An 88462-nucleotide genomic window follows, 5' to 3' on the forward strand; every position below is an offset into this window, starting at 1 on the left:
CGCCCACCCTCTTGTTCAACCTCGGGCTCCGCCCGACCCCGTCGTAGCGGTGGCTGCCGCATTCGGGAAACCGAGCTTGCCCTGGTTGCAGCGCCCGTCGCCTGACCTCGGACTCCGCCCACCGCCATCGTCACGACGGCTGTCACATTCGAGCTTGTTCGACCTCAGGCTCCGCCACCGCCGCCATTACGGTGACTGCCTCATTCGGAGATCCGGGTTTGCCGTGGTTACAGCGCGTTGCCTGACCTCCGACTCCGCCCCCGTCGTTGCGGTGGCTGTCGCATTCGGGCTTTGACCTCTGCTCTGCCCACCCCCGTGGTTGCGGTGACTGCCGCATGCGGGAGTGCTTGCCACGCTTGCAGCGCGCCCCGGCCTCGGAGCGAGCCCGTGAAGACCTCGCCTCAGGGAAACGCGCCGGTAGCGGGATGTCGCCGGGAACAAGGGGTCGGGCCATGTGGTTAACTACATATGCCGGTGTGGATGTGTCCCCCGGGCCGCATTTACCGCCTTCACGGAATACCGTTCGGCTGGAGCCGTGTTGTGCATCTCGCCGAGGAGGCGACCACCACACCGGCCTTGCTCTTCCAGAACGCCCCTGCGGGGGCGTTCTTCTTTTGTGCCGGGGCTGGGCGGAGTGGGAGCGATCTTTGCCATGGCGTCATGGCGTCGTGCTGCCGGGAGCCGCTCGCCTCGGTGATGATGTACGCCCGGGGAACTACGCTTGACCTGGTCGCCTAGCGGAGGAGTGTCTGTGTTCTACCGTGTCGCCAAGTTTCTCAGCGTTCCCGCGGTGCATCTGGTGTGGCGGCCGAAGGTTGAGGGACGTGGCAATGTTCCCGAGCAGGGGCCGGCGATTCTGGCGTCCAACCACCTTTCCATTCTCGACTCCTTCTTCCTGCCGGCGCTGCTGCCGCGGCGGGTGACCTTCGTGGCCAAGAACGAGTACTTCACGTCGGGGAACCCGATCACTCGCATGATCATGCAGGGGAATCTGGCCATCGACCGGGACAGTGCGGGCGCGGCGCAGGAGATGCTCGATCTGGCGGCGGGCGTCCTGAAGGGCGGGGAACTCTTCGGCATTTATCCGGAGGGCACGCGGTCGCCGGACGGGCGGCTGTACAAGGGCAGGATCGGCGTGGCGTGGCTGGCGCTGACGACGGGGGCGCCGGTGCTGCCGGTGGCGATGCTGGGCACCGAGCGGGTGTTGCCGCCGGGCGCGTCCGTGCCGCGGGTGCACCGCATCGGGGTGCGCATCGGGGAGCCCATGACCTTCACCGGCGATCCCGGCCGGGCCCGCGACCGGCGGCTGGTCACCGACGAAGTCATGGCGGCCATCCAGCGGCTCTCCGGCCAGGAGTACGTGTCCTCGTATGCGAAACGCCCCACGCCGGATGCCTCGACGCCCGACGCCTAGCCCGCACGCCCAACCCAACCGGCGCCCAGGTTCAGTAGCAGTAGGTGAAGACGCACGCCACCCCAGTGGCCAGGCCATCGTGTAGATGCACGCCACCACGATGGCCGGGACATCGCAAAGACGCACGCCACCACGATGGCCAACCCGTTTTCCGGCCGATGGTGGCGGAGGCGGTTCGGGGGGACATCGCGAAGATGCACGCCACCACAATGGCCGGGACATGGCGAAGACACACACCACCCCAGTGGCCGGGACATCGCGAAGACGCACGCCACCCCAGTGGGCAGGGCGTCGTGAAGACGCACGCCACCCCAGTGGGCAGGGCATGGCGAAACCGCACGCCACCACAGTGTCCAGGCCGTCGTGAAACGCCTGCCTGGACAAAACCTGAAAGGTCACGAAACGGGCGCGCTAAGATCTCAGGCGAGCGTAAAGGGGGCATAGGGTGCGTGGACGGACGATAGCGATCACAACTGTGGCGGTCGTGCTGGTCGCCGGGGCTGCCGGCGGCGGCGCTTACTACTTGCTGCACACCCGCGGAACCCCCCAGGAGACCGCGCAGCGCTTCACCGCTGCCTGGGCCAAAGGCGACATGACGGCCATGAAGGCCGAACTCGCCACCCCCGCGACCGGCGAGTTCGACTCCGCCTACGCCGAGCTGACCAAGAACCTGAACGCCACCGCCGTCAGCGTCAAACTCGGCCCGATCACCGAGACCGGCGACGACAAAGCGACCGCCGCCTACACGGCCACGGCCGCACTCAAGAACATCGGCGACTGGACCTACACCGGCACCCTCGGCCTCACCGTCGCCGACCGGCACTGGAAGGTCGACTGGGCGCCCGCCGCCGTGCATCCCGCGCTCAACGGCACCAACCACCTCAAGCTCAAGACCACCTGGCCGGCCAGGGCCGCCGTCACCGACGCCGGCGGATCCCGCATCGACGGCGCCGACGTCGGCGGATCCGTCCAGCAGCTCGTCGGTTTCCTGGACAAGGCCACCGACAAGGACGTCAAGAAGCTCGGCCCGGCCTACCGCACCGGGCAGGCGGTCGGCCGCGGCGGGCTCCAGGAGACCTTCCAGAAACGGCTCGCCGGAACCCCCACCACCGAGGTGGTGGCCGGGGACGACAGCCTCGCCACCATCGAGGGCACCGAGGGCAAACCGCTGGCCACCACCCTTGACCTGCGCGTCCAGCAGGCGGCCGCGAACGCCGTACGCGACCTGGAGAAACCCACCTCGCTGGTGGCCGTCCGCCCGTCCAGCGGGGAGATCCTCGCCGTGGTCAACAACCAGGGCGGTTTCAACCGCGCTCTGGACGGCCGGTACGCCCCCGGCTCCACCTTCAAGACCGTCACCGCTGCGGGGCTGCTGGCCGCCGGGGTGAGCCCCAGCGAGCAGGTGAGCTGCCCCAAGGACGCCAACGTCGGCGGCCTCAAGATCCGCAACAGCGACCACGCCGCCTACGGCAACATCAGCTTCCTCGACTCCTACGCCCATTCCTGCAACACCACGTTCGCCCCCCTCACCCAGCAGCATCTCAGCGCCAAGGCCCTGTACGACACCGCCACCGCCCTCGGCTTCAACCAGCCGCTGAACATCGGCGTCCCCGCCACCAAGGCGAGCATGCCCCGCGCCACCAGCGACGCCGAGCTCGCGGCCGAGTCCTTCGGCCAGGCCAAGATCATCGCGAGCCCGCTGGTGATGGCCTCGGTGGCCGCCGCGATCGCCGACGGCTCCTGGCGCCCGCCCACCCTGGTCCCCAACCTCAAGCAGAAGGCCACCAAGCAGGCCCTCCCTGACGGCGTCGCCGAGCAGCTGCGCACCATGATGCGCGCCGTGGTCACCAAGGGCACCGCCATGGCCGCGGGCCTCCCCGCCGACACCTACGGCAAGACCGGCACCGCCGAATTCGGCGCGGGACCGGTGCTCGAATCCCACGCCTGGTTCCACGGCTTCCGCGGCGACCTCGCCTTCGCGGTCGTGGTCGAGGGCGGCGGAGGCGGCGGCAAGATCGCAGCTCCGGTGGCGGCCAGCTTCCTCCACGGCCTCTGACGTACACACCGACAACCATCACCGTCTTGACAAGAAGATTTGTCGGTGGCATCGTCTGAAGCATGTTCGATGTTGCAGTGATCGAAGACGCGGCTGCGGCCGAAGTGTCGCTGGATCCGGTGCGTGCGCGGCTGCTCGCTGAGCTCTCGGTTCCCGGGTCGGCCACCATGCTGGCCGCCAAGGTCGGGTTGCCCCGCCAGAAGGTCAACTACCATCTCAAGACCCTGGAAGCCCACGGCCTGGTCGAGCTCGTCGAAGAGCGCCGTAAGGGCAACGTCACCGAACGCATCATGCGGGCCACCGCCGCCAGCTACGTGATCTCCCCCGCCGCGCTCTCGGCCGTCCAGCCCGACCCCAGCCGAGCCCCGGATCGGCTCTCGGCGCGCTGGCTGCTCGCCGTCGCCGCTCAGCTCGTCCGCGACGTCGGCGCCCTCATCACCGGTGCCACCCAGGCGCAGAAGCGCCTCGCCACCTTCGCCATCGACGGCACCGTCCGGTTCGCCTCGGCCGCCGACCGAGCGGCCTTCGCGGAGGAGCTCACCGCCGCCGTCACCACTCTCGTCTCGCGCTACCACGACGAGAACACCACGGCCGGCCGGGACCACCGCATCGTCGTCGCCCTGCACCCCAGCGTTACCCGCGAGGACCCGGCCGGATAGTGGCCCGGGAATTATCCAGGCGCGATTTCTTCACATTTCATGCGCAGACGAGGATGCCGTACCTGAAGTAACTTGGAGGCGGTCCGAGTACTCGACGGGGAGGGCGAGGATGCGCCACATACGGGTTTCCACCGCCGACCGGGATCGCGCCTGCGACATTCTGCGGGAACACTTCGCGGTGGGCGACTGCAGAAAGACGAGTTACTCACCAGAATCGCGGCGGCGCAGGGAGCTGTCACCGTAGGCGACCTGAGCGAAATCTTCGCGGATTTACCCACGATCCCAGGTATGACTCTTCATCACACCACATATGCGCCCTCAATGCCCTACCCGCCGCAGCCTCAGTGGCCCGCCGCGCCCCACGCGCCCCACGCACCGCAACCCCAGCGGTCCGCAGCGGCCCACACGCACTACCCGCCCATGCCGCCCTACTCGACGAACTACGTCAACCCCTGGACGCCCGCCTCCGGCATCCCCGACCCGGGCTCCAGGTACGACAAAGCCGCGCGATTCCTCTTCGGGCTCGGCTTCCTCACCTTCGGCAGCACCTGGATCGTCGCCATCGTCCTGTCTCTGAAAGCCCAGCGGCTCCGTACCGACCCCGACACCACGCCTCCGGAGCGGCGCAAGGTCGCCGTCATCGTCGCCGCCACCACGGCCGCTGGCCTGCTCCTGCTCGGCTCCGGGCTGAGCACGCTCGTCGACGACGACATTCCGGCCGGTGCCCAGGACGGCGTCGCGGTCGAAATCGAGATCACCAGCAACGGAGCCCCCGGCCTGGCGTACGACATGATGATCGACGTCGGTGGTCAGAAGAGTTCCGGCGACGGAGTCCCGTTGCCGCACCGGAAGGTCTTCCACACCAACTCTCTCTGGGGACTGAGCGTGACCGCCAGCGCGGTGGACGACGAGGACAGCGGAGAAGCCGAAACGCAGACCCTCACCTGCGTCATCAAAGTCGGCGGCGAGATCCTCGCCCGCAACACCTCGACGGGGGACGGCGGCCAGGTCTGCACGGCCTCCTACAGCGAATAGCCGCTAGAAGACCAGTGCCGCCGCCGCGTCATGCCGGAACGCCATGATCAGCAACGTGGCGATCAGCGTCGCGATCAGCAACCAGCTCACCGCGATCACCACCGTCGAACGCCGCGGGCGCCTGCGCCTTCGGCGATCGCCCCGTCGCCGGCCGTGTTCCCCGCGCTCCACGCGCTCATTGAACGACTCAAGGCGGGCGGCGAGCCGCGGATCCTCATCGCTGAGGTGCCGCTCGATCATCGCCAGCATCCGCTCCTCGTCCTGCGACCAGGCCATGGCGCACCTCCCCGGGATGCAAGGTGTGTGCCGACGTTCTGCCCAACCATGAAGATCGTTAGCCGTTTGCAGGGCGGGTATTTACCGGCCGTTTGCCGCCAGCGGCAACTCCCCGCGAACCACCGATCAAGCCGTGAACAGCCAACACTCCCCACCAACCCGATAAATCCGCTGATCAGTGACCAGTGTGACCCACATCACATCAACAAGATGCCGGACTGGAACGTCCTAGGGAAGGTACGGGGACATAACACCACTAGGGGAATCAATTGCCGATCTCGGGGGCATTACGTCGCGCTGCCATCAGGGCGCTCGAAAAACGGGACCAGCGGCGCGCCAGAAAAGCACCACCACGGGACACCCGCGAGATCCGCATCCTGCTCCTGCACGCCAACGGCATGGGCGGCACCATCCGTACCGTATTCAACCTCGCCGGGCACCTCGCCGAAAACCACGACGTGGAAATCGTCAGCCTTGTCCGCGAAAGCCCGGAACCATTCTTCGACGTCCCGCCCGGCGTCCGCATCCGCTATCTCGACGACCGCGTCGACGGCAGAAAAGGCCTGCTCAACCGATTCCGCAGCCGCCTCACCCCACCCGACGAAACCGCCGCCCACTGGTTCACCCTCAAAACCGACCTCGCCCTCCTCCGCTACATCCGCGCCCGCCGCCGCGGCGTCCTGATCGGCACCCGCCCCGCCCTCAACCTGCTCATCGCCAGAACCGCGGGACCCGAGATCATCACCATCGGCCAGGAGCACGCCAACCTCGCCGCCCACCAGCCGGAAACCCGCAAACAGATCATCCGCCGGTACGGCAGGCTCACCGCCCTGGTCACCCTCACCCAGGCCGACCTGCACGCCTACCGCAAAGCCGTCAGACGCCCGCCCGCCCACCTCACCCAGATCCCCAACGCCGTCACCCGCCTCAACGGCCCGCTCGCCCACCGGACCGTCCCCGTCGCCGTCGCCATCGGCCGCCTGAACCACGCCAAGGGCCACGACCTCCTCATCCGCGCCTGGGCCCACGTCCACCGCCGGCACCCCGACTGGACCCTGCGCATCTACGGCCGCGGCCCCCGCCACGACAAACTCCAGGAATCCATCGACAAACGCGGCCTCACCGGCCATGTTCTCCTGATGGGCCCGGCCGACGACGTCGGCGCCGCCCTCGCCGAAGCCGCCGTCAGCATCCTCAGCAGCCGCCGTGAGGGCATGCCCATGACCATCCTCGAAGCCATGAGCAAAGCCGTCCCCGTCATCGCCTACGACTGCCCCACCGGCCCCGCCGAGATCATCACCCACGGCCACGACGGCCTCCTCGTCCCGCCCGAGAAGATCCACGCCCTCGCCGAGGCCATCACCACCCTCATCACCGACCCCGACCTCCGTACCAAACTCGCCACCCAGGCCCGGATCACCGCGGCCCAGTACGACATGACCGCCATCGGCCCCCGCTGGGACAAACTGCTCCGAACTCTCACCTGAACCCGTCAGCCGACGTGGACCACCGGGCGGCGTTCTGTCTCGGGTTCCGCCTGGCGCAGCACCTCACGGGTGAGCGGCGGGATGTCGCCGCCGCCGAAGACTAGGTAGCGCAGCAGCGCGCCGATCGGGTTGCCCTCGGCGGCCCAGTGGTAGTAGACGTGCGGCGTCTTGCCGGTCTGGTCGCGCAGGTAGAGCAGCAGGGCCGCGATGGAGTTGGCGATGGAGGAACTCTCCATCCGCAGGACGCGGAAACCGTGCCGTTCCTCGCCGACGACCCGCAGTTCGCCCGCGAACTCCGACGCGTCCGGGACGGTGACCTCCAGGAACAGCGGGCCCTCGGCGGCGCGCAGCCGGTGCAGCTCCCACGCCTCGCGGGCCTTGCCGACGTATTCGGCGCGGTCGCGCGCGTTCGGCTCGTTGGCGATCAGCCGGATCTCGCCGGCCTCGTTGATGAAGCGGCGGGCCAGGTCGTCCAGGGTGATGTGGGTGACCCGCAGTTCGGTGGAGCGGGTCGCCCGGGAGATCAGTGAGGTGACCACGATGGCCAGGACGAACAACAGGGCGATGACCAGGCCGTCGGGGCGCTCGATGATGTTGGCCACGGTGGCGTACGCGAAGATCAGCGTGATCACCGCGAACGGGATCGCGGTGCGGGTGCGGCCGGCCGTCCACGCCGACAGGGTGACCGCGACCGCGGCGGACAGGATCAGGGCCAGCACGCCGGTGGCGTACGCGCCGCCCTGGGATTCCACGTCGGCGCCGAAGAACAGGGTGAGGACGAAGGAGATGGCGGTGAAGACCAGGACCATCGGCCTGGCGGCGCGTGACCAGTCGGGGGCCATGCCGTACCGGGGGAGGTAGCGGGGCACGATGTTGAGCAGGCCGGCCAGCGCCGAGGCGCCGGCGAACCACAGGATGGCGATCGTGGACAGGTCGTAGGCGGTGCCGAACCAGTCGCCCAGGTACTCGTGGGCCAGGTAGGCCAGGGCGCGCCCGTTGGCCGCTCCGCCCTCGGCGAACTCCGCGGCGGGGATCAGCACGGTGGTGGCGAAGCTGGAGGTGATCAGGAAGACGCTCATGATCAGCGCCGCCGTGGTCAGCAGCTTCTTGGCGCCCGCGATCCGCTGGGCCAGGTCGCCCTTGACCAGCGGCATCACGGCCACGCCCGTCTCGAAGCCGGACAGGCCCAGGGCGAGCTTCGGCATCACGTACAGCGCGACGGCGATCATCGCGATCGGGCTGGAGTGCTCGCTGGTCAGCGTCGCCCGCCAGTCGGTGACCAGCGCGGGATCGGCGAGGACGTGCCCCAGGGCCACGCCCACCACGACCACGTTCAGCACCAGATAGACGGCGACCAGCACGACCGCGATCGAGATGGCCTCGCTGAACCCCAGCAGGAACACCCCGCCCAGGGCGGCGATCAGCGCCAGGGTGACCGGCACCTGCCAGCCGGAGAAGAACTCCGGCACGAACGGGTTGTGCAGCACGTGCGCGGTGGCGTCGGCCGCCGACAGAGTGATCGTCACGATGAACGCGGTGGCCACGAAACCGAGCAGGAACAGCACCAGCAGCTTGCCGCGCCAGCCGGGCAGCAGGCGCTCCAGCATCGACAGCGAACCCAGTCCGTGCGGGCTCTGCTCGGCGACCGCGCGGTAGGTCGGCAGCGCCCCGAACAGGGTCAGCGCCACCAGCAGCACGGTGGCGATCGGGCTGAGCGCCCCGGCGGCCAGCGCCGCGATGCCCGGCTGGTAGCCCAAAGTGGAGAAATAGTCGACGCCGGTCAGGCACATCACCTGCCACCAGGAATGCTGATGGGCCGGCGGCTCCTCGTGATACGGGCCGCTGGACGGCGACGCCGACCGTTGCAGGCCCTTCAGCAGCCAGCCGCGCAGCCTTGACTCGGGCGGAGTGGGGGGTGAGGTGGCTGCCACGATTTCTCCCTGCTCGGTTGGCCGACAGGTGCTCATGGTGCACCACGGCGGGAGTGTGGCGTCAGAGGTTCCGCGCCCAGGAGTGCAGGTTGTCGGCGAGTGCGGTGACCTCGGCCCGGAGTTCCGCCGGGCGTACGACGGTGAAGGGCCAGCCGAGGCCCGCCAGCATCTGGGCCATGCCGTCGAGGCGTTCGGCCCGGGCCAGGAGGCGGACGCCGGACTCTGTCTCGGTCAGGGAGGCGACTGAGGGCGGGACGCGGCGTCGCACGTCCGTGAGCGGGGCGTGGAGGAGGACTTCGACTTCGTGCTGAAAGGGGACGCCGGCCAGGGAGGTCAGGACGTGGGCGACCGCGTTGAAGTCGTCCGGGGGCGCGAAAGTCGTGTCCAGGACCTCGACGGAGGCCACCCGGTCGAGGCGGAAGGTGCGCATGTCCTGGCGGAGGTGGTCCAGGCCGGTCACGTACCAGCGGGCGGAGTGCAGGACCAGGCCGTAGGGGTCCAGGTCGCGGGTGGTGGGGGCGCCGCGGAAGGAGCGGTACTCCATGCGGACGCGGTGGCGGCGGCGGATCGCGTCGGCCAGGGAGAGCAGCGCCGACGCGGCGAGCGGCGGCGAGGCCGGGCGGTGGAAGGACAGGCCGACCGTTTCCGAGATCGCGCGCACGCGCTCGCCCAGCGTTTTGGGGAGGACGCGTTCGATCTTCGCCAGGGCGCTCTCCGTGCCCACCGCGACGCCGTTGTGCCGCCCGACCAGCAGGCCCAGCACCACCGCCGTCGCCTCGTCCTCCGACAGCATCAGCGGGGGCAGCTTGTAGCCGGGCAGCAGGCGGTAGCCGCCGTAACGGCCGCGTTCCGCCTGGACCGGCACGCCCAGCTCGGTCAGCCGGGCGGCGTAGCGGCGTATCGAGCGTTCGTCGACCTCCAGGCGGGTGGCCAGTTCCGGGCCGGTCAGGCCGGGGCGGGCCTGGAGCAGCTCCAGCATGGCCAGCACACGATTCGTCGTCATATCAGGACCGATTCTGTCCGGATATATCCATACAGTCGAGTCAACGAGAGGAGCGTTATGAGTACTTTTGTTCTGGTTCCGGGGTTCTGGCTGGGGGCGTGGGCCTGGAAGGACGTCGTCGGCGAGCTCAGGAAGGCGGGGCACACCGCGTACCCGATCAGCCTGACCGGGCTCGCCGACCGCGCGCATCTGGCCTCGCCCGGCCTCACGCTCGACGACCACATCGACGACATCGTCAACCTGGTGTCCTACGAGGACCTGCACGAGGTCATCCTGGTCGGGCACAGCGGCAGCGGCGGCGTGGTCACCGCCGCCGCCGACCGGATCCCCGACCGCGTCGCCCGCGTCGTGTACGTCGACAGCGGCCCGGTTCCGAATGGCATGGCCCAGATCGACCTGGTCGGCCGCGAAGCCGTGGAGGCGGCGCTCGTCGACGGCTACCGTTTTCCCTTCGTCCCGCTGGAGGCCCAGGATCAGGGCACCCGGCTCGACGGGCTCACCCCGGAGATCAGGGAGCTGATGACCGCCAAGGCCACCGACCAGCCGCTCGGCCCGATCAGCCAGCCCTTCTCCCTCACCGGCGCCGTCGACAAGCTCCCCAAGACGATCGTGAGCTGCATGTTCTCCGAGGCCGAGATTACTGACCTGATGGCCCAGGGGCACCCCTACTTCGCGGCGGTGACCGGCCCCGAGTGGCAGATCCGCGAGTTCCCCACCAGCCACTGGCCGATGTTCTCCCGCCCGGCCGATCTCGCGGCGCTGCTGATGTCTTTGTAGGACATTTGTCCTCCTCAATCGAGGATTGAGCGGCCTGCCGGGCGTCCCGTGCGGAAAATACCGTTCTGACCATGACAAACGCAGTCGTCCTCGACGACGTACGCAAGAGCTACCCGGATGTGACCGCCGTCGATGGCCTGTCGCTCACCGTCCCGGAAGGGCAGACGCTGGCCCTGCTCGGAGCCAACGGCGCGGGAAAGTCCACCGCCATCGGCATGCTGCTCGGCGTGATCGCGCCCGACTCGGGGCGGGCGCTGTTATACGGGCGGGATCCGGCGCAGGCCGTACAGGCCGGGATGGTCGGCGCGATGCAGCAGGAGGGCGGCACACCCGGCCGGGTCACCGTCAAAGAGCTGCTGACCTTCATCAGAGCGACCTATCCGGACCCGATGCCCTTCGCCGACCTGGCCGCCATCGCGCAGGTCACCGGCCTGGAACGCAAACGCGTGGAGAGCCTGTCCGGCGGCCAGCGGCAGCGGGTGCGCTTCGCGATGGCGCTGGCGGGCGACCCCGGCCTGCTGGTCCTCGACGAGCCCACCGCCGCCCTGGACGTGCGGGCCAGGCGCGAGTTCTGGGCCGCCATGCGCCGCCTCAACGAACGGGGCAAGACCATCCTGTTCGCCACCCACTACCTGGAGGAGGCGGACCGGCACGCCGACCGCATCGTCGTCCTGGCCGAGGGCCGGATCGCCGCGGAAGGCACCGGCGCCGACATCAGGGCGCGGGCCGAACTCGCCGCCGCCAGCCCGCTGGAGGACGCCTTCCTGGCCCTGACCTCGAAGGGAGAGGACCGGTGATCGCCTACATCCGGCTGGAGACCCGCAAGATGATGCGGGACACCGGCTACGTGACCATGGGCCTGGCCATCCCGGTGACCATGTATCTGCTGTTCACCACCCTCGCCCTGCCCCCCGAGGCGCGCGCCGGGGGCGCGCTCTGGTCCATGGTCGCCATGGCCGCGTACGGCGCGCTCGGCGGCGTCTTCAGCAACGGCACCGGCATCGCCGAGGACAAGGCGCTCGGCTGGATGCGGCAGCTCCGCATCACCCCGATCACCCCGTTCCACGTCATCGCCGGGAAAACCGCCACCGCCGCGATCATCGTCGTCCCGTCCATCGCGCTCGTCCTCGCCGCCGGCGCCCTGATCAACCGGGTCAGCCTCGACCCCGCCCAGTGGCTCACCGTCGCCGCCCTGCTCTGGGCCGGCACCATCCCGTTCAGCCTGTTCGCCCTCGGCAACGGCTACCTGCTCTCCCCGCAGAACGCCGCCACCGCCAACCTGGCCACCTACATCGGCATGTCCGCCCTCGGCGGCCTCTGGTTCCCCACCACCAACTTCCCCGCCTGGCTCGGCGCCGCCGCGACCTGGACGCCGGTCAACAACTACGCCAACCTGTCGTGGAGCGTCGCCTTCGACCACTCCCCCGACCCGCGCTCCGCCCTGGTGCTCCTGGCCTGGACGGCGCTGGCCGCCGGCTACGCCCGCCGCGGTTACCTCCGCTCCGGGCGCATGGTCTGATGGAAGCCGTGCGCACCCCCGACTCGGCCGGCATGTACGTGTGGGTCCTGCTCTGCGGGTTCCCCATCGCCGAGATCATCGCCGGCGGGCACCGGCCGCTCTGGCTGGCCTGGCCCGCGATCGCCGCCGTGGCCGCCCTCTACCTGTGGACCATCAGGCTCGCCTTCGCCGATCGGGCGCGGGCCGTCAGGATCGCCCTGCCCGCCCTGCTCGTGGTCGGCGTCGCCGCCAGCGTCGCCTTCCAGGGCGCCTGGTCGTTCGTGCTCACCATGGTGGCGATCGCCGTCGGCATCACGGTCCGGGCCGCCCGCGGCATCCTGTTGATGCTCGCCCTCGCCGCGGTCGCCGTCGCCGTGTCGGCCGACTTCGGCCCGCTCGCGATGGGGTTCTCCGCCTGGGGCGTGTTCGTCGCCGGGCTCATCCCGTGGATCATCGTCCAGCTCTGGGGCACCATCCGCGAGCTCACCGAGACCCGCCGCGAACTGGCCAGGGTCGCCGTCTCCGAGGAACGGCTGCGCTTCTCCCGCGACCTGCACGACCTGCTCGGCCACACCCTCTCGGTGATGGTCGTCAAAGCCGAGGCGGTCCGCCGCCTGGCCCCCGGCGACGGCGCGGCCGCCGCCCGGCAGGCCGCCGACATCGAGCAGATCGGCCGCCAGGCCCTGGCCGAGGTGCGCGCCGCCGTCACCGGCTACCGGGGGCGCGGCCTGGACGCGGAACTCGCCGCCGCCCGCGACGTCCTCACCGACGCGGGCGTCGACCTGCTCGTCCAGGCCCCCGAGGTACGGCTCCCGCCGGAGACCGACGCCCTGCTCGGCTGGGCCGTGCGCGAAGGGGTGACCAACGTGATCCGGCACAGCGCCGCCCGCTCCTGCCGGATCACCCTCAGCCGGGCCGGCGAACTGGAACTGGAGATCCTCGACGACGGGCGGGGGGCGCGCGAACCGGTGGAGGGGCACGGGCTGGGCGGGCTGCGGGAACGGGTCGAGGCGGCCGGGGGGCGGCTGGCCGTGACCGGGGCCGACGGGTTCCGGCTGCGGGTTACCGTACCGGCATGATCAGAGTGCTGCTGGCCGAGGACCAGACCATGATGCGCGGCGCGCTCGCCCTGCTGCTCGGCCTGGAGCCGGACATGGAGGTGGTCGCGCAGGTCGGCGACGGGGACGCGGTGGTGGCCGCCGCGCTGGACTCCCGGCCGGACGTGGCCCTGCTCGACATCGAGATGCCCGGCCGGAGCGGCCTGGACGCCGCCGCCGACCTGCGCGAGCGGGTGCCGGAATGCAGGGTGCTGATCCTCACCACCTTCGGCCGCCCCGGCTACCTGCGCCGCGCCATGGAGGCCGGCGCGTACGGCTTCGTGGTCAAGGACGGCCCGGTCGAGGAGCTCGCCGCGACCATCCGCCGGGTCCTGGCCGGGGAACGCGTGATCGACCCGGCCCTGGCCGCGGCGGCGCTCAGCACCGGCCCGAGCCCGCTCACCGACCGGGAACGCGACGTGCTCGCGGTCGCCGGGGACGGCTCGACGATCGCGGACATCGCGGCCCGGCTGCACCTGTCGGAGAGCACGGTCCGCAACTACCTGTCCGCGGCCATCGGCAAGACCGGCACCCGCAACCGGGTCGAGGCGGCCAGGCTGGCCCGCCGCAACGGCTGGCTGTGACGCTCACCCCACGGCATGGGCGGCCACGTCCTTGAAGGTGACCTCGGCCAGGGCCCGCTGGCCCGCGGCGTTCGGGTGGAAGAAGTCCCAGCCGCTGACCTGGCCGAGCGTGAACGGGTAGCCGAACAGGGCGCCGCCGTCGTAGCGGCAGGCCGGGCCGTACGCGGCGCAGGCCGCCGCCAGCTCGGCGTTGTACGCCACGACGCGCGCCCGCACCCTGTCCCTGCGCTCCTCGTCCTTCTTCGCCTTCGACGCCGGATTGGCCAGCAGCGCCTGGCAGACCCCGCCGATCGACCAGAACGTGCGCGCCAGCACGTTGGCCTTCCCGACCCGCCACAGGTGCTTGACGTCCGGGATGCTGGCCACGAACACCTGCGCCCCGCCCGGCCGCAGCTCCCGCAGCGCCGCCGTGATCCGCTGCCGGTAGGTGGCGACCGCCGTCATCGACTGCTCCGAGCGTGTGCAGACGTCGTTGGCGCCGATCAGGATCGTGACGTAGGTGGCCTTGGCCGCTACCGCCTCGCGTACCTGCCCGAGCAGGTCGGCACTGGTCGACCCGGACTCGGCGAAGTTCAGATTGCGGCCCATGACGTCCGCTCCGGCGGCCAGCATGCGCAGATAGTGACTGTTGACGTCGGCATGGTCCCCCGCCGACCAGGAGCGCGACGGGCAGTCGACGAACCAGCCGCAGGCGTTGAACCCGACGCTGATCGAATCCCCCAGCGCCACCAGAATCACCGGCTCACGGGGAGCCGCGGCCGCCGCCGTAGCCGGCCAGCACAGCGTCACAGCGGCGAACACGGGCATGATCTTCCTGATCACGGACACCTCCGGGTGCCCAAGGTAGAGATCACGAAGAGGTCTGCTCTATCACCGTCCGGGCAGTCGTCGCTTCCATGACCAAGTTCCTATCGCCACTTGACGTGGAGCCCCCGCCCAAGGGGCACCCAATGTCGAACACGTTCAGTTTCTGCGTAGAGTGTGTGGAGTGAGTGTCGCTCTCGGACTAAAACGTCCCATGGTGGTTCGCACGGTTCCGGTAGGCGACCCCGGGGACCTGATCGCGCGCCTCCCCGACAACGCCCCCTTCGCGTGGGTCCGGCACGGCGACGGCCTGGTCGGCTGGGGCGAGGCGGCCCGCGTCACCGTCCCGCACGGCCCCGGCCGGTTCGCCTGGGCCCGCGCCTGGCTCACCTCGATCTTCCGCGCCGCCGACATCCACGACCCGGTCGGCCTGCCCGGCTCAGGCCCGGTCGCCTTCGGCTCCTTCACCTTCGACCCCGACTCGGCCGGCTCCACCCTCGTCGTCCCCAAGACCGTGCTGGCCCGCCGCGACGGCCGCGCCTGGCTGACCACCATCGGCGAGGACACCCTCGACCTGGTCACCCCCGTCCGCACCCCCGGCCGGATCCGCTACAGCGACGGCGCGCTCACCACCATGGAGTGGGAGCACGCGGTCGCCACCGCGGTCAAGGAGATCAACAGCGGCCGGCTCGACAAGGTCGTGCTGGCCCGCGACCTGATCGCCACCGCCGACCGCAGGATCGACCCGCGCGCCCTGCTGGCCCGGCTGGCCGCCCGCTACCCCGAGTGCTACACCTTCTCCATCGGCGGCCCGGCGGGCGGACTGGTCGGCGCGACCCCCGAACTCCTGGTCCGGCACACCGGCCGGGCCATCGAGTCACTGGTCCTGGCCGGGACCTCACCGAGCGGCGCCGACCCGGCCGAACTGTTCGGCTCCGCCAAGAACCGGTACGAGCACGCCTGCGCGGTCGCCTCCGTCCGGGACGCGCTGGCCACGCTCTGCGGCACCCTGGACGTGCCCGACGACCCGGAATTACTTGTGCTGCCCAACGTGCAGCACCTGGCCAGCCGCGTCACCGGGCGGCTCTCTGACGGCGCGTCCGTGCTGGACGTGGTCGCCGCCATGCACCCCACCGCCGCCGTCGGCGGCACCCCCACCGCGACCGCGCTGGAGGTCATCCGCGAACGCGAGGACATGGACCGCGGCGGCTACGCAGGCCCGGTCGGCTGGATCGACGCCCGCGGCGACGGCGAATGGGGCATCGCCCTGCGCTGCGCCGCCATCACCGGCGACCGCGCCCGCCTGTTCGCCGGCTGCGGCATCATGGGCGGCTCCGACCCGGCCGGCGAACTCGCCGAGGCCCAGGCCAAGCTGCGGGTCATGCGGTACGCGCTGGAGGGGTGACCCCCGTCACGGCGCGGGCAGGTGCAGCCCCGCGCCCGGCGCCGCGACCGCCCGCCCGGCCGTCGCCGTGGCCAGCCAGTCGGTGAAACCCGGCAGGCCGCTCTCGGCGACCGCGACCTCGAAAGCGACCTGGCCGCCGTAGGCGACGCCGCGCGGCGGATGTCCTGAGCCGCGCAGGTCGTTCTCCAGCCGCCCGGCGTGCGCGTGGTCGATGGTGACCGTGACCAGCCGGGCCGGCACCATCCGCACCGGGGACGCCCGGTCCAGGGTCTCCCCCACCGCCCCGCCGTACGCCCGGACCAGGCCGCCCGCGCCGAGCAGGACGCCGCCGAAGTAGCGGGTGACCACGGCCACCACGTCCGCGAACCCGCGCCGGGTCAGCACGTCCAGCATCGGCGTCCCCGCCGTCCCGCCGGGCTCGCCGTCGTCGTCGGCCCGCTGGGCCCGGGTGCCGATCACGTAGGCGGTGCAGTTGTGCGAGGCGTCCCGCCGCCGGCGCGCCGCGATGAACGCCCGCGCCTCCTCCTCCGACCCCGCCGGAGCCAGCGCGCACAGGAACCGCGACCGCCGCACCTCGGTCTCGTGCTCCACGACCTCGCTGATGGTGGTGTACGGCATGAGCCCAGCGTAACCAGGCTGCCACCTTTACAAAGTATGTCCGATATTCGGCCGCCCGGTACACTGCAAGCACCCGCGTAGAGACGGAGGACGATCGATGAACGAGACCCTGAACACCGTGGACGGCCGATCCGTGCTGCGGATGGAACGCCCGCTCGCGCACCCGCCAGGGAAGGTCTGGCACGCGATCACCGACCCCGGCGGCCTCAGCGCCTGGTACCCGTTCCCGGCCACCGAGCTCGACCCGCGCCCCGGCGGGACGATCGTCTTCGACGACGGCGCGGGCACCATGCTGAAGGCCACGATCACCGAGCTGGACCCGCCGCGCGTCTTCGCCTTCAGCGAGCACGCCCCCACCTCGATGCCCAGGGAGAGCGAGGACCTGATCCGCTTCGAGCTCCGCCCCACCCCCGGCGGCTGCCAGCTGATCTTCACCCACACCTTCGACGACCGGTACGCCGCCGCCAGCTACGCCTCCGGCTGGCAGACCTGCCTCGTCGCGCTGGAGTTCCTCCTCGACGGCCGCCCCTTCACCCCGCCCGAGGGCAACTTCCCGGAACTCCACGAGGAATACGTCACCCGCTTCCACCTGGACGAGGGCACCACGACGCCGGAAGGTGTGCGCTTCGAACGCCAGCTCACCAAGCCGATCCCCACCGCGCTGGCGGCCCTGGAGGCGGCCGACTGGCCGTCCGCCGAATACCACCTGTCGGCCGGGACCGGGCATGGCGCCCGCCTGGTCGTCACCGCCGCCGACGACCCCGGGACGGCGCTGCCGGAATGGCGCGAGCGGATCAACGAATTCGTCCGCCGCCTCGGCTGACCGCATTTGTCATGACATTCTGACCTCCGGTAATCTCGGAGAGTGACCTCGACGCGGTTGGAATTCGACCTGGACCGGTCGAGCCCGGTGCCCCTCTACTTCCAGGTGGCCGAGCAGATCTCGGAGGCGATCAGCTCAGGTGAGCTGACGCCGGGATCCCGGCTGGACAACGAGATCCTGCTGGCCGACCGGCTCGGCCTGTCCCGCCCGACCATCCGGCAGGCGATCCAGTACCTGGTGGACAAGGGGCTGCTGGTCCGCAAGCGCGGCGTCGGCACCCAGGTCGTGCACGGCCAGGTCAAACGCTCGGTCGAGCTCACCAGCCTCTACGACGACCTGCGCCGCGCGGGACAGGACCCCGCCACCCGGGTCCTGTCCTTCGGCACGGCGGCCGCGGACGAGAGCGTGGCCACCGTGCTCGCCGTCCCGGCCGGCACCGAGGTCCTGCACCTGGAACGGCTGCGCTCGGCCGCCGGGGAGCCGCTGGCGCTGCTGCGCAACTGGCTGCCGCTCGGCCTGGCCCCGCTGACCGCCGGCGCGCTGGCCGAACGCGGCCTCTACGAGCTGCTGCGCACCGCCGGCGTCCGGATGCGGGTGGCCAACCAGCGCATCGGCGCGCGCGCCGCCTCCCCCGCCGAGGCCCGCCTGCTCGGCGAACGCCGCGGCGCGCCGCTGCTCACCATGGTCAGGACCACCTACGACGACCAGGGCCGCGCGGTCGAGCACGGCTCGCACGCCTACCGGGCCTCGCACTACTCCCTGGAGGTCACGCTGATCGAGCGCTGACCTCCTCCGCGACGGCGCGCGCGGCGACCCGCTTCTTCAGCCACAGCGTGGTGCCGATCCCGAACAGGACGGCCACCACCAGCCCCACCCAGGAGAAGCCCTTCAGCCACTGCTCGGCGACCACGCCCAGGTGGTACACGACCGCCGTGGTGCCGCCCGCCCAGGCGATCCCGCCCAGCACGTTCGCCACCAGGAACTGCCAGTACGGCATCCGCAGCGCCCCCGCCAGCGGCCCCGCCAGGATCCGCAGCAACGCCACGAACCGCCCGAAGAACACCGCCCACATCCCGTACCGCTGAAACATCGTCTCCGCTCTGGCGATGTGCGCGGGCCCGAAGTGTTTGGGGAACCGCCGCCCCAGCCGGTCGAACAGCGGTTTCCCGCCCTTCTTCCCGATCAGGTAGCCGATCGAGTCGCCGACGATGGCCCCCACGCTCGCGCAGACCCCCACCATGACCGGGCTCACCACGCCCTTGGCCGCCAGCAGCGCCGAGCTGACCAGCACGATCTCGCCGGGCAGGGGGATTCCGAGGCTCTCCAGGCCGATGACCACGCCGACCAGCGCGTACACCCAGATGGCCGGAATCGACTGCAACCACTCATCGACGTGCATGCTCACCCCTGTCGGTCGAGACAGCTATTCTCCCTCGACCGGGAGGCTGCTCCGAACGGGAGCCTGGCAGGCCCGGCTTGCGATCGGCCTGCAGGCCACCGTCAGTAGCCGAGGGACACCAGCCCGGCGTGCGCCGCCTCCCGCATCCCGCCCCGCACCGCCACCGAGGCGGCCCGGTCGGTCCGCACCTCCACGATCCGCAGGCCGTCGCCCTTGATCGCCCTGGACAGCTCGTCCGGCTCCTCCACCCGGGTGTAAGGCGTGCCGGTGGCCGCCGCCAGATACCCCAGGTCGACGCCGTGCGGCGTGCCGAAGACCCGCTCGAAGGGCGCGCCCAGGGACGCCTGCGGCAGCATCGAGAAGATCCCGCCGCCGTCGTTGTTGGCGACCACCAGGCAGAGGTCGGGCCGGGGCTCCCTGGGCCCGAGGATCAGCCCGTTCTGGTCGTGCAGGAAGGTCAGGTCGCCGATCAGCGCGTAGGAGGGGCCGTTGTGGGCGAGGGCGGCCCCGATCGCCGCCGACACCACCCCGTCGATGCCCGACGCGCCGCGGCAGGCCAGCAGCCGCAGCCCGCGCCGGGGCCGCATCGCCCAGTCCAGGTCCCGGATCGGCAGCGAGGAGCCGCAGAACAGCTGGGCGCCGTTGGGCAGCAGCGCGCCCAGGTCGCGGGCCGTCCTTGGCTCGCTCGTCCCCGAGGAGTCCAGCACCTCGTCCAGGGCCTCGCGGGTGGTGAGGTCGGCGTGCCGCCAGGAGTTGAGCCACTCGTCGTCGCCGGCCGTGACCGGGATCTCCACCGCCTGCGCGACCTGGGTCGCCGACCGGGTCGGGTCCGGCCACCTGGTCAGGTCCTGGGCGACCACGATGTGCTCCTGGGCGCGCTTCAGCCAGGACAGCAGCGGCCGGGACAGGCCGGGGCGGCCCAGCGTGACCACCACCTCGGGCACGTGCGCCTCGGCGAAGGCCGGGTTGGCGAGCAGGAAGTGGTAGGTGGACATGGCGTGGTCGCCGTACCGGCCGTTGCCGCTGGGCTCGGACAGGACCGGCCAGCCGGCCATGCCGGCCGCCGCCACGTAGCGGCGGACGTTGATGGCGCCGTCGCCGACCACCAGCACACCGCGGCGGGTCGGCGAGATGTGCAGCGCCGCCGACGGCGGCGCGACCCTGGACCTGATCCACGGGCCGTTGACGTCGCCCTCCAGGGACTCACACCAGGTGGAGTCGCCGTCGGGGATCAGCGGCTCGCGGAAGGCCACGTTGAGGTGGACCGGGCCCGGGTCCATCGGGCCGGCCGCGCGCTGGTGGGCCCGGCAGGCCAGCGACCGCCAGTAGGCGACCTGGCCGGGCCGATCCTCCGGCACGCCCACCTCGGCGAACCAGCGGACCGCCGAACCGAACAGCTTCACCTGGTCGATGGTCTGATTTGCGCCGGTGCCGCGCAGCTCGGGCGGCCGGTCGGCGGTGAGCACCAGCAGCGGCACGCCGGACTCGTGGGCCTCGATCACGGCCGGGAAGAAGTTGGCGGCCGCGGTGCCGGAGGTGCAGATCAGCACGACCGGCTTCTCGGCCCGCTTGGCCAGGCCGAGCGCCAGGAAGGCGGCGGAGCGTTCGTCGATCCGCACGTGCAGGCGCAGCCGGGACTCGGCGTGCGCGGCCAGGGCCAGCGGAGCGGAGCGGGAGCCGGGGGCGAGCACGACCTCGGTGAGCCCGCAGCGGACCAGCTCGTCGATGAGCACCCCCGCCAGCGCGGTGGCCGGATTCACGACAGACCCCCGGGCCGGTTCAGCGCGCGAGCCATGCGGCCGCCTCCTCCATCCGTCGAACCCACTCCGGCGACTCGATCTCGACGCGCGCCAGCGCGGCCTCGTCCACCTCCGGGCGCCGTACGGCGATCTCCCCGGCCACCGGGGTGAGTGAGTCCACCACAACGTCCCCGGTCAGGAGGGACATGGTCCCGAGGCCGCAAGCGTACGGCAATTCGGGCAATGCGGCGGCCAGGGCGAGCCCGGCGGCGAGTCCCACCGAGGTCTCCACCGCGCTGGACACCACGGCGGGCAGTCCGCACGCCTCCACCACGCGCAGCGCGTTCCGTACCCCGCCCAGCGGCTGGACCTTGACCACGGCGATGTCGGCGGCCTCGGCGGCGCGCACCCGGAGCGGGTCCTCGGCCCGGCGGATCGACTCGTCGGCCGCGATCGGGACGCTCACCCGGCGGCGGACGCGGGCGAGTTCGTCCAGGGTGGCGCAGGGCTGCTCGGCGTACTCCAGGGTGAAACGGTCGAGCTCCTTGAGCCGCCGGACCGCCTCGTCCACCGCCCAGGCGCCGTTGGCGTCCACCCGGATCCGCCCGGCGGGGCCGAGCGCGTCCCTGACGGCCTCCACCCGGGCCAGGTCCTCGGCGAAGCTCTGCCCGCGCTCGGCGACCTTGATCTTCGCGGTCGCGCAGCCGGACGCCCTGGCCAGCTCGAACGCCTGGGCCGCGGGGACGGCGGGGATGGTGGCGTTCACCGGGATCGCCGCGCGGACCGGCTCCGGCCAGCCTTCGAACGCGGCCTCGCGGGCGCAGGCGAGCCAGCGGGCGCACTCGGCGGGGCCGTACTCGGGGAACGGCGAGAACTCGCCCCACCCGGCCGGGCCGCGCAGCAGCACCCCCTCCCGGAGCGTCTGGCCGCGGAACCGCAGGCTCATGGGAATGCCGAAGACCCGCGTCGTCATCGTCGCGCTCGCCTCCACAGGGCTGGTGCCGGTAAGGGAGACAAGCCTCGCATCACCCTTCAACCGCCTCCCAGCCGCCGCGCCGTAACCGCACGTCCCGGGGACGCGGGGCTAATCTGGCGGGTGTGCCAGAACGCGCGCTCCATGCCCTGCTGCTCCCGCCCGGCCCCGAACTCCTGGATTCGGTGCGGAACGCCGTTTTCGGCGAGGGGCCGGCGATCCTGCCCCTCTCCCCCGGCCTGCCCGCGGCGGCGCTGAAGGCGGCTCTGGACGCGCTGCGCCCGACCCATGTGGTCACCCCGGACGGCGTCGAACGGGTCGCGGGGGGCGCGCCCGCCCGGGACGAGGTCGCCGTGATCATCGCGACGTCGGGCTCCACCGGGGATCCCAAGGGTGTCGAGCTGGCCGCGTCCGCGCTGGTCGCGTCCGCGGCGGCGTCGCTGGAGCGGATCGGCGCGGCCGGTGGTGAGCGGTGGCTGTGCTGCCTGCCGACCTCGCACATCTCCGGCCTTCAGGTAATGGTCAGGGCGATGCTGAGCGAGACCGCGCCAATCGTGCACGAGCGGTTCTCGGCCGCCGCGGTGACCGAGTCGGGAGCCGCGCACGTGTCACTGGTGCCGACCCAGCTGCGGCGGCTCCTCGATTCGGGCGCCGACCTGTCCGGGTTCCGGACGATCCTGCTGGGCGGGGCGGCGGCTCCCCCTGACCTGCTGGCCGCCCATCCGGGGATCGTCACGACGTACGGGATGAGCGAGACCAGCGGCGGCTGCGTGTACGACGGCAGGCCCCTTGACAATGTAGATCTCGAAATCGACGCGGACGGGCGGATCCTGATCGGCGGTCCCGTGCTGTTCGCCGGCTACCGGTTCGGGGAGCCGTTCGGCGGCGGGCGGTTCCGCACCTCCGACCTCGGGGTCTGGGCGGGCGACCGGCTGACCGTGCTCGGCCGGGCCGACGACGTGATCAACACCGGAGGCCAGAAGGTGGTCGCCGGGGCGGTCGCCGCCGTGCTCGCCGAACATCCGGGCGTGGACGAGGTGGCCGTGCTCGGCCGCCCCGACCCCGAGTGGGGTGAGATCGTGGTGGCGGTCGTCGCGGGGCCCGCCGGGCTGGAGGAACTGCGCGCCTTCGCCAAGGAGCGCCTGCCCGGATACGCCGCGCCACGTGCGGTCATGCGCGTTCGTTCGCTCCCGCTGCTGGCCAACGGCAAACCGGATATGGTCCTCTTGCGGAACCAAATGTGACCTGCGCTCGTCATAGCTTGCGTAAGGCGACCACCAGGAGGACGTGCCCATGCTGTTCCCGACCCCCAGGATGCTGATCTCCGCTGGAGTCGTCGGCGTGATCCTCGTGGGCGGCGTGGCCGTGGCGCACACCGCTTCGGCCGGACGGCTGAAGCAGCCGCTCCAGCTCAAGGAGGTCACGATCGCGACCCCCGAGCAGGAGCCCGGCGCGGAGCCGGAGCCCAATCCTGAGAACGTGGTCTCGAACCCGCTGTCGGTCGATCCTCAGCAAGTCACCGAATACTGGACCAGGGAACGGCTGGAAGGCGCGCAGCCGATGCCGATTCCGGAAGTGTCCATCAGTATCAAGCCCAACTGATTCAACCCCCCGGGCGGGCCCAACCACCGCCCCGGCAGTCTGGTGTTCCTGGGAACAAATCACGCCTTAAGGCGTTATTGCTACTGGCACGCCGGAGCGACGAGCCACCGCCGCCGACTCCCTGATCGAGCCGGAACGACCCATCCAGAACCACTTTATGCATGAAGTCAAGGAGGAGGTGTCCTCATGCCCCGAACCGCCGTGGCGACCTCGCCGGCGCGAGAGACGACCCCCACGACGCTCGACCAGCTCCTTGAGCGAGGCCGTGCGCAGGGTCACCTTTCCCTGTCGGAGTTGCGCAGGGCCTTCACCCAGGCGGGCGTCAGCCCCGCCGAGGGCCGCGCCCTGCTGCGCGAACTCACCGAAGCCGGGGTGAGCCTGGCCGACACGGGCGGCGCCGCCAAGGCCGCCAAGACGCCCAGGGCGCGCAAGACGCCCAAGAAGGCGGCCACCGAGATCGCCGCCGAGGAGGAGTTCGACGCCGACGAAGTAGCGGCCGTGGCGGTCGAGGTGGCGGTAGAGGCAGCGGTAGAGGCGGAGGCCGAAGCGGAAGCCGAGGTCCAGGTCGACATCGACGACAACACCTCGGTGATGGGCGACTCCGTCCACACCTACCTCAAGTCGATCGGCCGCCGCACCCTGCTCACCGCCGCCCAGGAGGTCGAGCTCGCCCGCCGGATCGAGGCCGGCCTGTACGCCGAGTACAAACTGGACGAAGCCGAAGAGTCCGGCCGCCGGCTGCCCCCCGGCTTCCGCGAGGACCTGGAGTGGGTGATCGAGGACGGCCGCCGCGCCAAGGACCACATGCTGGAGGCCAACCTCCGCCTGGTCGTCTCGGTCGCCAAGAAGTACACCGACCGCGGCATGGCCCTGCTCGACGTGGTCCAGGAGGGCAACCTCGGCCTGATCAGGGCGGTCGAGAAGTTCGACTACACCAAGGGCTTCAAGTTCTCCACCTACGCGATGTGGTGGATCCGCCAGGCCATCCAGCGCGGCTTCGCCGACTCGGCCAGGACGATCCGGCTGCCCGTGCACGTGCTGGAGATGCTGTCCAAGCTGTCGCGCGTCGAGCGGGACATGCACCAGCGCCTGGGCCGCGAGCCCACGCCGGAGGAGCTGGGCGCCGAACTGGACCGCACGCCCGACCAGATCGAGGAGCTGCTGCGCACCAGCCGCCAGCCGATCAGCCTGGACTCCACCATCGGCGAGGACGGCGAGACCAGGATCGGCGACCTGATCGAGGACGTGGACTCGCTGGAGGCCTCCGAGGTGGTCGACCGGCAGCTGCTGGCCGAGCAGCTGCGCGGCGTGCTGTCCAACCTGTCCCCGCGTGAGGCCCGGATCATGGCGCTGCGCTTCGGGCTGGCCGACGGCAAGCCGCACACCCTGGACGAGATCGGAAAGCACCTGGGCCTGACCAGGGAGCGGATCCGCCAGCTGGAGAAGGAGTCGCTGTCCAAGCTGCGTCACCCCAGCAACACGATCCCGCTGCTGGACTGGGCCAGCTAGCTGGTCAGCTCGATCAGCGAGAACACCGCGCCCTGGGGGTCGGCGGCCACGGTCGCCCGCCCCGACGGCAGCGCGAACGGCGGGATCTCGATCACCCCGCCGAGATCCTCCACCCGGTCGGCGGCGGCCAGGCAGTCGGCGACCGCGAAGTAGACCATCCAGTGCGGCGGGATCTCGGCGGGCCACGCGTCGGTCATCTCCACCATGCCGGTCACCGTCTCGCGGGGCCGGCGCAGGTCGAACTCGGTGTAGTCGCCGGAGACGCGGCCCTGCCAGCCGAACACCTGCCGGTAGAAGCCGGCGACCGCCTCGGCGTCCCGGACGGCCAGCTCGTGCCAGCAGAACGTGCCCGGCACATGGTGCATGGCCGCGCCGGGGAAGTCGCGTTCCTCCCAGGCCCCGAAGGTCGCCCCGGCCGGGTCGGCGAGTAACGCGCCCCAGCCCTGCTCCCGGCCCTCGTCGAAGACCTGGTCGGGCCCGGCCAGCAGCCGCCCGCCCGCGTGCACGACCTGTTTCACGGTCTCGTCGAGATCGTCCACCGCCATGTGGGTGACCCACCCGGCCTCCCTGGCCGGCCCGAGACCGGCCACCGGCTGGGCGCGCAGCAGCGCGGTCGAGTGGGTACGCCCCCGCGGCTCGAACTCCCAGCCGAACAGCCCGTGGTAGAACTCCTCCGCCCCGGCCAGGTCCCCCGTGCCGAGATCCACCCAGCACGGCTTACCCGCCGCGTAACGCGCCTTTCCGGCCATCCGCCCTCCCGTTCCTCACCGTAAGCTCCGGCGGCGGAACGTGCCCGGATGTTGCCGGATCGGTTATCCGGGAACCCGGACTATGCCGGTCAGCCGGTGCTCCTCGCGGAGCGTGCGCAGCCGGTCCACCTCGGCGGTCCACTTGGCGCCCTCAGGCGTGGCCCGGCCCTTCCTGCGGCGGATCCTGTCGTCGTACGCCTTGACCCCGAAGGTGGCCCGCTGGGCCGACTCGGCCGATCGGAGCGCGCCCGAGATCGCCTGGTCCAGCGCCACCCCGGCGGCCCGCAGCTCGGCCCCCGGCACGTCGGCGCCCTGCGCCGCGCGGAACTCCCGCTCCGCCACCCTGGCCTTCTCCAGCATCGCCGGATAGCCCTTCGCCGCCTCCTGGTCGGCGTGGTAGCGAACCTCCGCCTCCCGGCTCACACGCGGACGGAAAAACGCCATCGTCAGCCCCTCAAACTCTGTCCAACGCTTACTGCCGGTAGCGTACGCCGTCCCGGGCACGGCCGTGTCACCGAGGCGTCACTGCGGCGTCACCGAGGCGGCCAGCCTGCTCACGCGACCCATCGGTGCAGGTGATTGGGGCAGACCCAGCCGAGACCGCAGCCCCCGCAGGCGGCCTCGGCCAGGCGCCAGTCCCCCCGGCAGCGCGAGCACAGCTCCAGCCGCTCGCCGCAGTGCGGGCAGCGCGCGGGCTCCCCCGCGAACCCGCGCTCCGTCCACCACCACAGCCGGATCACCGCCTGATCACCTCAGGTTCCCGGCCGCGTCGGTGATGTCGGGATGCCCGCCGACCTGGGCGACGCCGTTGCGGTAGGCGAACTCGGCCGCGTCGAACATGTGCCCGATGACCTCCTCACGCTGCCGCCACGACTCCAGCAGCCCGTCCCTGCGCTTCTGGCCGGTGTCCACCTTGTGCTGGACCACGGCCCGGTCCCGCTTGGCCACGCCGGCCAGCCGCTCGGCGGCCTTGCGCTCGGCCACCACCGCCCGCATCGCCTTCACGTGCGGGTGCTCGGCCATGAAGCCGAGCATGAACGCGATGGCCCCGCTGAGCAGCAGCACCGCCGCGAACATCAGCACCGACCAGCCGCCGGTGAACCCCGCCTGCGCCAGCAGGTCGGTGGTGTCGACGTCGTCGGAGACGGGCAGGCTGAGCGTGACCTGCCGGAACCGGGCCAGGGTGATCACGGCCACCAGCCAGGTGAGCATGATGGCGACGGACCCGGCGACCGGGACCTTGCCGCCGCCGGGCACGTACCGGCCGCGGGCCCAGTGCCCGGCCCAGTGCGGGCCGAGGATCAGCGCGAACGAGACGGCCGCGGCCAGCACCCAGGTCATCTCGACCGGGTGGCGCAGGTAGGAGAAGGAGCCGAAGTGAATGGGGATCTCCACGCCGGCCAGCAGCATGATGATCAGCACCAGGCCGGCCCTGGCGGGCCATTCCTTCTTGCGCGCCCGCGAGCCGACCCACTTGGCGGCGGGCCGCCCGCCGTCGCTGTGCAGCATGCCCAGCTCGTCCAGGAGCGCCTTCTCGTGCTCCTTTGCCTCGGCGAGCTCCTCGGTGGCGATCCTGACCCGCTCCTCGGCGTCGATCCGCTCGCCGTGGTAGCGGGCCTCGTGCGCGTCCATCAGGTTGAGCTCCGCCTTGGCCCGGATCCCGGCCTCGTGGATCTCCATCTCCCGGCGCGCGTCCAGCTCGCGCAGGTACGGCGGGCGGCTGTCGCTGACGAAGCTGTACTCGTCGAACATCCGGCGCTCGCCGTCCCGCAGCCCGGCCTGCTCGGCCTGCAGGCGCAGCAGCGAAGGATCGGGCTCGGGGCCGAACAGGGGCCCGCGGGCGACGTCCAGCCCGACGTCGGCGGGCATCCCCGGGTCCGGCGGCTGGTGCCGGGCCGGGGACGGCGTCCCCGGCCGGCGGCGGAACCAGCCGGGCAGTCGCGGACGGCTCATCAGACGGTCTCCCTTCCGACGCCTTCGACCCCGGCCACCGCCGGGTCGCCGGAGGCGGCGAACAGCTCGTCCCAGAAGCTGCGCAGGTCGCTCTCCCTGGTGGCGTCCTTGGCGACCCCGGTGCCGAACCCGAAGATCCGCACGGTGACGCCGTCCAGCCTGGGCAGCCCGCGCGCGGCCAGGATCTCGATGATCTCCTTGCGGGCGGCCGGGGTGGCCAGCGCGTCCTTCGCGTAGATGTTGATCTTGTCGTCGCGCTGGCCCATGTCGCTCCAGACCAGCAGCTGGACGCCTTCGCGGTCGCGCCGGTCGGCCCGGACGTGCGCGGCCAGCACCCGCAGCGCGCCGACCACGTCGGAGCCGGGCGGCGTGCCCGGCTGCTCCGCGCAGGCCAGCTGGCCGTCGATCCGGGTCCTGGCGCGGGCGACCAGGACCTTGCGGTCGCCGTCGAGCTGGGCGGGGCCGCCGGGGGTGGTCGGCTCGACCTGGGCCGAGTCGATCGAGCAGGCGCCGTCCGCGACGCCCCGGATCGAGGCGATGTGCACGCGGGCGCAGCCCTGCTGCTTGAGCGCGGCCGGGAACTCCGTCTCCAGCTTGGCGTCCAGGCCGTAGTTCTCCCGGAAGGTGGTGCTGTCGAACAGCGCCCCGCAGACCGACTCGGCGGACGCGCCCGGAGCCGGGCCGGGGCCGCAGGCCACCAGGGCGGCCAGCAGCAGGGCCGCGGATGTTGCTCTGATCACGATGGGTCGTCTCCCTTGGGGACGGACTGCCTGGGGTTCCACACGCGGGTCTCCGCCCGCGGCTCGGGTGGCCGGAGCGGGCTCAGGCTGAGCAGGGCCAGCGCCCGGTTCACGATGTCCGCCTCGTGCTGCGGCAGATTCCGCGACCATTCGGGGAGCGGCTCGATCAGCGCTCCCGCCTCGGCGGGCGCCTGTTCTGTCCGGCCTCTGCCCTTGTGCGCGCGGACGAGTGTGGCCAGGTAAAGCCCCAGCTGTCCTTCTATGCGCTTGATCTCCGTGTGCGCGTGGGCGCGCTGCTGGTCGCGGACGCGCTCCCAGGCGGTCAGCGCGCGCAGGAACTCCTCCCGGTCGTGGTCGCGCCTGCGCCGCTCCTCGTGGGCCCGCTCGTCCGCGCGCTTGCGCGCCCTGGCCTCCTTCACGACCTCCTGCGACATCGGCACGGCGGGCGGCACCGGGCCCTGGGCCGGCACCACCGGCAGCGGGCCGGCGGTCAGCACCCGGTAGGCGCACGCGACCATCGCCGCCCGGGCCTCCGCGCACTGGCCGAGCAGCTCCCACTGCACCCGTTCCGCCTCGCAGCGCAGCTTGCGCACGTATCCGAGCCGGTCCAGACCGGCGCGGAGCCAGTCGTCCCGGTCGGCGACCGGGAGCCCCCGGCGCGCGTCCCGCCAGCCGTTCCACCTGGCGCTCCAGCGCGCTCCCCTGGTCATTTCGTCATTCCGTCCCATACTGGCCCCCCTTTTCCGGCCATTCACCACCTCTCGCCTCTGACCTTACCCGGCAAAAGCCGTTTATGGGTGTGACGGAATATCTGACAATAGTTGCGGCCTTCAAGACAAAGAGGGAATTCTCAGAGCTGGCTAAAGTACCGCGCGGCTGCCTGTACGAAGTAAGGTTCTGTGGCAGGATGCTCGCCATGCCAGCCAAGCGACCGCCCGTCCCGCTCTCCCGGGAGCGCATCATCGACGCGGCCCTGCACATCGCCGACGGCCAGGGGCTGCGGCGGCTGACCATGCGGCGGCTCGGCGACGCGCTCCAGGTCGAGGCGATGGCCATCTACCACCACCTGCCCCGGGGCAAGGAGGCGCTGATGGACGCGCTGGCCGAGCACGTCACCGCGATCCAGGTCGAACCGTCCGGCCGGGACTGGCCCGAGGTGGCCCGCGCCTGGGCCAGGGCCGGGCGCGCCGCGCTGCTGGAGCACCCGGGCGTGCTGGCCCTGGCGCTGACGAAACCGCCGAAGGGCATGGCCCTGGCGGCCATCGCCAGACAGGTCGAGCACCTGCGCGAGGCGGGCCTGCCCGACCCGGCGGGAGCCGTCAGGACGCTGCGGGCCTACATGTTCGGCAGCGTCGCCGTGGAGGTCCAGCGCTCCGGCTGGGCCGATCCCGACGCCACGGTGGAGCACGCCCGGGTGGAATCCGGCGACGAGGACTTCGAGCGCGGCCTGGACGCGGTCCTGGCCGGTCTAGCCCGCCCGGGTGGCATGTAACCACTCATTTACCGGAACGACGGCGTGTCGCGCTTGGGGCGTTATCATCCGTAGGGCACTCTTGTGTCGCAGATCACACGTCGGGGGTCGTCCTACTGGACCGGTTGAAAATCGTCCTAACGGGCTATGTCCCCCGAGAGTGACCTACCGCACACTGGTGTAGTCCACTGATACACGTCAACCCACTGCGCTCGTCCCCCGTACACCTGAGGGATCCGTCAACGAGCGAACCGAGAAAGACACGGAGCCCCGGCGATGTGCCCTCATGACCCGTCTTGTCCGACCGCGGAAGCGAAGGATAGAGAAGCCGCCCGTACCGTCGCGGCCCACCCCGAGCAGGGGTGGAGTCTGCTGTGCAACGGTGTCGTCCTGTTCGAGGACACCGGCGAGCTGCTCCCGAACGGTGTCGTCATCGCCCCCCACCGGCCGACCGACCTGGCGAGCAGCGCGGCCTGATCCGCTCCTCCAGCCAGCCCGTCACCTCCGCGCCCACCCGGGCCGGATCCTTCCTGAGCTCGTGACCCTCTCCGGCCAGGACCACCAGCCGGTCCGCGTCCGCCCCGTCCGGCACCCCGAACGCGTCCCGGTCGCCGTTGACCACCAGGACGGGCACGCCCGCCCCGCGTAGCTCCGCCGCCCGCGACCGCTCCGGCCGGCCCGGCGGGTGCAGCGGGAAGGCCAGCGCCACCACGCCGACCGCCCCGGCCGCCACCGCCGTCCGGCAGGCGACCCTGGCGCCGTTGCTCCGCCCGCCCTGGACCAGCGGCAATCCGGGCCTGAGCCCGCGCAGCGCCGCCGTCAGCGCCAGCCACGCCTCGTCCTGCTTCACCGCGGGCCCTGGCGCCCGCGCTCCCCGCAGCCGGAACGGCTGGACGATCCGGGCCACGCTCACCCCGGCCGCCGCCCCCGCGTCCCGGACCGCCAGCAGGTCGGCCGACTCCACTCCCCCGGCCGAGCCGTGCGTCAGCGCCAGCAGCAGCCACGGCCGCGCCGCGTCGTCGATCTCCACCCGTCCCGGGCCATGCGGCGTCTCGATCTCCATGGTCCGACGCTAGTGGGCTCCGCCCCCGGCAGTACGGACCGGTCCTCCGAACGGAGGATGCCGTCTCGCCGGGCGTGTGACAGATTTGACTCGTGCCGGACACTCATTTGCCCCGTGAAGAACTGCGAGCCACCCTCGAAGCCCGCCGGGACCTCGGTCCCGACTACGAGGACGCGCTCGTCGACTCGTTCCTGGAGAAACTGGACCGCGAGATCACCGCGCGGGTCCGGGCAGAGGTGGCCACCCATCAGGGCCACAAGCCCCCCAAGCCCGACAACTCTCACATTCCGGTGGCTCTCGGGTCCCTGGGCATCGCCATCCCGCTGACGGCCATCGCCTCCTCGAACGCGGGCGTGGTCGGCCTGTTCATGACCATGGGCAGCGTCGTGCTCATCAACTTGGCGTACGCGCTGGGCCGCCGCCGGAGCTAGTACCGGTTCAGGGCCGGTCCAGCCGCTGTCTGACCTGGGCCGCGAGGGCGCCGTCCTCGTGGTCGAGGCCGTACCGCCAGACCGTCTCGGCGTCGCCGTCGCGCCCGCGCAGCGGCAGCGTGCGGGCCAGCAGCTCGATCGCCAGCGCGGCCGTGTCGGTGTCAGGCCCGGCTTCGACCGCGCCCGCGAACTCCGCGCAGGCCAGCTCCAGATGGGCGATGCCCAGCAGCACCCGCAGCCGCGCCGACTCCGCCACCCCGGGCACGCCCAGCGCCTCCAGCAGCAGGTCGGCGGCCTCGCCCGGCTCGCCCTCCTCCAGCAGGATCTCGGCCATCCGCTCGGCCACCACCGCGAGCCCGGCCGCGGCCTGGTCCCGGTCGGCCGCCTGCTCGTCCGCGGCCACCGCCGCGAAGATGGCGGCCGCCTGATCCAGCTGCCCCGCCTCGTAGAGCCGGCGTGCCTCGTCGAGCTGCCGGACCGCTCGCGGATCGATGGCCGTCATGAGGGGGGCGCCTCCAATACGAAAGGATCATCGAGATCTTAACGATTACAGGCCCAACGGCGCGGCAGACATGCGCAAAGGGAACGTAATTCAGTCCTCGTAGGAGTCCAGCGGCGGGCAGGCGCAGACCAGGTTCCGGTCCCCGTACGCCTGGTCGATCCGGCGCACCGGCGACCAGTACTTCCAGTCCCGCAGCGACGCCACCGGGTAGGCGGCCTCGGACCTGGTGTAAGGGTGGGCCCACTCGTCGGCGGTGACGCAGTCGGCGGTGTGCGGCGCGTTGCGCAGCGGGTTGTCCTCCCGGTCGTACGCACCCGACCCGACCTTGTCGATCTCCCCCTTGATCGCGATCATGGCGGCCACGAACCGGTCCAGCTCGGCCAGGTCCTCGCTCTCGGTGGGTTCGATCATCAGCGTGCCCGCCACCGGGAACGACATGGTCGGCGCGTGGAAGCCGTAGTCGACCAGCCGCTTGGCCACGTCGTCCACGGTCACGCCGGTCTCCTTGGTGATCCGGCGCAGGTCGATGATGCACTCGTGCGCGATCAGCCCGTCCTTGCCGGTGTAGAGCACCGGGTAGTGCGGGGCGAGCCGCACGGCCAGGTAGTTGGCCGACAGGATGGCCTGCTCGGTGGCCGCCCTGAGCCCTTCTGCGCCCATCATCCGCACGTACGCCCACGAGATGGGCAGGATCCCCGCCGACCCGTACGGCGCCGAGCTGACCGCCCCGACGCCCTTCCCCGGCAGGTACGCCGCCAGGTGCGCCTTGACCGCCACCGGGCCGACGCCGGGCCCGCCGCCCCCGTGCGGGATGCAGAACGTCTTGTGCAGGTTCAGATGGGACACGTCCGCCCCGAACTCGCCCGGCTTGGCCAGCCCGACCAGCGCGTTCAGGTTGGCCCCGTCCACGTACACCTGGCCGCCCGCGTCGTGCACCCGGGCGCAGATGTCGGCGATGGCCTCCTCGAACACGCCGTGCGTGGACGGATAGGTCACCATGATCGCGGCGAGCGCGTCCCGGTGCCTGCCGATCTTGGCGTCCAGGTCGGCCAGGTCCACGTTGCCGTCGTCGTCGCAGGCCACCACGACCACCCGCAGGCCCGCCATGACGGCGCTGGCCGCGTTGGTGCCGTGCGCCGAGGACGGGATGAGGCAGACGTCCCGCCCGAGGTCGCCGCGGTCGCGGTGGTAGGCGCGGATGGCCAGCAGCCCGGCGAACTCGCCCTGCGAGCCGGCGTTGGGCTGGATGGAGACGGCGTCGTAGCCGGTCACCTCGGCCAGCCAGCGCTCCAGCGTCTCGATCAGCTCGGCGTATCCGGCGGCCTGGTCGGCCGGCGCGTACGGGTGGATCCCGGCGAACTCCGGCCAGGTGATCGGCTCCATCTCGGTGGTCGCGTTGAGCTTCATCGTGCACGACCCGAGCGGGATCATCGACCGGTCCAGCGCGATGTCCTTGTCCTGCAGTTTGCGCAGGTAGCGCAGCATGGCGGTCTCGGAGCGGTGGGTGTGGAACACCGGGTGCTCCATGAAGCCCGCAGTGCGCTCCAGCGCCGCCGGGAGCGCTTCCGGCGTGCCGGACACGGCGGGGACCCCGAAAGCCGCCCAGACCGTCTCCAGGTGCGCGTACGTGGTCTTCTCATCACAGGCCACGCCGACGTGGTCCGGGCCGGCCAGGCGCAGGTTGACGCCGTGGGCGCGGGCCGCCGCGACGACGTCGGCGGCCCGGCCGGGCACCCGGGCGAGCACGGTGTCGAAGAACGCGGCGTGCGCCACCTCGACGCCGCCGGCCCGCAGTCCCTCGGCGAGCAGGGCGGCGTGCCCGTGCACCCGCCTGGCGATCCGGCGCAGGCCGTCGGGGCCGTGGTAGACCGCGTACATGGAGGCCATCACGGCCAGCAGGACCTGCGCGGTGCAGATGTTGCTGGTCGCCTTCTCGCGGCGGATGTGCTGCTCACGGGTCTGCAGGGCGAGCCGGTAGGCCCGCCGCCCGTCCGCGTCCACCGACACCCCGACCAGGCGGCCGGGCAGCTGGCGCTGCAGGCCCTCCCGGACGGCGAGGTAGGCGGCGTGCGGGCCGCCGTACCCGAACGGGACGCCGAAGCGCTGCGAGGAGCCGACCGCGATGTCGGCGCCGAGCGCGGCGGGGGTCTCCAGCAGCGTCAGCGCGAGCAGGTCGGCGGCGGCGACCACCTGCGCCCCCCGCGCGTGTGCCGATTCGGCCAGCGCGCGGAAGTCGGCGACCCGGCCGCTCGCCCCCGGGTACTGCACCAGCACCCCGAAACAGTCGGGCAGCTCGCCGTCCAGGCCGGCCTCGACCAGCTCGATGCCGAGCGGCTCGGCGCGGGTGGCCAGCACGGCCTTGGTCTGCGGCAGCGCGTCCGCGTCCACCACGAACACGGCGCTCTTGGCCTTGGAGGCCCGCCGCGCCAGCGTCATCGCCTCGGCGGCGGCGGTGCCCTCGTCCAGCAGCGAGGCCCCGGCCACGTCCAGGCCGGTCAGATCGGTGATCACCGTCTGGAAGTTGAGCAGCGCCTCCAGCCGCCCCTGCGAGATCTCCGGCTGGTACGGCGTGTACGCCGTGTACCACCCCGGGTTCTCCAGCACGTTCCGCAGCACCACGCCCGGCGTGATCGTGTCGTGGTAGCCGAGCCCGATCATCGAGGTCAGCACCCGGTTGCGGGAGGCGAGTTCGCGCAGCTCGGCCAGGGTCTCGGCCTCGCTCAGCGCGGGCGGCAGAGCCAGCGGCTCGGTGGTCCTGATCGCCTTCGGGACGGCCACGGAGACCAGGTCCCCGGCGGTGGCGTAACCGACGGCGGCCAGCATACGGGCCTGCTCAGCGTCGGAAGGGCCGATGTGACGACCAGCGAATTCCGGGAAAACAGTCATGACAGGGGCCTCCAGCGGCGTCGAGACCAGCGCGCCCGGCTGAACCGGTCGCTCTGCGGGTCTCCCCCTCTGTCATCGGACCTGAGAGCTTCACCGGGCCCTGATGAGGTGCCCCGCTTTCCCCTTCGGTGTGGCCGCCTGGCTGAACGGCCCGCTTTCCAGAGTCGCCTCGCCCGTGCGGTACCGGTGCCTGAGAGATTCCGGGGAGGTTTGCTCCTTCGGCGCCCCTCCCGGAGGAAGGGACTCTCCCGCACAAGGTCGTCGGCAGCTACACAATACCGCTACCCAGGTGTATGCCCTCAACCGGTCTTCCTGGCGCGTCGCCGCTGCGCCAGTTCGTCGGAAGGGTGGTCGGCCTCAGACGGGAGACCGACCTCCGCGCGTTCCCCCGGCAGCTCCGCGAGCGATCCCTCGACCTCGCGCCACACCCGTCCGAGTGCGATCCCGAACACGCCCTGCCCGCCCTGGAGCAGGTCGATCACCTCGTCCGCCGAGGTGCACTCGTAGACGCTCACCCCGTCGCTCATGAGGGTGATCTGAGCCAGATCGTTGACGCCGCGCTCCCGCAGGTGGTGCACGGCGGTACGGATCTGCTGGAGCGAGACCCCGGTGTCCAGGAGGCGTTTGACGACCTTGAGCACGAGGATGTCGCGGAAACTGTAGAGCCGCTGGGAGCCGGAGCCCTGGGCGGCTCTTATGGTCGGCTGGACCAGGTCGGTGCGGGCCCAGTAGTCGAGCTGACGGTAGGTGATACCGGCCGCCGAGCACGCCGTGGGGCCGCGGTAGCCGATGTCGTCGGCAATCGCAGCGGGCCGCTCGTCGAACAGCAAGCCCTGCTCACCGGCGCGTTCCCGCGCCGACTCGCGCTGAGCCGGATCATGCCCGGCCGTCTTACCCTCGCCGCTGCTGACCGCCACTGCGGACCTCCGGCTTTCTCTCATCCCACGGCCTGATCTGGGGGTTCTTGAACTACAACCGTGGTTTCCCTTGCACGGTAGGACTGGCGCCAGCCTCAGTCAACGACCGCCATCGGCGCGTCGTGAAGCCGAAAAATCGACCGATCTCAACCGGCACGTCCGAAGTCCTCCGGCGTGATGTTGTCCAGGAACTCGCGGAACTTCTCCACCTCGTCCTCCTGGTCGTCGGGCATGCTGACCCCGGCCTCGCGGATCACGTCCTCACTGGCGAAGATCGACGCACCGGGGGTGCGCAGCGCCAGCGCGATCGAGTCGGAGGGCCGCGCGCTGACCGTTACGCCGTTGGAGAACACCAGGTCGGCGAAGAAGATCCCGTCCCGGAGCGCGACGATGTTGACCTTGACCAGCTCGATCTTCAAGGCGGCCAGGACGTCGCGGAACAGGTCGTGCGTCAGCGGCCGGGGCGGCGGGTCGTCAGCGGATTGCGCCAGCGCGATCGCGGTCGCCTCGGTCATGCCGATCCAGATCGGCAGGTACCGATCACCGTTCGTCTCCTTCAGGAGGACGATCGGCTGGTTCGAGGGCATCTCTACGCGTACCCCCACGACCTCCATCTGCAACACGGGCGACTCACTCTCCGGGATGCGGCATATATCACCAGTGCATTCAACGTAACACCCGAGAGCGAGACGCGTTGTCAGCGCCCGAGAACGCCACGAACACTGCCATTAAGGAGAGCGGCGTGCAAACGCAGGAGAAGTCCGGAGATTTCGCGCGCGGATTCCTCGGCGTGGTCGAGGGATCCGGGCGCGCGGCGGCGCAGCAGCGGCGCGACCGCCTGCTCCAGCAGCCCGGCCTCCCGCTCGGCGGCGGCCTTCACCGCGCGCAGATGCCGCGCGTGCAGCCCGAACCTGGCCAGCCGCCCGACGCAGCGGGCCACGTCCAGCGCGTCGGCGTCGTAGCGCCGCGCGCCGGGCTGGACCCCGGCGGGGACCAGGCCGAAGCTCTCCAGTTCGGCCAGCGTCTCCTCGTCGATCTCGGCGGCGGCCAGCAGCTCCTCGCGGGTGAGCCGGATCGGCGGCGTCTCCGCGCCCACCGCGCGCGGGCCGGGCGCGTCGGCCAGCTGGTCCTTTATCACCCGCAGCGGAAGGTACTGGTCGCGTTGCGCGGTCAGGATGAAGCGCAGCCGCTCGACGTCGTCGTGGGTGAACTTGCGGTATCCGGACGGGCTGCGCTGGGGCTCGATCAGCCCCTCCCCCTCCAGAAACCTGATCTTGGAGATCGTGACGTCGGGGAATTCCCCCTGCAGCAGGGCGAGCACCTCCCCGATGCTCATGTACGCCCTGATCGCCTCAGCGCCCATCGCTGCCCATCCCCCTCTCACCCAGCGGTCACGGCCCTCCAGGGCCGCGGGTGAGGAACACCAACCGGAATTTACCGATCTGCACCTCGTCGCCGCCCGCCAGCGGGAACTCCTCGATGCGTTCCCTGTTGACGTAGGTGCCGTTGAGGCTGCCCACGTCCCGGGCGGTGAACTGGCCGCCGCGCCGGTTGAACTCGGCGTGCCGCCGGGACACGGTCACATCGTCCAGGAAGATGTCGCTCTCCGGGTGGCGACCCGCCGTGGTGAGGTCGCTGTCGAGCAGGAACCGGCTGCCCGCGTTCGGCCCGCGCATGACGACCAGCAGCGCGGTGCCCGGCGGCAGCTGCTCGACCGCGGAACGATCCGGCAGCAGCGTCTGCCCGGTGGCCTCGTCCACGGCTTCGAGTGAGATCGTCGAGGTCGTGTCCGGCACCACCTGGTGCGCCGGCGGGCTCAGCGGCGAACCGCATCGAGAGCAGAAACGGGCATCCTCGGGGTTGGGGTGACCGCACTGCGTGCAGTAGACGCTGGGCATCGAACGGCTCGGCCTCTCTCACGACTTGCTCAAAACTGCGAATGCCGAAACTTACGCTGATCAGACACGAAGGTCAAGGCAGGCACGCTGGACATTGACTACCCAACGCTACCGTCAGGCACGGTCCAAGGTCCATGCCGCCACACCATCATCATCCGCCAAGGGGTTCAAGGCCCTTCAGGTTATACAGGTTATCGTTTCAGGCCGATCCGGCGGCCCGCTCGACCACGAGAGCCCATCGTTCGATAAGTATTTGGGCGGTGTCCACGTCGTGGCCCTCGGCCCACAGATGGGTGACGGCCTCGGCCGGATCCGGCAGCACCATCGCCCAGCTGCCGTCCTCCTCGACGATCCTGACCCCGTCGGTGGTGTCCAGGCGGCGGCCGTCGGCGGCCTCGACCACCGAGCGCATCACCGCGCCCTTGTGCGCCCACGGGGTGGGGATGGTGCGTTTGAGCAGCCTGGCCTCGGGGATCCTGGCGTCGATCTGGCTGAGTGAGAGCCGGGTCCTGGCGACCAGGCCGAGCAGGCGCAGGAAGACGGCCAGGCCGTCCACGGTCGGCCCGAACTCGGGCACCACGAAGCCGCCCCTGCCGTCGCACGCGAAGATCATCTCCGGGTGGGTGGCGGCGCTGGTGAGTGCGTCGATGCCGGTGGCCGTCCAGTCCACGTGCACGCCGTGGAAGCGGCACACCATCTCGGCCACCCGGGTGGTGGTGACCGGCAGCGCGACCCGGCCGCCCCGCCGCTCGGCCGCGACCAGGTCGAGCACGACCAGCAGGGCGCGCTCCTCGCTGATCAGCTGGCCCATCTCGTCGACCAGCGAGACCCGCTCCCCCACCGGGTCGAACCTGACCCCGAAGGCGGCCCTGGACGAGCCGACCAGCTCAGACAGGCGCTGCAGGTCGCGGCGGCGCTCGGCCAGCGTCTCGGTGGGCGAGGCGTCGTCGAGCCGGTTGTTGACCGTCAGCACGCCGACCCCGACCCGGCCCAGCAGGCTGGGCAGCACCAGCGAGGAGGTGCCGCCGGCGCAGTCCACCACGACCTTCATCTCGGCGTCCTTGACGCCGGTCATGTCCACGCAGCGGAGCAGTTCGCGGGCGTAGGTGTCGACGGCGCGGGCCGGGAAGGTGAGCTCGGCGATCTCGCCGGGGAAGGCCCTGCGGTACTCCTGGCGGGAGAAGACGCGCTCCAGCTTGCGCTGGGCGGCCGGGGTCAGGTCGGCCCCGGTGTCGTCCAGGAAGACGATGTCCACGCTCTGCGGGTCCCCCGCGGTGGTGCGCAGCGCGATGCCGCCGCGCACGTTCTCCCTGGAGGTGTGGAACCTGGCCACCGGCATGGCGGCGGCCTCCAGGTCGACCACGTTGATGGCGCTGGAGTTGAGCGCGCTGATCACGGCCCGTTTCAGCGCGCGGGCGGCCCTGGAGGCGTCCCTGGAGGTCACCACGGTGTCGCCCTTGCTCAGCGTGGTCGCGTACGCGCTGGCGAGCCGGACGCACAGCTCCGGCGTGATCTCCACGTTGACCAGGCCGGACACGCCGCGCGGCCCGAACAGGCTGCGGTGGCCGCGGGACTCCCAGATGACGCTGGTGTTGACCACCGCCCCGGCCTCGACCGTCTTGAACGGGTAGATCTTCACGCCGGAGGACACGTACGCCTCCGCCTCGATCACGCACTCGTCGCCGACGACCGCGTTCTCCTCGATCCTGGCGCCGGTCATCACGTCGGTGTTCTTGCCGATGACGCAGCCGCGCAGGTGGGCGGCCGGGCCGACGTACACGTTGTCGTGCACCACCGCGCGGTGCAGGAAGGCGCCCTCCTTGACCACCGCGTTGCTGCCGAGCACGGTGTACTCGCGCAGTTCGGCCCCGGCCTCGACCTTGGCGTAGTCGCCGATGAAGAGCGGGCCCTTGAGGATGGCGTCGGCGTCGACGGAGGCGCCCTCGGAGACCCAGACGCCGGGGGACAGCTCGAAGGCGTCCCCGAAGTCGACCTTGACCCGGCCCTCCAGCACGTCGGCCTGGGCCTTGAGGTAGCTCTCGTGGGTGCCGACGTCCTCCCAGTAGCCGTCCGCGACGTAGCCGAACAGGCGGGCGCCGCGGGCCAGCAGGCGCGGGAAGACGTGCGCGGACCAGTCCACCGACTCCCCGGCCGCGACCTCGTCCAGGACGCTGGGCTCCATCACGTAGATGCCGGTGTTGACGGTGTCGGAGAAGACCTGGCCCCAGGTGGGCTTCTCCAGGAAACGCTGGATCCGGCCCTGGTCGTCGACGATGATGATGCCGAATTCGAGCGGGTTGGGGACCCGTTTGAGGCCGATGGTGACCAGGGCCCGGTTCTCCCGGTGGAAGCGGAGCATGTCGGTCAGGTCGATGTCGGTGAGTGCGTCGCCGGAGATGACCAGGAAGCGGTCCTCGCGCAGCCGGTCGGCGGCGTTCTTGACGCTGCCCGCGGTGCCGAGCGGGGTCTCCTCGGTGGCGTAGTAGAGGTGCATGCCGAGTTCGTCGCCGTCGCCGAAGTAGTTGCGGATCAGGGCGGCCAGGAACTGGACGGTGACCACGGTCTCGGTGAAGCCGTGCTTCTTGAGCAGGCGGAGCACGTGTTCCATGATCGGGCGGTTGATCACGGGGAGCAGCGGTTTGGGCTGGTTGGCGGTCATCGGCCGCAGCCGCGTGCCCTCACCGCCCGCCATCACGACGGCCTTCACGCCATTCCCACCTTCATCGGGGCGCACGCGCCAGCATGCGCACCTGCACCACGTACAGCACCCCCGCCCACCAGTACAGACCCGTACCCCAGATGACGAATGCCCACCCGAATATCGCGCTTATCTCCGAGTACCAACCGGCGTGCGCGGCCAGGAACAGCAGCGGGAACGCGTACATCAGGTTGGCGGTGGCGGCCTTGCCGAGGAAGTGCACCGGGAGCGCGGGGCCGTAGCCGAGGCGGCGCAGGATCGGGACCATGCAGAGCAGCAGCAGGTCGCGGGCGAGGACGAGGGCGACCAGCCACCACGGGATGATCTCGCGCAGCAGCAGGCCGAGCAGGGTGGCCAGGATGTAGAGGCGGTCGGCGGCCGGGTCGATCAGGCGGCCGAGCCTGCTGGTCTGGTTCCAGGCGCGGGCCAGCTTGCCGTCGAGCCAGTCGGAGAAGCCGGCCAGCATCAGCAGGGCGATGGCCCAGCCGTCCGCCTTGGGGCCCAGGATCAGCCAGAGGAACACCGGCACGCCGAGAAGGCGCAAAAAGCTCAGCAGATTCGGAATGGTCCAAATCCGGTCCTCAGCGGTGTCCACGAACCAGACCCTACATGCGCGCGACCGGCCGCCGGCGTCCGCATGGGCACCGTTAAACCACCCGCCACACGGGTGTCGGGCGCGTGTCAGGGACGCGTCGGCCGGAAGTCGGCGTCCACCAGGCCGAGCCGGTGCGCGACCACGGCCGCCTGGGTCCTGTTGCGCAGGTCGAGTTTGTCCATCACCCCGGCCACGTGGGTCTTGACCGTGGTGACGCCCAGGTGCAGGCGTTCGCCGATCTCCGCGTTGGACAGGCCGATGCCGACCAGGGTGAGCACCTGGAGTTCCCGTTCGGTGAGTGCGGGCGGCACCGGCGGGCGGCCGTCCTCGGCGGCCAGCGCGCGGGCCACCACCCGGCGCAGCACCGAGGCGGCCAGCAGGGGCTCGCCCTGGGCGGCCCGCCGGACCGCCTCCACCATCCGGTCCGGCGGGTCGTCCTTGACCAGGAAGCCGAGCGCCCCGGCGCGCAGCGCCGCGTACACGTTCTCGTCCTCGGCGAAGGTGGTGAGGACCACCACCCGGGAGGCCGGGCGGGCGGCCAGGATCCGGCGGATGGCCTCCAGCCCGTCCACCCGCGGCATGCGCAGGTCCATCAGCACCACGTCGGGCCGGTGCCGTTCGGCCTCCCGCACGGCCTGCGCCCCGTCGGCCGCCTCCGCGCACACGGTCATGTCCCCGGCGGCCTCCAGCATCATCCGCACCCCGGCCCGCACCAGGGCCTGGTCGTCGGCGACCACGACTCTGATCATCGTGGCCCTCCCTTGGCGAAGCGGGTGACCGCGCAGTCCCAGTCCTGGCCCTGCTCGGGCAGGGCGAACGCGGCGGCCAGCCGCCAGCCGCCGTCCGGCAGCGGCCCGGCGGTGAGCCGCCCGCCGAGGGCGTGGGCGCGTTCCCGCATGCCCGCGATGCCCTGCCCGGAGGAGGGCAGCATCGGCACCGCGCCGCCCCCGGCGTTGCTGGCGTTGCGCACCTCGACGGTGAGCTCGTGCGCGCTGACCGCGACCCTGACCCGCGCGGGCGCACCGGGCCCGGCGTGTTTGAGCACGTTGGTGAGGCCCTCCTGGACGATCCTGGCGGCCGAGGCGCGGGCCACCAGCGGGGCCACGGCGACCTCGGGGGCGATCTCCAGGGCGACGTCCAGGCCCGCGCCGGCCATCCGGGCGGCGGCGTCGCGCATCACGTCCTCGGGGTCGCCGACCGGGAGTTCCGCGCCGGGGGCGCGAAGCACGGCCAGCAGGCCGCGCAGGTCCTCCAGCACCTGGTGGCCGGTGGCGCGGATGTCGGCCAGGGCTTCGGCGGCGGGGCCCGCTGCGCCGGCGTACTCGGCGGCTCCGGCGCGCAGGACCATGGCGCCGACGTGGTGGGCGACGATGTCGTGCACCTCGCGGGCGATGCGCTCGCGTTCGGCCAGCCGGTCGGAGCGGGCGCGTTCGGCGGCCAGTTCGACCTCGCGGCGGGTGGCGGTGCGGCGGACCCGGACGAAGGCGCCGATCGCGGCCGGGGCGGCGACCATCGTGCCGAGCACCAGCAGCCACCAGAACGTCACCTCCGAGCCGCCGCCGACCGCGGTGAGCATGGTGACGACGCAGCTGAGGGCGTAGCCGGCCAGCAGCCAGCGCCAGGTGACCTGGCTGGCGAAGACGCCGAGGGCGACGAACAGGAGCACCTGGAGGCTGTCGGCGGCCTCGGGGGCGCGGCCGGCCGCGATCACCAGCAGGGCGCTCTCCAGCAGCAGGACCGCGCCGGGCAGCCAGCGCACCACGCCGAGCGCGAGCCCGGCCAGGACGGCCAGCAGGCCGATGCCCCAGGCGTGCATCTCGGCCTCCGGCCAGCTCGCCCAGGTGCCGAGCACGGCGAACGCGACGCCGCCCCCGGCGAGCAGCAGGTCCAGCACCGGTGAGCGCTCCTCGCCGTCCGGTACGGCGGCCGACTGGCTGCGCAGGTAGCGCCCGATGGCGACGGGGACGCCGATGATGCCGAACGTGTAGAACGCCACGCTGCCGGTCGGCCAGGCGCCGGGCTCGGTCAGGTTGACCGCGGTGGCGGCGCAGGCCAGCGCGGCCACCGGCAGCGTCCACCGCCAGTCGCGGTTGCGGGCCAGCGCCCCGGCCGACAGCGCCAGCAGGATCTGCAGGCCATCCAGAATGCCTGCGCCGAAGTCGTCGAGCAGCACCAGCAGGACGGCCAGGTAGACCGCCGCGGGGCCGGGCGCGCGGCGGACCGCGCCGAGCGGCAGCCCGGCGGCCAGCACCAGGGCGGCCGTGGCCCAGGCGGGGAGGTCGGGGCTGCCCCAGGACTGGCTGGTGAGGGCGCACAGCGCGACCCCGGCCGACGCCAGCAGAAAATCCAGGGTAAAACCTCGCCACCGCATGACTGAAACCGTATCCGCCCCGGTCAGTACCGCGTTCTCGTCCGTCAGGAGGACCGGGATCCTTCAAGTGGCCGATGTCTCCGGCCGCTTGAACGTGGTCGAGCATGCCGTTCACCCCATAGCGTGCGGCCATGGCTAACGAACCAGCGCTTTTCTTCGGGCAGTTCATGCGCTCCCCCGCGATGATCGGCGCGATCGCCCCGAGTTCCCGGCGGCTCGCCGCCGCGATCACCGTCCCGATCCCCGAGGACGGCGACCCCGTGGTGGTCGAGCTGGGGCCGGGGACGGGCCCGTTCACCGCCGAGATCCAGCGGCGGCTCGGCGGGCGCGGGCGGCATCTCGCGGTGGAGATCAACCCGTTGCTGGCGAGCCATCTGGCCACCCGCCATCCCGGGGTTGAGCTGATCGTGGACGACGCGGCCAAGCTGCCGGAGTTGCTGGCCGCCCGGCGGGCGGGCCAGGCGGATGTGATCGTCAGCGGGCTGCCGTGGGCGGCCTTCGGGGCGGGCACCCAGCGGGCGCTGCTGGACGGCGTGCTGTCGGCGTTGAAACCCGACGGGGCCTTCACCATGTTCGCGTACGTGCACGCGCGGCGGCTGCCGCCCGCGGTGCGGATCAGGAGGGCGCTGGTGGACTCCTTCGAGGAGGTCGTGCTGGGGCGCACGGTGTGGCGCAACCTGCCGCCGGCGTTCGTCTACCACGCCCGCCGTCCCCGCCGGACTGGAGTCTGACCGAACTTCCTTCTAGTATGGCCGACCATGGACTTCACGCTGCCGGAAAGCGCGCAGGCCGTCCAGCGCGGGATCGCGGCCGTCTGCGCCCGCTACGACATGGACTACTGGCAGCGCTGTGAGGCGGAGAAACGGTGGCCGGAGGAGGTCTGGGCCGAGCTGGCCAAGGGCGGCTGGCTCGGCCTGGCCGTCCCCGAGGAGTACGGCGGCGGGGGCCAGGGCCTGCTCGAACTGACGGTGGCCACGGAGGCGCTGTCCGCGTCGGGCGCGGCCGGGGGTTCGGCGTTCACGTACGTGCTCACGCCCGGTTTCGGGGCGCTCACGCTGGCCCGGCACGGCAGCCCGGAGCAGCGGGCCGCGCTGCTGCCGGGGCTGGCCGCCGGCGAGGTCGAGACCTGTTTCGCGCTGACCGAGCCCGACGCGGGCTCCAACGCGCTGGCCATCTCGACCTCGGCCCGCGCGGACGGCGCCGAGTATGTGATCAACGGCCAGAAGATCTGGATCACGGGGGTGCAGCGGGCGACGTGGATGCTGCTGGTCACCCGGACGATCCCGGCGGCCGAGGCGAAACCGCGCACCAACGGGCTGACGGTCTTCCTGGTCAATGTGCCCGAGGCGGTGGCGGCGGGGCAGCTGAGCTACCGGCCGATCCCAAAGATGGGCGCCAACACGACCCCGTCGAACATGGTCTTCTTCGACGACCTGCGGGTCCCGGCCACATCGGTGATCGGCGAGGTGCACGCGGGCGCGGTCGTGCTGTGGGACATCCTCAATCCGGAGCGGGTGCTGCTGGCCGCGTCGGCGCTCGGCGGCGCGGAGGTCGCGCTCCGGGTCGGTGTCGCGTACGCCAAGGAGCGTGAGGTGTTCGGGCGCGCGATCGGCTCCAACCAGGCGATCGCGTTTCCGCTGGCCCGGGTGAAGGCGAGGATCGAGCTGGCCCGGCTGACGCTGTACAAGGCCGCCTGGCTCTTCGACCGGGGGCTGCCGTGCGGTACGGAGGCCAACATCGCGAAGCTGGCCGCGTCGGAGGCGGCCTGGGAGGCGGCGGACGCGGCGTTCCAGACGCACGGCGGGATGGCGTACTCGCTGGAGTATCCGGTCGCCCGGCTGCTCACCGAGGCCAGGATCGGGAAGGTGGCTCCGGTCACCGAGGAGCTGCTGCTCAACTACCTGGCCACCCAGGTGCTGGGGCTGCCGCGCAGCTTCTGACCGCTCCGGGTTAATGTGCGGGGCATGACCTTGCACCCTCAGGCGGTCGCCTATCTGAAGTCGTTCCCGGCCGATCTCGGCCCCGATCTGGCCACGATCACCGATGCGGAGATCGTGCAGTTGCGGGGGCTGGACGCGATGGTCGAGCAGCGGGGCGCGCCGGCGGAGATGGCGGTGGTGCGCGACGAGGTGGTCGCCGGGGTTCCTGTGCGGATTTATCGGCAGAAGGATGGGGATGAGGCGCTTCCGGTGCTCGTGTACTATCACGGGGGCGGCTGGGTGTACGGGAGCGTGCAGCGCAACGACGCGCTCGCCCGCGACCTCGCGGCGCGGAGCGCGTGCGTGGTCGTGTCGGTGGACTACCGGCTCGCGCCCGAGCACACCTTCCCGGCCGCGGCCGAAGACTCCTGGGCGGTGCTGGCGGACGTCTTCGCGCGGCCGGAGCACTACGGCGCGGACGCGGCCAGGATCGCCGTGATCGGGGACAGCGCGGGCGGCAACCTCGCGGCCGTGGTCGCCTGGCAGGCACGGGACGCCGGATACACGCTCGCCCACCAGGTGCTGATCTACCCGGTGGTGGATGTCGCGATGGACACGCCGAGTTACGCGGCGTACGCGTCGGGGTTCGGGCTCGGCGCGGCGGAGATGGCGTGGTTCATCCAGAAGTACGCGGACGGAGCGGACCCCGCCGATCCGAGGCTCGCGCCGTCGCGGCTGGCGGACATGTCGGGGCTGGCTCCCGCCACCGTGGTGACCGCCGAGTGCGACCCGCTGTGCGACGAGGGAGCCGCCTACGCCGACGCGCTGCGCGGGGCGGGGGTTCCGGTCGACTACCGGTGCTACCCGGGCAGCCTGCACGGCTTCTACGGCCTGCCGGGCTTCTTCGACCAGGCCGGCGAGGCGCGCGACTACGTGGCGTCCCGGCTGAACGACGCGTTCGCGGCCGGCTGAGCCGCGGACTATGGGTCAGGCCGGGACGGGGTCCTGGCCGGAGACGCCGAACAGGCCCAGGCGGGCGACCGCGCCGCGCGGGCTGATCGGGCGGCGGGACAAGCCGAGGACGCCGTCGGTGAAGGCGGGGTCGGCGCGGTCCAGCGGGAGGGCGACGGTGGCCCCCGAGGCGGCGGAGGCGTAGGCGGCGACCGTGGCCTCCAGGACGCGCAGGGCGTCCTCGCCGGTGGCGGCGGGGCGGGTTCCGGTGGCCAGGGCGGCGGTGAAGTCGGCCGTGACCGGGCTCAGGAAGCCGGTCGGCGCGGGGACCTCGATCCGGGTGGTCCCGGCGGGCGTGGTGAGTTCCAGGCTTTCGAAGGGGGCGAAAGGGCTGGTCCCGCCGCCCCGGTAGCGGATGGCGAGGCGGCCGTGGGAGCCGCTGACGTCGATGCCGCCGGGGCCGTGGCCCCAGCCGACGTTGACCAGGGCGACGGCGTCCCGGGTCTCGAAGCGGCAGCTGGCGATCTCCTCGACGCCGCCGTGCGAGCGGGCGGTGACATAGGCGGAGGCCGCGTCGATCGGCCGGCCGAGGAGGGATTCGGCCACGTAGACGACGTGCAGGAGATCCATCAGAACCCCGCCGCCCGACATTTCCGGATTCTTGCGCCACGCGGGGATGTATTCGGCCGCGCCGGGGTTGTCGGCGCAGCCCAGATAGTTGAGTATCGCCACTTCGACGTCGCCGATCGCGCCGGAGTCGATGAGCGCGCGGGCCGCGACCAGTTCGGGGAAGAACAGGTAGTTGTGGACCACGCCGAAGGTCACGCCGCCGGCCCGGCAGATCTCGACCATGGCTTCGGCGGCGGCCGGGGTGGTGGCGAGCGGCTTCTCGGTGAGGATGTGCTTGCCGGCCCCGGCCGCGCGCCGGACCAGCTCCAGCCGCAGGCCCGGCGGGACCGACAGGTCGACGACGCCGATGTCCGGGCGGGCCAGGACGGCGTCGAGTCCGTCGAGCGCGTCCTCCGGAGCGAGCCCCGCCACCCGTCTGGCGGCCTCCCGGCGACGGGGATCGGGGTCGGCCACGGCGGCGAGGTGATATCCGTTGGGCCGCTCCAGCCAAGCCGGAATATGTTGATTTATCCCGATATTTCCACATCCGATGAGGGCGACGCCGCGGGCGTTCATCCGTGCCTCGCTTCGAGGAGGGGGCGCATGAAGGCGGCGGCCCGGCGCACGCCCTCCACCGGCGGGTCGTAGGGGTCCTCGTTCTCGATGCTCAGCGCGCCCGCGTACCCGGCCGCCGTGAGCTCGGCCACGAACGGCGACCAGAACTCCGCGCCGTGCCCGGCCCCGACGGTCCGGAAGTTCCAGGCCCGCCCGCCGGGGTCGCCGCCGGTGCGCTGGTCGAGCAGCCCGGCCATGGCCAGCGGCCCGGGATTGAGCTGGGTGTCCTTCAGATGCACGTGGTAGACGGCGTCGCCGTGCGCGCGAATGATCGCCAGCGGGTCCATCCGCTGCCAGAACAGGTGCGAGGGATCCAGGTTCATCCCGATGATCGGCCCGACCTCCGCCCGCATCCGCAGCAGCGTCGGCACGTTGTAGACCAGGTGCAGCGGATGCAGCTCAAAGGCGATCCTGGTGACCCCTGCGTCTGCGGCCCGCCCCGCGAGCTCGCGCCAGAGCGGACCCGCCTGCTCCCACTGCCGTTCCAGCAGCGCCACGGCGTCCTCAGGCCACGGGAACCAGACCCAGTTCAGGGTGCTCGCCGACGGACCGTCCCCCGGGCAGCCCGACATGGTCACGATGGTGTCCACGCCGAGCCGCCGCGCCAGCTCGATCGTCTTCCTGATCAGTTCCTCGTGCCTCTTCCCGTGTACGGGATGCATCGGCCACGCCGAGCAGTTGAGCGCCCCCATCCGCAGCCCCCGCGACTCCAGCGCGTCCCGGAACCGGGCGAACGCCTCCCGGTCCGCCAGCAACTCGTCGATGCGCAGATGCGGCGCGGACGACTGCCCGCCCGCCGCGATCTCCACCGCCGGCGCGCCGATCTCGACCGCGAGATCGAGCGCGCCTTCCAGGGACAGGCCGGGCACGGAATCGGTGTACAGCGACAACCGCATGGGATCTCCCTTGGTCCCGCGGCTACAGCTTGCTGTAGCCGGAGGCGAGAAAGTCGGACTTGAGAAAGCGTTCCGCCGCGAACAGCAGGATCATGTTGGGGACCAGCAGGATGAGCGAGACCACGGCCGCATGCGCCCGTACCAGCCGTTCCCCGAGAAACGAGAACAGCACGGTCGGGATGGTCTGGTAGTCGGGGGTCCCGATGACGAACGTCAGCGCGAACTCCTCCATGCTGGCGATGAACGTGAAGATCCCCCCGGCGAAGATCCCCGGCGTCACCATCGGCAGGTAGACGAGCCGGAACTTCACCAGCTCCGACGCCCCCAGGTTCGACGCCGCGTCCGAGACGTCCCTCGGGATCGCCTCGAAACTCGTGGTCAGCAGCCGCGCCATGTACGGCATCCCGAGCAGCGTGTGCCCCAGCACCAGCCCCAGGAAGGTCTGCGAGAGCCCGAGGAAGTCGAACGCCCGGCTCAGGAACAGCGCGACGATCATGCCGGGGATGATCAGCGGCAGCAGCATCAGGATCCGGATCGCCTCCTTGCCGCGGAAGTCGAACCGGTGGATCGCGTACGCCATCGGCAGCGCCAGCAGGAACGCCAGCACGGTGGCGCACCCGGCCAGCAGGTAGCTGGTGCCGATGGCCGGCACGATCCCGGTGACCCGGAACACGAACTCCCACTGGAACAGCGACAACGAAGGCGGCAGCACGTCCGGATACGACCAGGGATGGTCGGGATCGACCAGCGACCAGGCCACCGCCATCAGGACGGGCACCCCGACCACGACCACCGCGACGGCGATCAGCAGCCACGGGACGAGCGCGCGGGGCTTGTTCATCGCGCCACCCTGACCAGGAGTTTCGCGAACAGCGTGAAGAGCCAGGCGAACAACAGGGAGGCCAGGATGATGACGATCGCGATCACCGCCGCCTGCCCCCACTCGCCGAAGTTCTTGCCCAACAGGACCATCCGGATGGACAGCGACGGCGGGTACAGCGGCCCCGCGACCGCGTTGATCGCGTAGTCGCCGAGCACGCCGATGAAGACGAGCGTGGCCCCGATCTGGATGCCGGGCGCCGACAGCGGCATCAGCACGTGCCGGAACACCGCGAACCTGCCCGCGCCCAGATTCCTGGCGGCCGACTCCAGATCCGCCGGGACGTTCCGCAGCGCGGCGGTGAGGATGAGCGTCTGGAACGGCAGGTTCTTCCAGACCTGGATGGCGACCACGCCCCAGCCCCAGTCGTCATGGGTGAGGCGCAACGGCTCGTCGATGACCCCGAGCCGGACCAGCGCCTCGTTCAGAATGCCGTGGTAGGAGATGACGTTCAGGATCAGGAAGGCCGCCACCAGCGCCGGGACGAACAGCGGCAGCCGCAGCACCGCGTTCAGGAACTTCTTCCCGGCGAACTTCCCGCGCAGGTAGAGCGCCAGCGGGTAGGCGATGAGCAGCGCGCAGAACGCGCTGACGAACGCGATCCTGACCGAATAGAGCAGCGAGTCGAGGGTCTGGCCGGTGAACGTGGCCGACCAGTGGTGCAGGCCGAGCTCGGTCTCCCCGGTGAAGGCGAAGAACCCGATGCTCTGCGCCACCGTCATGCCGAGCGAGGCGGACAGGAACACCGCCACGTAACCGACCGCGGGAAGCAGCAGCAGGATGATCAGCCAGCCGTGGTTCTTCCTGGTCACCGCAGAACCTGGATCTTGTCGGGCGGGACGGCCAGCTCGATCGTGCTGCCGGCGGGCGCGGACGCGGAGCCGTGCTGTTCCAGGCGGAGCGGCGTGCCCCCGGCGTCGAGCAGCACGTCGGTGATGTTGCCCATGTAGATGGTCTGCGTGACCGTCGCCGCGATCCGGTTCCGCATCCCGGGGACGAACGGGATCATCTCCTCCGGCCGCCAGGCGATCAGCACCTCGGACCTGCCGTCCGCCGGCGTCTCGGCCGAGGCCAGCCGCCCGACCGGCGTGTCCAGTTCGCACCCGTCCGCGGTCACCGACACCACCGAGGCCTTGAGGATGTTGGCCTGGCCGATGAACTCGGCGGTGAAACCGGTGGCCGGGTGCCGGTAGATCGTCGAAGGGTCGCCCAGCTGCTCGATCCTGCCGTTGTTCAGCACCGCGATCCGGTCAGACATGACCAGCGCCTCGGCCTGGTCGTGCGTCACGTAGACGGAGGTGATCTTCAACCGGCGCTGTAACTCGCGGATGTCGATCCGCAGCCGCTCCCGCAGCTTGGCGTCCAGGTTCGACAAGGGCTCGTCGAACAGCAGCAGGTCCGGGCGGGTCACCACGGCCCTGGCCAGCGCCACCCGCTGCTGCTGGCCGCCGGAAAGCTGCCCCGGGCTGCGCTCCGCCAGCGGCTCCAGGCCGACCATCGCCATCGCCTCCTCGACCCGCCGCGCCAGCTCCCGCCCGGAGACCCGGCGCATCCGCAGCCCGAACCCGATGTTCTCCCGCACGTTCATGTGCGGGAACAGCGCGTAGGACTGGAAGACCATGGCGGTCGAGCGTTTGTGCGGCGGGACCTCGTTCATCCGGCGGCCGTCGAAGCGGATCTCCCCGCCGTCGATCTCGACCAGGCCGGCGATCGCCCGCAGCGTCGTGGTCTTGCCGCAGCCGGACGGGCCGAGCAGGGTGAGGAACTCCCCGTCCGGGACGGTGAGGTCGAGGTGGTCGACCACGGTGTTCCCGCCGTACGCCTTGAACAGGGCCTCGACCTCCAGGACGGCCATCAGGTCACCCGCCCGTGGCTGCGGACTCCGGCCACGAGCACGTCCACGTCGTCGCCCATGATCGCGTCGACGCCGAGCGCCAGCGAGATCCGGACCGCCTCCGCGTCGTTGGTGCTCCAGGCCCAGATGGCGATGCCCGCGTCGTGCAGGGTCTCGACGAGGTCGGGGCTGATGAGTTCCCAGCGGTGCTGGATGACGGGGGCGCCCAGGGCGAGCGCCTGCCGTACTGTCTCGGCGGGGGGTTGCGGGCCGTATTCGGGCAGGCGTTCGGGGGCGAGGAGCAGCGCGGGGACGGCGGCCTTGGCCGCCGCGAGGGCGTGGTGGTCGAAGGAGGAGACGAACGCCCAGTCGAGGGCGTCGTTGTCGGCCACCAGCCGGGCCAGCCGTTCGGCCACCCGGGTGGTGTCCTCGGTGCGGTCGCCCTTGGCCTCCAGGCAGAGCGCGATGTCCTCGGCTCTGGCCAGGTCGATGAGATCCTGGGCGCGCAGCAGGCGCAGGCCCGCGAACTCGGGGCCGAACCAGCTGCCCGCGTCCAGTTCGGCGAGTTCGGCCCAGGTCAGGTCGGCGAGCGGGCCGGTGCCGTCGGTGGTCCTGTCGACCGTGGTGTCGTGCATCAGGACCAGCTGGCCGTCCCGGCTGAGCAGCGCGTCGGCCTCGATCATCTCGGCGCCCCGCTGGATGGCGGCGCGCAGGGACGGCATGGTGTGCTCGGGGATATGGGCGCGCTGACCGCGATGCCCGACCACCAGCGGCCGGCCCGCCCGCAGCCAGGGGCTGGTCACATCGGATCCTGGGATCGGGGGGCTGAGTAGACCATCGGTTCACTCCCGCTTCTCGGTCCATTGACAGGCCGGTCGCCGGACACCTAATGTCCGATGCCAGAGGTACGACCTCATACCATTTGGAGAAGTGCCGTGAAGGTAGCACGGAGCAGTTTGGTCAGGCAAGTGCAGGAAGATCTTCGTGCCCGGATCCTCGACGGCAGGTTTCCGAGCGGGAGCAAGATGCCCGCGGAGATTGAATTGGCCAGGTTGATGGGGGTGAGCCGGACGTCGCTGCGGGAGGCGGTCCAGCAGCTGGAGCTGGACGGGCTGCTGATCCGCCGGCACGGTCACGGCACCTTCGTCCGCAGTTCCCCGCTCCTGCAGAGCGGCCTGAACGTCAACCAGAGCGCGAGCCAGCTGATCCGCGCGCACGGCATGGTGCCGGGCACCCGGAACCAGACGGTGCGGCCTGCCACCCTCAGCGCGCACGAGGCCGGGCGGCTGGCCATGAAGCCGGACGACCCGATCGTCGTCCTTGAGCGGGTCCGTACGGCTGACGGAAGGAACGTGGTGTTCACCCGCGACCTCATCCCGCCGGCCCTGCTCGCCGCCGCCGGCGTGGAGATGGCGGAACTGCTCGACGAGAACATGTCCCTCTACCACTTCTACGCCGTCCGGCTCGGCGTGTCGGTGATCGACGGGACCGCGTGGATCCGGCCGGACCTGGCCGGCAAGGCCATCGCCGAGATGCTGGGCACCGCCCCCGGCACCGAGATGCTGGTCATCGAGCAGCTCGACAGGGACGCCGGCGAGAAGCCGGTCCTGCTGTCGCGGGAGCACTACGTGGCCGACGCGTTCGAGTTCGTCATCCACCGGCGTGGCCCGGCCCTGTCCGGCCGCCCGCAGCTCCCCGACAGGTAGTAGCCCCAACGACCCACCTGGAGGTAGTCGTGCCGAGACTACTGAGGCGAGCCAGCGCCGCTGCCGCCCTCTTACTTCTCCCGCTGTCCGCCTGCGCGCAGGAACCCGAAGCCGTCGCCAAGGACTACCTGGGCATGACCTGGGACCAGATCGTCGCCGAGGCCAAGGCGGAGGGCGAAGTCGTCTTCTCCGCCTGGTGGGGGGAGGAGTACTGGAAGGAGGCCGCCCGGCTGTTCGAGGAGAAATACGGCATCGAGGCCCGGCATCTGATGGGCAACAACCCGATCGACAAGATCCTCGCCGAGAAGGACCGCCGGGTCGGCACCATCGACGTGCAGCTGGTCGGCGGCGCCGCCGTCAAGACCTCGATGGACGCCGCCCTCTGGTACGGCCCGATCGCCGCCAAACTCCCCGCCTCCCCGGAACTCGACCGCGCCCTCCAGACCGCCCAGGAGGGCGTCGAGACCAAGGGCCACCTCATCCCCATCTACCGCAACCAGACCGGTTTCCTGTACGACCCGGAGAAGGTCCCCGTCCCACCCCAGACCTGGGACGAGTTCACCGCATGGGTCCAGGCCAACCCGAAGGGCTTCGCCTACCCCGACCCCAACAAGGGCGGCACCGGCGGCGCGTTCGTCCAGGCCGTCATCGCCAACCTGACCGGCGGCCTGGACAGGTACACCGCCGACACCGCGCTCGACCCGGCCAAGACGGCCGAGTGGACCGAGGCGTGGGACTGGCTGAAGACCGGCAACGAGAAGATGAACGTGACCCTGTCCAACAGCGAGGACATCGACCTGCTGAACCAGGGCACGGCTTCGCTGGTGATCGCCTGGGACGACGACGCCCAGAACGCGCTGGCGAAGGGCTCGCTGTTCAAACGCGCCGCCATGTACGTGCCCCGGTTCGGGCTGCCCGGCGGCGGGGACACGGCCGGGGTGCCGAGGAACGCGCCCAACAAGGCGGCCGGGCTGCTCTTCCTGGACTTCCTGACCAGCAGGCAGATGCAGGCGCTGATGAACAGGACCGTCGGGTCGACGCCGGCGCGGACCGACATGACGGAGTCGCCGTCGATCATCTCCGAGGAGAGCCGGGCCAATGGCACGGCGTGGATGCCGGCTCCGTACAAGGAGGCCATCCTGAAGGGCTTCACCGAGAACGTGCTGCTCCAGTAGCCGCCCTTCGACCGGGGCGCAGACGGAGCCTCCCCTCCGCCTGCGCCCTCCCTCGAACCTGACAAAGGATGATTTTTCGCACTATGTCGCCTACCAGCGAAGCACCGGAGATCGCGATCCTCGTGGACTACGACGGGACCATCGCGACCGTCGACGTCACCGACGAACTCGTCCGCACGTCGGCCTCCGAGCGGCAGTGGCTCGACCTGGAACTCGCCTACCGGCGGGGCGACATCGGCTCCCGCGCCCTGCTCCGGGCCGAGACCCGGCTGCTGCCCGGCACCGCCGCCGACCTCCCCGACCTGGCCCGCGACCAGCCCCACGATCCGACTTTCGTCCCTTTCGTCGAGTACGCGCGAGCGCACGGCATGACCGTCGAAGTCGTCAGCGACGGCCTGGGCTTCTTCGTCGCCCCCGCCCTGGCCACCCTCGGCCTCGGCGGCCTCCCCGTCTACTCGGCGGCCCTGGGCTACACCCCCACCGGCCCCGAGATCACCTTCCCGAACGGCCACCCCGCCTGCCAGGTCTGCGGCACCTGCAAACGCCAGCGCGTCCTGCTCCACCAGGCCGCCGGCCGCCACGTCGTCTTCATCGGCGACGGCTACAGCGACCAGTACGCGGCCGCCCACGCCGACACGGTCTTCGCCAAGGCCGAACTCGCCACCATCTGCGAACGCCGCGGCCTGCCCTTCCAGCGGTGGCGGACCTTCGACGACGTCCACGCCTGGCTCACCCAGGCCCAGGCCCGGGGCGCCCTGTCCGGCCCGGTGGCCCGCCCGTACGTCTGCGGGCCGGAAACCGCGCGCTGACCCCGGCGGGTTAGGGGCGGGCGGCCTCGATCAGGGCCTCGATGAGGCGGATGTCCTCGGTGCGCTCGGGGTGCCACTGGACGCCGACGGCGAAGCGGTGGCCCTGGAGTTCGATGCCCTCGACGATCTGGTCGTCGGCCCAGGCGACGGCCAGCAGGTTGGTGCCCAGGCGCTTGACCGACTGGTGGTGGGGGCCGGTGACCTCGGCGCGGTCGCCTATCGCTTTGCCGATCTTGCTGGAGACGCTCACGGTGACCGTGTGCCGGGCGGTGCCGTGCCGGTCGTGGGCGACCACGTCGGGGAGCCAGGGGATCAGGGTGCCGCCCTGGGCCACGTTCAGCATGTGCATGCCGCGGGAGACGCCCAGCAGGGGCAGGCCCGCGGCGACGGCGGCGCGGGTGAGGGCGAGTTCGAAGCGGTCGCGGTGGGTCTGCGGCTCCTCGACGCGGGAGTCGCGGGGCTCGCCGTACATGGCGGGGTCGAGTTCGACGCCGCCGGCCAGGATGAGGCCGTCGAGGCCGCGCAGGTGGTCCTCGGCCCCGGCGGGGCTGAGCGGCGGGAGCAGCACCGGCAGTCCGCCCGCTTTTTCCACCGCGCGCGTGTACGCCTGCGGGGACAGCACCGCCTCTCTGACCCAGGCGCCCCAGCGGGCAGCCTCCAGATAGGTCGTGATGCCAACGAGCGGACGGGGCATGGCGATCTCCAGGGGGTTTTTCGCGACGGCTAGCCCATCATGACGCACTCGATTTCGGTTTTGTCACGTATCCCACGTATCAATGGCAGCCATCCCGATCAATGCGAAAACTCCTCACCTTCGATGTCCGAAATCGGCGTGACCAAAATAACGGAGGATGACGTACCGATTACGGAGAGTACGCTTTCGCACCACCTTGTATGGAAACAGTTGTGACGCCCGAGTGCGAGTGGAACACTCCGAAATGAGTGTTCGGTTGAGCCGGGGCCGCCGGACGCTCGTCACCCGGAGCCGTCAGGGAGGTGGATCGACTAGACCGGAGTCGATTTCCGGTCACCTAGGGTGGGACACACGCAGATGTCGTTAAATCCGCGCCTCGTAAAAGAAAGCTTCTCGGCCATCGAGCCCGTCGCGGACAAGGCCGCCGCATACTTCTACGGGCGCCTTTTCGCAGAAAATCCGCACCTGAGGGGAATGTTCCCTCCGGCCATGGACGTGCAGCGCGACCGTCTGTTCGGCGCGCTCACCCGAATCGTCTGGATGCTCGACAGCCCGGGCAGCCTGGGGGGGTACCTGGGACAGCTGGGCCGGGATCACCGGAAATACGGCATCGTCGCCGAGCACTACACCGCGGTCGGCAACGCGCTGATCGCCACGATCAGGCGGTTCGCCGCCGAGGCGTGGAACACCGAGATCGAGGCCGCCTGGGTGGCCGCGTACACGGCCGCCGCCGATCTGATGATCGGCTCCGCCGACGCGGACGCGGGGGTGTCCCCGGCCTGGTGGCTGGCGGAGGTGATCGACCACGAGCTGCGCGCGCCGGACATCGCCGTGCTCACGCTCCGCCCCGGCCAGCGCCTGGACTTCACCCCGGGCCAGTACGTCAGCGTGCAGACCGCCCGCTGGCCGCGCGTCTGGCGGACGTTCTCGATCGCCAACGCGCCCAGGGCGGACAACACGATCAAGCTGCACGTGCGCGCCCTGCCCGGCGGCTGGGTGAGCACCGCGCTGGCCCGGCACACCCGGATCGGCGACCAGCTGCTGCTCGGCCCGCCGGTCGGCACGATGGCGCTGACCGACTCCGGCCGCGACATCCTGTGCGTGGCCGGCGGCACCGGCCTGGCCCCGCTGAAGGCCATCGTGGAGCAGGTGATCGCGTCGGGCCGGCGCCCCGGCGTGCACCTGCTGGTCGGCGCCCGCAAGGCCGTCGACCTGTACGACATGGCCGACCTCGTCCGGATGGAGTCGGGTTTCCCGTGGCTTCGCGTGCTCCCCGTCGTCTCCGAGGAACCCGCCTACGACGGCATGCGGGGCCGGCTGCCGGACGTGATGGAGCGCTTCCACTCCTGGGCGGAGCACGAGGTCTACGTCTGCGGCCCCGCGAGCATGGTCAACGAGACCGTGCGCCGCCTGCAGCGCGCCGGGATTCCACCGGGCCGGATCCACCGGGACGCCATCCAGGGGGAATCCTGACGCCCTCACATCCCGGGTCCGCCCACATGATCACGGCCTGACTGGCACGATGGGCTCAGCCGTCCGCCACGGGACTTCGCCGAGCGCATCCCACAGGAGGTCTCCCCATGGATCCGGTGCACTCCCCCACCGTCCGAGCGGCGGTGCTCTAGGTGGCCAGACCGGTCACGCTCGTCACGTTCGTGCTGCCGAGCACACTCCGCCACTGGATCGGCCACCAGACCGAGGTCAAGGTGTTCGCCGTCGCCGCCTCCGACGACGACCTGCCGACCCTGGGCGGAGCGCTCGACACGCTCCGCCGTACCCACCCGTCGCTGGAGGAGCACCTGCGCGACGAGTACGGCAGCCTGCGCCGCCACATCGGCATCTTCGTCTGCGGCGAGAACGCTCGCCGCATCGGCGGCCTGGACTGCGCGCTACCGCCGGGAGCCGAGGTGTACGTGCTCCCGGCGCTGTCCTAGGGAGCGATGCGGCCGTTGCCGTTGAAGGCTTCGTGGGTGAGCGGCATCAGCTCGGCCCAGTAGGCTTCCATCTTCTCGGCCACCATCTCGATCTCCCGCTGCGGGAAGGACGGCACGGTGGCCCGGTCGTCCTTGGTGCGCAGGGACAGGAAGTGCATCAGGGCGCGGGCGTTGCAGGTCGCGTACATGGACGAGAACAGGCCCACCGGGAGCACCGCCCTGGCCACCTCGCGGGCGATCCCCGCCTCCAGCATCTCCTGGTAGGCCGCGTACGACTGCCGATAGGACTCCGTCATGGCCCGTTCGACCAGGGCGTGCTGCTCGTCGGTGCCGTCGGCGAACTCGTACTTGCCTGGCCGGCCCTCCTGGATGAGCTTGCGGTCCTTGCCCGGCACGTAGAAGACGGGCTGGAGTTCCCGGTACCGGCCGCTCTCCTCGTTGTAGGACCAGACCCGGTGCCGGTGGAACTCGCGGAACACGAAGATGGGCGCGCTGATGAAGAAGGTCATCGAATTGTGCTCGAACGGGCTGCCGTGCCGGTCGCGCATCAGGAAGTTGATCAGCCCTTTGGACCGCTGCGGATCCTTGTGGACCTCTTCCAGTGACTGCTCCCCCGCCGTCGAGACCCGGGCCGCCCAGAGCACGTCGCTGTCGGACGCGCTGTGCTTGACCAGTTCGACGGTCACATCACTTTGGATCTTTACCATGACCTTCAGTTTAGAAGAAGATCGGGTGCCGGCCGGGCGCGCCGTACCGGCACCCGGGTGATCAGGTGATGTCGCGCTTGGTGGTGGTGATGTTGGCGACCACGGCGAACAGCACCGCGTAGCCGGCCAGGAGCAGCGCCCCGCCCCAGGCCGGGAGCAGGTCGGGCGCGCCGAGGCCGGTGTCCACGTCGATGCTCATCAGCGCCTGCGAGCCGCCGCCGGGCAGCCACTTGCCGACGACCTGGAGGGCCGGGATGGCCGCGAAGATCGACTCGATCACGTAGGCCCAGACGATCGCGCCGATCAGGGCCGCGATCTGGTTGCGGATCAGCGCGCCCAGGCCGATCCCGAACATCGCGTACAGGGCCAGGCTGGCGCACACGCCGATGATGATCTGCGGCACCCGGTTGCCGGTCAGCGCGATGTCGCCGCCGGCGGAGAGCACCGCGATGACGCAGACCACGCCGACGACCACCAGGGACACCACCGCGAACAGCAGGCCGACCACGACGCCCGCGCCGAGCTTGGCCGCGATGACCCTGCCCCGCTGGGGCGTGGTGAGGAAGGTGCCGGTGACGGTCTGGTAGCGGTATTCGCTGGTCATCATGATGACGCCGAGGATCATCGTGAAGATGGTGCCGCTGGAGGCGGCGGACAGGCCGATCGGCAGCCAGGCCGGGTCCTCCAGCGCGGGCAGTCCGGGCGCTCCGTTCTGGGCGGGTTCGCCGGCGAAGAAGATGATGAAGAACAGGCTGAGGCCGGTCAGCAGCAGCATCACGATGAGCATCGCCCACCAGATGCGGGTGGTGAACAGCTTCTGCAGTTCCGCCTTGATCAGGTTGCTCATCGCACGCCCTCCACCGTGGCCTGGGTCTCCTCGGTGAGTTCGAGGAAGACCTGCTGCAGGTCCGAGCGTTCCTGGGTGACCTCGGTGATCAGCACCCGGTGGTCCAGGGCGAGTTGCCCGATCGCCTCGGCGTCCAGCCCGTAGACCCGGAGCAGGCCGGGTTCGACCTCCTGCACCCGGGCGCCCGCGGCCTCCAGCGCCGGCCGGAAGTCGGCGGTGGTCCTGACCCGGACGGCGCTGTCGCCGTTCTGGGTCAGCTCGGCCAGGGTGCCCTGCCGGACCAGCCGGCCGCGCGCGATGATCACGACGTTGTCCACGGTCTGCTCGACCTCGGACAGCACGTGGCTGGAGACCAGCACGGCGGCGCCACGCTCGTGCGCCAGGTGGCGCAGGAAGCCGCGCAGCCACTGGATGCCCGACGGGTCCAGGCCGTTGGCGGGCTCGTCCAGGATGAAGATCTTGGGCTCGCCCAGCAGGGCGGAGGCCAGGGCCAGCCGCTGGCGCATGCCGAGGGAGAAGCCGCCGACCCGCTTCCCCGCCGCGTCGGCCAGGCCGACCGTCTCCAGCGCCTCGTCGGCCCGCCCCGGCGGCAGCCCGGCGGCGGAGCACATGATGCGCAAGTGATTGCGGGCCGTGCGGCCCGGATGGAAACTGGTGGCCTCCAGCACGGCGCCCACTTCGGTCAGCGGGTGCGTGAGTGAGGTGTAGCGCCGCCCGTTGACCAGGGCTTCTCCCGTGTCCGGGGTGACCAGGCCGAGCAGCGAGCGCAGTGTCGTGGTCTTGCCCGCACCATTGGGCCCGAGATATCCGGTGACGGACCCGGCCTCCACGGTGAAGGAGACATCGTTGACGGCTCGTACGAGCCCGAACGATTTCGATAGGTTTCTAATCTCAATGGCACTCATCAGGCAAAATTATCTGCCCAAGATCCAGGGGTTGTCCTCCTACTTAAAGACGATATATACGGCGGGCGTTTCCCGACCCGATCATCTGGGCAACGCGCACGGAATCCGCTAGCGACCATTCGTCCTGCGACAACCGGTCGGCGATCACCCGGCCGAGCGCGCGCCGGTGATTGAGCGCGCCCAGATAACACGTTTCGGCCACGCCCGCTCCCCCGGATCCGAACAGCTGCTTGTGGAAGGGCACCAGCTCCAGCAACTCCCCCAGCACGGCCGAGGTGGCCTCGCCTACGTACACGTGCGGGAACACCGCGGCCAGATGCGCCGCCTGCCGGTGGTACGGATAGCAGTCCAGCAGGATCAACGGCACGCTCAGCGGCAGCAGCGCCCGGATGAACCCGGCCAGCAGCGACGGATCCCCGCGATGCGGCCGCGGCCCGCCGTTCCCGCACGGGAACTGGATCGGCAGCGCGCGCTCCCGCGCCACGTCCACCGCGATCCAGAGCAGGAAGCGCAGCAGCACCGGATCGGCGAGCGGCTGCTTGGGCTCGGCCAGCCGCCGCCCGGCCGCCGCCAGCACCGCCCCCCGGGACGGCCGCGCCACCTCGAAATCCAGCCCATACCGGTACGCGACGACCGAGGAGAGCCCGACGCACCGGGCGGCCCGCGCCCCCACCTCCTGCTGCAGCCGGTCCAGGTAGTCCAGCGACAGCAGCCCGTCCCCGGCGACCTCCTCCTCCACCCGCTCCAGCCGGACGATCTCGTCGGCGGCGGCCCCGCCCAGCCGCCCGGTCTCGGCCACCGACAGCGCGAACGCGTCGCCGCCGCCGTCCATCAGGAACGCCACCACCCCGGCCGCCCGCAGCAGCCGCCGGTTCGCCTCCGCCGCGCCCAGCTCGGACCGCCTGGCCAGGTAGACCGCGGGCGGCACGTGCGGCTCCAGGTCGAGCACAGGCGCGCACCAGCGGCGGATAGCCATCCCGCGCGGGCTGTCGAAGTGCGTGGTCCCGGGCGGCGCGGGGACGCCGCTCTCGGCGATCAGCGTCTCGAACGCGGACCTGACCAGGTCGTCGCGGCGCACGCCGTGACAGTGCTGGTCCACCAGCGGGGCGAGCAGGGCTTCTGCGACCTGATCGGGAAGCCTGGCCTGATCGGGAAGCCTGGGGTGCATGGGCCTGCCAATCCAGATGGGCGGCCCGATCGGACCGCCCATGCTGTCGATGACGTGCGGGGACACCCAGGACTCTAGGTCGCGGTCACCCTCCGTGTCCGCCGATCACGCTCGGTTTTACCCGCACAGCCGGAGCACGTTGGCGATGATCCGGGCGCCCGCGCCGCCCTCGGTGGTGAGGATCGACTCGGGGTGGAACTGGACCCCGAACCGGCGGTTCGGCAGGTCCTCGATCGCCATCACCGCGCCGTCGGCGGTGGCCGCCGTGACGGTGAAGCCGTGCACGCCCGGGTGCTTGGCGTGCAGCGAGTGGTATCTGGCGGCGGTGAACGCCTCGGGCAGGCCGTCCAGCAGGGCGCTGTCGCCCTCCCGCTTGACCTGGCCGCGCTTGCCGTGCTCCGGGTAGGGCAGCAGTTCCAGCGTCCCGCCGGCCTGTTCGACCATGGCCTGCAGGCCCAGGCAGACGCCGAAGACCGGCAGCTCCCTGGCGTACAGGGCCTTGATCAGGGAGTCGGTGCCGAAGTCGGACGGCCAGCCGGGTCCCGGCGACAGGACGACCAGGGTGGGCGCGATCTCGTCGATCAGCTCGGCCGGGAAGCCGTGCCGCAGGGTGATCACCGAGGCGCCCTGCTGGCGGAAGTAGTCGGCCAGGGTGTTGACGAAGGAGTCCTCGTGGTCGACCAGCAGCACGGTGTGGCCCGCTCCCGGCTGCTCCCGCTCGGGGGCGGCCTCGGCGGCCTGGTCCGGGTTCCCGACGGCGGCGAGCGCGCCGAGCAGGGCGCTGGCCTTGAGCTCGGTCTCGCGCTCCTCGGCGTCGGGGTCGGAGTCGTAGAGCAAGGTGGCGCCGGCCCTGACCATGGCGACGCCGTCCCTGATCTGGGCGGTGCGCAGGGTGAGGCCGGTGTTCATGGAGCCGTCGAAGCCGATGAAGCCGACCGCGCCGCCGTACCAGCGGCGGGTGGTGGCCTCGTGGTCCTCGATGAACTGCATCGCCCAGGTCTTCGGGGCGCCGGTGACGGTGACGGCCCACATGTGGGTGAGGAAGGCGTCCAGGGCGTCGAACTCGGGGCGGAGGCGGCCTTCGATGTGGTCGACGGTGTGGATCAGCCGGGAGTACATCTCGATCTGGCGGCGGCCGATGACCTTGACCGAGCCGGGCACGCAGATCCGGGACTTGTCGTTGCGGTCCACGTCGGTGCACATGGTCAGCTCGGACTCCTCCTTCACGCTGGACAGGAGCGTGCGGATGGCCTCGGCGTCCTCGACCGGGTTGGCGCCGCGGGCGATGGTGCCGGAGATCGGGCAGGTCTCGACCCGGTCGCCGCTGACCCGGACGTACATCTCCGGGGACGCGCCGACCAGGTGCTCGCCGCCGCCGAGGCTGATCAGGAACTCGTACGGCGCGGGGTTGCTGACCCGCAGCGCGCGGTAGAACGCGGCCGGGTCGTCGCAGGGCGCGTGGAAGACCTGGCCGGGCACGACCTCGAACAGGTCGCCGCGCTTGAACTTCTCCTTGGCCTTGGCCACCACATCCGCATACCCACCCCTTTCCGGATTTTTCGGGATGTGGGTGGCTGACTGGAGGGGGTGCGTGTCGCCGGTCCTGGGCAGGCCCTTGGTGCTCGCGCCGCCCAGGGTGAAGTCGTAGGAGTACTCGACGCTGGTCTCGCGGACGCGGTCGATGACGACCAGCCGGTCGGGCAGGTGCAGGACCAGGTCCCGCTGGTCCTGCGGGCGGGTCAGCGCGAACCGGATGGGCTCGAACTGGAAGGCCAGGTCGTAGCCGAAGGAGCCGTACAGGCCGAGATGCGGGTCCTCGCCCTTGAAGGCGGCGATGACCTCGCGGATCGCGGTGAAGACGGTCGGGCGGCGGCTGCGCATCTCCTCGGGCAGCAGCTCGGCCGGCTCGGCGACCACGACCTCGACCCAGTCCTCGGTGCGCTCCCCCACGCTCTCGCCGGCCGCGAGCAGGCAGGCCGCCACGGCGGGCAGCACCACCCGGCCGCGCTCGTTGAGCGCCCGGGCCGAGATGGCGCGCCCCCTGGCCACGATCTCCAGGCACGGGTCCACATAGCCGAACGCCCATCGGCTGTAGCGGCCCGGGTAGTCCATTCCGGAGGAGAACGCCCCGCCGCGCCGCTCCCCGAGCGCGGTCACGATCTCCTCAAGCGCCGCCTCCGGCACCTCGCGCACGCCGCGCTCGACGTCGACGCCCCCGCCGGTCCTATATCGGGTGATCTCCACGTTCGCCCCTTGATCCTTTGTCGAGCCCCGGGACGAACGCAAAAAGGCCGCCCATCCGGGGCGGCCAGTGCTTACTCGCGAATGCGAAAACCTGGGTTCGACTGCCGCCGGTCAGCGGCGCCACCACTGCTGAGGAGTTCGCATGCGGGCCACAATAGCCGCCGCGACCCTAGATCGGCAATCTAACGTTGGCAAGTTTATGTCCGTTATGTTACCAATTAGTACGTGATGTCACGTGTCTCCGTTCAGCGGGACGTACCCGTACCGATGCACGACGGTGTCCGCCTGCTCGCCGACCTGTACACCCCCGTCGGCGTCTCCCGGCCCCCGACCATTTTGATCCGCTCGCCGTACGGCCGGGCGGGCATGATCGGCTGGATGTACGGCAAGTTCTTCGCCCGCCAGGGATTCCAGGTGGTGGTGCAGAGCTGCCGGGGCGGCTTCGGCTCCGGCGGGCTGCTCGACCCGCTCGGCGACGAGCACGAGGACGGCCTGGCCACCGTCGCCTGGATGCGCGCCCAGCCCTGGTACGGCGGCAGCTTCGCCATGCACGGCCCCTCCTACCTGGGCTTCACCCAGTGGGCGATCGCCGCCGAGACGCCCGACCTGCGGGCCATGGCGACCCAGGTGACCGCCTCCTGCTTCCGGGACGCGGCGTACGTGGGCGGGTCGTTCGCGCTGGAGTCGTCGCTGATCTGGACCACGCTGACGGCCGGGATGGAGGGGCGGATCGGCGGCGCGTCGGCGCTGCTGGCCCCCCGGCGGACCCGGCGGGCGGTGCTGTCCGGGCGTCCGCTGGACCAGCTGGACCTGGTGTCCGCGGGGCGTCCGCTGCGGTTCTTCCAGGATCTGCTGGCGCATCACGGGGAGCCGGCCTCGCCGTACTGGCTCAAGCGGGACTTCTCCGGGTCGGTGGAGCGGGTGGCCGCCGAGGTGACGATGACCGGGGGCTGGTACGACGTCTTCCTGCCGTGGCAGCTCAAGGACTACGCGGCGATGCGGGCGGCGGGGCGGCAGCCGTACCTGACGATCGGGCCGTGGTACCACGCGGACGTGCGGCACGGGCGGATCGCCAACGCGGACGCGCTGGCCTGGTTCCGGGCGCATCTGCTCGGGGACCCGTCGGGGCTGCGTCCCGAGCCGGTACGGCTGTTCGTGACGGGGGCGAACGAGTGGCGGGACTTCCCGGACTGGCCGGTGCCCGGGACGCGGACCCGGCGCTGGCATCTGCAGCCGGGCTTCAACCTGGGACCGGAGAACGCGGGAGCGTCCTCGCCGGACGGATACCGATACGACCCGAGACATCCGACGCCGGTGCTGGGCGGTCCCGTGCTGATCGGCAACTCCGAACCGCGCGACAACCGGCGGCTGGAGGCGCGCAGGGACGTGCTCGTCTACACCTCGCCCACCCTCACCGAGGACGCCGACGTGATCGGGCCGGTCTCGGCCGAACTGTACGTGCGGACCAGCCGCGAGCACACCGACCTGGTGGTCCGGGTCTGCGACGTCCACCCGGACGGGGTCTCGATGAACGTGTGCGAGGGCCTGCGCCGCCTGACCCCGGCCGACGTGGCCGACGCGGACGGGGTGCGGCGGGTGCTGGTGGACCTGTGGCCGATCGGGCACCGGTTCAAGCGCGGGCACCAGATCCGGGTGCACGTCGCCAGCGGCGCCTACCCCCGGATCCCCCGCAACCCCGGCACCGGCCAGGCGCTCGGTCCCGACGGGCCGATGGTGGCCAGCGACCAGGAGGTCTTCCACGATCCGTCCCGGCCGTCGGCGGTGCTGCTGCCCCAGCTGTGAGGAACGGCGCGCGGGCGGGCTGACCGTTCGCCGCGTCAACTCCACCGCTCGCCGATCAGCTTTCCGCCTGTGACGCGGGTCACTTTACGCTGCGATTCGACAATCTGTCCGACCTCCCGGAAGGAAGATGCGTTGGACGCTCCCCGCTCCGACCGCAACCCCTGGTACTGGTTGCTGACGGTCCCCGTCGTGGTCCCGCTGATCCCCGCGCTGTTCAACTCCGCCGAGCCGCACCTGTTCGGGATCCCCCTGTTCTACTGGCTGCAGCTGCTGTTCATCGGGCTCAGCGTGGCCGTCACGCTGCTCGTGTACTGGCGGACCCGGGCATGAGCGAGCACCTCACCGAGATCATCGTCTTCACCGTGCTGTTCGCGGTGGTCAGCGGCATGGGGTTCGTCGCGTCGCGGTGGCGGCGGGCCGAGAATCTGGCCAGCCTCAACGAGTGGGGGCTCGGCGGGCGGAACTTCGGGTCGTGGGTCACCTGGTTCCTGGTGGGGGGTGACCTGTACACGGCGTACACGTTCGTGGCGGTTCCGGCGTTGCTGTTCGGGGCCGGGGCGATGGGGTTCTTCGCGGTGCCGTACACGGTGATCGTGTATCCGCTGGTGCTGCTGATCCTGGTCAGGCTCTGGTCGGTGTCGCACGTGCACGGGCTGGTCACGCCGGCCGACTTCGTCCGGGCCAGGTTCGGGTCGCCGACGCTGGCGCTGCTGGTGGCGATCACCGGGATCGTGGCCACGATGCCGTACATCGCGCTGCAGCTGGTCGGGATCGAGGCCGTGCTGAAGACGATGGGCGTCTCCGGCGACCTGCCGCTGATCATCGCGTTCGCCATCCTGGCCGCCTACACCTACCAGTCGGGGCTGCGGGCGCCCGCGCTGATCGCGTTCGTCAAGGACACGCTGATCTACGTGGTGATCCTGGTGGCGATCATCTACATCCCGACCCAGCTGGGCGGCTGGGCGTCGATCTTCGGCGCGGCCCAGGCCAAGTTCGACGCGACGCCCGCGCCCAACGACGGCATCCTGCTCAACGCCAACAACCAGCTCCAGTACGTGACGCTGGCGCTCGGCTCCGCGCTGGCGCTGTTCCTCTACCCGCACAGCGTGACCGGGGTGCTGGCGTCCAGGAGCCGGGACGTGATCAAGCGGAACATGGCCGCGCTGCCGGCCTACAGCCTGCTGCTGGGGCTGATCGCGCTGCTCGGCTACATGGCCATCGCGGCCGGGATCACCCCGATCGGCCGGGATGTGAACACGGTGGTGCCGCAGCTGTTCGACCGGATGTTCCCGGACTGGTTCGCGGGCGTGGCGTACGCGGCGGTCGGGATCGGGGCGCTGGTGCCGGCGGCGATCATGTCGATCGCGGCGGCCAACCTGTTCACCCGCAACATCTACCGGGAGTACCTCCGGCCCGACGCCACCGACGCCCAGGAGGCGTCGGTCAGCAAGCTCACCTCACTGGTGGTGAAGATCGGCGCGGTGCTGTTCATCCTGCTCATCGACCCGCAGTTCTCCATCGACCTGCAGCTCATCGGCGGCGTGATCATCCTGCAGACGCTGCCGTCGATCACGCTCGGCCTGTTCAGCCGGTGGTTCCACCGGGCGGGCCTGATCGCGGGCTGGGTGGCCGGCATGACGGCCGGCATCCTGCTGCTCTACAACATCGCCAACCCGGCCATCAACCACGCCCACTTCGGCGGCTCGGCGTTCCCGCTGGAGAAGCTGGGCCTGGACACCAAGATGACGATCTACGCCGGGTTCCTGGCGCTGCTGGTGAACCTGGTCGTCGCGGTGCTGGGCACGCTGATCGCCCGCGCCGCGAAGGTCGCCGACGGCCCCGACGCCACCCGGCCCGCCGACTACTACGCCGACGCCGGCGACCCCCGCGTTAAGGATCTGGAGGTCTCCGGCTCGACCTGATCCCCTCCAGCGGCGCGGCCCCACCGGCGGGGCCGGCGCCCGGTGCGCGCGGCGGTGCGGCCGCGCCCACCCCTCCCTGGAGGCCGGAGGGCCGCCGCCTGGGCCCTCCCGCAAGCCCGGCGGTTTCCCCCCCACCGCCGGGCTTGCCGTCTTTATGGCAATAATTTGCGGTCCGCCACGTCGCGCCTGAGGGTCAGCGACCCGCCGCCTGACGACAGTCGGGAAGTATGACGCGATCTACGGGAATCGTCTCGGCGGCGGTGCTCGCCCTCGGCGCGGCGGCGGGCAGTCTCATCCTGTCCGGCGGCGCGAGTTCGGCCACGTCCGCCAACCCGGTGGACGGCAGCTCCGGCTTTCCGATCATGGTGGAGGAGGACGCGGAGCTGGCCGCCAACGGGTCGGAGGGGCCGATCGCGGTCGGCGGCGACCTCGTCATCGGGGAGCACTTCGACGTCGCGACCGGCGGGGCCGGGGCGTTCGTGGTGCCGGGGGACAGCGCGCCGACCGGGCTGCTGGTGGGCGGGGGGATCGACTTCCCGACGAGTACGTCGGGGGCGCGCGTCCAGGTGCTCGGCGACGCGTATGTGAAGATCGGCGACACGTCGGGGGTGGCGGTGTCGAGCAGTGACGGCGTCGCGCCGGCGGACACCCGGCTGACGCCCGCGAACACGGGGCGGGACGCCATGCCGGTCGTCGCGCTCGGGGTGTCGCAGCCGCCGGAGTCGGTCGGTCAGGCGGGGCTGCTGGATTTCGGGGCGGCTTTCGCGAGGTTCAGGGAACGGTCGGCGGGGCTGGCGGACTGCCCGGCCAATGTGGTGCTGCTGGGCGAGGACGGCTCGCCGCTGGCGGAGCGGGGTGGTGTTCCGGCGGGTTCCGGCGTTTCGATCAATCTGGTGGCGGGTGAGCGGAATGTGCTCTCCATTTCCGGGGCGGACCTCAACAACATCGGCACGATCACCTTTCTCGATCAGCCGGGGCCGGATCGGCCTTTGATCGTGAATGTGCGGACGGGTGAGGAGTTCACGTGGGTGGCGGCGAATATGCCGGGAATCGGGCGGGCGCAGGCGCGCTACATCCTGTTCAACTTCCCTGACGCGACGCAGCTGTTCCGGCCGAGCGGGCAGGGAGCCGCCATCGAAGGCACGATTTATGCCCCAAATGCTGATTTCGAGGACAACAACTCGGCGAATATCGAGGGCGACATCATCGTCAAGTCGCTGACCCAGGCGAACGGCGCGGCCCCCGGCGGCAGCGGCGAGTACCGGGTGGCTCCCTTCAGCGCCGACCTCAACCTCTGCGGGAAAACGTCCAGGCCGTCGGCGTCGCCCAGCCCATCCCCCAGGCCCCCTCTTTCTCGCAATCCATCTCTTTCGCCCAGCCTGTCGCCATCGCCCGAGCTGGTGGCCTCCGGCAAGCCGGCCCAGACCCCGGCCCAGACCCCGGCTCAGGCCCAGGCCCAGGCCCAGGCCCAGGCCCAGGCCCAGGCCCAGGCCCAGACCCCGGCTCAGGCCCAGGCTCGGAAGTCCGCTCAGAAGCACGCCCGGAAGCCCGCTCGGTTGCGGACCGCCGACGAGGCCCATGCCCGCCCGGCTGGGGAGCTGGGTCCCAGCCCATCACCGATGGCGACGGTGACCATGGCACCTGCGGCTTTGCCCGCGAACGCGACCTCCGTCCGGTACACCCCCCGGCACCAGCCGATTCCGCACCCTGAACCGCAAGCTCGCCCCGAGTCGCATCCGCTCACGGACTCCGAGCGACGGCCCGAGCGGGTTACGGAGCAGGTCAACGAGCAGGTGGCCGGGTCGGAGACGGGAACGGGAACGGGAACGGGAACGGGAACGAGCGCAGGCGAGGGAACGAAGACGGGCGCGGAGACAGGGACGGGGATGGACGCCGAGACGGGGACGGGGACGGGGATGCGAATTGGGGCGGGAACGGAGGCGGGAGGCCATCCGCTCCCCCATCCGGTGCCCGGACCTGCCGTCGCGCCGCGATCGCAGCCCGAGCTGCCGTTCACCGGTGCAGCGACGGAGCGGCTGCTCTGGTCGGTGTGCGCCTTCCTGAGCGCGGGAACGCTCGCGATCCTCGGCTCCCGCCGCCGTCGCCGCCGTGGCAAACACGCGAAATGAACCGCCCTGACGCCTTTACAAAGTAGATCAGCTGCAGGGAGTGACCTCTTGCACCCGTACAGAGGTCACTCCGCCCGCGTTCTCCCATCGCGCCGAACCATGATCGTCTGCGATCATCAGCGAGCCGGTCGTGAGCGCAGCAAGGGAGCGACGATGAAGCCGCCGAACGCCGAGAACGGAGGAGCCCTCTACCGGGCGAGCCTCACCGCCAAACGGATCCTCATCCTGATGGCCCTGGTGGCGGTCCTCCTCTGGGTTCTCTACCAGGTCAGAACCGTGGCCATCTCGGTCGTGTTCGCCATCTTCTTCACCGCCCTCATGTACCCCCCGGCCCGCTGGCTCCGCTCCCGCGGCCTCAATCGCACCCTCTCCACCGTGCTCGTCCTGGTCGGCGGCCTGGTGCTGTTCGCCGGTTTCATCGCCCTCCTGGTCCTCCCGACGGTGAGCGGCTTCGGCCAGCTCGGCGCCAGCGTCGACAAGGCGGTGATCGACCTGCAGGCCTTCGCCGCCTCCCTCGGCCTGGACGAAGCCCGCCTCAACGAACTCGTCGCCCAGGCCCGCACCTTCCTCCAGGAACGCGCCCAGATGATCGCCACCGGCGCCCTCACCGGCGTGACCATCGCGGGCGAGATCGTGATCGGCGCCATCCTCGCCCTCATCCTGGCCATCTATCTGGTGCACAGCGGCGACGTCCTGCTCCGCTGGGTGGCCGACCTCTCCCCCCGCGCCAGCCGCCCGCACATCATCACCACCAGCCGCGTCATCTTCGACGTGGTCGGCCGCTACATCCGCGGCGTCGCCACGGTCGGCTTCGTCGACGGCTTCTTCATCGGCCTGGCCCTGTGGATCCTCGGCGTCCCGATCGCGCTCCCGCTGGCCGTGCTCACCTTCATCGGCGCGTTCCTCCCCGTCGTCGGCGCCTTCCTGGCCGGCCTGCTGGCGGCCGTGGTCGCCTTCGTCGCCAAGGGCTGGCTGGTCGCGCTGATCGTGATCGCCGTCGTGATCCTCATCCAGCAGCTCGAAGGCCACGTGCTGGCCCCCATGATCTACGGCAAGGCCCTGGACCTCCCCGGCGCGATCATCCTGGTCGCCCTGGCCGTCGGCAGCGTCGTCGCCGGCATCGTCGGCGCCTTCCTGGCCGCCCCGGTCACCTCGGTCATCGTGGCCCTGATCCGGAACGCCCAGGGCCGCTCCCCCGGCTCAGGGCCGCCCGGCAGCACGCCGACGGACGAGCCCCCACCCGCGGAACCGGCTCCCCAGCCCGCCTGAAAACCCTTTGCGCGAGCGGGTCGCAACGCACACCCTGAGCGGGTGGTGATTCTTGAAGCCGTGTCGCTGGTGAAGCGGTTCGGAGACGTCCGTGCGGTCGACGGAATCAGTCTCACCGTCGGCCAGGGCGAGATCGCCGGGCTGCTCGGACCCAACGGGGCCGGAAAATCTACGACGCTGCACATGCTCCTGGGGCTGGTGACACCGGACTCCGGCGAGGTCCGCATGTTCGGGCTGGACCTGGCGAAGAACCGCACCGAGGTGCTGAGCCAGGTCAACTTCTCGGCGAGCTACCTGGGGCTGCCCGGCGTGCTGCACGTCCGGGAGGTGCTGAACGCCTTCGCCCGCCTGTACGGGCTGCGCCACCCGCGCAAACGCGTCGAGGAGGTCATCGACCTGCTGGAGATCGGCCCGCTGGCCCGGCGCAAGGTGGTCGAACTCTCCTCCGGCCAGCACACCCGGGTGCAGCTGGCCAAAGCCCTCATCAACGAACCCCGGCTGCTGATCCTGGACGAGCCGACGGCGGCGCTCGACCCCGACGCGGGCGACCGCATCAGGGCGATGCTCGTGCGGATCGCCCGCGAGAGCGGGACGGCGCTGCTGATCACCTCGCACAACATGCGCGAGGTCGAGCGCATGTGCGAGCGGATCCACTTCGTGTCGGCGGGGCGGATCGTCGCCACCGGCACCGCGGCCGAACTGGCCAGCGATTTCGGCGTGGACGATCTGGAAGAGGTCTTCCTCAAGGTCGCCAGGGAAGGCGCGGTCCCCGCATGACGACAAGTCCGGTTATGCCCATGGACAGTGTGGAAGGTGCGGCGGGCCTCGCGTACCCGCCGTTGAGTCCGGCCGCGCGGCGGCGGCGGATCGGCGGGGTGGTGGCGCGGGATCTGGCCGCGCTGCGGCGGAGCCCGATCCGGGTGTTCGAGATCGTGTTCTGGCCGGTGATCGAGCTGGTCGTGTGGGGGTATGTGACGCTCTTCCTGCAGGCCCAGAAGGTCCCGTTCATCGTGTCGGCGCTGCTCGGCGCGGTGCTGCTCTGGCAGGTGCTGCACCGGGCTTCGAACGAGGTCGCGATAGGCTTCCTGGAGGACATCTGGAGCAGGAACCTGCTGAACGTGCAGGTCACGCCGGTCACCCCGGCGGAGTACATGACCGGCCTGGTGCTCTTCTCGCTCACCAAGATCGCGGCCGGGATCACCATCATGGCGCTCCTCGCCTACGCCCTGTACGGCTTCGGCCTGCTCACCATCGGCATCGGCCTGGTGCCGTTCATGGCCGTGCTGATGGTGATGGGCTGGTCGCTGGCCATCGTGGCCATCTCCTGCGTGCTGCGTTTCGGCGAGGGCGCCCAGGTCATCGCGTGGAGCCTGGTCTTCGTGTTCCAGCCGCTGGCGGGCGTGTTCTACCCGGTGTCGGTGCTGCCGGAGGCGCTGCGGGCGATCTCGGCGTTCGTCCCGGCCACCCACGTCTTCGAGGGCATGCGCGCGGTGCTCAACGGCGGCGCCATCCCGTGGGACCGGCTCGGGGCCGCCGCCGTCCTGGACGTCGCCTACGTCGCGCTCGCCCTCTGGCTGTACGGCCTGACGCTGCGGCACGCCCGTACCAAGGGAAGGTTGTCCCGCTTCGGGGAGTAGCCGCCTGTATACGAGACCGGCATGCCGCGCAAACCATGTGGTGGGATCGGGCGTCCACCTGTTGGAATGGACGATCCCATCAGGACCGAGGATCTGGGCGACGCGGAGCTGCGCGTGCGCCTGGTTCTCATCCACGCGCTGCACACGGAGGCGGAGAAACTGCTGGCCGTGACAGCCGATCCGAGCGAATAAAACGGGCCCCCTTCGGGTGCGGTAAGGTGCCGCTGGCAAGGAGGAGGCCATGAGTGAGGCGGGCGCCCCGCTGGTGCAGGGCTACGAGGTGCTCGACGTCCTCGGGCAGGGCGGTTTCGGCATCGTCTACCGGGCCAGGCAGCTCGCCGTCGGCCGCGAGGTGGCACTGAAGATCGACAACCGGGTGCTGCTGTCGGATCGGGACCGGCGGCGGTTCATGCGGGAGGTCACTTCGGCGGGAGCCTTGTCGGGGCATCCGCATGTGGCCGATGTGTACGACGCGGGTGTGCTGCAGGACGGCCGCCCGTACATGGTGCTGGAACTGTGCCCGGGCGGGTCGCTGGCCGACCGGCTGCGCAAGCACGGGCCGCTCAGCGTGCGCGAGGCGCGCGACATCGGCATCAAGATCGCGGACGCGCTGGCCGCCGCGCACGCCGCCGGGGTGCTGCACCGGGACGTGAAACCGGCCAACATCCTGCTCAACTCCTATGGCCTGGTGGCGCTGTCCGACTTCGGGCTGGCCACGATGCCGTCCTCCGGCGAGGGCGCGGAGCTATCGGTGACCAGGGAGTCGCTGACGCCGGCGTACGCGCCGCCGGAGGCCTTCGACCTGAGCGAGCCGACCGCGGCCGGGGATGTGTACGCGCTGGCCGCCACCCTGTACGCGCTGCTCAGCGGCCGGCCGCCCAGGTTCCCGCCGAGCGGCGTGGTCAACATCGCGGTGATCATGGCGCTGCACCGGCAGCCGATCCCCGACATCGCGGGCGTCCCGGTGGCGCTGGTGGACGTGTTACGCGAGGCCATGTCCAGCGACCCGGCCCGCCGCACCCAGACGTCCGCCCGCTTCCGCGACGCACTCACCCTGCTGACCGTCGACGGCACCAGCTCAGGCCCGGCCCCGGCGCCCCCCGCCGAACGACCCCACGACTTCGCCGCACCCCCACCAGGAGCACGCGCGTTCCCGCAACCCGGCCACGCCAGCCCACCTGGACATGGCGGACCCGGACACGGCGGACCACCCGGACACGGCGGACCGGCCGGACATGGCGGGCCTGGACGCGGCGGGCAGCCGGGATCAGGCGGTTACGTGGGGGCGCCCGGCTACGCGCAGCCTCCCGGACAAGCCAGCCACGCGCCTCCTCCCGGACAGGCCGGATACGCGCAGCCTCCCGGACAAGCCGGATACGCGCAGCCTCCCGGACAAGCCGGATATGCCCCGCCGATCCCCTACGCGATGACCTCGCCCGGCGGGAAGCACCCGGCCGGGGACGTGCACCGGGCCATGACCGCCCCGAAGGGCGCGCCTCCGCCACCGCCGCCCGCGCGGAACTCGACGGTCGTGTTCGCGGTCGTGGCCGCGATCTTCGCGCTGCTGCTGGCGGGCGGCGTCGCGTACATGCTGCTGGACAAGGAGGCCCCCGCCGTCGGCTCCGGCGACAATCCGTCCGTCGTGGGACAGTCGCTCGGCGGGGAGAAGCCGGCGGGCATCGAGGTGGCGACCTACACCGACGGCTGCGCGGCCTCCGTCGTCGCGGGCGCGGCCTGCGTGAAGGAGGCCGAATGCTGGAGCGGCATCGTCTCGATCGCGGGCGTGGTGACCGCGCCCCGGGTGGGCTGCGAGGCCCGGCACGCCTGGGAGACCTTCGCCGTCTCACCGCTGCCGCTGGACGCCCTCACCAGCAACCTCAACGAACTCGAACAGCACCCCACCGTCGCCAAGCTCTGCTCGATGAGCGTGCTGATGGCCTCCCGATCGGCCACGGCCGCCCGCTACACGGCCGACCAGTGGCAGCTGTCGGTCCTGCCTCCGTCGTCCGAGGAGTTCGCCAAGGGCGTTCGCAGTTACCGCTGTGTCGGCGGAGTCGTCGGCCGGGACGTGCCGGGCACCTACTTCGCCAAGTAGGTCAGGGCATTCGAGAGTGCTCGTGTGCCCATAAACTTCGGCCGGGATGGCCCCGGCACCTACTTCGCCGAGTAGGTCAGGGCATCAGTTCGGTCAGCGCGTCCTGCAGATAATCGACGAAGTCCCAGACGTCCGGCACCATTTCTCTGTCGACGACGATGCCGACGTCCAGGAAGCCGTCGTAGGAGAACACGGTGATGTTGATGCCGCCGCTCACGTCGGTGATCACCGAGACCGGGTACTGGGCCAGCACGCGCGCGCCGCAGATGTAGAGCGGCAGCTGCGGCCCGGGCACGTTGGAGATCATCAGGTTCATCGCCGGGACGGTCCTGGCGGCCAGCCGGAACGCGGCCCGGTCGGCGAGGCCGCTGAGCGCGGCGGGCATGGCCTGGCTGAACTCCAGCAGCCAGGTCGCCGGGGCGACCGAGAAGCGTTCCTTCACCGCGGCCATCGCGGTGCTGACCAGCGACAGCCGCACCTCCGGATCGGGCTCGTCGGTCGGGATGGTGGTGGTGGCCAGCAGGACCTGGTTGGCGATCGAGTCGTCGGCGGCCTCGCCCCGGGTGGAGAACGGGATGCCCACCACCAGCGGCTCGGCGGGCAGTTCGTCGCGCTGGACCAGCCAGCGGCGGACCGCGGTCGCGCACAGCGCCATCACCACGTCGTTGACGGTGACGCCGTGGGCGTTCTTGACCTTCTTCACCTCGGCCAGCGACAGCCGGCCGAACGCGAACCGCCGGTGCGGGGTGATCGGGCCGGAGAACGGCGTGCGCGGCACGGTCAGCCGGGGCAGATCGGGCAGTTCGGGGCCGGGGGTGTCGCCGGTCCAGCCGACGCCGCGGATGATCCGCGCGACCATGCCCGCGCCGGGGATCTGGGCGACCACCGGCAGCTCGTCCAGGCGGGGCACGGCGCTGCCGATGAAGCGCAGCACGGCGGAGGGATTGTCGAGCAGGCGGGTGAACCCGCGGTTGAGCATCTCCGGCAGGTCGGGCGCGATCTCCAGAGGCGTCTCGTCCGGTTCGACCTCGCGGGGCTCCGGCGTCAGGTCCATCAGGGCGGCGAGCACTTCGGCGCCTTCGATGCCGTCGATGGCGGCGTGGTGGACCTTGGTGTAGATGGCGACCCGCCCGCCGGCGAGGCCGTGGATCAGGTACAGCTCCCAGAGCGGCTTGCGCCGGTCGAGCCGCCGCCCGTGCAGCCGGGCCACCTGCTCGCCGAGCTGGTGGTCGTTCCCGGGCGGGGGCAGCGCCAGTTCGCGCACGTGGTAGTCGAAGTCGACCTCGCGGTCCTCCGCCCAGTACGGATGGTCGAGCCCGAACGGCACCTCCACCAGTCTGCGGCGCAGCGGCGGCGCGAGATGCAGCCTCCCCTTGAGGAGGTCGATGATCGCGTCCTTGGTGACCACGCCGCCGGGCGCGGAGGAGGGATCGAGCACGGTCAGCCCGGCGATGTGCGCGAGGTTCGCGGCCGTCTCGAAGTTGAGGAACTGCGCGTCCAGCGCGCTCAGTTGCCGTGCCATGACTGTCCCATCCTAGTGCCGGTGCGTGACGTCGGGCTGCCGGGGATCGCCGGGGTGCTCGAAGCCGGGCGACAGCCGTACACACCTGGCCAGCCTGGCTTCCAGCCACCGAGCGAACACCTGCTCCCGCCGGGCGATCGTGAGCTCCCGCCCGATCTCCTCCCGAACCTTCTGGTACGGCTCGCGCCCCCCAGCATCGACCCGTTCGACCGTGAGCGTCCACGGCCCGCCAGGTCCGTCGATCGGGCCGACGACGTCGCCGGGGGCGGCGGCGAAGACAGCGTCCTCGATCGGCCCGGTCAGCTCGCCGCGCCTGACCGGCCCGAACTCCCGGGTCCTCCGCGTCTCCGGGATGGCGAACCTATCGGGGTTGCGCGCGTAATAGTCGGATATTTCGGTTTCGTCGGCGAGGATGTCGCCGGTCACCCGCTGGAAGAGCGCCAGGCCCGCGGGACTGGCGAGCACGGCCGCGGTCACTCCCCCGGCCCGCATGGCCAGCTCCAGGCTGATCCCCGTCACCTGGCCAGCCGGCGGTGGCCAGGCTTGTCCGGCAAGCGGTGGCCAGGCTTGTCCGGGCGGCGGCATCAGGGTTTCGTCGGCCGAGGGTGACAGGGTTCGGTCGGGGGTTTGCTCCGTTCTGATGGAGTCCCGGGCGAGCGACAGGTTCTCCTGCCGGACGAGGCGTTCGGCCGCCATCACCTGGACCAGCCATCGGCGCACGTTCCTGCCTTCGGGGCCGTCCGGATGGGGGAGGCGGCCGGCCAGGGGTCCGGCGCGGAGTTCGGCCAGCCGGGCGTGCACCTCGGCGACGGTGATCACCTCGTCGCGGACGTGGGCGGCGACGCCGGTCACGGGCGGACCTCCACCTGGACGGTCTCGGTGTAGTGCAGCCAGCCGGCGCAGGCGACCTTGACCAGCGCCCACCAGCGGCCCGGCCGCCGCGCCACCACGGGGAAGCGCACTTCGGCGTCGCCCTCGCCGGGGACGACGACCCCGGTGTTCCAGACGGGGAACATGTCGTAGGTCGGCCAGGGGCTGATCAGCTGGGTCTGCGCGGAGACCGGGGTGAGCGCGCCGGATGCCAGTCGGACCACGATCTCGGCCTCTTCGCCGCGCGTCAGCAGCAGCGAGCCGGTCGTCGACACCTCCAGCCCGACGGGGTGCCGGCCGCCGATGTGCACGCGGGTGACGTCCTCGTACTCCTGGCCGCCGAACGAGGTGCGCGCGCGGAGCCAGTAGACGCCGTCGCGCACCCCCGGCGGGAGGGCGAAGCGGACCGGGATGGCGGCGTGGCCGCCGGGCGGGAGCACGTACGGGCGGATGGCGGGTTCGACCAGCCAGCCGCTGGGGGCGAGCAGGGTGACGATGCCTTCGGCGGTGTCCTCGGTGAGGGAGGAGGCGATGGAGAGGGTGAGTTCGCCGGGGCCGTCCAGGTCGGCGGCGGACAGGTGGACGGCGAGCGGCATGTTGCCGGTGGGGGCCGGGCCGGTGTTGTTGAGCCAGTAGCGGGTGAAGACCGGCTGGTGGGGTTCCGCGGCGGGAAGCGGCGGCGTGGTGGGGTTCACGTGGGCGACGAGGGTGACGATCTCCATGCCGGTGAGGACCTCGGGGGCGGGGCCGGTGAGGTTCTCCAGCAGGTCGGCGCGCCGCCAGCCGCCCAGGGCGGAGGTGATCTCGGCGGCGGCGTCGCGGCCGTGGGCCTCGTACAGGCGGAGGGTGATGCCGGCGACCTCGCCCGGGGTGCGGCCGGAGGCGATCGGGTTGCCGGTGGCCTTCATCGCGGCGAGCACGACCCCCGGCGCGGTGGCCAGGAACGATCGTGATCCCCCGGTCCCGGCCGGGCCGGTGACGACGGGGAGCAGCGGGTGGTTGACGTCGTGGCCGTGCCGGACGAGGCCGGCGTCCCGCCAGTCGCCGGGGGCGGCGACGAGCGCGCAGTCGAAGGTGTGGGTCCAGTGCTGGAGCTGGAAGTTCGCGCCGTCCGGGGTGGTACGGCGCGGCGGGTCGATCCAGATCCCGGACGGCCAGCCCGTGCACGACCGCAGCAGCGACACGTGCATCGTGCCTTCCGAATCCACCGCGAACCCGGGGATGCCACGATTTATCAGGCCGACGGTGTAGTCGTCGAAGGGTTCGGACGGGACTTCGACGACGGCGTCCGCGAGGTCCTCGATGAGGGCGTCGATGGCTTCCGGGCCGGTCACGATCAGGACCGGGAGGGCGCGCGGGCCGGACAGGTCGGCGCCGGGCACCCAGACCTCGGCCAGGGGCTTCTCGGCCGGGATCCAGTGGCGTGTGTTCTCGCCGGGCGACGGCAGGATGGCGGCGATGAAGGGGTTGGTCTCGGGGGTGCCGATCGCGATCCGTACGTCGGGGAGGTTGGAGTCGACGGCGAGGTTGCCGTAGCGGGGGCCCGCGCCGGTGGAGCAGGTGGAGGTGACGCCCTGGCGTACCAGCGCGGCGGACAGGGCGCGCAGCTGGTCGGCGGGGGTGTCGTCGGCGGCGATGATCTCGGCGACGCCGATGGCGCGGGAGCCGATCCGGCAGGTGGAGGAGAGGGCGAACCAGTGGTTGGCGGGGTTGTCCAGGGTCCACGGGTGGTCGGCGGAGTCGGTGTCGATGAGGGCGAAGCCGCGGCCGACGACGGCGTCGCCGACCTCGCTGACGGGGAGGGCGCCGGGGATGTCGATCGGCCAGCGGAGCCGTACCAGCTGGTCCACGCCGTCGAAGTCGGCGTGGGTGGTCAGGTCGACGCGGGGCAGGCGGTGCCAGAGGGTGATCTCCTGGCGGTAGGTCAGCGGGCCGATCGCGCCTTGGACGAGGAGGCGGTGGCCGAGCGCGCAGGAGGCCACGGTGACGTCGGCGGTCGTGTCGGCGGAGCCGGTGGAGGTGCCTTTGGGGACCAGGTGCCAGGGGCCTTCGTGGAAGGTGGGGTGGGCGGGGTACTCGTCGTAGACGACCAGTTCGTTGCCTGCCCGGCCGGGGCGCAGGAGTTCGCGTCCGCCGACGCGCAGGCTGGACACCGTGCCGCCGCGTGCCGGGTCGACCTCGATGGTGTGGGTGGCGTTCTCGATGCGGGTGCCTTCTCCGGGGGTCCAGCCGATCGGGGTGTCGCCGGGGGTGAAGGAGAAGGTGCGGTAGCCGAGGGCGGGCACGTCTTCGGCGAGGAAGGTGACGTCGACCGCGCGCAGGCTGCCGTCGTCGTGGCGGTCGGGGTTCTCCAGGAGGACGTCTCCGGCGATGCCGTACCAGCCGGGCGGCAGGGTGAGGCGGGCGCGGACCAGGTCGGTGCGCGGCCAGGAGGACGGGTTCCAGACGACCACGCCGCCGAGGTCCCGGCTGAGCGCCCGCAGGGACCTGTCGAGCACGTTCTGGCCCAGGTCGTGGGCTTCGCGCCAGCCGGTGAGCAGGTCCAGGTAGACCTGGTCCGACTCGGAGCCGGTGATCGCGTCGTGGTGCGCGCCGTAGACCAGCTGCCGCCAGGCTTTGTCGAGTTCGGCGTACGGATAGGGCTCGCCCTCGGTCACGGCGGCGAGGGTGGCGAACTTCTCGGCGTCCACCAGCTGGGACTCCGCGTGCCGCTGGGCCTGTTTGGTGTCGATGAACGACACGTCCTTGCCGGTGTAGATCGGGTTCATGTCGCGGGTCTGCGGGGTGAAATGGGCGAGCTCGCTCCGTACCGCCGCGAAGAACTCGTTCGGGAGGCCGCAGACGACGCGCGGGGAGGTGTAGCGGGCGTTCCAGTCCCGGTGGATGTCCATGATCCACCGGTTCGGCGGGGTGTAGTCGGTGCCGACGGGCAGCAGCACGTTCCGGGTCGCGGCCACCTTCTTGAGCTGCCGGAACAGCCGGTACACCTCGGCTTCCGCCAGTTCGAGCGAGGCGGCCGAGTCCATCCACCAGCCCGCGCTGTAGTGCGCCGGCATGTAGTGCGTCAGCACGCCCCGGCCGGACGGCGACAGCCACTCGAACTCGGCCGGGAACTGCATCCGGGCCGGATCCCCGCCGCGCAGCATCGGCCCCCACTGGTGGAACGGCCCGCGCGCCCACGAGCTCGACGTCAGCCCCGCGTCCGCGACCAGGCCGGGGAACTGCGGATCGTGCCCGAACGCGTCCAGCTGCCAGGCCGTCCCCGGCTCCCCGCCGAGCACGTCCCGCTGGAACCCGACCCCGTGCACGAGGTTGCGGATGGTCGACTCTGCGCTGGTCAGGTTGGTGTTGGGCTCGTTGTAGGCGCCCCCCATGATCTCGACCCGGCCGTCGTGGACGAGCTGCCGCAGATACGCCCGATGTTCGGGGTGCGCGTCCCAGAACGGCTTCAGGTAGTCCACCTCGGCCAGCACGAACTTGTACTCCGGCTCGCGCCTCGCGGTCGCCAGATGGAGCTTGACCAGCTCGAACCCGGCATGCTGGAACTCCGACCTGGTGGCCTGCGCGGCCTCGCCCGCCTGATCCCAGGTCACCGTGTACGCCGCCTGGGTGTTCCACCAGACCGGGTCGTAGTGGAAGTGCGCCACCATCCACACCGTCCACCCCGGCTCGGCCACCACCAGCTCCCCGGCCGCCTCCGCGTCCCCGGCGGTGACGGTGATCGGCACCCGCGCCCCCACCGGATACCCGGACACGACCGGCACCTCGACCGTGTCCCCCGCCCCCGTACGGCTCTCGCCCGCCACCCCCACCCCGTCCACCCGGACCTCGGCCCCGGGCACGGCCTCGGCCAGGGTGACCCGGACGATCTGCCGCGGACCCTCGGTGAACAGCTCGGTCGACTCCACCTCGACGATGCGCATGACCCGATCATGCCTTGAAACTTTCCGGGAAAGCAGCAGGTCACCGTCCGTGGAACGCGCCCTTCATTGACCCCCAACTACCGCGTTCGTACGGTCACCGGGATATCAAGGGAGGATCCATGACATTCCGCCTCGCACGTCTGACCTTGGTCACCGTGCTCCTGGGCTCGGCGCTGACCGTCGTGCCCGGCCGGGTCGCGTCGGCGGCGGCGCTGCCGTACCAGGACCCGAGCCTGCCCGTGGCGACCCGGGTGAACGATCTGCTGGCCAGGATGACGCTGGACGACAAGGCCGGGCAGATGACCCAGGCCGACCGGGGCGCGATCAATCCGGTGTCGGACATCCTGACCTACCGGCTGGGTTCGATCCTGTCCGGCGGCGGGTCGGCCCCGACCCCGAACAACGCCGGGTCCTGGGCGGACATGTACGACAACTTCCAGCGGCAGGCGCTGGGCACCCCGCTGGCCATCCCGATGATCTACGGCATCGACGCGGTGCACGGGCACAACAACGTGGCCGGGGCGACGATCTTCCCGCACAACATCGGGCTCGGCGCGTCCCGGGACGCCGACCTGGTCCAGCGGATCGGCCAGGCCACCGCGGAGGAAGTGGCGGGAACCGGCATCGACTGGACCTTCGCCCCCTGCCTGTGCGTCGCCAGGAACGACCGCTGGGGGCGGACGTACGAGTCCTACGGGGAGGAGCCCGCCCTGGTCACCCCGATGACGTCGATCATCACCGGGCTGCAGGGCAAGGGGGTGCTCGCCACCGCCAAGCACTACCTCGGGGACGGCGGCACCACCGGCGGCGACGACCAGGGCAACACCCAGGTCAGCGAGGCCGAGCTCCGCGCCGTGCACCTGCCGCCGTTCCAGGCCGCCGTGCAGCGCGGCGTCGGCTCGGTCATGGTCTCCTACAGCAGCTGGAACGGCGCCAAACTCCACGGCCACCGCTTCCTGCTCACCGACGTGCTCAAGGGCGAACTCGGCTTCACCGGCTTCGTCGTGTCCGACTGGGCGGGCATCGACCAGATCGAGGGCGGCACCGGCTTCACCGCCTCCGAGGTCACGGCCGCCGTCAACGCGGGCATCGACATGGTGATGGTCCCGACCGACTACCGCCGCTTCATCACCCTGCTCAAGCAGGAGGTCACCGCGGGCCGGATCGCGATGTCGCGGATCGACGACGCCAACCGCCGCATCCTCACCAAGAAGTTCGAGTACGGCCTGTTCGAGCGCCCGCTCGCCGACCGGACCCTGACCTCGACCGTGGGGAACGCCGCGCACCGGACCCTCGGCCGCGAAGCGGTACGCAAGACGCAGGTCCTGCTGAAGAACCAGGGCAACATCCTGCCGCTGGCCAAGACCGGCGGGAAGATCTTCGTGGCCGGGAAGAGCGCCGACAACATCGGCAACCAGAGCGGCGGCTGGACGATCTCCTGGCAGGGCGCGTCCGGGAACACCACGCCCGGGACGACGATTCTGCAGGGCATCAGGGACGCGGCCGGGGCCGGGACGCAGATCACCTACAACCAGACAGGGACGGGCATCGACTCGACCTTCCGGGCGGCCATCGCGGTGGTCGGCGAGACGCCGTACGCGGAGGGCCAAGGCGACAGGACCGGCGCGATGGGCCTCGACAGCACCGACCTGACCACCCTGCAGCGCCTCCAGGCCTCCGGTGTCCCCGTGATCGTCGTCCTGGTCTCCGGGCGGCCGATGGAGATCTCGGCGCAGCTCGCCAGTTGGCGCGCGCTCGTCGCCGCCTGGCTGCCCGGCACCGAGGGGCGGGGCGTGGCCGACGTCCTGTTCGGCGACTACGCCCCGACCGCCAAACTCCCCGTGACCTGGATGAACACCGCCAGCCAGCAACCGATCAACCCGGGCGACGGCAAGACCCCCCTCTTCCCTCAGGGCTTCGGCCTGGCCTACGGCGGCCCCTCCCCCAGCCCTTCACCTTCACCTTCCCCGTCTCCTTCTCCCTCCCCGTCACCCTCACCTTCTCCTTCGCCGTCACCTTCTCCTTCTCCCTCCCCGTCACCCTCACCTTCTCCTTCGCCGTCACCTTCTCCTTCGCCGTCCCCCAGCCCTAGTCCCAGCCCGTCGCCTTCCCCGTCACCCACGACCGGCTGCTCCGTCACCTACCGCGCGAACTCCTGGAACACCGGATTCACCGCCGAAGTGACCATCACCAACAGGTCCGCCACCGCCGTCACCGGCTGGACCCTGCTCTGGACCTTCCCCGGCAACCAGCAGGTCACCAACGCCTGGAACGCCACGGTCACCCAGTCCGGCCAGCAGGTGACCGCCCGCAACGTCGACCACAACCGCGTCATCAACGCCAACGGCGGCACCGCCGCCTTCGGCTTCCAGGCCGGCTACTCCGGCACCAACGCCAACCCCACCGCTTTCACCCTCAACGGCACCCCCTGCACGGGCTGACACGTCGCGGGGCGGTGGCCACGCCACCGCCCCAACCCGTCAAGCGAACAGCCGTGGGCTGACCGGCACCGGCGTCGTGAGCGGATTGTCGCGCACGTCCACGTCGGCGTGCGCGACCAGCCGCTCGATGGAGTCCGGGAGGCGGCTCAGGTTGTTGCCGCGCAGGTTGAGGAGCTTGAGGCGGGTGAGGTCGCCGATCGAGTCGGGCAGTTCGGTCAGCCGGTTGCCGGAAAGGTCCAGGACGAGAAGTTTGCCGAGGTCGCCGACCGTGTCCGGCAAGTGCGTCAGGTGGTTGCCGTGAGCCCAGAGTTCGGTGAGGCGGGTGAGGCCGCCGATCGTGTGCGGTAGCTCACTGATCTGGCTTTTCCGCAGGTCGAGGCGGCTGAGCGCGCGGAGGTTCCCGATCGAGTCCGGCAGCCGGGTCAATGGGGTGTGATCCAGGTGCAGCCGGTGCAGGCGGGTGAAGCCGCCGATCCAGTCCGGGAGCGCGGCCAAAGGGTTGTCACCCAGGTAAAGCTCGACGATGCCGGTGAGATCCGCCATCGAATCCGGCAGGCCGGTGAGCGCGTTCAGGCCCAGATGGAGTGCGGTCAGTCGCCGCAATTCGCCCAGCCAGTCCGGTAACTCGGCGAAGCGGTTGGAGCTCAGGTCGAGAACGGTCAGGGCGGTGAGTTTCCGTACCGAGTCCGGCAGGCTTTGGACGCGGTTCACCCGCAGGTCAAGCCGGGTGAGGGCGGTCAGTGCCCCGAGAGAGTCGGGAAGCCAGGCGATCTGGTTGGCGTGCGCGTCGAGTTCGGTCAGCGAAGTGAGGTCGCCCAGCCAGTCGGGTAAAGCGCCGAGCTCGTTGCCGGAGACGTCCAGGGCGCGGACGAGGGTGAGGGCGCGCATCGAGGGGCGTAACCGGCGGAGCCGGCGTGACGACAGAGTCAGGTTCGCGGCGCCGGTGGCGCGGGCGCTCTCGATCGCCTGGTCGACGGTGCCACGCATGGGTAAAACCTTCCGGTCAGGGGCGCATGCGCATCAGGACCTCGGCGACGGGGACGACCGGCTCGCCGAGGTCGAACTTGCTGAACAGGTGGACGTTGTCGCCGGTGTCGAGTTCGAGGAGTTCCATCCGGGTGCCGTAGCGGGAGCGGGAGTCGACCCGGATGTGTTCGAGCTGGGGCCACGGGATGTGGTGGCGGCCGGAGAAACCGCTGATCACCGTGATGCCGGCGGGACCGGCGGTGAGCCGGACCCGGGCCAGGAGGTCGCGGACGGCCAGGCCGGCGAAGCCGAGGGCGGCGATCCCGGCCAGGAACAGGCCGCGGCCGTCGGCGGTGACGGCCAGGGCGGCGAGCAGGAGCGCGCCGGCGGCCTTGAGAACGATGATCGACGGTGCGACGCGCCATTCGCGCGACGGGAGATCAACCATGGGAGCACCTTATCCGGCAGTGGCCTGACCTTTCGCTTTGAGGTGCGAAGGCGGATATTTAGGGTATAGGGAACCCCGCGCACGCTGCCCCGCGTGCGTCACAATATGCACCGCCGGAGGGTCGATGAGCAGGCAGATCGGCAACGCGTTCCAGACCCCCACGCTCGTCGAGCTGGAGGCGCGCGTCCGCGGACTGGAAACCCAGGTCGCCCATCTCACCGAGATGCTGGAGGCGCTCACGGAGGAGAGCCCCAGGCACAATTGACCGGATTGACCCATATAAGACCGAATTTGATTGAATTTTCTACCGGTTGCGTCTCCCCAGATCGGGTGTGGCGGCGTAGCGTCGAGGCATGGCTGCGACACCCGACACCATGCACTGGCGTGGCGTGCACCACCTCGCCCTGGTAACCCCGGACATGGACGCCACCGTGCGGTTCTGGCACGGGGTCCTGGACGCGCGGCTGGTGACCACGCTGGCCGTTCCCGAGTTCCGGCACTACTTCTTCGAGGTGGCGCCGGGGAACACGATCGCCTTCTTCGAGTTCACGGGGAAGGATCTGGACACTTACGCGAAGCCGGCCGGCGTGCCGTACGAGAAGGCGTCGCAGTTCGACCACCTGTCGCTGTACCTGCCGGACGAGGCCGCGCTGGAGCGGATGCGGGACCGGCTGAAGGCGCACGACTGCGAGGTCACCGACGTGATCGACCACGGCTTCCTGCGGTCGATCTACTTCAGCGACCCGAACGGGATCGCGCTGGAGGCGTCCTGGTGGACGGTCGACCCGACCGGCCGGCCGGTCGACTACGCCGATCCGAGCCTGTTCGCCGACCCCGACCCGGTGCCCGCGGTGGTCGAACTGCGCGAGAACGGCAAGCTGGACCACACCGTGGCGACGGTGCTGGTCGATTCGATCATCGAGGACATCCGGCGGTCGACGTAGGCACGATCCCCGGGTTGCTGTGGGCCGCGGCGGATCGCGACCCCGGCGGCGTCTGGCTGCGCTCCGACGCCGGGACCCTCACGTTCGCGGCGGCGGCCGGTCAGGTGGCCGGGACCGCCGCCGCGCTGCGCGCCGCCGGGATCGGCCACGGTGACCGGGTCCTGGTCACCGGGCGGAGCACGCCGCCGTACCTGCTGTGCTGGCTGGCGCTGACGTCGATGGGCGCGGTCGCGGTGTACGTCAATCCGGCGAGCAGCGCGGCGGAACTGGCGGGCCTGGCCGCGCAGACCCGGCCCCGGGCGCTGATCGCGGACGAGCCCGGCGAGCTGGGCGTGCCGTGGCTGGACATCCGGGAGCTGACCGGGACCAGCGCGGAGCTCCGGGTGGAGGCCCGGCCGGACGACCTGGCCACCCTGATCCCGACCTCCGGGACCACCGGCCGGTCGAAACTGGTCATGCAGACCCATCGGGCGTACGCGCTGGCGGGCGAGGGTTTCCCGTTCTGGATGGGCCTGACCGGCGAGGACCGGCTGATGACCTCGCTGCCGCTGTTCCACATCAACGCCCCCGCCTACTCGGTGCTGGGGTCGCTGGCCTGCGGGGCGGGCCTGATCCTGCTGGAACGTTTCTCGGCGAGCGGCTTCCTGGACGCGGCCCGCCGCCACGGCGCGACCGAGTTCAACGCGATCGGCGCGATGCTGGAGATCCTCATGCGCCGCCCGGAACTGCCGGACGACGCCGACACCCCGCTCCGTCTCTGCTACACCGGCCCGGCCCCGGCCAGAGAGCGCCAGCTGGAGATCGAGGAACGCTTCGGCCTGCGCATCGTCGTCGGGTACGCCCTGTCGGAGTCCCCCTACGGCCTCATCTGGCCCCACGGCTCCCGCCCGTACGGCACGCTCGGCACGGTCCGGCAGCACCCCACCCTCGGCACGATCAACCACGCCCGCCTGGACGACGGCGAACTCCTGCTCCGCAACCCCGCCATCACCCCCGGCTACTGGGAGATGCCCGAGGAGACCGCCAAGGCCATCACCGACGACGGCTGGCTCCGCACCGGCGACCTGGTCACCGTCGACGGCAACGGCGTCTACACCTTCGTGTCCCGCCTCAAGGAGGTCCTCCGCCGCAGGGGCGAGAACCTGTCCCCCCTCGAAGTCGAGGAGGTCCTGGAAGCCCACCCGGACGTCCTCGAATGCGCGGTGATCGGTGTTCCGTCGAACCTGTCCGAGGAGGAGGTGAAGGCGTTCATCGTCCCCGCCAACGGGCAACCCGACTTCACCGAACTCCACGCCTGGGCCGCCGCCCACCTGGCCCCCTTCAAGGTCCCCCGGTTCTGGCAGACGGTGCCGTCCCTCCCCCGCACCCCGACCGCCCGCGTGGCCAAGCACCTGCTCCCCCGCGACCACCCACCCGGCGAGTACGACGCCGAGAACCCGGCCGTCGAACGGGACTGACTGAGGCGCGTTGACCCGGGCTCATGGTGTGGCCACGGCTGCGCCGGAACGGTCGGTCGCCAGTTTGACCGCGAAGACGCCGAGCACGGTGCCGGTCACGTAGCGCTGCGCGCGGAGCCAGGCCGGGCGGGCTCTGAGGAAGGTGGCGAGCGCGCCCGCGGTGAAGACGATCAGCAGGTTAACGGCCATGCTCACGGTGATCTGCACGGTGCCCAGGACAATGCTCTGCAACATCACCCGGCCCGCCGACGGCTCGATGAACTGGGGCAGCAGGGAAAGATAGAGCACGGCCGCCTTCGGGTTGAGCAGGTTGGTGACCAAGCCCATGGTGAAGAGGCGGGACGTCGAATCGGGGCGCAGGTCGCCGGGTTCGAAGACCGAGAGGCCGCCTGGGCGCAGGGTCTTCCAGGCGAGATAGAGCAGATAGCAGGCGCCGGCCAGTTTGATCGCCGTGTAGGCGGCCGGGACCAGGGCGAACACCACGGTGAGGCCCAGGCAGGTCGCCGTCAGGTACGTGAGGAAGCCCACGACCACGCCGGTGAGTGAGACCAGACCGGCCCGGCGGCCCTGGGTGATCGACCGCGACACCAGATAGACCATGTTGGGCCCAGGAGTGAGCACCATAACCAGCGCCACCACGGCGATCCCCGCCAAGGCTTCGTAACTCATCGCGCCCCCTTCGCATCGGGCACCAGCGTAAAGGCAGGCTCCGACAAAATCCGCCGGAGGGTCGGCCCGACTGATCGGATCACAGGTCGCCGCGATCGGGGCCGATGCACAATCAGAGAGTCAATGCCTGCTCGATGGGATCCACGCGAAGGTCTGCCGACATCAAAGTCCCTGTCGGGAAGCTCCCATTCTCGCCCTGCTTAATTCATAGAAGACTGCTTTATCCTCAATCTCAGCGGATTCTGGCAGAGGGCAAGGTATGTTCGATAACAGGAAGTGAACCTACTCATGTAATGACGCCATCGACAGTGAGGGTTATTCATAAGCCCGTTTGAAGAAGTGCAGTCCGATGACTGCCGTTAGGACCGCAGGGAACTTCTCGAGGGGCCCTCGGTATCGGGATGAGCAGATACGCCAAGCTTTCACATGTGCAATCGCTCGTTCGACGGCTGCGCGGATGCCGTTGATTTCCCGGTTGTTTTGCTTCTGCTCAGCGGTCAGCTGCCTGCCGCGCGGCTTCTTGTCCGGGGTGATATCCGCATGGGCTTGATATCCGCTGTCACCGCAGCGATGAAGACCGGCGATTTGATCGGCGAGGCCGGAGGCGTGGAATGCGTGGGTGTCGTGGCGGGCTCCGCGCACGGGTTCCTTTCCTATCGCGACGACACGGCCGTCGAGATCGCAGGCGACTTGAATGTTGAAGCCGGTCGTTTTCCGGAGTACATTCCTTCAGCGGCCTTCCAATTCCATGTGGGCGCGAGTGTGCCGTCCACCAGCACCGTTCCGCGGCCGATTTGGCGGGCGGGGTCGGGGATGAAACTGTGCAGGGCGGCTCCGACGACCTTGCGGAGTTTGTCCCATCGGCGGCTCACGGTCGCCTGCGACACGCCAAGGACCGCCCCGCCGGCATCCTGGGTGACGTTATGCCGTAAGAGATACACGACCAGCGCAACCGACCTGGTCAGATCGATACAGGCAGGACGTCCGCCGGGTTTGGCGACGTCGCCCATCAAGATCCTTATCCGCCGGGTCAGTTCGATGAGTTGTGTTAGGGACACGCTGGTAATACGCTCCAGGTCCAACGGTTCCTCCGTGCGCTCTCGTGTGTGGTAACTCGAGATTTCACGGCAGGAACCGTTGTCATGTCCTCGTTTTCCAGAAATTCACAGGCTGTGGATTTCTTGGCGCAATCAAGAAGCCGATAGCCACTCGCCATCAAGTAGCTTATGAATAAGCCTCAGTGTAAATACGATGTCGATAGTGCCAGCTCACCGGGGGGTGGAACGCCGCAGAATTACTCGGGCTGGTCTGCGATAGACCCCGAAGCTCGGACGAAGGCCAAGCAAGCCTCAGCGAAGGAGCGGGGAATGGATATCCGCAATATCAGCAATGTTCGCTTCTCACAAGAAGGCAGCATCTGCGTATTCGCGGTCAGCTATTCGGCCGTATTCAGTCAGGCCGAGATCAACGCGGGGTTCCGCTTCGCGGACACGGTGCGGGTTATGGAGCAC

General features: G+C 70.7%; 85 protein-coding genes, 1 pseudogene and 2 riboswitches. Of the genes and pseudogenes, 41 read left to right on the forward strand and 45 right to left on the reverse strand.

Annotation, left to right across the window (positions count from 1 at the left end):
- Positions 1–751 precede the first annotated feature (751 nt).
- The 5 genes and pseudogenes from Acor_RS18530 to Acor_RS44430 all read left to right on the forward strand — a co-directional run bounded on the left by Acor_RS18530 (position 752) and on the right by Acor_RS44430 (position 5164).
- Positions 752–1414, forward strand: coding sequence for a lysophospholipid acyltransferase family protein (locus Acor_RS18530; RefSeq protein WP_218034356.1), 663 nt, complete (start codon positions 752–754; stop codon positions 1412–1414).
- 475 nt (positions 1415–1889) lie between these two features.
- Complete coding sequence (locus Acor_RS18535; RefSeq protein WP_246238738.1) at positions 1890–3470, forward strand: penicillin-binding transpeptidase domain-containing protein; 1581 nt, start codon at positions 1890–1892, stop codon at positions 3468–3470.
- A gap of 62 nt (positions 3471–3532) precedes the next feature.
- Positions 3533–4129 carry an ArsR/SmtB family transcription factor gene (locus tag Acor_RS18540; protein WP_155337938.1) on the forward strand — a complete coding sequence of 199 codons (597 nt, stop codon included), beginning with the start codon at positions 3533–3535 and terminating at the stop codon, positions 4127–4129.
- A gap of 72 nt (positions 4130–4201) precedes the next feature.
- Positions 4202–4393: pseudogene (locus Acor_RS46315) on the forward strand (hypothetical protein); the annotation flags it as partial.
- 156 nt (positions 4394–4549) lie between these two features.
- On the forward strand, positions 4550–5164 hold the full coding sequence (locus Acor_RS44430; protein ID WP_246238740.1) for a hypothetical protein: 615 nt from the start codon (positions 4550–4552) through the stop codon (positions 5162–5164).
- A gap of 3 nt (positions 5165–5167) precedes the next feature.
- On the opposite strand, the gene Acor_RS18550 is transcribed toward Acor_RS44430, so the two are convergent.
- Positions 5168–5440 carry a DUF3040 domain-containing protein gene (locus Acor_RS18550; protein WP_155337940.1) on the reverse strand — a complete coding sequence of 91 codons (273 nt, stop codon included), beginning with the start codon at positions 5438–5440 and terminating at the stop codon, positions 5168–5170.
- Positions 5441–5709: 269 nt separating this feature from the next.
- Between Acor_RS18550 and Acor_RS18555 the strand changes: the two genes are divergently transcribed.
- Positions 5710–6927 carry a glycosyltransferase family 4 protein gene (locus Acor_RS18555; RefSeq protein WP_246238742.1) on the forward strand — a complete coding sequence of 406 codons (1218 nt, stop codon included), beginning with the start codon at positions 5710–5712 and terminating at the stop codon, positions 6925–6927.
- Positions 6928–6932: 5 nt separating this feature from the next.
- On the opposite strand, the gene Acor_RS18560 is transcribed toward Acor_RS18555, so the two are convergent.
- Both Acor_RS18560 and Acor_RS18565 read right to left on the reverse strand, forming a co-directional pair.
- Positions 6933–8858: an amino acid transporter gene (locus tag Acor_RS18560; protein ID WP_155337941.1), complete on the reverse strand. Its 1926-nt coding sequence runs from the start codon at positions 8856–8858 to the stop codon at positions 6933–6935.
- Between the two features lie 61 nt (positions 8859–8919).
- A complete protein-coding gene (locus Acor_RS18565) occupies positions 8920–9861 on the reverse strand; it encodes a helix-turn-helix transcriptional regulator (protein ID WP_155337942.1) in 942 nt (313 codons plus the stop codon).
- 57 nt (positions 9862–9918) lie between these two features.
- Between Acor_RS18565 and Acor_RS18570 the strand changes: the two genes are divergently transcribed.
- The 5 genes from Acor_RS18570 to Acor_RS18590 all read left to right on the forward strand — a co-directional run bounded on the left by Acor_RS18570 (position 9919) and on the right by Acor_RS18590 (position 13817).
- Entirely contained in the window at positions 9919–10638 is a 720-nt protein-coding gene (locus tag Acor_RS18570) for an alpha/beta fold hydrolase (RefSeq protein WP_155337943.1), read from the forward strand.
- Between the two features lie 71 nt (positions 10639–10709).
- Complete coding sequence (locus Acor_RS18575; protein WP_155337944.1) at positions 10710–11435, forward strand: ABC transporter ATP-binding protein; 726 nt, start codon at positions 10710–10712, stop codon at positions 11433–11435.
- Entirely contained in the window at positions 11432–12157 is a 726-nt protein-coding gene (locus Acor_RS18580; RefSeq protein ID WP_155337945.1) for an ABC transporter permease, read from the forward strand. The genes Acor_RS18575 and Acor_RS18580 overlap by 4 nt, the downstream gene beginning before the upstream one ends.
- Positions 12157–13215 (forward strand): sensor histidine kinase, encoded by a 1059-nt coding sequence (locus Acor_RS18585; protein ID WP_155337946.1) that lies wholly within the window; start codon positions 12157–12159, stop codon positions 13213–13215. The genes Acor_RS18580 and Acor_RS18585 overlap by 1 nt, the downstream gene beginning before the upstream one ends.
- A complete protein-coding gene (locus Acor_RS18590) occupies positions 13212–13817 on the forward strand; it encodes a response regulator transcription factor (RefSeq protein WP_155337947.1) in 606 nt (201 codons plus the stop codon). The genes Acor_RS18585 and Acor_RS18590 overlap by 4 nt, the downstream gene beginning before the upstream one ends.
- A 3-nt stretch (positions 13818–13820) precedes the next feature.
- Here the strand turns inward: Acor_RS18590 and Acor_RS18595 are convergent, their stop codons facing one another.
- Entirely contained in the window at positions 13821–14639 is an 819-nt protein-coding gene (locus Acor_RS18595) for a GDSL-type esterase/lipase family protein (protein WP_246238745.1), read from the reverse strand.
- A 166-nt stretch (positions 14640–14805) separates the two neighbouring features.
- Between Acor_RS18595 and Acor_RS18600 the strand changes: the two genes are divergently transcribed.
- Complete coding sequence (locus Acor_RS18600; RefSeq protein ID WP_422664815.1) at positions 14806–16026, forward strand: isochorismate synthase; 1221 nt, start codon at positions 14806–14808, stop codon at positions 16024–16026.
- A 6-nt stretch (positions 16027–16032) separates the two neighbouring features.
- Here Acor_RS18600 and Acor_RS18605 read toward each other — a convergent pair whose 3' ends face one another.
- Positions 16033–16644: an IMPACT family protein gene (locus Acor_RS18605; protein ID WP_155337949.1), complete on the reverse strand. Its 612-nt coding sequence runs from the start codon at positions 16642–16644 to the stop codon at positions 16033–16035.
- Between the two features lie 97 nt (positions 16645–16741).
- Between Acor_RS18605 and Acor_RS18610 the strand changes: the two genes are divergently transcribed.
- Together Acor_RS18610 and Acor_RS18615 are read left to right on the forward strand one after the other, a co-directional pair.
- Positions 16742–17467, forward strand: a complete 726-nt coding sequence (locus tag Acor_RS18610) for an SRPBCC family protein (protein ID WP_155337950.1) — start codon at positions 16742–16744, stop codon at positions 17465–17467.
- A gap of 42 nt (positions 17468–17509) precedes the next feature.
- On the forward strand, positions 17510–18253 hold the full coding sequence (locus Acor_RS18615) for a GntR family transcriptional regulator (protein WP_155337951.1): 744 nt from the start codon (positions 17510–17512) through the stop codon (positions 18251–18253).
- Here Acor_RS18615 and Acor_RS18620 read toward each other — a convergent pair.
- The 3 genes from Acor_RS18620 to Acor_RS18630 form a co-directional block, all read right to left on the reverse strand.
- Positions 18234–18866, reverse strand: coding sequence for a DedA family protein (locus tag Acor_RS18620; RefSeq protein ID WP_155337952.1), 633 nt, complete (start codon positions 18864–18866; stop codon positions 18234–18236). The two genes, Acor_RS18615 and Acor_RS18620, sit on opposite strands and share 20 nt — an antisense overlap.
- A 101-nt stretch (positions 18867–18967) precedes the next feature.
- On the reverse strand, positions 18968–20626 hold the full coding sequence (gene menD, locus Acor_RS18625) for a 2-succinyl-5-enolpyruvyl-6-hydroxy-3-cyclohexene-1-carboxylic-acid synthase (protein WP_155337953.1): 1659 nt from the start codon (positions 20624–20626) through the stop codon (positions 18968–18970).
- A gap of 19 nt (positions 20627–20645) precedes the next feature.
- Complete coding sequence (locus Acor_RS18630) at positions 20646–21578, reverse strand: o-succinylbenzoate synthase (RefSeq protein ID WP_155337954.1); 933 nt, start codon at positions 21576–21578, stop codon at positions 20646–20648.
- Positions 21579–21703: 125 nt separating this feature from the next.
- Between Acor_RS18630 and Acor_RS18635 the strand changes: the two genes are divergently transcribed.
- The 3 genes from Acor_RS18635 to Acor_RS18645 all read left to right on the forward strand — a co-directional run bounded on the left by Acor_RS18635 (position 21704) and on the right by Acor_RS18645 (position 24689).
- On the forward strand, positions 21704–22822 hold the full coding sequence (locus Acor_RS18635; RefSeq protein ID WP_155337955.1) for an AMP-binding protein: 1119 nt from the start codon (positions 21704–21706) through the stop codon (positions 22820–22822).
- Between the two features lie 49 nt (positions 22823–22871).
- Entirely contained in the window at positions 22872–23180 is a 309-nt protein-coding gene (locus tag Acor_RS18640) for a hypothetical protein (protein ID WP_155337956.1), read from the forward strand.
- 186 nt (positions 23181–23366) lie between these two features.
- The gene (locus tag Acor_RS18645) at positions 23367–24689 is read left to right on the forward strand and encodes an RNA polymerase sigma factor (protein WP_155337957.1); all 1323 of its coding nucleotides are present in this window, start codon (positions 23367–23369) and stop codon (positions 24687–24689) included.
- Here Acor_RS18645 and Acor_RS18650 read toward each other — a convergent pair.
- The 6 genes from Acor_RS18650 to Acor_RS18675 all read right to left on the reverse strand — a co-directional run bounded on the left by Acor_RS18650 (position 24686) and on the right by Acor_RS18675 (position 28841).
- Positions 24686–25438 (reverse strand): VOC family protein, encoded by a 753-nt coding sequence (locus Acor_RS18650; protein WP_155337958.1) that lies wholly within the window; start codon positions 25436–25438, stop codon positions 24686–24688. The genes Acor_RS18645 and Acor_RS18650 overlap by 4 nt on opposite strands.
- 63 nt (positions 25439–25501) lie before the next feature.
- Positions 25502–25861 (reverse strand): hypothetical protein, encoded by a 360-nt coding sequence (locus Acor_RS18655; RefSeq protein ID WP_246238747.1) that lies wholly within the window; start codon positions 25859–25861, stop codon positions 25502–25504.
- A gap of 131 nt (positions 25862–25992) precedes the next feature.
- Positions 25993–26178: a hypothetical protein gene (locus Acor_RS18660; RefSeq protein ID WP_155337960.1), complete on the reverse strand. Its 186-nt coding sequence runs from the start codon at positions 26176–26178 to the stop codon at positions 25993–25995.
- A 7-nt stretch (positions 26179–26185) separates the two neighbouring features.
- Complete coding sequence (locus Acor_RS18665) at positions 26186–27391, reverse strand: hypothetical protein (protein WP_155337961.1); 1206 nt, start codon at positions 27389–27391, stop codon at positions 26186–26188.
- On the reverse strand, positions 27391–28131 hold the full coding sequence (locus tag Acor_RS18670; protein ID WP_155337962.1) for a hypothetical protein: 741 nt from the start codon (positions 28129–28131) through the stop codon (positions 27391–27393). Before Acor_RS18670 ends, Acor_RS18665 begins: the two co-directional genes overlap by 1 nt.
- Positions 28128–28841 carry a hypothetical protein gene (locus Acor_RS18675; RefSeq protein ID WP_155337963.1) on the reverse strand — a complete coding sequence of 238 codons (714 nt, stop codon included), beginning with the start codon at positions 28839–28841 and terminating at the stop codon, positions 28128–28130. The genes Acor_RS18670 and Acor_RS18675 overlap by 4 nt, the downstream gene beginning before the upstream one ends.
- Before the next feature lie 206 nt (positions 28842–29047).
- Between Acor_RS18675 and Acor_RS18680 the strand changes: the two genes are divergently transcribed.
- Positions 29048–29623 carry a TetR/AcrR family transcriptional regulator gene (locus tag Acor_RS18680; protein ID WP_155337964.1) on the forward strand — a complete coding sequence of 192 codons (576 nt, stop codon included), beginning with the start codon at positions 29048–29050 and terminating at the stop codon, positions 29621–29623.
- A gap of 255 nt (positions 29624–29878) precedes the next feature.
- Complete coding sequence (locus Acor_RS44435) at positions 29879–30079, forward strand: DUF5999 family protein (protein ID WP_246238749.1); 201 nt, start codon at positions 29879–29881, stop codon at positions 30077–30079.
- Here the strand turns inward: Acor_RS44435 and Acor_RS18685 are convergent.
- Positions 30033–30665 (reverse strand): alpha/beta hydrolase family protein, encoded by a 633-nt coding sequence (locus Acor_RS18685; RefSeq protein WP_155337965.1) that lies wholly within the window; start codon positions 30663–30665, stop codon positions 30033–30035. The two genes, Acor_RS44435 and Acor_RS18685, sit on opposite strands and share 47 nt — an antisense overlap.
- Positions 30666–30757: 92 nt before the next feature.
- Between Acor_RS18685 and Acor_RS18690 the strand changes: the two genes are divergently transcribed.
- The gene (locus tag Acor_RS18690) at positions 30758–31096 is read left to right on the forward strand and encodes a hypothetical protein (RefSeq protein ID WP_155337966.1); all 339 of its coding nucleotides are present in this window, start codon (positions 30758–30760) and stop codon (positions 31094–31096) included.
- A gap of 7 nt (positions 31097–31103) precedes the next feature.
- On the opposite strand, the gene Acor_RS18695 is transcribed toward Acor_RS18690, so the two are convergent.
- From Acor_RS18695 to Acor_RS18740, 10 genes are all read right to left on the reverse strand, one after another.
- Positions 31104–31598: a hypothetical protein gene (locus tag Acor_RS18695; protein WP_155337967.1), complete on the reverse strand. Its 495-nt coding sequence runs from the start codon at positions 31596–31598 to the stop codon at positions 31104–31106.
- Between the two features lie 90 nt (positions 31599–31688).
- Positions 31689–34484, reverse strand: a complete 2796-nt coding sequence (gcvP, locus tag Acor_RS18700; RefSeq protein WP_155337968.1) for an aminomethyl-transferring glycine dehydrogenase — start codon at positions 34482–34484, stop codon at positions 31689–31691.
- A 59-nt stretch (positions 34485–34543) separates the two neighbouring features.
- Positions 34544–34652, reverse strand: a riboswitch (glycine riboswitch).
- Positions 34653–34745, reverse strand: a riboswitch (glycine riboswitch).
- Between the two features lie 38 nt (positions 34746–34783).
- Positions 34784–35401, reverse strand: coding sequence for a MerR family transcriptional regulator (locus tag Acor_RS18705; protein ID WP_218034357.1), 618 nt, complete (start codon positions 35399–35401; stop codon positions 34784–34786).
- A gap of 146 nt (positions 35402–35547) precedes the next feature.
- Complete coding sequence (locus Acor_RS18710) at positions 35548–36024, reverse strand: bifunctional nuclease family protein (protein ID WP_155337970.1); 477 nt, start codon at positions 36022–36024, stop codon at positions 35548–35550.
- Between the two features lie 74 nt (positions 36025–36098).
- Positions 36099–36764: a transcriptional regulator FtsR gene (gene ftsR / locus Acor_RS18715; protein WP_155337971.1), complete on the reverse strand. Its 666-nt coding sequence runs from the start codon at positions 36762–36764 to the stop codon at positions 36099–36101.
- Positions 36765–36792: 28 nt separating this feature from the next.
- The gene (locus tag Acor_RS18720) at positions 36793–37299 is read right to left on the reverse strand and encodes an FHA domain-containing protein (RefSeq protein ID WP_155337972.1); all 507 of its coding nucleotides are present in this window, start codon (positions 37297–37299) and stop codon (positions 36793–36795) included.
- Between the two features lie 199 nt (positions 37300–37498).
- Positions 37499–40006 carry a mannose-1-phosphate guanyltransferase gene (locus Acor_RS18725; protein ID WP_155337973.1) on the reverse strand — a complete coding sequence of 836 codons (2508 nt, stop codon included), beginning with the start codon at positions 40004–40006 and terminating at the stop codon, positions 37499–37501.
- Positions 40007–40019: 13 nt separating this feature from the next.
- The gene (gene clsA, locus Acor_RS18730; RefSeq protein WP_155337974.1) at positions 40020–40592 is read right to left on the reverse strand and encodes a cardiolipin synthase ClsA; all 573 of its coding nucleotides are present in this window, start codon (positions 40590–40592) and stop codon (positions 40020–40022) included.
- Between the two features lie 86 nt (positions 40593–40678).
- On the reverse strand, positions 40679–41341 hold the full coding sequence (locus Acor_RS18735; protein WP_155337975.1) for a response regulator: 663 nt from the start codon (positions 41339–41341) through the stop codon (positions 40679–40681).
- The gene (locus Acor_RS18740) at positions 41338–42963 is read right to left on the reverse strand and encodes a sensor histidine kinase (protein ID WP_155337976.1); all 1626 of its coding nucleotides are present in this window, start codon (positions 42961–42963) and stop codon (positions 41338–41340) included. The genes Acor_RS18735 and Acor_RS18740 overlap by 4 nt, the downstream gene beginning before the upstream one ends.
- 131 nt (positions 42964–43094) lie before the next feature.
- Here Acor_RS18740 and Acor_RS18745 point away from each other — a divergent pair, with 131 nt between their 5' ends.
- Genes Acor_RS18745 through Acor_RS18755 form a run of 3 tightly spaced genes read left to right on the forward strand, consistent with a single transcriptional unit; the run spans position 43095 to position 45854 of the window.
- A complete protein-coding gene (locus tag Acor_RS18745; RefSeq protein WP_155337977.1) occupies positions 43095–43694 on the forward strand; it encodes a class I SAM-dependent methyltransferase in 600 nt (199 codons plus the stop codon).
- Between the two features lie 27 nt (positions 43695–43721).
- Positions 43722–44903, forward strand: coding sequence for an acyl-CoA dehydrogenase family protein (locus tag Acor_RS18750; protein WP_155337978.1), 1182 nt, complete (start codon positions 43722–43724; stop codon positions 44901–44903).
- A 24-nt stretch (positions 44904–44927) separates the two neighbouring features.
- The gene (locus tag Acor_RS18755; RefSeq protein ID WP_155337979.1) at positions 44928–45854 is read left to right on the forward strand and encodes an alpha/beta hydrolase; all 927 of its coding nucleotides are present in this window, start codon (positions 44928–44930) and stop codon (positions 45852–45854) included.
- A 15-nt stretch (positions 45855–45869) separates the two neighbouring features.
- Here the strand turns inward: Acor_RS18755 and Acor_RS18760 are convergent, their stop codons facing one another.
- The 6 genes from Acor_RS18760 to Acor_RS18785 are packed head-to-tail and all read right to left on the reverse strand — an operon-like array spanning position 45870 to position 51470.
- Positions 45870–47018, reverse strand: a complete 1149-nt coding sequence (locus Acor_RS18760) for a Gfo/Idh/MocA family protein (RefSeq protein ID WP_155337980.1) — start codon at positions 47016–47018, stop codon at positions 45870–45872.
- Entirely contained in the window at positions 47015–47953 is a 939-nt protein-coding gene (locus tag Acor_RS18765; protein ID WP_155337981.1) for a sugar phosphate isomerase/epimerase family protein, read from the reverse strand. Before Acor_RS18765 ends, Acor_RS18760 begins: the two co-directional genes overlap by 4 nt.
- 22 nt (positions 47954–47975) lie before the next feature.
- Positions 47976–48794, reverse strand: a complete 819-nt coding sequence (locus tag Acor_RS18770) for an ABC transporter permease (RefSeq protein WP_155337982.1) — start codon at positions 48792–48794, stop codon at positions 47976–47978.
- Positions 48791–49645: an ABC transporter permease gene (locus Acor_RS18775; protein ID WP_155337983.1), complete on the reverse strand. Its 855-nt coding sequence runs from the start codon at positions 49643–49645 to the stop codon at positions 48791–48793. The genes Acor_RS18770 and Acor_RS18775 overlap by 4 nt, the downstream gene beginning before the upstream one ends.
- A complete protein-coding gene (locus Acor_RS18780; RefSeq protein ID WP_155337984.1) occupies positions 49642–50688 on the reverse strand; it encodes an ABC transporter ATP-binding protein in 1047 nt (348 codons plus the stop codon). Before Acor_RS18780 ends, Acor_RS18775 begins: the two co-directional genes overlap by 4 nt.
- A complete protein-coding gene (locus Acor_RS18785) occupies positions 50688–51470 on the reverse strand; it encodes a glycerophosphodiester phosphodiesterase (RefSeq protein ID WP_155337985.1) in 783 nt (260 codons plus the stop codon). The genes Acor_RS18780 and Acor_RS18785 overlap by 1 nt, the downstream gene beginning before the upstream one ends.
- 93 nt (positions 51471–51563) lie before the next feature.
- On the opposite strand from Acor_RS18785, the gene Acor_RS18790 reads away from it, so the two are divergent.
- From Acor_RS18790 to Acor_RS18800, 3 genes are all read left to right on the forward strand, one after another.
- Positions 51564–52373, forward strand: coding sequence for a GntR family transcriptional regulator (locus Acor_RS18790; protein WP_155337986.1), 810 nt, complete (start codon positions 51564–51566; stop codon positions 52371–52373).
- A 29-nt stretch (positions 52374–52402) separates the two neighbouring features.
- Entirely contained in the window at positions 52403–53548 is a 1146-nt protein-coding gene (locus Acor_RS18795; RefSeq protein ID WP_155337987.1) for an extracellular solute-binding protein, read from the forward strand.
- An 83-nt stretch (positions 53549–53631) separates the two neighbouring features.
- Positions 53632–54357: an HAD-IB family phosphatase gene (locus Acor_RS18800; RefSeq protein ID WP_170316992.1), complete on the forward strand. Its 726-nt coding sequence runs from the start codon at positions 53632–53634 to the stop codon at positions 54355–54357.
- 10 nt (positions 54358–54367) lie between these two features.
- Here Acor_RS18800 and Acor_RS18805 read toward each other — a convergent pair whose 3' ends face one another.
- On the reverse strand, positions 54368–55051 hold the full coding sequence (locus Acor_RS18805) for a gamma-glutamyl-gamma-aminobutyrate hydrolase family protein (protein ID WP_155337989.1): 684 nt from the start codon (positions 55049–55051) through the stop codon (positions 54368–54370).
- Between the two features lie 357 nt (positions 55052–55408).
- Between Acor_RS18805 and Acor_RS18810 the strand changes: the two genes are divergently transcribed.
- Together Acor_RS18810 and Acor_RS18815 are read left to right on the forward strand one after the other, a co-directional pair.
- Positions 55409–56524 carry a globin domain-containing protein gene (locus tag Acor_RS18810; RefSeq protein WP_155337990.1) on the forward strand — a complete coding sequence of 372 codons (1116 nt, stop codon included), beginning with the start codon at positions 55409–55411 and terminating at the stop codon, positions 56522–56524.
- A gap of 152 nt (positions 56525–56676) precedes the next feature.
- Entirely contained in the window at positions 56677–56985 is a 309-nt protein-coding gene (locus Acor_RS18815; protein WP_155337991.1) for a ubiquitin family protein, read from the forward strand.
- Here the strand turns inward: Acor_RS18815 and thyX are convergent.
- The 5 genes from thyX to Acor_RS18840 all read right to left on the reverse strand — a co-directional run bounded on the left by thyX (position 56982) and on the right by Acor_RS18840 (position 62856).
- Entirely contained in the window at positions 56982–57692 is a 711-nt protein-coding gene (gene thyX / locus Acor_RS18820) for an FAD-dependent thymidylate synthase (protein WP_155337992.1), read from the reverse strand. The two genes, Acor_RS18815 and thyX, sit on opposite strands and share 4 nt — an antisense overlap.
- 61 nt (positions 57693–57753) lie before the next feature.
- A complete protein-coding gene (locus tag Acor_RS18825) occupies positions 57754–58539 on the reverse strand; it encodes an ABC transporter permease (protein ID WP_155337993.1) in 786 nt (261 codons plus the stop codon).
- A complete protein-coding gene (locus tag Acor_RS18830; protein WP_155337994.1) occupies positions 58536–59444 on the reverse strand; it encodes an ABC transporter ATP-binding protein in 909 nt (302 codons plus the stop codon). The genes Acor_RS18825 and Acor_RS18830 overlap by 4 nt, the downstream gene beginning before the upstream one ends.
- Before the next feature lie 43 nt (positions 59445–59487).
- Positions 59488–60612 (reverse strand): amidohydrolase, encoded by a 1125-nt coding sequence (locus Acor_RS18835; RefSeq protein ID WP_155337995.1) that lies wholly within the window; start codon positions 60610–60612, stop codon positions 59488–59490.
- A 117-nt stretch (positions 60613–60729) separates the two neighbouring features.
- Positions 60730–62856: an anthranilate synthase component I gene (locus tag Acor_RS18840; RefSeq protein WP_155337996.1), complete on the reverse strand. Its 2127-nt coding sequence runs from the start codon at positions 62854–62856 to the stop codon at positions 60730–60732.
- A gap of 228 nt (positions 62857–63084) precedes the next feature.
- Between Acor_RS18840 and Acor_RS18845 the strand changes: the two genes are divergently transcribed.
- The 9 genes from Acor_RS18845 to Acor_RS43325 all read left to right on the forward strand — a co-directional run bounded on the left by Acor_RS18845 (position 63085) and on the right by Acor_RS43325 (position 73711).
- On the forward strand, positions 63085–64659 hold the full coding sequence (locus tag Acor_RS18845; protein WP_218034363.1) for a CocE/NonD family hydrolase: 1575 nt from the start codon (positions 63085–63087) through the stop codon (positions 64657–64659).
- Positions 64660–64791: 132 nt separating this feature from the next.
- Positions 64792–64989 (forward strand): DUF3311 domain-containing protein, encoded by a 198-nt coding sequence (locus Acor_RS18850; protein WP_155337998.1) that lies wholly within the window; start codon positions 64792–64794, stop codon positions 64987–64989.
- Positions 64986–66581 (forward strand): monocarboxylate uptake permease MctP, encoded by a 1596-nt coding sequence (gene mctP, locus Acor_RS18855; RefSeq protein ID WP_155337999.1) that lies wholly within the window; start codon positions 64986–64988, stop codon positions 66579–66581. Before Acor_RS18850 ends, mctP begins: the two co-directional genes overlap by 4 nt.
- 227 nt (positions 66582–66808) lie before the next feature.
- Positions 66809–68710 carry a choice-of-anchor A family protein gene (locus tag Acor_RS18860; RefSeq protein WP_155338000.1) on the forward strand — a complete coding sequence of 634 codons (1902 nt, stop codon included), beginning with the start codon at positions 66809–66811 and terminating at the stop codon, positions 68708–68710.
- A gap of 153 nt (positions 68711–68863) precedes the next feature.
- Positions 68864–69979 carry an AI-2E family transporter gene (locus tag Acor_RS18865; protein WP_155338001.1) on the forward strand — a complete coding sequence of 372 codons (1116 nt, stop codon included), beginning with the start codon at positions 68864–68866 and terminating at the stop codon, positions 69977–69979.
- Positions 69980–70021: 42 nt separating this feature from the next.
- Entirely contained in the window at positions 70022–70756 is a 735-nt protein-coding gene (locus Acor_RS18870) for an ABC transporter ATP-binding protein (protein ID WP_155338002.1), read from the forward strand.
- 20 nt (positions 70757–70776) lie between these two features.
- Positions 70777–71616: an ABC transporter permease gene (locus Acor_RS18875; protein ID WP_170316993.1), complete on the forward strand. Its 840-nt coding sequence runs from the start codon at positions 70777–70779 to the stop codon at positions 71614–71616.
- 66 nt (positions 71617–71682) lie between these two features.
- Positions 71683–71808, forward strand: coding sequence for a hypothetical protein (locus tag Acor_RS45475; RefSeq protein ID WP_281353239.1), 126 nt, complete (start codon positions 71683–71685; stop codon positions 71806–71808).
- A gap of 49 nt (positions 71809–71857) precedes the next feature.
- The gene (locus Acor_RS43325) at positions 71858–73711 is read left to right on the forward strand and encodes a serine/threonine-protein kinase (protein WP_218034358.1); all 1854 of its coding nucleotides are present in this window, start codon (positions 71858–71860) and stop codon (positions 73709–73711) included.
- Between the two features lie 76 nt (positions 73712–73787).
- On the opposite strand, the gene Acor_RS18885 is transcribed toward Acor_RS43325, so the two are convergent.
- From Acor_RS18885 to Acor_RS18895, 3 genes are read right to left on the reverse strand one after another with little or no spacing between them, the layout of a single operon-like run.
- Positions 73788–75233 carry a WS/DGAT/MGAT family O-acyltransferase gene (locus Acor_RS18885; protein WP_155338004.1) on the reverse strand — a complete coding sequence of 482 codons (1446 nt, stop codon included), beginning with the start codon at positions 75231–75233 and terminating at the stop codon, positions 73788–73790.
- A gap of 12 nt (positions 75234–75245) precedes the next feature.
- On the reverse strand, positions 75246–76085 hold the full coding sequence (locus Acor_RS43330; protein WP_218034359.1) for a peptidylprolyl isomerase: 840 nt from the start codon (positions 76083–76085) through the stop codon (positions 75246–75248).
- A complete protein-coding gene (locus tag Acor_RS18895) occupies positions 76082–80026 on the reverse strand; it encodes a glycoside hydrolase family 38 N-terminal domain-containing protein (RefSeq protein ID WP_155338005.1) in 3945 nt (1314 codons plus the stop codon). Before Acor_RS18895 ends, Acor_RS43330 begins: the two co-directional genes overlap by 4 nt.
- 119 nt (positions 80027–80145) lie before the next feature.
- Here Acor_RS18895 and Acor_RS18900 point away from each other — a divergent pair, with 119 nt between their 5' ends.
- Entirely contained in the window at positions 80146–82467 is a 2322-nt protein-coding gene (locus tag Acor_RS18900) for a glycoside hydrolase family 3 N-terminal domain-containing protein (RefSeq protein WP_155338006.1), read from the forward strand.
- A 39-nt stretch (positions 82468–82506) separates the two neighbouring features.
- Here the strand turns inward: Acor_RS18900 and Acor_RS18905 are convergent, their stop codons facing one another.
- Together Acor_RS18905 and Acor_RS18910 are read right to left on the reverse strand one after the other, a co-directional pair.
- Positions 82507–83454, reverse strand: coding sequence for a leucine-rich repeat domain-containing protein (locus tag Acor_RS18905; RefSeq protein ID WP_155338007.1), 948 nt, complete (start codon positions 83452–83454; stop codon positions 82507–82509).
- Between the two features lie 16 nt (positions 83455–83470).
- Positions 83471–83881, reverse strand: a complete 411-nt coding sequence (locus Acor_RS18910; protein WP_155338008.1) for a PH domain-containing protein — start codon at positions 83879–83881, stop codon at positions 83471–83473.
- A 124-nt stretch (positions 83882–84005) separates the two neighbouring features.
- Between Acor_RS18910 and Acor_RS18915 the strand changes: the two genes are divergently transcribed.
- The 3 genes from Acor_RS18915 to Acor_RS18920 all read left to right on the forward strand — a co-directional run bounded on the left by Acor_RS18915 (position 84006) and on the right by Acor_RS18920 (position 86282).
- A complete protein-coding gene (locus tag Acor_RS18915) occupies positions 84006–84146 on the forward strand; it encodes a hypothetical protein (RefSeq protein ID WP_155338009.1) in 141 nt (46 codons plus the stop codon).
- An 88-nt stretch (positions 84147–84234) separates the two neighbouring features.
- Positions 84235–84825 carry a VOC family protein gene (locus Acor_RS42270; RefSeq protein WP_170316994.1) on the forward strand — a complete coding sequence of 197 codons (591 nt, stop codon included), beginning with the start codon at positions 84235–84237 and terminating at the stop codon, positions 84823–84825.
- A gap of 14 nt (positions 84826–84839) precedes the next feature.
- The gene (locus Acor_RS18920) at positions 84840–86282 is read left to right on the forward strand and encodes an AMP-binding protein (protein ID WP_170316995.1); all 1443 of its coding nucleotides are present in this window, start codon (positions 84840–84842) and stop codon (positions 86280–86282) included.
- A 21-nt stretch (positions 86283–86303) separates the two neighbouring features.
- Here the strand turns inward: Acor_RS18920 and Acor_RS18925 are convergent, their stop codons facing one another.
- The 3 genes from Acor_RS18925 to Acor_RS18935 all read right to left on the reverse strand — a co-directional run bounded on the left by Acor_RS18925 (position 86304) and on the right by Acor_RS18935 (position 88033).
- Positions 86304–86951: a LysE family translocator gene (locus tag Acor_RS18925; RefSeq protein WP_155338011.1), complete on the reverse strand. Its 648-nt coding sequence runs from the start codon at positions 86949–86951 to the stop codon at positions 86304–86306.
- Positions 86952–87266: 315 nt separating this feature from the next.
- On the reverse strand, positions 87267–87647 hold the full coding sequence (locus Acor_RS18930) for a transposase family protein (RefSeq protein WP_308805671.1): 381 nt from the start codon (positions 87645–87647) through the stop codon (positions 87267–87269).
- Complete coding sequence (locus Acor_RS18935; protein ID WP_155338013.1) at positions 87605–88033, reverse strand: hypothetical protein; 429 nt, start codon at positions 88031–88033, stop codon at positions 87605–87607. Before Acor_RS18935 ends, Acor_RS18930 begins: the two co-directional genes overlap by 43 nt.
- Between the last annotated feature and the right edge of the window lie 429 nt (positions 88034–88462).

Origin of the sequence: Acrocarpospora corrugata (genome assembly GCF_009687845.1) — a bacterium.
GTDB lineage: Bacteria > Actinomycetota > Actinomycetes > Streptosporangiales > Streptosporangiaceae > Acrocarpospora > Acrocarpospora corrugata.

Coding starts and splice junctions, on each gene's coding strand:
- Acor_RS18645 (WP_155337957.1), top strand. CDS start 23,367: ATGCCCCGAACCGCCGTGGCGACCTCGCCGGCGCGAGAGACGACCCCC.
- Acor_RS18735 (WP_155337975.1), bottom strand. CDS start 41,341: ATGATCAGAGTCGTGGTCGCCGACGACCAGGCCCTGGTGCGGGCCGGG.
- Acor_RS18865 (WP_155338001.1), top strand. CDS start 68,864: ATGAAGCCGCCGAACGCCGAGAACGGAGGAGCCCTCTACCGGGCGAGC.
- Acor_RS18565 (WP_155337942.1), bottom strand. CDS start 9,861: ATGACGACGAATCGTGTGCTGGCCATGCTGGAGCTGCTCCAGGCCCGC.
- Acor_RS44430 (WP_246238740.1), top strand. CDS start 4,550: ATGCCGCCCTACTCGACGAACTACGTCAACCCCTGGACGCCCGCCTCC.
- Acor_RS18575 (WP_155337944.1), top strand. CDS start 10,710: ATGACAAACGCAGTCGTCCTCGACGACGTACGCAAGAGCTACCCGGAT.
- Acor_RS18630 (WP_155337954.1), bottom strand. CDS start 21,578: ATGACGACGCGGGTCTTCGGCATTCCCATGAGCCTGCGGTTCCGCGGC.
- Acor_RS18830 (WP_155337994.1), bottom strand. CDS start 59,444: ATGAGTGCCATTGAGATTAGAAACCTATCGAAATCGTTCGGGCTCGTA.
- Acor_RS18905 (WP_155338007.1), bottom strand. CDS start 83,454: ATGCGTGGCACCGTCGACCAGGCGATCGAGAGCGCCCGCGCCACCGGC.
- Acor_RS18765 (WP_155337981.1), bottom strand. CDS start 47,953: ATGCGGTTGTCGCTGTACACCGATTCCGTGCCCGGCCTGTCCCTGGAA.
- Acor_RS18860 (WP_155338000.1), top strand. CDS start 66,809: ATGACGCGATCTACGGGAATCGTCTCGGCGGCGGTGCTCGCCCTCGGC.
- Acor_RS18875 (WP_170316993.1), top strand. CDS start 70,777: ATGGACAGTGTGGAAGGTGCGGCGGGCCTCGCGTACCCGCCGTTGAGT.
- mctP (WP_155337999.1), top strand. CDS start 64,986: ATGAGCGAGCACCTCACCGAGATCATCGTCTTCACCGTGCTGTTCGCG.
- Acor_RS18650 (WP_155337958.1), bottom strand. CDS start 25,438: ATGGCCGGAAAGGCGCGTTACGCGGCGGGTAAGCCGTGCTGGGTGGAT.
- Acor_RS18590 (WP_155337947.1), top strand. CDS start 13,212: ATGATCAGAGTGCTGCTGGCCGAGGACCAGACCATGATGCGCGGCGCG.
- Acor_RS18610 (WP_155337950.1), top strand. CDS start 16,742: ATGAACGAGACCCTGAACACCGTGGACGGCCGATCCGTGCTGCGGATG.
- Acor_RS18605 (WP_155337949.1), bottom strand. CDS start 16,644: ATGCCGTACACCACCATCAGCGAGGTCGTGGAGCACGAGACCGAGGTG.
- Acor_RS18740 (WP_155337976.1), bottom strand. CDS start 42,963: ATGCGGTGGCGAGGTTTTACCCTGGATTTTCTGCTGGCGTCGGCCGGG.
- Acor_RS18640 (WP_155337956.1), top strand. CDS start 22,872: ATGCTGTTCCCGACCCCCAGGATGCTGATCTCCGCTGGAGTCGTCGGC.
- Acor_RS18780 (WP_155337984.1), bottom strand. CDS start 50,688: ATGGCCGTCCTGGAGGTCGAGGCCCTGTTCAAGGCGTACGGCGGGAAC.
- Acor_RS18665 (WP_155337961.1), bottom strand. CDS start 27,391: ATGAGCCGTCCGCGACTGCCCGGCTGGTTCCGCCGCCGGCCGGGGACG.
- Acor_RS18805 (WP_155337989.1), bottom strand. CDS start 55,051: ATGCCCCGTCCGCTCGTTGGCATCACGACCTATCTGGAGGCTGCCCGC.
- Acor_RS18540 (WP_155337938.1), top strand. CDS start 3,533: ATGTTCGATGTTGCAGTGATCGAAGACGCGGCTGCGGCCGAAGTGTCG.
- Acor_RS18770 (WP_155337982.1), bottom strand. CDS start 48,794: ATGAACAAGCCCCGCGCGCTCGTCCCGTGGCTGCTGATCGCCGTCGCG.
- Acor_RS18925 (WP_155338011.1), bottom strand. CDS start 86,951: ATGAGTTACGAAGCCTTGGCGGGGATCGCCGTGGTGGCGCTGGTTATG.
- Acor_RS18620 (WP_155337952.1), bottom strand. CDS start 18,866: ATGCACGTCGATGAGTGGTTGCAGTCGATTCCGGCCATCTGGGTGTAC.
- Acor_RS18680 (WP_155337964.1), top strand. CDS start 29,048: ATGCCAGCCAAGCGACCGCCCGTCCCGCTCTCCCGGGAGCGCATCATC.
- Acor_RS18550 (WP_155337940.1), bottom strand. CDS start 5,440: ATGGCCTGGTCGCAGGACGAGGAGCGGATGCTGGCGATGATCGAGCGG.
- Acor_RS18720 (WP_155337972.1), bottom strand. CDS start 37,299: ATGCCCAGCGTCTACTGCACGCAGTGCGGTCACCCCAACCCCGAGGAT.
- Acor_RS42270 (WP_170316994.1), top strand. CDS start 84,235: ATGGCTGCGACACCCGACACCATGCACTGGCGTGGCGTGCACCACCTC.
- Acor_RS18570 (WP_155337943.1), top strand. CDS start 9,919: ATGAGTACTTTTGTTCTGGTTCCGGGGTTCTGGCTGGGGGCGTGGGCC.
- thyX (WP_155337992.1), bottom strand. CDS start 57,692: ATGGTAAAGATCCAAAGTGATGTGACCGTCGAACTGGTCAAGCACAGC.
- Acor_RS43325 (WP_218034358.1), top strand. CDS start 71,858: ATGAGTGAGGCGGGCGCCCCGCTGGTGCAGGGCTACGAGGTGCTCGAC.
- Acor_RS18750 (WP_155337978.1), top strand. CDS start 43,722: ATGGACTTCACGCTGCCGGAAAGCGCGCAGGCCGTCCAGCGCGGGATC.
- Acor_RS18760 (WP_155337980.1), bottom strand. CDS start 47,018: ATGAACGCCCGCGGCGTCGCCCTCATCGGATGTGGAAATATCGGGATA.
- Acor_RS18755 (WP_155337979.1), top strand. CDS start 44,928: ATGACCTTGCACCCTCAGGCGGTCGCCTATCTGAAGTCGTTCCCGGCC.
- Acor_RS18810 (WP_155337990.1), top strand. CDS start 55,409: ATGTCGTTAAATCCGCGCCTCGTAAAAGAAAGCTTCTCGGCCATCGAG.
- Acor_RS18685 (WP_155337965.1), bottom strand. CDS start 30,665: ATGGAGATCGAGACGCCGCATGGCCCGGGACGGGTGGAGATCGACGAC.
- Acor_RS18845 (WP_218034363.1), top strand. CDS start 63,085: ATGTCACGTGTCTCCGTTCAGCGGGACGTACCCGTACCGATGCACGAC.
- Acor_RS18895 (WP_155338005.1), bottom strand. CDS start 80,026: ATGCGCATCGTCGAGGTGGAGTCGACCGAGCTGTTCACCGAGGGTCCG.
- Acor_RS18585 (WP_155337946.1), top strand. CDS start 12,157: ATGGAAGCCGTGCGCACCCCCGACTCGGCCGGCATGTACGTGTGGGTC.
- Acor_RS18745 (WP_155337977.1), top strand. CDS start 43,095: ATGGCTAACGAACCAGCGCTTTTCTTCGGGCAGTTCATGCGCTCCCCC.
- Acor_RS18675 (WP_155337963.1), bottom strand. CDS start 28,841: ATGACCAGGGGAGCGCGCTGGAGCGCCAGGTGGAACGGCTGGCGGGAC.
- Acor_RS18885 (WP_155338004.1), bottom strand. CDS start 75,233: ATGGCACGGCAACTGAGCGCGCTGGACGCGCAGTTCCTCAACTTCGAG.
- Acor_RS18910 (WP_155338008.1), bottom strand. CDS start 83,881: ATGGTTGATCTCCCGTCGCGCGAATGGCGCGTCGCACCGTCGATCATC.
- Acor_RS44435 (WP_246238749.1), top strand. CDS start 29,879: ATGTGCCCTCATGACCCGTCTTGTCCGACCGCGGAAGCGAAGGATAGA.
- Acor_RS45475 (WP_281353239.1), top strand. CDS start 71,683: ATGGACGATCCCATCAGGACCGAGGATCTGGGCGACGCGGAGCTGCGC.
- gcvP (WP_155337968.1), bottom strand. CDS start 34,484: ATGACTGTTTTCCCGGAATTCGCTGGTCGTCACATCGGCCCTTCCGAC.
- Acor_RS18790 (WP_155337986.1), top strand. CDS start 51,564: ATGCCAGAGGTACGACCTCATACCATTTGGAGAAGTGCCGTGAAGGTA.
- Acor_RS18835 (WP_155337995.1), bottom strand. CDS start 60,612: ATGCACCCCAGGCTTCCCGATCAGGCCAGGCTTCCCGATCAGGTCGCA.
- ftsR (WP_155337971.1), bottom strand. CDS start 36,764: ATGGGCGCTGAGGCGATCAGGGCGTACATGAGCATCGGGGAGGTGCTC.
- Acor_RS18900 (WP_155338006.1), top strand. CDS start 80,146: ATGACATTCCGCCTCGCACGTCTGACCTTGGTCACCGTGCTCCTGGGC.
- Acor_RS18695 (WP_155337967.1), bottom strand. CDS start 31,598: ATGACGGCCATCGATCCGCGAGCGGTCCGGCAGCTCGACGAGGCACGC.
- Acor_RS18825 (WP_155337993.1), bottom strand. CDS start 58,539: ATGAGCAACCTGATCAAGGCGGAACTGCAGAAGCTGTTCACCACCCGC.
- Acor_RS18915 (WP_155338009.1), top strand. CDS start 84,006: ATGAGCAGGCAGATCGGCAACGCGTTCCAGACCCCCACGCTCGTCGAG.
- Acor_RS18800 (WP_170316992.1), top strand. CDS start 53,632: ATGTCGCCTACCAGCGAAGCACCGGAGATCGCGATCCTCGTGGACTAC.